The 96,128-nt window shown below is 68.6% G+C and carries 101 protein-coding genes and 17 pseudogenes; 49 read left to right on the top strand and 69 right to left on the bottom strand.

What is annotated here, in order from left to right; all coding sequences use genetic code 11:
- Window positions 1-268: 268 nt before the first annotated feature.
- A complete protein-coding gene (locus DY245_RS29715; protein ID WP_128510276.1) occupies window positions 269-502 on the bottom strand; it encodes a DUF6296 family protein in 234 nt (77 codons plus the stop codon).
- 26 nt (window positions 503-528) lie between these two features.
- Between DY245_RS29715 and DY245_RS44775 the strand changes: the two genes are divergently transcribed.
- The 3 genes from DY245_RS44775 (at window position 529) to DY245_RS29705 (ending at window position 2,794) form a co-directional block, all read left to right on the top strand.
- Window positions 529-681: a hypothetical protein gene (locus DY245_RS44775; RefSeq protein WP_181923932.1), complete on the top strand. Its 153-nt coding sequence runs from the start codon at window positions 529-531 to the stop codon at window positions 679-681.
- Window positions 682-812: 131 nt separating this feature from the next.
- The gene (locus tag DY245_RS29710; RefSeq protein WP_128510275.1) at window positions 813-2,123 is read left to right on the top strand and encodes a serine hydrolase domain-containing protein; all 1,311 of its coding nucleotides are present in this window, start codon (window positions 813-815) and stop codon (window positions 2,121-2,123) included.
- A 287-nt stretch (window positions 2,124-2,410) separates the two neighbouring features.
- Window positions 2,411-2,794, top strand: coding sequence for a VOC family protein (locus DY245_RS29705; RefSeq protein WP_181923931.1), 384 nt, complete (start codon window positions 2,411-2,413; stop codon window positions 2,792-2,794).
- A 582-nt stretch (window positions 2,795-3,376) separates the two neighbouring features.
- Here DY245_RS29705 and DY245_RS29700 read toward each other — a convergent pair.
- The 11 genes and pseudogenes from DY245_RS29700 to pqqA all read right to left on the bottom strand — a co-directional run.
- The gene (locus DY245_RS29700) at window positions 3,377-4,372 is read right to left on the bottom strand and encodes a chitinase (RefSeq protein WP_128510274.1); all 996 of its coding nucleotides are present in this window, start codon (window positions 4,370-4,372) and stop codon (window positions 3,377-3,379) included.
- 70 nt (window positions 4,373-4,442) lie between these two features.
- Window positions 4,443-6,005 (bottom strand): discoidin domain-containing protein, encoded by a 1,563-nt coding sequence (locus DY245_RS29695; protein WP_342354226.1) that lies wholly within the window; start codon window positions 6,003-6,005, stop codon window positions 4,443-4,445.
- Window positions 6,002-6,223 carry a hypothetical protein gene (locus tag DY245_RS47975; protein ID WP_342354225.1) on the bottom strand — a complete coding sequence of 74 codons (222 nt, stop codon included), beginning with the start codon at window positions 6,221-6,223 and terminating at the stop codon, window positions 6,002-6,004. The genes DY245_RS29695 and DY245_RS47975 overlap by 4 nt, the downstream gene beginning before the upstream one ends.
- Window positions 6,224-6,315: 92 nt before the next feature.
- On the bottom strand, window positions 6,316-6,675 hold the full coding sequence (locus DY245_RS46960; protein ID WP_244943350.1) for a hypothetical protein: 360 nt from the start codon (window positions 6,673-6,675) through the stop codon (window positions 6,316-6,318).
- A gap of 75 nt (window positions 6,676-6,750) precedes the next feature.
- Entirely contained in the window at window positions 6,751-7,830 is a 1,080-nt protein-coding gene (locus DY245_RS29690; RefSeq protein WP_244943349.1) for a glycoside hydrolase family 28 protein, read from the bottom strand.
- Window positions 7,831-7,925: 95 nt separating this feature from the next.
- Complete coding sequence (locus DY245_RS29685; RefSeq protein ID WP_244943348.1) at window positions 7,926-9,233, bottom strand: glycoside hydrolase family 88/105 protein; 1,308 nt, start codon at window positions 9,231-9,233, stop codon at window positions 7,926-7,928.
- Window positions 9,230-10,384 (bottom strand): pyrroloquinoline quinone biosynthesis protein PqqE, encoded by a 1,155-nt coding sequence (gene pqqE / locus DY245_RS29680; protein WP_128510291.1) that lies wholly within the window; start codon window positions 10,382-10,384, stop codon window positions 9,230-9,232. Before pqqE ends, DY245_RS29685 begins: the two co-directional genes overlap by 4 nt.
- A gap of 22 nt (window positions 10,385-10,406) precedes the next feature.
- On the bottom strand, window positions 10,407-10,664 hold the full coding sequence (pqqD, locus tag DY245_RS29675; RefSeq protein WP_244943346.1) for a pyrroloquinoline quinone biosynthesis peptide chaperone PqqD: 258 nt from the start codon (window positions 10,662-10,664) through the stop codon (window positions 10,407-10,409).
- Complete coding sequence (pqqC, locus tag DY245_RS29670) at window positions 10,661-11,338, bottom strand: pyrroloquinoline-quinone synthase PqqC (protein WP_128510272.1); 678 nt, start codon at window positions 11,336-11,338, stop codon at window positions 10,661-10,663. The genes pqqD and pqqC overlap by 4 nt, the downstream gene beginning before the upstream one ends.
- Window positions 11,335-12,360 carry an MBL fold metallo-hydrolase gene (locus tag DY245_RS46955; RefSeq protein WP_244943345.1) on the bottom strand — a complete coding sequence of 342 codons (1,026 nt, stop codon included), beginning with the start codon at window positions 12,358-12,360 and terminating at the stop codon, window positions 11,335-11,337. Before DY245_RS46955 ends, pqqC begins: the two co-directional genes overlap by 4 nt.
- 10 nt (window positions 12,361-12,370) lie before the next feature.
- Window positions 12,371-12,448: pseudogene (gene pqqA, locus DY245_RS44770) on the bottom strand (pyrroloquinoline quinone precursor peptide PqqA); the annotation flags it as partial.
- 837 nt (window positions 12,449-13,285) lie between these two features.
- On the opposite strand from pqqA, the gene DY245_RS29655 reads away from it, so the two are divergent.
- The 5 genes from DY245_RS29655 to DY245_RS29635 all read left to right on the top strand — a co-directional run bounded on the left by DY245_RS29655 (window position 13,286) and on the right by DY245_RS29635 (window position 16,876).
- Window positions 13,286-14,383 carry a PQQ-dependent sugar dehydrogenase gene (locus DY245_RS29655; protein ID WP_128510271.1) on the top strand — a complete coding sequence of 366 codons (1,098 nt, stop codon included), beginning with the start codon at window positions 13,286-13,288 and terminating at the stop codon, window positions 14,381-14,383.
- Between the two features lie 239 nt (window positions 14,384-14,622).
- Entirely contained in the window at window positions 14,623-15,162 is a 540-nt protein-coding gene (locus DY245_RS29650; protein ID WP_128510270.1) for a methylated-DNA--[protein]-cysteine S-methyltransferase, read from the top strand.
- Between the two features lie 51 nt (window positions 15,163-15,213).
- Window positions 15,214-15,783, top strand: coding sequence for a type 1 periplasmic-binding domain-containing protein (locus DY245_RS29645; RefSeq protein ID WP_244943344.1), 570 nt, complete (start codon window positions 15,214-15,216; stop codon window positions 15,781-15,783).
- 21 nt (window positions 15,784-15,804) lie between these two features.
- The gene (locus tag DY245_RS29640; protein WP_128510268.1) at window positions 15,805-16,560 is read left to right on the top strand and encodes an alpha-ketoglutarate-dependent dioxygenase AlkB family protein; all 756 of its coding nucleotides are present in this window, start codon (window positions 15,805-15,807) and stop codon (window positions 16,558-16,560) included.
- 31 nt (window positions 16,561-16,591) lie between these two features.
- Complete coding sequence (locus DY245_RS29635) at window positions 16,592-16,876, top strand: DUF2277 domain-containing protein (protein ID WP_128510267.1); 285 nt, start codon at window positions 16,592-16,594, stop codon at window positions 16,874-16,876.
- Here the strand turns inward: DY245_RS29635 and DY245_RS29630 are convergent.
- Together DY245_RS29630 and DY245_RS29625 are read right to left on the bottom strand one after the other, a co-directional pair.
- Entirely contained in the window at window positions 16,806-17,660 is an 855-nt protein-coding gene (locus tag DY245_RS29630; protein WP_181923930.1) for an endonuclease/exonuclease/phosphatase family protein, read from the bottom strand. The two genes, DY245_RS29635 and DY245_RS29630, sit on opposite strands and share 71 nt — an antisense overlap.
- A 396-nt stretch (window positions 17,661-18,056) precedes the next feature.
- A complete protein-coding gene (locus DY245_RS29625; RefSeq protein ID WP_128510288.1) occupies window positions 18,057-18,674 on the bottom strand; it encodes a flavin reductase family protein in 618 nt (205 codons plus the stop codon).
- A gap of 298 nt (window positions 18,675-18,972) precedes the next feature.
- Here DY245_RS29625 and DY245_RS48445 point away from each other — a divergent pair.
- Both DY245_RS48445 and DY245_RS48440 read left to right on the top strand, forming a co-directional pair.
- A pseudogene (locus DY245_RS48445) lies at window positions 18,973-19,323 on the top strand (recombinase family protein); the annotation flags it as partial.
- Window positions 19,221-19,931: pseudogene (locus DY245_RS48440) on the top strand (recombinase family protein); the annotation flags it as partial. The pseudogenes DY245_RS48445 and DY245_RS48440, both read left to right, overlap by 103 nt.
- On the opposite strand, the gene DY245_RS29610 reads toward DY245_RS48440, so the two are convergent.
- Window positions 19,925-20,977, bottom strand: coding sequence for a ferric reductase-like transmembrane domain-containing protein (locus DY245_RS29610; RefSeq protein WP_128510266.1), 1,053 nt, complete (start codon window positions 20,975-20,977; stop codon window positions 19,925-19,927). The pseudogene DY245_RS48440 and the gene DY245_RS29610 sit on opposite strands and share 7 nt — an antisense overlap.
- Window positions 20,978-21,420: 443 nt before the next feature.
- Here DY245_RS29610 and DY245_RS29605 point away from each other — a divergent pair, with 443 nt between their 5' ends.
- The 6 genes and pseudogenes from DY245_RS29605 (at window position 21,421) to DY245_RS29590 (ending at window position 26,040) form a co-directional block, all read left to right on the top strand.
- The gene (locus DY245_RS29605; protein ID WP_128510265.1) at window positions 21,421-22,662 is read left to right on the top strand and encodes a PP2C family protein-serine/threonine phosphatase; all 1,242 of its coding nucleotides are present in this window, start codon (window positions 21,421-21,423) and stop codon (window positions 22,660-22,662) included.
- Between the two features lie 160 nt (window positions 22,663-22,822).
- Window positions 22,823-23,203, top strand: a complete 381-nt coding sequence (locus tag DY245_RS46945) for an SPDY domain-containing protein (RefSeq protein WP_244943342.1) — start codon at window positions 22,823-22,825, stop codon at window positions 23,201-23,203.
- A gap of 25 nt (window positions 23,204-23,228) precedes the next feature.
- Window positions 23,229-23,279, top strand: a pseudogene (locus DY245_RS46940) (hypothetical protein); the annotation flags it as partial.
- Between the two features lie 9 nt (window positions 23,280-23,288).
- Window positions 23,289-23,555 (top strand): hypothetical protein, encoded by a 267-nt coding sequence (locus DY245_RS46935; RefSeq protein ID WP_244943355.1) that lies wholly within the window; start codon window positions 23,289-23,291, stop codon window positions 23,553-23,555.
- 593 nt (window positions 23,556-24,148) lie between these two features.
- A complete protein-coding gene (locus DY245_RS29595; protein ID WP_244943341.1) occupies window positions 24,149-25,159 on the top strand; it encodes a glycosyltransferase in 1,011 nt (336 codons plus the stop codon).
- A gap of 254 nt (window positions 25,160-25,413) precedes the next feature.
- A complete protein-coding gene (locus DY245_RS29590; protein ID WP_244943340.1) occupies window positions 25,414-26,040 on the top strand; it encodes a TetR/AcrR family transcriptional regulator in 627 nt (208 codons plus the stop codon).
- A gap of 453 nt (window positions 26,041-26,493) precedes the next feature.
- Here the strand turns inward: DY245_RS29590 and DY245_RS29580 are convergent, their stop codons facing one another.
- Window positions 26,494-27,363, bottom strand: coding sequence for an alpha/beta fold hydrolase (locus tag DY245_RS29580; protein WP_128510264.1), 870 nt, complete (start codon window positions 27,361-27,363; stop codon window positions 26,494-26,496).
- Between the two features lie 257 nt (window positions 27,364-27,620).
- Between DY245_RS29580 and DY245_RS29575 the strand changes: the two genes are divergently transcribed.
- The 3 genes from DY245_RS29575 (at window position 27,621) to DY245_RS29565 (ending at window position 31,605) form a co-directional block, all read left to right on the top strand.
- Window positions 27,621-28,694 carry an NAD(P)-dependent oxidoreductase gene (locus DY245_RS29575; RefSeq protein ID WP_280525010.1) on the top strand — a complete coding sequence of 358 codons (1,074 nt, stop codon included), beginning with the start codon at window positions 27,621-27,623 and terminating at the stop codon, window positions 28,692-28,694.
- A 297-nt stretch (window positions 28,695-28,991) separates the two neighbouring features.
- Complete coding sequence (locus DY245_RS29570; protein WP_244943339.1) at window positions 28,992-30,467, top strand: Dyp-type peroxidase; 1,476 nt, start codon at window positions 28,992-28,994, stop codon at window positions 30,465-30,467.
- A 64-nt stretch (window positions 30,468-30,531) separates the two neighbouring features.
- On the top strand, window positions 30,532-31,605 hold the full coding sequence (locus tag DY245_RS29565) for a YVTN family beta-propeller repeat protein (protein WP_128510262.1): 1,074 nt from the start codon (window positions 30,532-30,534) through the stop codon (window positions 31,603-31,605).
- Between the two features lie 1,162 nt (window positions 31,606-32,767).
- Here DY245_RS29565 and DY245_RS29550 read toward each other — a convergent pair.
- Complete coding sequence (locus tag DY245_RS29550) at window positions 32,768-33,970, bottom strand: PP2C family protein-serine/threonine phosphatase (RefSeq protein WP_128510261.1); 1,203 nt, start codon at window positions 33,968-33,970, stop codon at window positions 32,768-32,770.
- Between the two features lie 655 nt (window positions 33,971-34,625).
- On the opposite strand from DY245_RS29550, the gene DY245_RS29545 reads away from it, so the two are divergent.
- Window positions 34,626-35,510, top strand: a complete 885-nt coding sequence (locus DY245_RS29545) for a Rieske (2Fe-2S) protein (RefSeq protein WP_244943338.1) — start codon at window positions 34,626-34,628, stop codon at window positions 35,508-35,510.
- A gap of 16 nt (window positions 35,511-35,526) precedes the next feature.
- Here the strand turns inward: DY245_RS29545 and DY245_RS46925 are convergent.
- From DY245_RS46925 to DY245_RS45420, 7 genes and pseudogenes are all read right to left on the bottom strand, one after another.
- Window positions 35,527-35,803 (bottom strand): annotated as a pseudogene (locus DY245_RS46925) (plasmid stabilization protein); the annotation flags it as partial.
- A gap of 218 nt (window positions 35,804-36,021) precedes the next feature.
- Window positions 36,022-36,411 (bottom strand): glycosyltransferase family 2 protein, encoded by a 390-nt coding sequence (locus DY245_RS46920; RefSeq protein WP_244943337.1) that lies wholly within the window; start codon window positions 36,409-36,411, stop codon window positions 36,022-36,024.
- Window positions 36,393-36,656: a hypothetical protein gene (locus tag DY245_RS46915; RefSeq protein WP_244943336.1), complete on the bottom strand. Its 264-nt coding sequence runs from the start codon at window positions 36,654-36,656 to the stop codon at window positions 36,393-36,395. Before DY245_RS46915 ends, DY245_RS46920 begins: the two co-directional genes overlap by 19 nt.
- A gap of 160 nt (window positions 36,657-36,816) precedes the next feature.
- Window positions 36,817-37,433 (bottom strand): annotated as a pseudogene (locus tag DY245_RS29530) (SAM-dependent methyltransferase).
- A complete protein-coding gene (locus tag DY245_RS47970) occupies window positions 37,430-37,609 on the bottom strand; it encodes a hypothetical protein (RefSeq protein ID WP_342354224.1) in 180 nt (59 codons plus the stop codon). Before DY245_RS47970 ends, DY245_RS29530 begins: the two are co-directional and overlap by 4 nt.
- Window positions 37,610-37,746: 137 nt before the next feature.
- Window positions 37,747-38,133 (bottom strand): annotated as a pseudogene (locus DY245_RS47965) (PIG-L deacetylase family protein); the annotation flags it as partial.
- Window positions 38,134-38,274: 141 nt separating this feature from the next.
- Complete coding sequence (locus DY245_RS45420) at window positions 38,275-38,565, bottom strand: hypothetical protein (protein WP_220377963.1); 291 nt, start codon at window positions 38,563-38,565, stop codon at window positions 38,275-38,277.
- Window positions 38,566-38,723: 158 nt separating this feature from the next.
- Between DY245_RS45420 and DY245_RS45415 the strand changes: the two genes are divergently transcribed.
- The gene (locus DY245_RS45415; RefSeq protein WP_220377962.1) at window positions 38,724-39,029 is read left to right on the top strand and encodes a hypothetical protein; all 306 of its coding nucleotides are present in this window, start codon (window positions 38,724-38,726) and stop codon (window positions 39,027-39,029) included.
- 168 nt (window positions 39,030-39,197) lie between these two features.
- Here the strand turns inward: DY245_RS45415 and DY245_RS29515 are convergent, their stop codons facing one another.
- The 3 genes from DY245_RS29515 to DY245_RS48430 are packed head-to-tail and all read right to left on the bottom strand — an operon-like array spanning window position 39,198 to window position 39,579.
- On the bottom strand, window positions 39,198-39,371 hold the full coding sequence (locus DY245_RS29515) for a CsbD family protein (protein WP_128510260.1): 174 nt from the start codon (window positions 39,369-39,371) through the stop codon (window positions 39,198-39,200).
- A gap of 17 nt (window positions 39,372-39,388) precedes the next feature.
- Window positions 39,389-39,478: a hypothetical protein gene (locus DY245_RS48435; RefSeq protein ID WP_425329455.1), complete on the bottom strand. Its 90-nt coding sequence runs from the start codon at window positions 39,476-39,478 to the stop codon at window positions 39,389-39,391.
- A 20-nt stretch (window positions 39,479-39,498) separates the two neighbouring features.
- Window positions 39,499-39,579 carry a hypothetical protein gene (locus tag DY245_RS48430; protein WP_425329454.1) on the bottom strand — a complete coding sequence of 27 codons (81 nt, stop codon included), beginning with the start codon at window positions 39,577-39,579 and terminating at the stop codon, window positions 39,499-39,501.
- Between the two features lie 56 nt (window positions 39,580-39,635).
- Between DY245_RS48430 and DY245_RS46910 the strand changes: the two genes are divergently transcribed.
- Window positions 39,636-39,863 (top strand): hypothetical protein, encoded by a 228-nt coding sequence (locus tag DY245_RS46910; protein WP_244943354.1) that lies wholly within the window; start codon window positions 39,636-39,638, stop codon window positions 39,861-39,863.
- A 111-nt stretch (window positions 39,864-39,974) separates the two neighbouring features.
- Here DY245_RS46910 and DY245_RS46905 read toward each other — a convergent pair.
- From DY245_RS46905 to gvpO, 6 genes and pseudogenes are all read right to left on the bottom strand, one after another.
- Window positions 39,975-40,028: pseudogene (locus DY245_RS46905) on the bottom strand (hypothetical protein); the annotation flags it as partial.
- 134 nt (window positions 40,029-40,162) lie between these two features.
- Window positions 40,163-40,288 (bottom strand): hypothetical protein, encoded by a 126-nt coding sequence (locus DY245_RS47630; RefSeq protein WP_280525011.1) that lies wholly within the window; start codon window positions 40,286-40,288, stop codon window positions 40,163-40,165.
- 3 nt (window positions 40,289-40,291) lie between these two features.
- Window positions 40,292-40,683 (bottom strand): annotated as a pseudogene (locus DY245_RS45410) (gas vesicle protein); the annotation flags it as partial.
- Window positions 40,684-41,032: 349 nt separating this feature from the next.
- A complete protein-coding gene (locus tag DY245_RS29490; protein ID WP_128510258.1) occupies window positions 41,033-41,746 on the bottom strand; it encodes a GvpL/GvpF family gas vesicle protein in 714 nt (237 codons plus the stop codon).
- Between the two features lie 3 nt (window positions 41,747-41,749).
- Complete coding sequence (gvpJ, locus tag DY245_RS29485) at window positions 41,750-42,208, bottom strand: gas vesicle protein GvpJ (RefSeq protein WP_128510257.1); 459 nt, start codon at window positions 42,206-42,208, stop codon at window positions 41,750-41,752.
- Window positions 42,209-42,311: 103 nt separating this feature from the next.
- Window positions 42,312-42,455 (bottom strand): gas vesicle protein GvpO, encoded by a 144-nt coding sequence (gvpO, locus tag DY245_RS46895; RefSeq protein WP_244943352.1) that lies wholly within the window; start codon window positions 42,453-42,455, stop codon window positions 42,312-42,314.
- Between the two features lie 527 nt (window positions 42,456-42,982).
- Here gvpO and DY245_RS29475 point away from each other — a divergent pair.
- Window positions 42,983-43,606 (top strand): AI-2E family transporter, encoded by a 624-nt coding sequence (locus DY245_RS29475; RefSeq protein WP_128510256.1) that lies wholly within the window; start codon window positions 42,983-42,985, stop codon window positions 43,604-43,606.
- A gap of 346 nt (window positions 43,607-43,952) precedes the next feature.
- Here the strand turns inward: DY245_RS29475 and DY245_RS44005 are convergent, their stop codons facing one another.
- Window positions 43,953-44,108, bottom strand: a complete 156-nt coding sequence (locus DY245_RS44005) for a DUF6131 family protein (RefSeq protein ID WP_147318380.1) — start codon at window positions 44,106-44,108, stop codon at window positions 43,953-43,955.
- A gap of 481 nt (window positions 44,109-44,589) precedes the next feature.
- On the opposite strand from DY245_RS44005, the gene DY245_RS47625 reads away from it, so the two are divergent.
- Window positions 44,590-44,718, top strand: a complete 129-nt coding sequence (locus DY245_RS47625; protein WP_280525009.1) for an LPFR motif small protein — start codon at window positions 44,590-44,592, stop codon at window positions 44,716-44,718.
- Window positions 44,719-44,947: 229 nt separating this feature from the next.
- On the opposite strand, the gene DY245_RS29470 is transcribed toward DY245_RS47625, so the two are convergent.
- From DY245_RS29470 to DY245_RS29420, 10 genes and pseudogenes are all read right to left on the bottom strand, one after another.
- Window positions 44,948-45,427, bottom strand: coding sequence for a hypothetical protein (locus DY245_RS29470; protein ID WP_128510255.1), 480 nt, complete (start codon window positions 45,425-45,427; stop codon window positions 44,948-44,950).
- Window positions 45,428-45,745: 318 nt separating this feature from the next.
- Entirely contained in the window at window positions 45,746-46,633 is an 888-nt protein-coding gene (locus tag DY245_RS29465; protein ID WP_128510254.1) for an SDR family oxidoreductase, read from the bottom strand.
- A 319-nt stretch (window positions 46,634-46,952) separates the two neighbouring features.
- Window positions 46,953-48,137 (bottom strand): alcohol dehydrogenase catalytic domain-containing protein, encoded by a 1,185-nt coding sequence (locus DY245_RS29460; RefSeq protein WP_128510253.1) that lies wholly within the window; start codon window positions 48,135-48,137, stop codon window positions 46,953-46,955.
- Between the two features lie 509 nt (window positions 48,138-48,646).
- Window positions 48,647-49,102: an SRPBCC family protein gene (locus tag DY245_RS29455; RefSeq protein WP_128510252.1), complete on the bottom strand. Its 456-nt coding sequence runs from the start codon at window positions 49,100-49,102 to the stop codon at window positions 48,647-48,649.
- 413 nt (window positions 49,103-49,515) lie between these two features.
- Window positions 49,516-50,641, bottom strand: a pseudogene (locus DY245_RS48425) (IS701 family transposase).
- 59 nt (window positions 50,642-50,700) lie between these two features.
- Window positions 50,701-51,647, bottom strand: a pseudogene (locus DY245_RS29445) (IS481 family transposase).
- Between the two features lie 101 nt (window positions 51,648-51,748).
- The gene (amaP, locus tag DY245_RS29440) at window positions 51,749-52,345 is read right to left on the bottom strand and encodes an alkaline shock response membrane anchor protein AmaP (RefSeq protein WP_128510251.1); all 597 of its coding nucleotides are present in this window, start codon (window positions 52,343-52,345) and stop codon (window positions 51,749-51,751) included.
- Between the two features lie 9 nt (window positions 52,346-52,354).
- Window positions 52,355-53,053: a DUF6286 domain-containing protein gene (locus tag DY245_RS29435; protein WP_220377961.1), complete on the bottom strand. Its 699-nt coding sequence runs from the start codon at window positions 53,051-53,053 to the stop codon at window positions 52,355-52,357.
- 433 nt (window positions 53,054-53,486) lie between these two features.
- Window positions 53,487-53,714 carry a hypothetical protein gene (locus tag DY245_RS29425; RefSeq protein WP_128510249.1) on the bottom strand — a complete coding sequence of 76 codons (228 nt, stop codon included), beginning with the start codon at window positions 53,712-53,714 and terminating at the stop codon, window positions 53,487-53,489.
- Between the two features lie 36 nt (window positions 53,715-53,750).
- On the bottom strand, window positions 53,751-54,185 hold the full coding sequence (locus DY245_RS29420; RefSeq protein WP_128510248.1) for an Asp23/Gls24 family envelope stress response protein: 435 nt from the start codon (window positions 54,183-54,185) through the stop codon (window positions 53,751-53,753).
- Between the two features lie 191 nt (window positions 54,186-54,376).
- Here DY245_RS29420 and DY245_RS29415 point away from each other — a divergent pair, with 191 nt between their 5' ends.
- A complete protein-coding gene (locus DY245_RS29415; protein WP_128510247.1) occupies window positions 54,377-55,153 on the top strand; it encodes a hypothetical protein in 777 nt (258 codons plus the stop codon).
- Window positions 55,154-56,266: 1,113 nt separating this feature from the next.
- Here DY245_RS29415 and DY245_RS29405 read toward each other — a convergent pair.
- The 4 genes and pseudogenes from DY245_RS29405 to DY245_RS29390 all read right to left on the bottom strand — a co-directional run.
- Window positions 56,267-56,644 (bottom strand): hypothetical protein, encoded by a 378-nt coding sequence (locus DY245_RS29405; RefSeq protein WP_128510246.1) that lies wholly within the window; start codon window positions 56,642-56,644, stop codon window positions 56,267-56,269.
- Between the two features lie 210 nt (window positions 56,645-56,854).
- Window positions 56,855-57,817 carry an SRPBCC family protein gene (locus DY245_RS29400; RefSeq protein WP_128510245.1) on the bottom strand — a complete coding sequence of 321 codons (963 nt, stop codon included), beginning with the start codon at window positions 57,815-57,817 and terminating at the stop codon, window positions 56,855-56,857.
- A 3-nt stretch (window positions 57,818-57,820) separates the two neighbouring features.
- A complete protein-coding gene (locus DY245_RS44765; RefSeq protein ID WP_181923926.1) occupies window positions 57,821-58,498 on the bottom strand; it encodes a hypothetical protein in 678 nt (225 codons plus the stop codon).
- Window positions 58,499-59,546: 1,048 nt separating this feature from the next.
- Window positions 59,547-60,667: pseudogene (locus tag DY245_RS29390) on the bottom strand (PP2C family protein-serine/threonine phosphatase); the annotation flags it as partial.
- Between the two features lie 72 nt (window positions 60,668-60,739).
- Here DY245_RS29390 and DY245_RS29385 point away from each other — a divergent pair.
- Window positions 60,740-61,276, top strand: a pseudogene (locus DY245_RS29385) (alcohol dehydrogenase catalytic domain-containing protein); the annotation flags it as partial.
- Window positions 61,277-61,463: 187 nt separating this feature from the next.
- Here the strand turns inward: DY245_RS29385 and DY245_RS44760 are convergent.
- Genes DY245_RS44760 through DY245_RS29360 form a run of 5 tightly spaced genes read right to left on the bottom strand, consistent with a single transcriptional unit; the run spans window position 61,464 to window position 66,577 of the window.
- Window positions 61,464-61,709, bottom strand: a complete 246-nt coding sequence (locus DY245_RS44760) for a hypothetical protein (protein ID WP_181923925.1) — start codon at window positions 61,707-61,709, stop codon at window positions 61,464-61,466.
- A gap of 32 nt (window positions 61,710-61,741) precedes the next feature.
- On the bottom strand, window positions 61,742-62,758 hold the full coding sequence (locus tag DY245_RS29375) for a Rieske (2Fe-2S) protein (RefSeq protein WP_181923924.1): 1,017 nt from the start codon (window positions 62,756-62,758) through the stop codon (window positions 61,742-61,744).
- The gene (locus DY245_RS29370) at window positions 62,755-63,789 is read right to left on the bottom strand and encodes a phytoene/squalene synthase family protein (protein WP_128510244.1); all 1,035 of its coding nucleotides are present in this window, start codon (window positions 63,787-63,789) and stop codon (window positions 62,755-62,757) included. Before DY245_RS29370 ends, DY245_RS29375 begins: the two co-directional genes overlap by 4 nt.
- Window positions 63,786-65,333 carry a phytoene desaturase gene (locus DY245_RS29365; RefSeq protein WP_128510243.1) on the bottom strand — a complete coding sequence of 516 codons (1,548 nt, stop codon included), beginning with the start codon at window positions 65,331-65,333 and terminating at the stop codon, window positions 63,786-63,788. The genes DY245_RS29370 and DY245_RS29365 overlap by 4 nt, the downstream gene beginning before the upstream one ends.
- Window positions 65,330-66,577: a polyprenyl synthetase family protein gene (locus DY245_RS29360; RefSeq protein WP_244943335.1), complete on the bottom strand. Its 1,248-nt coding sequence runs from the start codon at window positions 66,575-66,577 to the stop codon at window positions 65,330-65,332. Before DY245_RS29360 ends, DY245_RS29365 begins: the two co-directional genes overlap by 4 nt.
- A gap of 369 nt (window positions 66,578-66,946) precedes the next feature.
- Between DY245_RS29360 and DY245_RS29355 the strand changes: the two are divergent.
- Window positions 66,947-67,430 (top strand): annotated as a pseudogene (locus DY245_RS29355) (cryptochrome/photolyase family protein); the annotation flags it as partial.
- 159 nt (window positions 67,431-67,589) lie between these two features.
- Here DY245_RS29355 and DY245_RS29350 read toward each other — a convergent pair.
- The gene (locus DY245_RS29350; protein ID WP_128510241.1) at window positions 67,590-67,850 is read right to left on the bottom strand and encodes a hypothetical protein; all 261 of its coding nucleotides are present in this window, start codon (window positions 67,848-67,850) and stop codon (window positions 67,590-67,592) included.
- 358 nt (window positions 67,851-68,208) lie between these two features.
- Here DY245_RS29350 and DY245_RS29345 point away from each other — a divergent pair, with 358 nt between their 5' ends.
- The 3 genes from DY245_RS29345 (at window position 68,209) to DY245_RS29335 (ending at window position 71,848) form a co-directional block, all read left to right on the top strand.
- A complete protein-coding gene (locus tag DY245_RS29345) occupies window positions 68,209-69,402 on the top strand; it encodes a lycopene cyclase family protein (RefSeq protein ID WP_128510240.1) in 1,194 nt (397 codons plus the stop codon).
- A gap of 62 nt (window positions 69,403-69,464) precedes the next feature.
- The gene (locus tag DY245_RS29340; protein ID WP_128510239.1) at window positions 69,465-70,256 is read left to right on the top strand and encodes a class I SAM-dependent methyltransferase; all 792 of its coding nucleotides are present in this window, start codon (window positions 69,465-69,467) and stop codon (window positions 70,254-70,256) included.
- A complete protein-coding gene (locus DY245_RS29335) occupies window positions 70,253-71,848 on the top strand; it encodes an FAD-dependent oxidoreductase (protein WP_181923923.1) in 1,596 nt (531 codons plus the stop codon). Before DY245_RS29340 ends, DY245_RS29335 begins: the two co-directional genes overlap by 4 nt.
- A gap of 284 nt (window positions 71,849-72,132) precedes the next feature.
- Here DY245_RS29335 and DY245_RS29325 read toward each other — a convergent pair whose 3' ends face one another.
- From DY245_RS29325 to DY245_RS29315, 3 genes are all read right to left on the bottom strand, one after another.
- On the bottom strand, window positions 72,133-72,888 hold the full coding sequence (locus DY245_RS29325; RefSeq protein ID WP_425329453.1) for a transposase family protein: 756 nt from the start codon (window positions 72,886-72,888) through the stop codon (window positions 72,133-72,135).
- 274 nt (window positions 72,889-73,162) lie between these two features.
- The gene (locus DY245_RS29320) at window positions 73,163-73,636 is read right to left on the bottom strand and encodes a hypothetical protein (RefSeq protein WP_128510238.1); all 474 of its coding nucleotides are present in this window, start codon (window positions 73,634-73,636) and stop codon (window positions 73,163-73,165) included.
- A gap of 38 nt (window positions 73,637-73,674) precedes the next feature.
- Window positions 73,675-74,235 carry a hypothetical protein gene (locus DY245_RS29315; protein ID WP_128510237.1) on the bottom strand — a complete coding sequence of 187 codons (561 nt, stop codon included), beginning with the start codon at window positions 74,233-74,235 and terminating at the stop codon, window positions 73,675-73,677.
- Window positions 74,236-74,593: 358 nt separating this feature from the next.
- On the opposite strand from DY245_RS29315, the gene DY245_RS29310 reads away from it, so the two are divergent.
- From DY245_RS29310 to DY245_RS29295, 4 genes are all read left to right on the top strand, one after another.
- A complete protein-coding gene (locus tag DY245_RS29310) occupies window positions 74,594-74,920 on the top strand; it encodes a plasmid stabilization protein (RefSeq protein WP_128510236.1) in 327 nt (108 codons plus the stop codon).
- Between the two features lie 232 nt (window positions 74,921-75,152).
- Window positions 75,153-76,268: a carboxylate-amine ligase gene (locus DY245_RS29305; RefSeq protein ID WP_128510235.1), complete on the top strand. Its 1,116-nt coding sequence runs from the start codon at window positions 75,153-75,155 to the stop codon at window positions 76,266-76,268.
- Between the two features lie 254 nt (window positions 76,269-76,522).
- A complete protein-coding gene (locus DY245_RS29300; protein WP_128510234.1) occupies window positions 76,523-77,200 on the top strand; it encodes a GAP family protein in 678 nt (225 codons plus the stop codon).
- A 243-nt stretch (window positions 77,201-77,443) separates the two neighbouring features.
- Entirely contained in the window at window positions 77,444-77,950 is a 507-nt protein-coding gene (locus tag DY245_RS29295; RefSeq protein WP_128510233.1) for a hypothetical protein, read from the top strand.
- On the opposite strand, the gene DY245_RS44755 is transcribed toward DY245_RS29295, so the two are convergent.
- Window positions 77,947-78,135, bottom strand: coding sequence for a hypothetical protein (locus tag DY245_RS44755; RefSeq protein ID WP_181923922.1), 189 nt, complete (start codon window positions 78,133-78,135; stop codon window positions 77,947-77,949). The two genes, DY245_RS29295 and DY245_RS44755, sit on opposite strands and share 4 nt — an antisense overlap.
- A gap of 388 nt (window positions 78,136-78,523) precedes the next feature.
- Here DY245_RS44755 and DY245_RS29285 point away from each other — a divergent pair, with 388 nt between their 5' ends.
- From DY245_RS29285 to DY245_RS29280, 3 genes and pseudogenes are all read left to right on the top strand, one after another.
- Entirely contained in the window at window positions 78,524-79,000 is a 477-nt protein-coding gene (locus tag DY245_RS29285; RefSeq protein WP_244943334.1) for a hypothetical protein, read from the top strand.
- Window positions 79,001-79,168: 168 nt separating this feature from the next.
- Window positions 79,169-79,435 (top strand): annotated as a pseudogene (locus DY245_RS47950) (helix-turn-helix domain-containing protein); the annotation flags it as partial.
- Between the two features lie 35 nt (window positions 79,436-79,470).
- The gene (locus DY245_RS29280) at window positions 79,471-80,130 is read left to right on the top strand and encodes a transposase (protein WP_244943333.1); all 660 of its coding nucleotides are present in this window, start codon (window positions 79,471-79,473) and stop codon (window positions 80,128-80,130) included.
- Here DY245_RS29280 and DY245_RS29275 read toward each other — a convergent pair.
- From DY245_RS29275 to rpmB, 3 genes are all read right to left on the bottom strand, one after another.
- Window positions 80,075-80,365 (bottom strand): hypothetical protein, encoded by a 291-nt coding sequence (locus DY245_RS29275; protein ID WP_128510232.1) that lies wholly within the window; start codon window positions 80,363-80,365, stop codon window positions 80,075-80,077. The genes DY245_RS29280 and DY245_RS29275 overlap by 56 nt on opposite strands.
- 93 nt (window positions 80,366-80,458) lie before the next feature.
- Window positions 80,459-80,764, bottom strand: coding sequence for a 30S ribosomal protein S14 (gene rpsN / locus DY245_RS29270; RefSeq protein ID WP_128510231.1), 306 nt, complete (start codon window positions 80,762-80,764; stop codon window positions 80,459-80,461).
- Window positions 80,764-81,000: a 50S ribosomal protein L28 gene (rpmB, locus tag DY245_RS29265; RefSeq protein ID WP_128510230.1), complete on the bottom strand. Its 237-nt coding sequence runs from the start codon at window positions 80,998-81,000 to the stop codon at window positions 80,764-80,766. The genes rpsN and rpmB overlap by 1 nt, the downstream gene beginning before the upstream one ends.
- 65 nt (window positions 81,001-81,065) lie before the next feature.
- Here rpmB and rpmG point away from each other — a divergent pair, with 65 nt between their 5' ends.
- The 4 genes from rpmG (at window position 81,066) to rpsR (ending at window position 83,068) form a co-directional block, all read left to right on the top strand.
- Window positions 81,066-81,269: a 50S ribosomal protein L33 gene (gene rpmG / locus DY245_RS29260; protein WP_128510229.1), complete on the top strand. Its 204-nt coding sequence runs from the start codon at window positions 81,066-81,068 to the stop codon at window positions 81,267-81,269.
- Between the two features lie 43 nt (window positions 81,270-81,312).
- Window positions 81,313-81,567 (top strand): type B 50S ribosomal protein L31, encoded by a 255-nt coding sequence (locus tag DY245_RS29255; protein WP_128510228.1) that lies wholly within the window; start codon window positions 81,313-81,315, stop codon window positions 81,565-81,567.
- Window positions 81,567-82,721: a CobW family GTP-binding protein gene (locus tag DY245_RS29250; protein WP_128510227.1), complete on the top strand. Its 1,155-nt coding sequence runs from the start codon at window positions 81,567-81,569 to the stop codon at window positions 82,719-82,721. Before DY245_RS29255 ends, DY245_RS29250 begins: the two co-directional genes overlap by 1 nt.
- 110 nt (window positions 82,722-82,831) lie before the next feature.
- Window positions 82,832-83,068, top strand: a complete 237-nt coding sequence (rpsR, locus tag DY245_RS29245; RefSeq protein ID WP_128510226.1) for a 30S ribosomal protein S18 — start codon at window positions 82,832-82,834, stop codon at window positions 83,066-83,068.
- Between the two features lie 344 nt (window positions 83,069-83,412).
- On the opposite strand, the gene DY245_RS29240 is transcribed toward rpsR, so the two are convergent.
- The 6 genes from DY245_RS29240 to DY245_RS29215 all read right to left on the bottom strand — a co-directional run bounded on the left by DY245_RS29240 (window position 83,413) and on the right by DY245_RS29215 (window position 88,248).
- A complete protein-coding gene (locus DY245_RS29240) occupies window positions 83,413-83,826 on the bottom strand; it encodes an acyl-CoA thioesterase (protein WP_128510225.1) in 414 nt (137 codons plus the stop codon).
- Between the two features lie 202 nt (window positions 83,827-84,028).
- On the bottom strand, window positions 84,029-84,496 hold the full coding sequence (locus tag DY245_RS29235) for a Fur family transcriptional regulator (RefSeq protein ID WP_128510224.1): 468 nt from the start codon (window positions 84,494-84,496) through the stop codon (window positions 84,029-84,031).
- Between the two features lie 15 nt (window positions 84,497-84,511).
- On the bottom strand, window positions 84,512-85,387 hold the full coding sequence (locus tag DY245_RS29230) for a metal ABC transporter permease (protein ID WP_128510223.1): 876 nt from the start codon (window positions 85,385-85,387) through the stop codon (window positions 84,512-84,514).
- On the bottom strand, window positions 85,384-86,331 hold the full coding sequence (locus DY245_RS29225; RefSeq protein WP_244943332.1) for a metal ABC transporter permease: 948 nt from the start codon (window positions 86,329-86,331) through the stop codon (window positions 85,384-85,386). Before DY245_RS29225 ends, DY245_RS29230 begins: the two co-directional genes overlap by 4 nt.
- On the bottom strand, window positions 86,288-87,247 hold the full coding sequence (locus DY245_RS29220; RefSeq protein ID WP_128510222.1) for a metal ABC transporter ATP-binding protein: 960 nt from the start codon (window positions 87,245-87,247) through the stop codon (window positions 86,288-86,290). Before DY245_RS29220 ends, DY245_RS29225 begins: the two co-directional genes overlap by 44 nt.
- 17 nt (window positions 87,248-87,264) lie before the next feature.
- Window positions 87,265-88,248, bottom strand: coding sequence for a metal ABC transporter solute-binding protein, Zn/Mn family (locus DY245_RS29215; protein WP_128510221.1), 984 nt, complete (start codon window positions 88,246-88,248; stop codon window positions 87,265-87,267).
- Between the two features lie 220 nt (window positions 88,249-88,468).
- Between DY245_RS29215 and DY245_RS46880 the strand changes: the two are divergent.
- The 7 genes and pseudogenes from DY245_RS46880 to DY245_RS29185 all read left to right on the top strand — a co-directional run.
- A pseudogene (locus DY245_RS46880) lies at window positions 88,469-88,730 on the top strand (hypothetical protein); the annotation flags it as partial.
- 1 nt (window position 88,731) lies between these two features.
- Window positions 88,732-88,965: pseudogene (locus DY245_RS46875) on the top strand (cation transporter); the annotation flags it as partial.
- 126 nt (window positions 88,966-89,091) lie between these two features.
- Window positions 89,092-90,021, top strand: coding sequence for a metal ABC transporter solute-binding protein, Zn/Mn family (locus DY245_RS29205; protein ID WP_181923921.1), 930 nt, complete (start codon window positions 89,092-89,094; stop codon window positions 90,019-90,021).
- Window positions 90,021-90,905, top strand: a complete 885-nt coding sequence (locus DY245_RS29200; protein WP_128510219.1) for a metal ABC transporter ATP-binding protein — start codon at window positions 90,021-90,023, stop codon at window positions 90,903-90,905. The genes DY245_RS29205 and DY245_RS29200 overlap by 1 nt, the downstream gene beginning before the upstream one ends.
- A gap of 23 nt (window positions 90,906-90,928) precedes the next feature.
- Window positions 90,929-91,840 (top strand): metal ABC transporter permease, encoded by a 912-nt coding sequence (locus DY245_RS29195; RefSeq protein WP_128510278.1) that lies wholly within the window; start codon window positions 90,929-90,931, stop codon window positions 91,838-91,840.
- A gap of 29 nt (window positions 91,841-91,869) precedes the next feature.
- Window positions 91,870-92,187 (top strand): DUF1490 family protein, encoded by a 318-nt coding sequence (locus DY245_RS29190; protein WP_128510218.1) that lies wholly within the window; start codon window positions 91,870-91,872, stop codon window positions 92,185-92,187.
- A gap of 2 nt (window positions 92,188-92,189) precedes the next feature.
- Entirely contained in the window at window positions 92,190-94,376 is a 2,187-nt protein-coding gene (locus DY245_RS29185) for a heavy metal translocating P-type ATPase (protein ID WP_128510217.1), read from the top strand.
- Window positions 94,377-94,408: 32 nt separating this feature from the next.
- Here DY245_RS29185 and DY245_RS29180 read toward each other — a convergent pair whose 3' ends face one another.
- Window positions 94,409-94,855 (bottom strand): (2Fe-2S) ferredoxin domain-containing protein, encoded by a 447-nt coding sequence (locus tag DY245_RS29180; protein WP_181923920.1) that lies wholly within the window; start codon window positions 94,853-94,855, stop codon window positions 94,409-94,411.
- Entirely contained in the window at window positions 94,852-95,523 is a 672-nt protein-coding gene (locus DY245_RS29175; RefSeq protein ID WP_244943331.1) for a WD40 repeat domain-containing protein, read from the bottom strand. The genes DY245_RS29180 and DY245_RS29175 overlap by 4 nt, the downstream gene beginning before the upstream one ends.
- Before the next feature lie 35 nt (window positions 95,524-95,558).
- Here DY245_RS29175 and DY245_RS29170 point away from each other — a divergent pair, with 35 nt between their 5' ends.
- Entirely contained in the window at window positions 95,559-95,882 is a 324-nt protein-coding gene (locus DY245_RS29170) for a hypothetical protein (RefSeq protein WP_244943353.1), read from the top strand.
- The last annotated feature ends 246 nt before the right edge of the window (window positions 95,883-96,128 follow it).

The raw sequence follows: 96,128 nt of genomic DNA, 5'->3' as shown, positions 1-96,128 counted from the left end.
GGGGCGGCGGGGCGGCGGGGCGGCGGGGCGGCGGCCGAGCGTGCACGGCGATTCATGCCGCCGCGGCAGTGGCACCCGGCGCCATGTGCACCGCGACGCACAGCACACAAAGGGTTACCGAGAGGCCCCCCGTTTCACCTTGGACAACCGCGATCCGCTCCTCCATTGACGGCCCGCCCGAGAGCACGGCGCAATCGGTAGACAACGCAACGTGATCGCGACAGTACGGCGGGCAGCGCACGGCGGAGCATGACGGGCAGGCTGTCACTCACGGAGTGAGCGGCCGGGCCAGCATCGGCGTCCGGAGCATCTGATGTCCCCCGCTGGCCAGCATGCGGACCTCACCCCGGTCACTGATCTCGGCGCGCACGATCCCCGACTCGTCCTCGTAGACCGGGTACCCGCCCGCGCCTGCCCGCTCGGTACGCCGGACGATCACCACGTCGTCCTCCACGGCGGGAGCTTGAAATACCAGCTCATAGCATTCCGGGTAATCCTCCATCGGGGCCTCCCGATACGGCTCGGCAGGTGCCGGACGCTCCCCCGCCGCTGCTGTACGCGCGCCCGCCGCACCTCGGCTCTTCCATCGTCGCCCACCCCCGGCCGCCTCGCCTCAGGAAGACTCGGGAACGGCTGCTCCCCGGCCAGTGGGACGCCTCCCTGGAGACCTGGCGCCCGTAAACCTGACATTTGTCATGCGGGCTTGGGATCAAGGTCGTTCCACGGGTTGATGGCTGGTCGCTGTTCCACCGCAAGAATCGCAACAGCGAAGATCGAACACCGGCCGCAGGCCATCAACTCACGGAGCAACCATGCCTGTTACCCCTGCGCGTCGCCGCCGAGTGCGGCTGGCCGGGACCGCCACAGCCGCCTTACTCGCGCTGACGGTCCCGACCGCCGCCTCTGCTGCTCCAGCGCCCGCCCCGCCTGCCGGGAATGCCACCGCGGTGTCCGCCGACCGGGCCGGGCTCGACCGGGCCGCGCTGGACAGCACGCTCAGGGCATTCCATGACGCGGGGATGTATGGCGCCTATTCGGCGGTGCGGGACGGCACCGAGCAGTGGCAGGGCGCCGCGGGGGTCGCCGACGTTGACACCGGACGCCCCACCACGCCACAGATGCGGCACCGAATAGGCAGCATCACCAAGACCTTCACGGCAGTAGCCGTCCTTCAAGAAGTCAGCAAGGGGCACATCGAGCTGGACGCTCCGATAGGCCGCTATCTACCCGATCTCGTCCCCGGGGAGCGTGGCCGCGCGATCACGGTCCGGATGCTGCTCAACCACACCAGCGGGATCGGTGACTACGCCGGGGTGATCTTTGCGACGCCCGAGAGCCTGGAGGGCAACCGCTTCCACCAGTTCGACCCCAGGGAGCTGGCCCGACTCGGCCTGAAGGCGAAGCCGTTGGGCAGTCCTGGCCAGGCTCACCACTATTCCAACACCAATTACGTGATCGCGGGGCTCCTGTTGCAGAGGATCACCGGCAAGTCCCCGGAGACCTACATCACCGAACACGTCATCCGGAAGGCAGGTCTGCAGCACACCTACTTCCCGCGATCGCCGTACATCACCGGGCCGCACGCCAAGATGTACGAGGCCGCCTACGGCGGATTCAACCCACCGCGCGATTTCAGCGTCTACAACCTGTCCTGGGCCGGGACGGCGGGTTCGCTCGTGTCGACGATGGCTGATCTCAATCGCTTCTACCGCGCACTGCTGGGTGGTCACCTCCTCGCGCCGGTCCAGCTGCGGCAGATGAAAACCACGGTGCCGGTCGACGGCAGTGCGGTCCGCTATGGCCTGGGCCTGTTCAGAATGCCCTCGCCGTGCGGGGAGTTCTGGGGGCACAACGGCCTTGTGCTCGGGGCGATGACGTGGTCACTGTCCACTGCGGACGGCCGACGTCAGATATCCCTCGGCTTCAATTTGACGCGCTATCAGAAGCTCGACGGGAGCAACCTTCCCGAGGCCGGTCCGATAGACGCCGCCATGGACACACACCTCGTGCAGGCACTGTGCGGTACGAGCGGCAGCCTGCGAGCGGGACATCCGGGCACGTCCGGCGCGCTCCCCCTCCACACCTCTCCGCAGGAGCCTTCGCTCGCTGTGCGCCACCGATGAACGTTGGGCGGATCGCCAGGTCGGGCCCAGGGATGGCCTAGGCCCGCTCCCCACCCGGCTTGTGCCCCGCTCCCGTGCGCTGTCACAGGAGCGGGGCGGGTCCGAGTAGCGCCAGCAGCTCGGATAGTTACAAGAACCACCGTACGGGTCACCACTGACAACGGAGGGGCCTGAGGGCACAGTGGTGCGCTCGGGGAGGGGCCTGGGGCCACTGGAATCGGTGGGGGCCAGGGACCGAAGACGTCACCCGATAGAGGTAGCGCCCTGGGGGTGCTGCGAAGGGAGCGATGGCAGTGGCCGGGAGACCTCGGTTCTCACTTGCGACGGTGGTCGTGGATTGTCCGGATGCTCAGGCGCTTGCGGAGTTCTACCGGCGGCTTCTGGGGTGGGAGGTGAAATTCAGCGAGCCCGACTGGGTGCTGCTCAGATGCCCGGACGGGGGTACGGGGCTCTCGTTCCAGTCGGAGCCGGAGTATCGGGCCCCGGTGTGGCCGGAACGGCCCGAGGAGCAGCAAAAGATGCTGCATCTCGATATCCGGGTCGATGACCTTGAAGAGGCCGAGGCGTATGCGGTCTCGGTGGGCGCGAGGCGAGCCGAATTCCAGCCGCAGGATGATGTTCGGGTGTTCTTTGATCCCGCAGGACATCCCTTCTGCCTGTTCCTCCATTGATGAGCGGAACCTGCCTACGGGTGATGCAGTCATCACATGGCCGGCGAGCGGGTGATCGCGGAGCGTGTGGGAATGGACACATGCAGACAGCGGGCGGAGAGCGAAAGGCCGATGGTCTTTGCTGGTCAGGGAGTTGAGGCGGGGTGGCGGGCCCTGGCAGTGACGGGGGCGGAGGGCTTGGGGCCGGCGCACGCGGGGCTCTGTTGTCAGTGGGTGCCCCTAGCATGGTGCATATGTCCCCAACTCCTTCTGCCCATACGAGTGCGCCCGTTCCTGCTTCCGAGGCGAACGAATCGATCCGGCGATTTGTGCGCGCCCGGCGCGACTTGGCGTGGACGCCCCAGGACATGGCGGAGTATGCAGTGCTGCTGGAGATCTGGACAATGGCGGTGCGCTCGGAGGTTACGGAGGTAGTTGAGGCGGCGTAGCCCCCGCACCCCGTCGGCAACACCTGATGAATAGCCCGCAATGAAGCCTGAGTTAACGGTGTTGTGTTAGTGGTGCGGCGCTAGTGATGTTGCGTTAGCGGTCGTGCCTCGCTGGTCGTACGTTGCGACGGCAGCGCCGTTCCTCATTGCCGTTTCAGCCCACGTACTTGGCGACAATCTTCGTGTACGCATAGGGATCCTGGGACACCCCGCTGCAACTGTCACCGTCACTGCCGGAGCCGCACCGGCGATCGCGGTTGACCGACCAGAACGCGAAACGAGCGATGTGGTGCTGCTGGGCGTAGCCAAGAATCGTACGAAAGTCAGTGAGGGTGACGGTCTCACCGGCGTCATCGGTCTTGCCGTTCATCGACGAGACGCCGATGTGGCGGTAGGCGTCCGCGTCACCGTAGCCGTAAGAGTTCTTGACCGCGGCCTTGAGGCCTTCCAGCGCGCTGACGGTGGCCTGGCCCATGGTGCCGGCGTGGCCGCCGAAGTCGAACGGCATCACGACCCAGCCGTCATTGTCCAGTCCGGCCGCCGCGCCCTTCTTGATGAGGTCCTTGCCGTTGCTGTCGGGGCCGTTGGGGGTGGTGCCCATGGTGACGTAGGTGATGATGCCGGGGTTCTTGGCCTTGACGATCTTCAGAGCGTCGATGACGCGCTTGCGGACCGTGGCATTGGTGAACTCGGTGTTCTCGATATCGACGTCGAGCGCCTTAAGGCGGTACGCGTCGATCACCTTCTGGTAGGCCCCAGCAAGCGCGGAGGCGCTGCCGCACTTCTCACCGAGCTTGGCACCGCTCCAGCCACCGACGGAGACGACCACGTCCCCGCCCTTGGCACGGATGGCTTTGATGGCCGACACATCGCTGCCGCCCGTCAGTGCCCGGCTGCCGTCCCACTTCGGATTACAGCCACCGTCGGAGAGGATGAAGGCCAGGGTGAATGTTTTGGTGCCGGTCGCTGCCATGACGTCGGTGGGAGTCTGGGGATTTCCCCAGCCCAGGTATTCGTAGGGCGCGGCGGCCATCGGGACGACCGCCCGGGGTGTGGCGGCGGCGCCGTCCGCCCCCATCGCCGCTGCGGCGCCGAGCAGCAAGAGGGAGAGCGCGATCGGCAGGGATCGCGAACGGTGAGGCTGGTTCATCGGGTCACCACTTTCCACGTGTCGTGTCGATACCGTCTCCGGCCACCGGTCTCCAGCCACCAGTCACTGCTCACCGGCCACCATCCGACACCGGCGCCGCGTACCGCGTCCCGACCCAGGTCTCGTCCAAACGGAGCCGCCGGTAGCGCGTCGTGTCGGAGGCGGCCGCGTACGTGCTGCGGACCTCCAGCCGTACGTAACGGGTGGTCGTGGTTGCGGGGAGGTCGATAAAGCTGACGGCGCGGTGGCTCGGAAGGGTGCCGGTCTTCACGGGGCTCCCCCAGTGGGTGCCGTCCTTGCTCGCATACATGCGGTAGTCCTTGATCCGGGCGGACTGTTCGGTGTCCGAGCGGGCGTAACTGACCGAGTCCTCACGCTGGTTGATGCCGAGGTAGCGCACGCTCCGGTTGGCGCCGAGATCGTACGTCAGGGAGACGGGGAGGGTGCGGTCGTTGTCCCAGTACGTGAGGTAGTCGCCGTCCGCGGCCGCCGAGGCGGGGTGCCCGCCGGCGGCGGCGCCGGCGCTCATCGTGTAGGAGGTGGCGGGGAGGATCCCTTGGCGTCCGGCCGTGGTGACCTTGAAGACGGTGTCGTACGGGTCCCAGTCACCCAGGCCCGAGAGCGTCAGGCTGCCGCCGGACTGGGTGACTGGGACCCGCGCGCCGGTGCGCAGGTTGGTCACCTCGGCCACTCGGTATCCGTTGTCGCGGAGGCGGAGGGTGGATGTCGAGGGTGGGGTGAGGACATGGACGTAGTGACGGTTGGGGTCGGTGGTGCTGAGGGTGGTGACACCGTGCGCACCGTCGTTCCAGAAGCCCGGCGCGAGGCCGCCATGGAGATAGCCGCCGCCTTCGGTTCCGTGCAGGGATTCCCAGATCCCGTCCAGATAGCCGTCGGCGAAATTGTTGAAGGCTTCCTGTTTCGCCGGGAAGCGGCCGTTGACCTGCGCAGTCTCGGCCATCAGAGCCTTGATGGAGGAGCCCGCGTTGGTGATCAGACGGCCGAGGGTGAGCTTGCGGTCGACGGCCGGGTCGGATCCGTCGTACCACCAGGCGCCGCTGGAGGGGAGTTTGAAGTCCGCCTCGGTCAGCCGGGGAGCTGCGGTGTAGGTCGCCTGGGGGTAGTCGTACGAGGGAGACATGCCGGTCTTCTGCTCATTGCTGATCATGTCCATGGCCGGCGTGTCTTCGTTGTTGTTGCTGAGGGTGTAGTGGGGGCGTAGCCGGTAGATCTGCTCGTAGAGGTGATGGTCGAGCCAGTAGTCGTTGTCGTTGTCGATCCAGAAGCCGCCCAGCTCGGGGTAGCGGTCCATGACCTCGAAGAAGTTGTCGTACGAGAATTCCCCGAAGCCTTCGCGGGTGGTCAGATCGACATTCCGGCCCTTGTAACGGGAGTAGCCGGCCGAGTCGAGCCACTCATGGCCGCCGTCGTTGTGCCACTGCGGATCGTCGGTCATATAGAGAATGACCTTCAGGCCTTTTGCCTTGGCCGCGGTGATCAGCTCGCCGAGGAAGTCGCGTTGGGTGTGGCAGCTGCCCGGTATTTTCGACGGCCATGGCCTGGCATAGCCGAGCCTGCTGTGGAAGGAAGCCAGTACGAGATACTGCGCATGCAGCTTTCCGGCCTCCTTCATCCAATAGTCGGGGCTCCAGCCACCCGCGGTGTTTCCCAGCCGCTGCAACTGGTGTGCTGGGGCGCGGTCCGCTCGCCCCAGTGCAAAAACAGTCCGGAGACCGAACCGCGCAGAAAGTTCTGCCGCGGGTGCTGCAGATCGGCATACGCGGTGCCGGGCAGCGCCAGCGCGCCCAGCAGCAGCGCCAGTACGGCCAGGACCACCGCGTAGGCCCGCATACGCCGCCCGGGCCTTGCACCTCGGCCGGCCATAGCGCACCGCCCGGTCATCGCGCACTCAGTCATCACACGTCTGGTCATCACGCGCCTGGTCATCGCGCACCTCCGGCTGCCCGCGCTCCGCAACCTTCGGAAGAGCCGTCGCTCTCACAGATACGCAGCGCGCCGCCCGAGGTATTGGTGCTGCCGGCGACGCAATACCCATCCACGCTCTGGAATCCGAGGTCGTACGGGCTCTTGCCGCCACGCTGGACGGTGAAGTGATCGAACGTCAGCCTGTGCGCGGCATGGGCAATGACGGCGGGCCGGCCGTCATCGGCGGCGAAGCGCACCGAACTGTCACGGAAGGTGATGCCATCGACATTGTGGAGGTACCAGCCGAAGGCCGGGCGGGTGCCGATGCCCTTGGGGTTGTAATCGTTGGCGTCGTTGTTCGGTACGCCGTCGGCCACGGGTTCGCTGCCACCAGGGACGGTGATATCGACATCGCGGAAGATGATGCCGTGGATCCGGTGTCCGGTCTCTCCCTAAAGGGTGGGGCTGAAGGAGAGGCTGGAGCCGGTGGCGGTGGCGGTGATGTGGTCGTAGGTGATGTTGCTGATCGAGCCGATGCCCGGATGGTTTCCGCAGCGTTTTCGGGTGCCGATCTTCTGCATGATGGGCGAGTGGACGTTCTTCATGGTGATGTCGCGGTAGTGGACGTCGGAGGTCTTCGCCCCGTCCATCGACACCATGCCGAGCCCGGACTTATCGGCGCCGTCGATGGCGATCCGGTCGAATCGACGGTCCATGACATCGCCACAGGTCTCCGAGCCGAACATCAGCGCATTGCAGCACTTCGCGGAGAGTCGTGAATCACGCACCGCCATATGCCCGTTGGGGAGCTTGGCGCCCAGCGCGTAGTCACTCTTGAAGACCAGCGCGTCGTCGTTGGCGGAAATATCCGCTTCGGCAATGGTGACATTCGTCGTGCTGATGATGTTCCAGCCGTCACGGTCACTCGCCGTATCGATGTGCAGGCCGTTGGACACGACGTTCTTGCCGCCGTTGATGAGGGCGGCGAAATGGCCGCCGCGGCGCAGTGTGATCCCGCTGAGGGTCAGCCCGTCGCAGCGGGTCAGCGAGATGATCTTGTCGGCCTGGCCCTGCTTCGAGTTGCCGGTGATGAGGTGGTCGGCGCCGTCGATCGTGCCGCTTCCGGTGAATCCGATGTCCCTGAGCCGGTCCCCCCAGATCATGGCGTTGTGGAAATGGCTGTGTCCGTAGTCCTGGTACTCGTCGTTGGCGTTCGGTTCGCGTACGTCGTACGTGTCCGCGCCGGATCCGGAGAGCGTGGCGCCGGCGTCGAGCTGCAGCGTCACATTGCTTTTCATATGGATCGAGTTCTTTGATTTGTACGTTCCGGAGGGGAAACGTACGGTGTCGCCGCCGGCCGCGTTCGCCGCGGTGATCGCCTTGTTCACCGCGCCGGATTCATTGGCCGAGCCATTTCCGGCCGCACCGTAGTCCTTGACGTTGAATTCCCGTAAGGCGGTGCGGCCGGCCTGCCGCTCCCACGCGGCGGAATCGTCGGCCTTCACGGTGCGTACGGCAGAACCCGTGGACACGGTCCTCGCCGCGGACGGCTGTGCGACTCCGAGGGCGACCGCGGCGGCCCGGGCGGCAATGACTGCCCATCTCTTCCCCATCCGCATCTTCCGTGTCACCTCGCCCGCAACTGTTCGAACATGATCAGGAAGGCCCCCAGGCCATGGAAGTCGTTGGTGGCCCGGGTGCGGTCGATGTAGTAGCCGTAGTCGCCGACATTGGTGCCAATGGTGATGTCGGAGAGATGGGTGCGCCCGTCGCTGCCGAGCGAGATCCGCTGCAGTACGCCGTCATACGCCCTTTTGGCGACCTTCGCGTAACGCCGGTCGAGATAGCCCCGCTGCACGCCGCGGGAGAGCGCAAAGGCGAACATGCTGGAGCAGGAGGTCTCGGTCCAGTTGTCGGGTCGTTCGCCCTTGTCCATGACCTGGAACCAGCGTCCGCTCGACGGATCCTGGGTCTTCTCCAGGCCGATGGCGAGCTTGCGCAGAATTCCGGTGAGCTGGGCACGGCGCGGGTGATCGGCGGGCAGCGCGTCCAGCACCGTGACATCGGCCATGGCGTACCAGCCGACCGCGCGGCACCAGTGTTCGGGCGCCTGTCCGGTTTTCTTGTCGGCCCAGTCGGCGGTCTTGGATTCGTCGTAGGCGTGCCTCAGCAATCCGTTCGTACGCTGCAAGTGTCCGCCGTATACCGCGAGTTGCCTGGCGGCCTCGTCTTCGGTGTACGCCGAGTCCCTGAATTCCTTGCCGTATTCGATGAGAAACGGCGTGACCATATACACCCCGTCGGCCCACAGCTGATGCGCGCGGCTGCTCGATGTGGCATGCCAGAAGCCGCCGTCCGCGGTGCGCGGATAGCTGTCGAGGCGCTTACGGATTTTCTGTGCGGCGATCTGGTAGCGGTGTGCGCCGGTCTCGTGGTGCAGGATGACCAGAAGCCGCCCTGCCTGCATGCTGTCGAGGCTGTTGAAGCTCTGGTCGATAGTGCCGTTGCTGTCGACGAACCGGTCGACGTACTGCTTGATGTAGTCGAGATAGCGCTGCTGGTGGGTGCGTTGGTAGACGAGGTACTGGCCGTAGAGGTAGAGGCCTACGGGGTAGGACCAGCCGCCGATCTTGTCCGGGGTGTAACGGGCGAGGGTGGAGTCGACCAGGGCTGTGGACCAGTCGGTGGCGGAGCGGTCGGGGCTCGGGCGGCCTAATGCGCTGGTACCGGCGTTTGTGTAACTGCGGGCGGCATGGGTGCGCGCGCCGGCGACGGTTGCGGCGTCACCTGCACCACCTGCACCGCCGATGGCCTCACCGCGCGCTGAACGTGCCGCAGACTCCATACCGTTGGGCACCGCAAGCGCCGTACAGACCAGCGCCGTAGACGACAGCAAGGCGGCCGCCATCACTCCACCACGGATTCTGACGGTCACCTTCCCGCCGCTCCTCTCGGGGTCACCGCGGCGCGTCGGGCAGGGCTGCGCGGCTTGCCGAGTCCGGCGGACGCCGGCGGCTCGGGCAAGGCGTCCACCAGGTCCCGTACGAGGGCATGGTCCGGCGACAGTCGACAGGCGGGATCGGTGGCCGCGGCATCACCGGTGAGCGCAAAGGCCTGGCAGCGGCAGCCGCCGAAATCCTTCTCGCGCAGCTCACAGCTACGGCAGGGATCGCGCATCCACTCCGTGCCCCGGTAGAGCGTGAAGGCCCGGGAATGGACCCAGATCCACTCCAGGCGGTGGTCACGGACGTTGGGGGCATCGAGACCAGGGATCGAGGCGGCCGCCGGGCAGGGCAGGGTCGTGCCGTCGGGGGCGATGGTGAGCGAGATCGCGCCCCAACCGCCCATACAGGGCTTGGCATTGCCGTCGAAGTAGTCGGGGACGACCCAGACCAGTTCGACCGTGCCGGCCAGCTCGTCACGTCGGCGTCGTACGGTCTGCTGCGCGCGGGTGAGCTGCTCACGGGACGGCAGCAGCTCGGCGCGGTTGCGCAATGCCCAGCCGTAGAACTGGGTGTTGGCGAGTTCTATACGGTCCGCGCCCCAGGCCGGCGCGAGATCGATCAGCTCGTCCAGCGCATCGAGGTTGTGCCGGTGCAGCACGACATTGAGGCCGAGCGGCAGTCCGGAGTCCCGGACCAGCGCGGCGGCCCGTTCCTTGTCGACGAACGAACGGCGTCCGGCGATCAGATCGGAGGCGCTCGGATCGGCGTGCTGGACGGAGAGCTGCACGCTGCGCAGTCCGGCGTCGACGAGCCGACCGAGTCGCGCCCGGCTGAGGCCGACGCCGCTGGTGATGAGCTGGGTATGGATCCCGGCACCGTCGGCGGCCGCGACGATCGCCTCCAGGTCGGAGCGCAGCAGCGGCTCACCACCCGAGAGATGCGCGCTGACGACACCGAGATCGGCGGCCTGGCGCAAGGCCTCCCGCCACTCGTCCGTCGTCAACTCCGCCGATCTACGGGTGAGTTCCAGCGGATTGGAGCAGTACGGGCAGTGCAGCGGACAGCCGTGGGTGAGCTCGGCCAGTAGGGCCCAGGGGCGGGGACGGGCCCGGTCTCCGGACGGGGAGGACGTTCCGGTCATCGCAGCCATGAACATATTCCGGTCATCGCAGCCATCCTTCTTCTCGTATCCGCCCGAGGAATTCCGGTACGTCCTCCGCCACCGGAGCGCCCGGGTAGAGATGGGCCAACTCCGCCACGATGTCGGGCACTTCGCGCTGCCCGTCACACAGCCGCAGTACCGCGCCGGCATTCCCTTCCAGCACCACCACGCGTTCGGGCAGGAGCAGAAGGTCGGTGTCGCGCACCCGGTCGTGACGCAGATGGACGGCAGCGGCGAGCACCGGGCGCCAGCCCGTCATGGCCGCTCCCCGCGCTCGACCGCGTCCAGCAGTGCCCACAGCACCTGGCATTTGAACGTCAGCGCGGCGACCGCCTGATCCTGCTCGGCCTCCGTACGCGCCCAGTCCAGGACCAGCGCCAGGGCTTCCTTGCTGTCCCGACGGCCCTGGCTCTGCCGGCCGCGGAAGTAGCTGAGCCCTTCGGCTTCGATCCAGCCGTAGTGCGTCTCGAAGGCGTCGATCCGGGTGCGCATGATGTCCGGGGCCGACAGTTCGGTGAGCGAGGCGGCGACCGCCTCCAGCGGTGAGCGCAACCGGCAGAAGTTGACATAGCCGTCCACCGCGAGCCGGACGCCCGGCAGCACGCCGGTCTCGTCCATCAGCAGCGACCGGTCCAGCCCGGCCGCCTCGCCGAGCCGCAGCCAGCGTTCGATACCGCCCTCACCGTCCTGCTGCCCGTCATGGTCCTGGATCCGGCGCAGCCACATCCGGCGCAGTTCCGGGGTACGCAGCTTCGCCACGATCAAGGCGTCCTTGACGGGGATATGGCGCTGGTAGTGGAACCGGTTACGGATCCAGCGACGCAGCTCCTCCTGCGTCAACGTCCCTTCATGCATACGGATGTTGAACGGGTGACGGTCGTGGTAGCTGTCGCGCGCCACGGCCCGCAGCCGCTCTTCGAACGGCATGCTCATAGGGCGATCTCCATCCCTTCCGCGGCCACCGAGAGCCCCAGGTCCGCCAACTGCTTGTGCTGAGGCGCGGCGGGGTCGACGAGCGGGTTGGTGTTGTTGAGGTGGGTGTAAAGGCAGCGGGCGGCGAGCGGCGCCAGCCGGCCGGCGGTGCCGTCCGGTCCGTCGATGGGCAGATGGCCCATCTCGGTCGCGGTGCGGGCGGAGAATCCGCTGCGGCGCGGCTCGTCGTCGTCCCAGAAGGTGCCGTCGAGCAGCACGCAGTCGGCGTCGGCCAGCGCCTCCTGGAACGCGTCGGGCCAGGAGGCGAGGGCGGGGGCGTAGAGCACGGTGCCGCCGGTACGACGGTCGTGCAGCCGGAGGGCGACGACCCAGGGCTCGACTCCGATGGGCTTCTCCGCTTGCCCGCCGTGATCCGCTTGCCTGCTGTGAGCTGCTTCCCTGCCGTGGTCCGCCCCCCTGCCAAAGTCCCTTCTCTCGCCGCAATCCGCTCCCTCGCCGGAATCCGAGGTTCGACTCGCGCGTGGAGCCGCGTACCGGGGCCGCTTGGCGGAGACCGGGATGACGCTGATCTCGATATCGGACCCGTGGCTCAGCGATATGGGCGCGGAACCCAACTCCCGCCATTCCAGGGTGGCGTAGGGCGTGAGGATGTCGTCGAGGTGCGCACGGTCGCGTAGCGCCGCACGGACCGGTCCGGTGGCGAGCACCTCGATCCGGTCGGTCTCGCGGAGCCGTGCGATGCCGAGGGTGTGGTCGAGTTCGGCGTCGGTGAGCACCAGTCCCGCCACGGGGGTACGGCGTGCCGCGGGGCCCGGGTGCAGGGCGGGGGTGCTCTCTATCTGGTCGGCGATGTCGGGGGTGGCGTTGATCAGATACCAGTGGTCGTCGTCGGCTCGTACGGCGAGCGAGGCATGGCGGCGGCGCCGGTCGGGATGGGTGCGTGCCCCGGAACACCCGGGGCACGCACAGTTCCACTGGGGCACTCCGCCACCCGCCGCGGTGCCGAGCACCTGCAGCAGCATGGCGGGGCGGTCAGCGGGCGTTGAGCGAGTAGGCGGTGACTTCGAGCGCGGTCTCGATCACCGTGTACCCCGGCGTCTGCCAGGCGGACGGCTCACGGTGCGAGGCCGCGGGCCGGGCGGTGGACGCGTTCTGCGGCGTCCCGGAAGCCTCCGAGCTCTCTCGCGGAGCGCCATTCGCACGCGACGTCACACGGGAGGCCATGCCGGAATTCATGGGCGGAGTCATGGGGCGATTCATGGGGAGATTCATGCGGGATCCAGCCTTTCGTATGGGGGTGAAGGGCGAGAAGGTGTGGAGATGTGAGGCCTGCGCTCCGGACGTGAGGCCATTGTCAGCCGACAGCTTGAGGGCATGGCGGACCGACGTATGACCTCGCCAAGGGCACGACTGTCACTACTCGCACGGAGAGGGGAGGCGCGCAAGAGCGCCGGTCCGGCCACCAACGGCCCCAGGGCGCCGGACGTTGGCGGATCGTCGACCACGTTGGACGTGTATTCATCGTGTTGCTTAGCGTGACGTTACGTTACTTCGCGTTGGGACGTGTTGCGCCGCGCCAGGTTGCTGCTTTGCCAGGTTGCTGCCTTGCAGAATCCCCAGCCACAGGGTCGCGGTCAATGGGCGGGACGAAAAATGGTCCGACCTATGGGGCGGTCGCGCAGCCATCCAGGCGCCCCAACATCCGTAATCCTCCTGCTCAATAGGGGTGACCGCAGAATGCATACACCACCTAAAGATCTTTTGGCACCAACTCCCCCTACAGGGACGGGAGATACCTCCTACCTTCCCGCCACTTGACCCCCATCCTGAGGCGCAGTAGTTTTCCGGCCCGAACCAACAGGAAACTTTCCTATCAGCCCGGCGCCGCTGATGGTTGCTCACCCCGAGGGAACGCCCCGTCGCATCTTCCTGACCGGAGGACCCCCCATGCGCATTCGCACCCGATCCGCGCGCCACACCACACTGACCGTGGTCGCCGCCTCCGCCCTGACCGCCGGACTTCTTCTCTCGGCCGCCGGTACGGGCGGCGCCGCCGGCACCACCGCCCTCGCCTCCGAGCCCGGCTCCCCCAAGACCGTCTCGTCGGGCTGGTCCATCCCCTGGGGCCTGAGCTGGCTGCCGGACGGCTCCGCCCTGATCACCGAGCGGGACTCGTTCAAGGTCTACACGCTCACCCAGGACGGCACGAAGAAGGAGATCGGCACGGTCCCCGACGTCGTCACCACGGGCGGCGAGGGCGGACTGCTCAGCATCGCCGTTTCGCCGTCGTGGAAGACCGACCACCACGTGTACGTGATGCACACCGCCTCCGAAGGCAACCGCATCGCGCGCATGACCTTCGACGGCAGCACGCTCGGCGACTACAAGGTGCTGGTCAACGGCATCAAGAAGAACAAGTACCACAATGGCGGGCGCATCAAATTCGGCCCCGACGGCTACCTCTACGCCACCACGGGCGAGGCCCAGACCCCTGATCTGGCCCAGGACAAGAAGTCCCTCAACGGCAAGATCCTCCGCATGACCCCCGACGGCAAGCCTGCCCCCGGCAACCCCTTCAACTCGCTGGTCTACTCCTACGGGCACCGCAACCCGCAAGGCATCACCTGGGACGACCAAGGCCGCCTGTGGGAAGGCGAGTTCGGCGACAGCAAGTTCGACGAGCTGAATCTCATTCAGCCGGGCAAGAACTACGGCTGGCCCAAGTGCGAGGGCAAGTGCTCCACCTCGGGAATGACCAACCCCAAGCGCCAGTGGCGGGTCGAGGCTGCCTCACCCAGCGCGGTCGCCTACGCCGACGGGGCGATCTACATGGCAGCGCTGCGCGGCGAACGCCTGTGGCGCATTCCCGTCAACGGCACCAGCACGGGCACCCCCAAGGCCTACTACACCCACGACTACGGGCGGCTGCGTACGGTCGAATCCGTACCCGGCAAGAAGTCCCTGTGGCTGACCACCACCAACGCCGACAACAACGGCGATGGCGGACCCGGCTCGGACAAGGTGTTCCAGATCGACCTCAACTAGCTCCTGGAGCGAGACCGGCACGCCGAACCGTCGCCCACCTACTGGGCGACGGTTCGGCGCGGCGGTGGCCGAATGCCGACGGGCGCCAGCCGGCAGGCAACCGCGACGTCCGATTTCCGCCAGCCCGAGCGTCCCCGAACCCGCAGACTCGAAGAACAGAAGCGCAAAGCGCCAACAAGCACTGCGAACGACAGGTACGAACGCGGACTGCGAACGAGAAGCACGAACGAGGACGCACCATGAGCCACCCCACGACAACCACCCCGACCACCAGCTACACCACCCTCGACAGCCCTCTGGGCGAGTTGCTGCTCGTAGGCGAGGAATCGCCCACCGCCCCCGGCGGCACCGCCCTGACCTCCCTCTCCATGCCGCACCAGCGGGGCGCGGCCACCGTCCAGCCGCACTGGCGGCGCGATCCCCGCCCCTTCACCGAAGCCGTCCGGCAGCTCCACGCCTACTTCGCCGGCGAGCTCACCCGCTTCGACCTCGCGTACCGCACCTCGGGTACGGAGTTCCAGGAGCGCGTCTGGCAGGCCCTGGAGGCCGTCCCGTACGGCACCACGACCACCTACGGCCGGCTCGCCGAGGCCCTCGGCGTCCGACGGGCCGAGGTACGGGCGCTGGGAGCCGCGATCGGCGCGAATCCCCTGCTGATCCTGCGCCCCTGCCACCGTGTGATCGGCGCGGACGGCACGATGCGCGGCTACGCGGCAGGCGTCGAGCGCAAGACCGCGCTGCTGACGCACGAGGGCGCCCTCCAGCCCACACTCGTCTGAGCCCGGCCCATGCCCGTCATGTCTCTCCCCTCTCTCCACGCCACTCTCCCTGTGGCCTCTCCCCTCATTCCCCATGGGGAGGCAGCCGCGTACGGCGACCTCCCCTCCCCCGATCCACACACCGATGCCGAACTCGCCGCGCTTCTAAGCCTGTTGACTGCGCCGCCCTATGCCCGTATCGCCTCGGTGGCCGTCGGACACAGCCGGGACGCGGCGTCGTGTTCCGCCGCGGCCGCGTTCGTCGAGGCATGGCGTGCCACGGGCCGGGAGGTCCTCGCCGTGATCGACTGGCCGGAGGTCGCCGCCTCCTGGCTACGGGCGGCCAACCGGTTCACCGCCGAGGAACCGGACGCCTGGGTGGTGGCCGCCGCGCCACTCGGCTGGGCCCAGATGAGCCGCCGATTGCGCCACAGCACCGACTGGGACCCGGCTCGCACCTACGGCTTCGCTTCTCTCGGCGACTCCCGTCTCCCCGCCCTGGCAGGCCCGGCAACGCTGCAGGGCATGCGGGGCACCACAGCGGACGGCGGCAGCATCTGGACGATCGACCGCGGCTGGGTCACCCAGCAGGCACCGGTCCCGCCGACCAGCAGCTCACCGCGCGTGGCACGCTGTAAATAGGTACCGATGGGGCAGGAGCAGATGAGCACGCCACTTCCCGGCTTCGACGACCTCGGGCAGCCTGCGGGTGCCGGAGAATCCAACGGCGCCGGCGGAGGCGTCCGCACCACATCGGTCGACCGGACCGGTCCCCGCCCGGGCCGCCGAGAACTCGCCCCCGGCGCCGTCCACGTCCCCGGCTGGCTGACCCTGGCACAACAGCGCGAGCTCGTCACCGCCTGCCGTGACTGGGCACGCGGCCCGGCCCCGATCCGGCACACCAAGCTCCCACGCGGTGGCGTGATGTCCGTCCAGACGGTGTGCATCGGCTGGCACTGGCAGCCGTACGCATACACCCGTACCGCCGACGACGTGAACGGCGCACGAGTCGCCGAATTCCCCGACTGGATGGTCGAGTTGGGCCGCCGGGCCCTGGTCGCCGCGTACCAGGACTCATCCGCGGGCGACGACTACACACCGGACACCGCACTGATCAACTTCTACGACGGCCAGGCGAAGCTCGGCATGCACCAGGACAAGGAAGAGCGCTCCAGCGCACCGGTCGTCTCCCTCAGCATCGGCGACACCTGCACCTTCCGCTTCGGCAACGCAGAGACTCGCACCAAGCCGTACACCGATATCGAGCTGGCGTCCGGCGATCTCTTCGTCTTCGGCGGGCCGTCCCGCTTCGCGTACCACGGGGTGCCCAAGGTCCGCCCCGGCACCGGCGACCCGGCAACCGGCCTGACCAGCGGCCGCCTCAACATCACGATGCGGGTGACCGGACTCGACGGATAGCTCCGCCACGCGAGAGAGGCAGACTGGACTCATGTGCCGCAGCATCAAGACGCTCCGTCCGCCCACCACCCCCGAGGTCACCGACGAGGAGATCCGGGCCGCCGCCTTGCAGTACGTCCGCAAGGTCTCCGGATTCCGCGCCCCGGCCGCGCACAACCGCGAGGTGTTCGATCACGCAGTGGACGCCGTGGCGGCCGCGACCCAGGAACTCCTCGCCGGCCTCCAGATCCGCGGCTCGGCTCCCCTCACCATTCGACCAGCGCCTGAACCGGTAGGTGATCGCTCGGAAACTGACCGTGCGCGGAGTACGTATTGATCGTGGCGCGCCGCGTACGCACCCCCGGTGAGGTGAGGATCCAGTCGATCCGGTCCCCGTCCGGCACCAGCGGCCGGTATCCGTGAAAGGTGGCGTACTGCGCGCTGCGCTCGTCGGCCGTGTCCCAGCTGTCGACGAGCGATCCGCCGTCGAGCATCGCCTCGTACACGGGATTCTTGTGCGCCGCGACATTGAAGTCACCTGTGACGATCCGGGGCAGTGCGGGATCCAGGCCGCGCAGCCGTTCGGTGATCAGGGCGGCGGACCGCTCACGCGAATACTGATTCGCATGATCGAGATGAGTATTGAGCGCATAGAACTCGCCCCCCGTACGCACATCCCGGAATCGCACCCAGGTCACCATCCTGATGACGGTGTTTCCCCAGGTCGCCGACCCGATCAGATACGGCGTATCGGACAGCCAGAAATGGTCGTACTCGACCGGCGCGAGTCGCCGCACATCGTAGAAAACCGTCGCGAACTCATCCTTGCTCCCGCCGCCCCGCCCCGTCCCCACCCAGTCGTAATGCGACCCGAGATCCTCCGCGATGTCCCGCACCTGCCCGTAAAGCCCCTCCTGGGTCCCGAGCAGCTGCGGCGCCTCCCGACGCAGCAATGCCCGCATCCCGGGCCGCCGCTCGGCCCAGGAATTCGGCCTGGTGTCCGAGGCGTACCGCAGGTTGAAGGTCATCACCCGCAGCCCCCGCCCGCCGTCGGCGGCGTACGCGGTCCCGGACCCGTACGCCGCAGCCACCGCCGGCCCGGCGATCGCGGCAGCAGCCACCGCCCGCAAGCCGAACCGCCGACTGAACGGCGCCCTCACCTCCCGGCCCTCTCGGGAACCGGAATCCAAGAAGCCCCCCAAAGAACCGTCCGAGGAACCAACCAAGGCACCATCCGAGGAACTGGACGATCCATTCGACACGGAACCGAGAGCACTCACCACAACTCCAGTCAGTCGGTCAGTCGGTCAGCCAGTCGGTCTGTCAGTCGACCCGTCACTCATCACGAACAACCACCGGCACCACTGCACCACCGCAGCACCACCGCAGCACCAAGAACCATCAAGACAGAGTCTCGAACATCTCAAACACCGCGGTAAGCCGGAAGTAGCCCACAAACAAACCGACTTGAAACCTTCCCCCGGACCGGAAGAAGCGCTCTCCGCCCGCTCGTCCCCTTACCGATCGCCCGCCGGCCCCCGCCAGTCCGCATGCCGGATACGGGAGATCTCCCGTACGTCACCGACCGTGCCCCACTCGTCCTTGCCCAACCGCGACAACGGCTTGAGCTTGGAGATCTCGGGGTGCCCGTCAACCAGCACATCCTGCGACACAACCGCATGCACCACGCGCCCGAACACGATGGTGGAATCCCCGATCCCGATCGTGGTGTGCACCTCGCACTCCAACGCCACGGGCGAGGCCGCCACCCGCAGCGGCTTGACCCGCAAACTCGGCTCGGATTCGATCCCGGCAGCCTCGAACTCACTCACCCCGTGCGGGAAGTCCGTACCCGTGTCATTGATCTGCTCGAACTGCTCCTCCGACGCGAAGTTCACCACGAACTGTCCGGTCGCCTCGATATTGCGCAAAGTGTCCTTGCGCCCGACGGAGCTGAACTGCACAACGGGCGGCGCGACGCTGGCGATGGTGAAGAACGAATGCGGTGCAAGGTTGTGCGTCCCGTCCGCCGAGGTGGTGGACACCCAGGCGATGGGCCGCGGCACCACGGTGGCGGTCAGCAGCCGGTAGAAGTCATTGCGGGACATGACAGCGGGATCAAAGTCAGTGCGCATGGTGATCAGTATCCAGGGTGGCGGCCGCGGAACGTACAGCGGATCCACGACACCACCCAGCCCCTGAGTTCGCCGGAAAGTGCCCGGTATCGGAGCCGACGAGCACCAGGAGCCGACACCGTGACGACAGCCGTGACCGTCTGGGAGGACTTCGACGTCCCCGCGCACGCCCGTGGGGGCCAGGTCACCCTCAACCTCTACGACCACCTAGCGGCCTACTCCCCCCAAGCGCCCCGACGCCTACCTCCGCACCTCCTCCAACCGCTTCGGCCTCGAAACCTGCCTCGACCGCCAACTCGAAGACGCCCGCGCCTGCCTGCGCTGGGGCCCCTTCGCCAAGATCTACCGGGAAAACGACACCTCCGCCTTCAAGAAGCGCAAGGTCATCAGGCCCGACGGCTCCATCGACTGGATCGTCCCGCGCCCCGAATTCCGCCAGCTCCTCGCCGACCTCGCCAACGGCGTCATCGACGGCGTGATCTTCTACGACCTCGACCGGCTCGCCCGCCAACCCCGAAATCTCGAAGACCTCATCGACATCGTCAAATACGTCGAGCGCCCCGTCACCGGAGGCACCGGCGGCCGCATGAACCTCATCAACGACAGCGACCGCCACAAGGCCCGCATGATGTACGTGATGGCGCTCAAGCCCTCCAAGGACACCGCCCACCGCGTCGCCCGCCAACACCTCACCGCCGCACAGAACGGACTCGCCCAAGGCCGCATCGCGTACGGCTGGATCCGCAAGGGCGAGCACAAAGGCAGCTCGTCCCGGACGAGGCCGACGTCGTCGTCCGAATCTTCCAGGACTTCACGTCGGGGGAATCGGCCTACAGCATCGCCAGGACCTTCAACGCCGAAGGGATCAAGCCTCCTGCCGCCCGCACATGTTCATCCACGATGGTCGCCAAGATGCTCCGCAATCCGCGCTACGCGGGCATGGTCTCCTACGCGGGGAAACATCGGGTCCAAGCCGCTACCGGCGGGGACGGCTGGTCACTGGCCCTCTTCGATGACGAGGGACGCCCCTTGCTCGGGTCGTGGGACCCCATCGTCACCCCCAAGCACTGGCCCCAGGTCCAGTTCGAGTGGCAACGCCGCCGCCAGAAGGCCGGAATCAAGCCCGGCGAGGCCGGCACCGCACCGGTCAACAAGTACTTTCTCTCCGGAATCCTGCGGTGCAGCAAATGCCATCGAGGTCTGGTGGGACACCGCTACCGGCGTAAGTCAGGAAAGGTAGTCGTCCACAACTACGTCTGTCCGTCGTCCGAGCGAGGTGGCTGTGGGGGAATCGCTATCTCAGCGCCCGCCGCTGACACGGCTGGCCCTTCGGCCAGCACCGGGGTGCCGGGCTTCAGGTGGGCAAGTGCCGCGCTGTGGGAGCCTGCTGCCTTCACCGTGATGCGCGGATATTCCGGGTGCGGTGCGGCCGAGAAGGAGTACAGGTTGGCGGCCCACCACATGCCGCTGCTCAGAAACCGCCAGCGGAAGAACTGGCCGGCCTCCGCGCGCAGCTCGTCCAACCGGTGTCCGGTCACATACACCGAGACGACGCCGGGAGCCTCGGGTCGCACTTCGGCGACCCTGAGCCGGTGGCACAGGGCGCGGCGCAAGGGGAGGGCGAACCGGGACCAGACCAGCAGGACCGTCACCGTGATGTACATGGCGTACCAGGCGAGGTTGGCCGCGCGGTTCCCCACGAGGTCTTCGCCCATCGCCACCTGGTGCCAGAAGGCGAAGAAGACCGCCAGATAGGTCGCGAAGTGCAGGAAGTGCCAGGTCTCGTACGAGACACGGCGGCGCACCGCGCGCGCGGAGACGACCGCGGTGATCAGCAGCAACACACCGCCGATGATGGCTTCGACAAGGAGGTACAGAGAGGGGGCCCCGCTTCCGGCCCCCGGGGTTTCCACGCCCTCGGGGTGCCCGCCGCCCAGCGTGCTTCCCGCCAGAAGCAGCAAGACGTGGGCGAGCACCAGTGAGACGGTGCATCGGCCGCCCCATGCGTGCCAGCGGGCCAGGCGGTCGCTGCCGACGCTACGGTCCAGCAGCGGCACGCGCGCCATCAGCAGCAGGAGGACAGCGCAGGCGTAGCCGGCCAGCGGCCCGGCGACGCGCACGCCGGCGGGCAGCCAGTCCGAGGCCGTGGCCGGTGCGGCGGTGTTGCTCCACCACAGCCACACGGCAGCGGCGGCACCGCCCCAGATCATCAGTTGCGCCAGGACCGGGACGAGACTCGGTGGACGCGGGGCTGACCGTGCGGCGCGGGTCGCTGTCGAGCCAGGCGTGATGGTGCTGGTCATGTGAGCCCTTTCGCCGAAGGGCTCGATCACCCTGGCCCAGCAACATGTGCAGGCACTGTGAGTGGGATATGGAGTTCCCTATTCCGCCGAAACCCACTCGTTCGTGCGAGCCGCCGCGGGCCGCGGGGTCAGATCGGCAGCCGCACCCCGATGGTCTTCGTGGGCACAGACTCGGCCACCGCGTACGGCGCCATGTCGATCTCGTCGTCCCGTCAGTCCCGGCCAGCAACCTATCCGCGTACCGGCAGGGAAGGCTCGCGCGGCAGGCCAGTCAGGGCGGAACCGCGTTTGCAAGATCCATCCCAACAGGAATGTCGTGGGGTGTGAGCTGGTGCGATGCTGGAGGGGACGCCGGTGCGGTGCTCGCGGTCTGCGTGGCAGCAAAGCAGGGGAGCCGGCAGAAGAGGAAAGCTGTCTGTCTGCGGGCAAAAATTGAGGTGCCCATGACGGAATTTGTGCAGGAGAACCGCAGGGTTCCGGTGGACCGGTCGGAAGGATTCGGCGAGCGGCTGCTGGGGCAGCTGCTGGACCGGGCTCACGAGATGCCGCCCCAGCTCATCGCGCCGCTGGTGGCGGAAGAGGTGCGCATCATCGGTGGCCGGAATGTTTCGATCTTCCTGCAGGACTATGCCCAGCTCATGCTGGTGCCGCTGCCGGGCAGGGGGCTCAGAGTCGGCGATCCACTGCCTTTCGAATCCCGGGCCGGCGAGGCTTTCCTCCACGCGACCGCAGTCGAGCACCCGCAGGCCGACGGCATACGGATGTTCCTGCCGCTACTGGACGGCAGCGACGAGGTCGGGGTGATGGCCCTCACCCTCGACAGCGTCGACGACGATGACCGCCGGTTGCTTCGACGACTCGCCGGCCTGGTCGCCGACATGTTGGTCACCAAAGGCGGTTACACGGACCAGTTCTTCCAGGCCCGGCGTCGCGAACCGATGAGCGTGGCTGCGGAGATCCAGTGGTCATTGCTGCCTCCGCTGTCGATGAAGACCCCGCAGGTCGCAGTCGCTGGAATCATGGAGCCCGCCTACGACGTCGCCGGCGACAGCTTGGACTACGCCCTCAATGACGACATCTTGCATCTGGCCGTCATCGACGCGATGGGCCACGGCTTGAACGCTGCAGTACTGGCGACCGTCGCCGTGGGTGCCTACCGGCACGCCAGACGCGCCGATGTCGGGCTCGCCGAACTGTATGAGTTCATGGATGCCGCTATCGATGAGCAGTTCGGCCCCGACCACTTCGTCACGGCGCAGATGATGCGCATGGACATCGGAACGGGCCACTTGCAATGGGTCAACGCCGGCCACCCGGCACCGCTGCTGATCCGCGGCCACCGGGTCATCCAGCCATTGGATAGCCCGGGAACCCTGCCGGTCGGCTTCGGCGGTGACACACCGCAGGTCAGCACGCGGAAGCTCCGGCGCGGCGACCGGGTGCTGTTCTACACCGACGGCGTCGTCGAGGAACATAAAACCGGCGGGGAGCAGTTCGGCGAGGAACGCTTGATCGACACCATCGAGCGCGTCGGGCCCACCAGTGGAAACGTGCAGGAGATGGTGCGGAGCCTCTCCCACACACTGATGCGAGAGAGGGGCGGGACCACAACCGATGACGCGAGCCTCTTCCTGGTCGAGTGGCGCGGTGGCACCGCCGATCACCTCGCCAAGCCAGAAATTTAACGAACCACCCAGATGTCCGGAACGATCTCCAGGTGGTCACCGATCGGCCATTTGTCCTGCAACATCATTGAGATGTCCAACGGGCCTCCTCGGCCGCGGTGACGCCCCTGCCGCTGACGGCAGTCTCAGGGGGTGATTCCACGTAACTTCTCATGCCTTCGTGACCGCTCCCGATCGTCGCCTCCGCCTCGACCACCTGCCCGAGGGCGAGGACGACGGACTGTGGCGCATCACCGCCTACACCGACCCGTTCGCCCAGCCCCAGTGGGGCGTTTGCTTCAACGACATGACCCCGACCGAGTTCGTCACCCCCTTCACCCAGGCCCTGTCGACGGCGTACACCGACGGACCGGACGCCTATCTGGCTGCCCCGGATACGAAAGCGGATGCCCAGCTGTCCGCGTTCAGCGCAGTGACACGGCTGATCAACCGCGGCTGGAGACTCCAGCACCCCCGCTGGGGAGTCATGGAACTCCAGACCCCGACACGATGGCCGGCCTGGAATACACCACCGGCCGCCTGGCCCCGGAACGAGAGCTGACCCCGCTGGAGGCCCGCTGGTTCCTGTGGGGCGGACCGCCGCAGAGCGGCCGTACTGGTACGCCACGGCCTCCTCGAACACTCCGGTGCCTCTGGTCAAGGCGGTCACCACGTGCGTCTCTCCCACGCCGCTGCCCCGGTGGCGGGACACGATGCTCTCCACCCTGCGCGGCAAGGCCCAGCTCACCCCGATCACGCCACCGCCGCCCCCGGTCCCGACACCGCTCGACGTGCAGCGCAGCGCCGCGTCGCGCCGCCCGCCGTCCCTCGGCACCCGCAGCGTGCCGCGCTGGAGCACCACCACCGCAACTGTGCCCGCCGCTCCCGTCGGACGACCCGGTCCGCGCCGCTGACACACTGCCCCGACCTTCGAGAAGGCCCCTTGCCCTTGTACACACGGCAATTCTTCGCCGACGTCCTCCAACTGCCCTTCGATGACGGCGCCGTCGTCGGCTCCGACACCAGTCCCCATCGGACCGGGTGCCGGGTCCTTTGCGCTACCCACGGAAGGCCGCCGCCCCGCCGCACGGATAGGCGGCGGGGCAGACGACACAAGCGGGAAGGCTTAGCGGACAGCCTGCTTGCGGAGAGCCTTGGCTATGTGTGTCGACCAGTGCCGGTGCCCCCGAGACCACGACGAGGCCCTGAAGGGGGTGCGAAAGGCGAGTGATAGATTCTCAACAAGCGTTTATTTCTGAGAAGTCGGCCGTGAAACCCGGGGCGAGGCCCACACCGTGGCGCCTGCACCGCATCGTGGAGAGCGAGCACCATGCGCATACTCATCACCGCCCAGGCAATCTATTCGCACCTCGCCCCCCTGGTGCTGCCAGTGGCAGAGAGAGCCCAAGAGGCGGGTCATAAGGTGGCCGTCGCCACGGGAGCCAGCGTTGTCCCGCACATCGAGGAGCGCGGACTTACCGCGTTAACGTTGCCCAACGTCCAGTCGATGGGGGAAGCACTCCAGGGCGGTAGGCTCCGGCCCCCGCCGGGCATGGAGAAGGCCGGTTCCGTGACCGTCGAGATGGCGCCAGAATTCTTCGCTGCGGCCTTCGTCGGGCACCTTGCCGAGGCCGGCACCCGCGACCTCCTCGAAGTGGCGAAGAGCTGGCAACCGGACCTGATCCTCCACGAGTCGACCGAGTACGGCGGCTATCTGGCGGCGGAAAGCCTCGGCATCCCACACGGCGCTTTGGACATCGCACCGATGGCGCCCTATGCCCATCCCGTCGTGACGAAGGAGCTCAACCGGCAGCGGGGGAAGCTCGGCCTCGCGCCGGTCAGCGACGCCTGGCACACGTTCCGCGCCTTCCGTGCCGGAGTCGTTCCGGAGGACTTCTACCCCACGGACAGCCGACTGCCCAGCGCCCGCTACTACCAGGTTCCCGCGCAGACGGCACAGGGTGCCCTCGACCCGGATATCGCCCAACTCTCCACGGACCGGCCGCTCGTCCTCGCCACCCTCGGCTCGAACGCCACCCGGCTTCCCGGCGGCGCCCACGCTCTGCTGAAGACCATCATCGAGACACTCGGAGAGCTGCCCGTCACCGGTGTCGTGGCCCTGGGGGCGGACCGCGACCCGCGGCAGTGGGACGGACCACGCCCCGGCAACGTCCATCTGACGTCGTTCGTCCAGCAGGAACTGCTGCTCCGGTCCAGCGATTTGTTCATTACGCATGCTGGATTCAACGGGACCCGGGAGGCGCTGGCAGCCGGAGTCCCCATGGTGGCTGTGCCGTTGTTCGCCGAGCAGTCCCACAACGCCGGCCGGCTCCAGCAGTTGGGCGTCGGGACCCGGATAGACGTCCAGGACGTCACCCGCGATTCGCTGGCCGCGGCGGTGCGCAACGTACTGGAGGACCGCTCCTACCGGTCCCGCGCCCAAGGACTCCAGCGCCGGGCCCACGCTCTGCCGGACCTCGACCGGCTGGTGGAGGACGCAGCAGCGCTGGCCGCCTGAGCCGGACGGCTCTCGTCCGCACACCACCACTGTGACGGTTTCGCCGAACCGTTGCGTCTCACTCCGGCCGTTGGCACTCCACCGGCCGGAGTGCAGTAGTGGTGAGGGCCGGCCCTCCCCGTGCAACAGCATCAGCTCCTCCCCCTGCGGAGCCTTCCGATCTGCCGTCACCAAGGCCCCGGCGCCGCGCGGAGGTGCTTGTAGCATCAGGACCGGCACCGGAAAGGGGACCGACTTTGACCTGCGCCGATGCAGTGACGAATGCGCCCGGACAGGCCGCGCGGCGGAATTCCGGTTCAGGGGGCCCGGACGAGGAAGCAGCCCTTCCGGAGCGCAAAGGCGAGCGCACACGTCGGCGCATCCTGACGGCCGCACGGCGGAAGTTCGCGGAAGTCGGCTACGAGCGCGCCACCATCCGCGCCATTGCGACCGAAGCTGACGTGGACAAGTCCTCGGTGATCCAGTATTTCGGCAGCAAGCAGGACCTGTTCCGCGAGGCCGTCCACTGGCAGATCCCCCACGACGAACTCACCACCAGCGACCCCGGCCACACGGTGGAGAACCGCCTGCGCGGCATGCTGGACACCTGGGCGGCAGATCCGGACAGCCCCATGGCAGTGCTCCTGCGGACCAGCATGACGAGCGACGAAGCGGCAGAGCTGCTGCGCCGGCATGTCACCGCGGAGGTCACCGACCACATCGCTGCCACCATCGATGCCCCCGACGCGCGACTGCGTGCCGCATTGTTCAGCGCGATCATGATGGGTGTCGCGGCCCAGCGCTTTCTGCTGCACATGCCCGACCTGGCCGAGGCAGACGTGGAGGACATCGTGCGGATCGCCACTCCCCTGCTTCGTAGCCTCGTCGCTCCGGACGCGTGAGCCACCTCCACCGCCGAACCCACCGGCCGGCCTGCGATGAGGCCCTCGACTCCGCATGTGGCCCCAGGCCGGTGGTGAAGCTACCGTTCCGGTCTTGAAGGGCGTGGGGGGCGCCAGGAAGTCGTAGGCGTCGTGCACGTCGCGCAGGAGGCGTGCCGCTCGGTGGTGCACAGCGTTTGGGGGTTGTTGACGGTCAGGGCGTGCAGGAGCCGCGGGAGGTGGGGGCCTCGGGCCGGCGGAAGCAGCTCCAGACGGCCTTGCCGTCGCCGGTGAGGGCCCTGCCCCCAGTCGTCGCAGAGCTCCTGGACGATGCGCATGCCGCGCCCGGCTTCTCCGCTCAGTGCGGCGGGCGGGGTACGGACGCGGGAGTGGCGCTCGCTGTCGTGGACTTCGAGGTGGAGGCAGTGGGGGTGGTGGCCCGCGGCCGCGGCAGTCGCCCCGACCCTCTGAGCGTCAGGCGAGGACGCGGGCGAGGAAGTCGCGGATGTGCTCGGTGATGGTCTCGAGGTGGCTCTCCAGGGCGAAGTGCCCGGACTCGAGGAGGTGGATCTCGGCGTGGGGCAGGTCCTGGGTGAATGCCTTGGCGCCGTCGGGGCCGAAGATCTCGTCGTTGGCGCCCCAGACCGCCAGTAGCGGGACCTGGGAGTCGCGGAAGTACTGGTGGACCTGCGGGTAGAGGTCCACGTTGGTCGGGTAGTCGCGGAAGAGCTTGAGCTGGATCTCGTCATTGCCGGGGCGGTCCAACAGCGCCTGGTCGTGGACCCAGTTGTCGGGGCTGACCAGGCTCGGGTCAGCGACTCCGTTCACGTACTGCCAGCGGGTGATCTCGGGGGTCAGGGCCCCCCGCATGGGCGCTTCGGTGTCCGGTCCCGGGGCCTTGGCGTAGGCGAAGACGCCGTCCCAGAAGGGCTTGACGAAGCCCTCTTCGTAGGCGTTGCCGTTCTGGGTGATGATCGCGGTGGTGCGGTCGGGGGCTTGGAGGGCGAGCCGCCAGCCAATGGGAGCGCCGTAGTCCTGTACGTACATCGCGAACCGGTCGATGCCCAGGTGCTGGAGCAGTCCGGAGGTGACGTCGGTGAGGGCCTCGAAGGTGTACGGGAAGTCCTGCAGGGCCGGCATCGCGGACTTGCCGAACCCGATGTGATCGGGTGCGATGACGTGGTAGCGGTCGGTGAGCGCCGGGATCAGGTGGCGGAACATGTGCGAGCTGGTCGGAAAGCCGTGCAGGAGGAGCACGGCGGGGGCTTTCGGGTCGCCGGCCTCCCGGTAGAAGACCTCGAGACCGTTGATGGTGGCGGTGCGGTGGTGAACTGCGGGGACCATATCCCTAACCTCTCTATCGATATTTAGTGGTTACACATCGTCCAGTCGAGCACGTTCTAATTTGCAGGTCTCGTCAAGGCTCTTAGGTCAGGTTGTGGTCGGGGGCGCCGGGACGACGGGGCGTCGGCCTGCCTCAAGCCTCCGCCCGTGAACGGTCGCCAGCCAGCGCAGTCACCCACCCAGAGCCCGCTCAGGCAGTCGATGCCCACCTGCCCGGAGAACTGCTCCTTGAGCACCGGGAGCCCAGCGCGGCCGATGTGAGTGCGCTCGGTGAGCGGTTGCGGCAATGCGCAGGATGGAGGAACGCGAGCGGGTTGCCGGACCAGGCCAGCGGGACGCCACCGTCCTGCCCGACTCGCCGATGTTCGGCTTACTGCTCGTGTAGGGCGCTGCGTTTCCTTGCCAGGGAACACCCGGGTGCCAGCGGAAGATGGATAAGGGGAAACGGAAAGGGATCTTCCATGTCTCACGCTTCCACCGTCGCTGTTCTCGGAGCAGGCGCACTCGGCTCCGCGATGGCGATGCGGCTCGGAGAGAGTGGCCACGAGGTTCGGCTGTGGAACCGTACGGAGGAGAGGGCCCGTGCGGTGGCGGAGCACGCTGCCGGGGTCACGGCAGTGAGCGCGGTGGGCGATGCGGTCTCCGGCGCGTCCGTCGTCCTCACGGTGCTCCGTGACGGCGATGCGGTCGCGGAGGTCATGTCAGATGCCATCGGTCGGCTCGACAACGACGCCGTCTGGGTACAGGCGAGCACGGTAGGGCCACGGAACGCCGACGCGCTGGCCGGTCTGGCTCGTGATCACGGTGTTGCGTACCTCGACGCACCGGTCTCGGGAAGCACTGCTCCCGCACGGCAGGGCAAGCTTGTCTGGCTGGTTGCCGGTCCCGAGGACGTCCTTGGACGGGCACGTCCGCTGCTCGACGATCTCGGTTCGTCCGTGCTCCACGTCGGGACGGGGGTCGAGGGAAACGCCGTCAAGCTTGCGGTCAACGCCTGGATGGCTGCCTCGACGGTCGCCATGAGCGATGTCCTCGCGCTGTGCGACGATCTCGGCGTCGACCACGCGACGTTCGTCCGGGTGCTTGAGGCGGGCCCGCTCGCCATGCCGTACGAGCTGCAGAAAGTACGCGTCATGGACGACGCCTCATACGCGCCCGGATTCGCGGTGCAACTCGCCCTGAAGGACATCGAACTGGCCGCGGCAGCAGCCACCCCCAGCCCTCTGCTCCAGGCCGTCCGAGACCGCCTGGAAGCAACCGTCGCAGCCGGCCACGACAACGACGACCTCGCCGCCGTCGACTACTTGAGGAAACCGCCGTCGACTGCCTGACAACGGAACATCGCGCTCCGGCCTGGCCGCCCAGGCGAGCGTCTTGTGCCGGGCAATCTCGTGGCAGTCCTCCCGGATGGGCCGGGTCGCATCGTCAGCACGCGGCGACTCCTGGCAGACCCCGTCCTGCGGTGATGGGGCCCAGTACCCGCGCGTGGCAGCCACGGCAGACCTCTGGCCTTTGCAGCAGGCGACCAGGCTCTTCTCGCCGCTGCGCGCTCCACAGGCCGCGAGCCGACGCACGACGTAGACAGTGAGGGCTTCGCCAACTGGCGGCACTGCGAGTGGCATCAGCGCGTGTGTCCGATATATTCCATTTTACGGACAGTCATGCAACTGGCGGCGATCCAGGCGCTGGTGGGGCTGCCGTATGCAGTCGTGCACCTTTTCGACTTTCGGCGCCGGGCCGGCTCATGGAAACCGCTCACGCCAGTGCCGTACTGCTGCGACCTGGCTCACCGCCTTAGGGGAACCATGACCAAGGAAGAATTTCCGAGCGCGGATGACGGGTGGAGCGGCGGAGGGTGCCCGGCGAGCGCCTTTGCTCGGCGGTCGTTTCTTCAGGGCGCCACCGCGGGTCTGGCCGGAGCGGCGGGCGGGATCGCCGTGGGCGGGGGCACGACCCTCGCTGCCCCGGTGGCCGAGGCCAAGCGCACACAATCCCGCGTGATTCCCTTCCACGGCGTTCACCAGGCCGGCATCCTCACCCCGCCCCAACAGGACGGAATTTTCCTCTCGTGCGACGTGACCGCCGCCGACCGCGCGGAACTCACCGAGCTGTTCCGCACACTTACTGCGCGGGCCCGCTTCCTGACGGCGGGCGGCAGGCCCCCGAAGGTCCCCCCGACATCGACGCCATCGGACAACGGCATCCTGGGACCCGCGGTCGTACCGGACGGTCTCACCCTGACCGTCGGAGTGGGTGCCTCCCTGTTCGACGACCGCTACGGACTGAGCGCGCGCAAGCCGGTCCAGCTCGTCACCATGACACCCTTCCGCCACGACGACCTCGATCCTGCCCTGAGCCAGGGAGACCTGCTGATCCAGATCTGCGCCGACCACCGGGACACGACGGTGCACGCACTGATCGACATCCTGACCCACACCGCATCCGCGATGAAGCTGCGCTGGCGCATCGACGGGCAACGCAATCCGGAACGCCCCGTCGGTGTCCGGCGCGACTGGTTCGGTTTCAAGGACGGCATCTCCAATCCGGACACCACCGATCCCGCCCAGATGGACCAGTGGGTCTGGGCCCAGCCGAAGTCCGGGGAACCCGCCTGGGCCACGCGCGGCACCTACCACGTGGTGCGTATCGTGCACTTCCACATCGAGGCGTGGCAGAAGGTGCCCGTCGCCCAGCAAGAGCGGATCTTCGGCCGCCGCAAGGCGAGCGGCGCACCCATGTATGCCGTGGGCGAGAACGCCACGGACCTCCTCGACCCCATCTACACCAACGACCCGCAGGGCCTGATCACCCCGCTGAACTCGCACATCCGCCTTGCCAATCCCCAGACCCCGCAGACCGCGCCGACCAGCACCATCCTGCGTCGCAGTTACGACTACGACCGCAGCCCCAATCCGCCGGAACTGGACATGGGGCACGCCTTCGTCTGCTACCAGAAGGAACTCAACACGTACATCGCCATGCAGACCCGGCTGGAAGACGAGGCACTGGTGCCCTTCATCACGCCGAAGGGCGGGGGCTACTTCTTCGCACTTCCGGGAGTCCGGGACGAGAAGGACTACTACGCCCGCGGACTCGTGACCTGATCCCGACCCCTGCCGCCGGGCGGCCGTCGACCATCTGACGCCTGGTTTCGGACCGAACCTTGCGATGCACACAGGAGGCGAGATGTTCTCTGCCCTGCGGTCCCGGGCCAGCAATGGCTGCCGACGACCCCCCAGGACGCTCCGGCCCGCCCTCGCGGCGGCCATTGGGATCCTGCTGACCTCATGTACGACCGCCGGGTCGGCCGACACGCATGCCGCCGCTACGACGCCCGTGCCCGTCGGACCCGGCTCCGGATCCGGCGGCCGTGTGTATGTCACAAACCAGCAGGACAACACCCTCTCGGTGATCGACGCCCGCACCTACAAGGTCGTCGCAACCGTGAAGGCCGGCAAGGCACCCGAAGGTGTCGCGGTTACCCCGGACGGCAGGCACGTATACATCGCCAACAACGGTTCGGCCCAGGTGTCGGTGCTCGACACCCGCACCAACAAGATCACCACGACCGTGCCGGTGGAGAAGAGCCCCACGGGTGTCGGCCTCAGCCCCGATGGCAGATCCCTCTATGTCGCCAACGGGGGCTCGAACACCGTGTCGGTGATCGACACCGGAACCAACCGGGTGGCCGCACGCATCCCGGTCGGCAAGTCCCCGGTGAGCGTGACCTTCAGTCGTGACGGCAGTACGGCCTACGTGGCCAATTCCGGGTCGGGCAGCCTGTCGGTCATCAACACCCGTACACGCCAGGTCACCGGGAACCTCGCCGCGGGGCACTCCCCTGTGGGCGTCGCCATCACCCCCGACGGCAAGTCGGCCTACGTCGCCGACGAGGTCGCAGCACGTGTCCTGGCCGTCGGAACCCGCACCCGTAAGGCGACTGCCGTGCCGGTCGGCGAAGGGCCCTTCGACGTGGCGATCGGACCAGACGGCAAGTCGGTCTACGCCGCCGTTCTCGGCCCGGGCCAGGTATCCGTGATCGATACCGGCAACAACCGGGTCTCGTCGACCATTTCCGTGGGCCCTACCGGCACCGACCCGTTCAACATCGAGGTCACACGCCAGGCGGTTTACGTCACGGAACAGGCCGCGGGCACCCTCACGGTGATCGACCCCAAATCCAACAAGGTTGTCGCCACGGTCACCGTCGGCGCCAGCCCCTACGGCGTGGCAGTGGGCTGAGCTTGTCACTCTCCTGCCCCACCCAAGACCCCACCAAGACAGATGATGTCACGCACTGAACTGTGCCCTACGGCCCATTGAGCTCGGAACCGGCTTCGCTCTGGCTCTGGCTAAGCAGGTCTTGAGCCGACGCTGTCCGCAGCTCGTCTCGATCGTCCCGGCGGACACCACCCTCCGGGCGGGCTGGGCGCTGACCAGCAGGGAGAAAGGGCCTCGATCGGGCTATCTGTACCGTCCGCGGTTCTTCGCCGAGGTCTGGAGGCCCGGAGAACCGTCACGGGTCTTCCCGATCGAGAGCAAGGGCAATCACAGCAATGCCGCCGCTACCTCGCACGACCAGCTCGCTTCCGCCTCAGCCCACGTGGAGGCAGTGCACATCGGCCCCTGGGACCAAACGCCGAGCCTGGTGTTCAGCACGGAACCGCGTATTCCGGCGTCGCGAAGGGCCCCTCCACCACCTCACAGAGGGCCGGTGGAGCAGTACCGCGCAGAGGTCTACTCCCGGCGGGCTACCTGGGCCCTCGACACCTGGGATCCCGACTGAGGTGGCCCCGTCTCGGACACCCGGATGGATCCGTGATGGCCATGCGCAAGCTGCCCACCTGAGACCCTTCAAAGACGACCGCCCATCGGTCGCAGACGCCGAAGCGCGCTACGCCCGGCGGTATAAGCAGCCACGGCCCAACCCTGAACGGGTAGTCATCGAGATCACGGTCACCAAGGCCATGGGCACGGCGAGACCACCAGGCTGGTGATCGCCACAACCACCGCGTCTTGGTAAGCCACAGCAGACGACGGCAATTCCTGGTGTCCCACCCGCTCCCGTATCGACCGGCCGTGCGCCCGTCGATAGCACCGCTGAGCTGAAGGTTGCGGTGACAGCCCAGCGGGTACGGCACTGTACGCCGGGAGCTCGCCGACGGCCTGTGGCTCACCCTGCCCGCCGAGCGGGCCGCGGACATCGCAACGCTGGCCGCATCCGAACAGCAGCGCTGCCCGGTCTTCGACTTCCGCCTCCACCTCGACACCCCAGTCCTGCACTTGGAAGTCCGCGCTCCCACCGACGGGACCGGCCCCCTCATCGAGCTCTTCGGCCCGGCCCCCTGACACCGGGCCGCACGCCCTCTCCTTCGGCGGCAGGGACCGGGCCTGTTGCAGCTGATCAGCGCGATGGCGGTTCGGTCTGAGAGCGGTGCCGGAACCCGTCGGCGTGGAAGGTTCTCCTGTGGCGGCGGCCCGGGTGCGCGGGCAGCGTGCGGCGGATCGCGATCAGGGCGGCGTCGTCGGCGAGACGTCCGCCGACGTGGGCGAGGAGGTCGCGCCGAAGGTGGTGCAGGAGACTCTCAGGGCTGTGGTCGGTCCACTGAGCGGCCCGTTGGGTGAACGGATAGAAGGCACCGTGGGGGTCGCGGGCTTCGATGACGCCGTCGGTGTAGAGCAGGAGGGTGTCGCCGGGCTCGAAGGAGAACACGTCCAGCGTGTAGTCCTCCGGCCCGGTGGGGCCGACCCCCAGTGGGGGCGCGGGGTGGACGGGAACGGCGACGGCTTCGCCGGGGTGCAGCAGGAGTGGCGGAGGGTGGCCGCAGCTGGTCATTCGCGTGAGGGGATCGGCGTCGGGGATCTCCAGCAGCAAGGTGGTCACGAAGCGTTCTCCGGCCTCCTCCTCCGGCTCGAACTCGGGCAGGTAGTGGGTCACGCTCTGCTCCAGGCCGGCGGCCAGTTCGGGAAGGGTGGTGTGCTTGTGGGCGGCCTCGCGGAAGGCCCCGAGCAGGAGAGCGGCCTCCCCAATGGCGGCCAGGCCCTTGCCCCGCACATCACCGATCATCACGCGGGCCCCGCCGTCGATGCGGGTGGCCGCATACAGGTCCCCGCCGATCTGCGCCTCATCTTCCGCCGCCAAATACAGGCAGGCGACCTGCAGCGGGCCGAGCTGTTCGGGCAGTGGCCACAGCAGGACATGCTGGGCGGCCTCGGCGACCGTCCGCACCTGGTCCAGCTCCTTACGGCGGCGTTCGCGCACCACGCAGAAGCACACGATCAGACAGGACAGCACAGTCAGGGCGAGGATCTGCACCATCACGTTCCGGGAGAACAACACGCCGAAGTGCCACCCGATGAACGCCTGGGCCGCCACCGTCAGGCCCCCGATCACCCCGGTCAAGCGGGGACCGGCGAACGAGGCGGTGATCGCGGGCGCGATGACCAGCAGCGGACCGAGGTGGACATCGGCCGGAACCAGCAGGTCAACGACCGTGATCACCACGATGAGCACGAGCGGGACCGCCAGCAGCGCGTGGCTCGACTGCCATGGCTGCCGCAGGCCGGCAAAACGCTGCCGGGCGGCCACCCCTCCACCGTGCACCATTCGGGCGCGACTGACGACCGTGGTTTCAAGACCACCGACCGAGCCTCTGCTCGAGAAGAGCGTCCGCCTTGAGCACGAGCGCACGAACACGGCGTGCCCGTCCGCGTCCGTGCAGGCTGAGTCCCTCCCATGGCCTTCGGGGCCCGGCTGAGGGAAATCGCACCCTTGCGTGCCGCTTAGACCGCAGCCGCTGGCACCGCTGGCGCCACGAGCGGACCGGCGAGGTACGACGCGAGCTGTGCAGGAGGCGCCTCGCGTCTCTCGCAGCAGCCAGGTGGCGGGCGAGTGCCAGGAGGCTTTCACCAGGGCTCCGCGCGGCAACGCGGAAGGGCCTCGGCACAGACGGCCCGTGCTGGCCGCTGCTCCGCAGCGGCTCCACGGGCACCGGGGTTTGCTGGCTGCGCCCGCGCACTCGTCGTGGGCCGCCTTGTCTCAGTTCCGCCCGCGTGGGTGTTTCACGCGGACGCCGATCGGCGACATGCCCACGAAACCGGCATTTTCCAAAGGCATGACGAGAGCCTGCCCTCGGTCCCTCAGCCACCGGAGTGGAACGGAACCGGTAGCCGTTTGCGGGCTGGCCGCACATGGCAAATCGCACGTCGTGCGTCTTTCAGCGAGGTATACGAATTCCGCGGTCCGTGCTTCGAGAAGCACGGTGAAAGAAACCGCCGCCCGCGCCGAGGCCTCCTTCCTGACGTCCCTCGACGCGCTGAGCCGCCTGGAGAAGCTTGATGCGGTGATCAATCCGGCCCAGCGGGCGGTGCGCGGGCTACCCCTGGGGCGCTTGCGCGATGTGCTGCACGGCCTGCCGATCGGCCATCCGTTGCATCCCGTGCTGGTGCAGATTCCGATGGGCGCATGGCTGTCCGCCGCCGTGCTGGACGTCGTGCCCGGCGCAGGGCGCAATGCCCGCCTCCTGGTGGGTCTGGGCGTCCTTTCGGCCGCGCCGGCCGCGTTGGCCGGGTGGGTGGACTGGGCCGAGCAGCACGAGGATCAGATGCGTACCGGCCTGGTGCACGCGGCGTCGGTCGCAGCGGCTATCGGGCTGTATGCGGGATCCTGGGTACATCGCGGCCGCGGCCGTACGGCACTGGGCAAGGCGCTCGGGTTTGCGGGGCTGTGTGCGGCCGGCACCGGCGGGATGCTCGGCGGGCACCTCGCTTTCCGCCAGGCCGCAGGCGCCAACAAGGCCGAGCCCGTACCGCATCTGCTGGAAGAGGGCTGGCACCCGGTGGGCAGAGTCGAGGACTTCCCGGTCGGCGAGGCCGTGCGGCGAGAACTGGGCGAGGTGCCCCTGCTGGTGATCCGTGAGCCGGGCGGCCGCATTCATGTCCTCGCCGAGCGGTGCAGCCACCTGTCGGGGCCGTTGTCGGACGGCAAGATCGCCGACGGCTGTGTGGAGTGCCCCTGGCACGGCAGCATCTTCCGGCTGTCGGACGGCGCGAACATCCGTGGCCCGGCCACCGCCCCGCAGCCGTCCTTCCAGGTGAGGCTGGACGATGACGGCACCGTCCACGTACGGCTGCCCAGCGCCGGCTGAACTGCGCAACGACGTATCAGCGGCCAAGCGCGTGGCGAAGCTGCTGCTTGTGCATCGAGGAGCGTCCGTCGCTATTGCGCTTCTTCGCCTCCTCGTACAGCTGATCCTTCGTCGGCCCTTGGGCTCCGCTGTGTGCGCGTACGCCGCCGCGTTGCGAGACGGATTTCCTGTCGTGGGTGGAGACCTTGCTGGAGGTCTTCGACTCGCCGGAGCGCGCCCGCTCCCTGTTCAACGGTGCGCGAGGCAATCTCCTTCGCACGCTGTGTGGACTCGCCCCTTGCCTCGACGCTCTCCTCGACCTACAGCGCCCTCTCAGCCCTCGCACGCGCCCCTTCCCGGCCACGCCACCAGTACTTTCTGGGACTATCGGACCCCCTGATGGTGACGCACGTGGTGACCCAACTAAGGGCTCAGCCACATCGATCCGATCCTTCACATGATCTGCCGGACTGTACCCAGGCGTCGGGCGGCGCGACCAACGATTGCAGGGCGCGCCCCGCCGCAGAGTCGCTCAGGAGCTGATGTCTCTCTTCCGGCGCCTGGAGGCGTCGGTGGGCGGGGCGATCTCGATGGACAGTTGCCGGAGGAAGGTGCCGAACCCTTGCGGGGCCCGTGGGTCAAGGCGGCCTGAGGTGCGCACCGGGCACTCGTCGGTGCGCAGGATCCGGCAGGAGAGGCGTTCGAGGGCGGCGACCAGGGCGCGGTCCTCGCCGTGCGCCAGCGCCGGGAATCCGCCTGCCGCGAGGTAGGGGGCGGCAGCGACGCCCAGATTGGCACCGTGAATATGCGGATGACGCCAAAGGCGTGGCCCATACGGACGGCCTGCGAAGTAGCGGGCGTTGTGGCGGGCCACCGTGGCCACGAGGAGCACCGGGTGGTGCATCAGACGGACGGTGCCCACGATGCAGTCCCAGCCCTGACGGGCGTGGTGCAGGTGGTGCGCCAGCCAGTGGGCGGGACGAGTGAGTCGGCGTCGGTGGTCACGATCCAGATCCAGGCGCCGTGCGGGCCGAGCAGGTGCAGCGCGTGGGCGACGCCGGCGGCGCGGGCTGCTCCCACGTTGCGGCCGGGCAGTTCGATGACGGCCGCGCCCAGGTGTACGGCGATGTCGGGTGTGTCGTCCGTGCAGGCGTCGGCGGCGACCACCGTGACACCGGCACGTCTGCCAGGGCCGGGAGCCGGGCGGCCGTCTGCACGGCCTTGAGGGCGGCCGGCAGATCCCGTGCCTCGTTGTGGGCGGGGACGACGACCGCGAGGGCAGTGGGGGCAGCGGCGTGGGACGGGGCAGAGACGTGGGCGACGGCGTTCACACCAGCCCTTGTTGTGCTGCGAGAGTGGGCGCGGTGATGCCGTCGGGGTACCGCCGCCAAAGGTCTGCAGGGTGAAGTCGGGGTCCTGCACGTCGGTCAGCAGCCGTAGGCCGGGGAGGCCGACGAGCACGGGGGCGAGCTCGGAGCCGGTGCGGCGGTGTTCGGGGACGGGGTGGTTCCAGTGCACGGTGACGAGGGTGCCGCCCGGTTCGAGGCTATCGAGGGTACGGCCGAGGAGGTCGTGCAGGGCGGCATCGTCGAAGTAGTAGAGGAGTTCGGAGAGCACGATCAGGTCGAAGGCGCCGTCCGGCCACTCATCGGGGACGGTAAGCCTGCGTACCTCGACATGCGGCAGATCGCGGGTGCGCGCGGAGGTGGTGGCGACGGCCGAGGGGACGCGGTCGGCGGCGAGCAGCTGGTCGCAGCGGTCGGCGAGCAGGGCGGTGAGCACGCCGACGGAGCAGCCCGGTTCGAAGGCGGCGCGGTACCGCGGCCGGGGCAGTGCGGCGACGGTGAGCGCGTATTTGCACTGCTCGTACCAGCGGCCGGCGAGGTCCCAGGGGTCGGGCGCAGCGGCGTACAGGGCCTCGAAGTAGCCGGGCGGCGTGCTCATCGGAAGACCACCTCGAACGCCCGGGTGTGGTGGGCGAGTTCCTCCGGTGGCAGGATCGCGGCGTTCTCATCGCCGTCGCAGAGGGGCCGGGTCTGGCTGACGAACCGGTCGACGGCCGCGGCCTTGCGTGCCGCCGCGCCGGGGGGGGCAGTGCGAGACGTGCGGCGCGATGCCATGGGACGCGCGGGTCAGCGGGGCGCGCCCAGTGCCACATCCAGACGGGGTACATCCACAGCGGGACGCCCGAGGTGCGGCACGCGGCAGCAGCCGCACGGCCGGCGGCCTCGTGATCGCTGTGCAGATCCCCGGTCCAGGGTGCGACGCAGAGGGCCGCGTGCAGCGCATACAGCCGGGCGGCGATCTGGTTGCGCACCGCGTTCTCGTGCCCGTCCACCTGGGTGTCGGGGATCCGCAGGCGCTGCGGGCGTACGGCGGACAGCCCGAGTTCGCCCAGTGTGTCGCTGAGTTCGGCAACGCGGACCGCGGCGAGCCGGGCGGCGGTGGGGTGCGTACTGTGCGGGTGGGACCCCTCGCCGTCGGTGACCGACACGACGTGTACGTCGGTGCCGTTCGCGGCCAACGCGGCCAACGTGCCGCCGAAGCCCGGTACCTCGTCGTCGGGGCGGGCCGCGACGGCCACGACGGGTCCGCTGCGCGGGGTGGCCAGGGGCAGACGGTCGAGGGCGGGCCAGGACGCCATTCCGCTTCGGGGGTGCCGGGGGCGTCGATGGCGTCGGCGGCGGCCTGCCGGGCGCGGTTCACGGCTGTTCTCCGCGACCGGTGAGCAGATGTCCGAGTTCGGCGTGGTTGCGCTCGGTGTGGTGCTGGCGGACGTAGACGGTCAGATCTGCCACCGCCCTGGCATGTCCACCTCGCCCAGGTGCGCGGCGGCACGCGCGTCCAGCGGCCGTCGCCCGGCCCCGGCCACCAGGGCGCCGGCCACCGCCCGCGCCCCGCCCAGCCAACATGCCGCGACCCCGATGCCGCCGTGCTGAAAGCCGGGCCGCCGCACATAGCTCTCGATGTCGCCGACGGGGAGGGCGGGCACGTCGGCGAAGGTGACATCGGGGATGGCCCGGTCGTCCACGCGCGCGGCGAACAGGCGCCGCCCCTGGTCGCTGTCCGCCGTCACCAGCGCGTGGGTGCAGCTGTGCGCTCCGGAGCAGAACGGCTTGACGCCGCTGAGTCGCCAGGTGCGGCCGTCGCCGGTCGCGGTCAGTCCGGGGCCCGCGGGCTGGGCGGCTCAGACGCCCCACCGTTCGCCCGGTTTCGGCGGCGGTGGGCCAGTTCGTGGAGGATGGCGAGCGCATCGACGTGCCCTTCGGCCAGACGGGCCAGACAGAGGTCCTCACGACCGAGGTCGGCAAGGGCACGGAAGCGCTCACGGGTACGCCCCGCGCCCGGGAGCGGGAGGCGCAGGGCTCCGCTGTCGACCAGCGCGGTGAACCGCTGGGCGACCGTACGGCACAGTTCAGCGGGGCTCGGCGGGCCAGCCGTCCCACCGGGAAGGGCGCCCGCGCCTGCGGAGAATGTCGCATCAGCAATCACGTCAGCTCCTCACCGCACTGGTCCCGTCACATCAGCAGTCTGCTGTGACCCGCATACACCTCGCACTTCAGAGGAAGTCAGCCCGTGGCGGCGGAGAGTCGGCAGCGCGGCCGTGCCTGCTCCCGAGCGCAGGCGAATGAGCGCCCGGGTGCACGGCCGGTCGCTGCACGGAGCGCGGCGACCGGCCGGCGACTGTCAGTCGTTGAGCGTAGCCTTTCAGTGCCTGAACGTGTCCTTGCCCTTCTCCACGACCTGCTTCACTTTGCCCTTTGCCTTTTCGGCCTTACCTTTTCCCTCCAAGGTTTCGTTGCCCACAGCCTTCCCGGTCGTTTCCTTGGTCTTTCCCTCGGCTATTTCGCCGAGGTTCCTGGCCTTCTTTCCGATACCCATGTCGTGCCCCTTCAGGGTCATTCGGGTAGTGGCAGCAGAGTTCCGAGAGGACCGAGATCCACATTGAGATCTTGCATGGAAAGGTAATACCGAACGCAGAGTTCCATCATACGGCCGTGGAGACTTATCAGCGTTTTGCTCCGAGATGCTTCTCCTGTTCGTCTGTGAGATCTCCCGCGTCCACCCGCTGCCGTGCCTGGCGTTCCATGAGCCGTCGCAGCAGCGCGATCAGCCGTTCCGGCAGCGGCACTTCCGCCTCGGCCGGTGGTCCGCGGCGCGTTCGCCCTGCTGCGGCCGGTGCTGGACCCGGTCGACCGCTTGGACGCGGGCGGCGGCCTCAACGCGCCGGGCCGCTACCTCGGCGTCACGGTAGGCGCCCTCGCGGGCGTGGCGTTGCGCTCCGCGGTGGCTGAGGTAGGCCCGCCCGGGGCTCAGGCCCGGATCGGCGGACGGCTCCCCGGAGTTTTCATTCGCGCCGGGGCCTCGACGTAGATCTTGACGCCCCACTCCCCGTGAGCAGCCAGCGCGGCCCGCCGGTCGGCCGGCGAACGCCTCCCGGCGGGTATCGAGCATCCACCGCACCCGTTCGTCGTCGAGGTAGACCGTGGCCAAACGGAGCGGCAGGACGGTGGTACGGGCGGCCAGCGCCTCGGTCACCCTGTGATGGGCGCAGGCGACCGACTCCAGCTAAGGGCTGTCCCGTAATCCAGGTCCTCCAGATAGGCACGGAGCGCGTCCTCCTGGAAGTCCTGCTTGGGTGACGGGCTCACGGCGAGCACCCCATCGGCGTCCTACCCCGCACGCACCGGACGGACGGGCGCATCCGCCACCCCGGGCAGTACGGACACGGCGTCCACGAGGAGCGATCCATCGGCGTCCCACCCCACGACATAGGCACAGGTGATGACCTCGGTCATAACTCGTCCCGCTTTTCGCTGCGGGGGCTCGGCCCGCTTGGCGCGTGGGATGCGCCGGGTGGCGGCCGGGCGGCTCTCCTCCTCGACCTGGGGCAGCTCACCGCCCTCGCGCAGGGCCTCGATCTCGGCGCGCTGTTGTTCTCCTCGGCGAGTGAGCTATAACCGTCGAAGGCGCGGGACGACAGTGCGGGGTCGTGCTCCCACCAGTCGATGTCCATTTCCTCGGCCTTGTCCACCGACGCATTCAGCAGGCGCAGCTTGATGGTGAGCAGTTCGATGTCCAGAAGGTTGATCTGGATGTCGCCGGCGATGACGATGCCTTTGTCCAGGACCCGCTCCAAGGTGTCGGCGAGATTGGCCCATGAGCCCTGGCCTGACGAGGCAGCCCTGGACGGTCACGGCTGCTGCACTTCGATTCCCTGGTGACCCGGCGTCGGGGTGGGCGCGCGAGGCAGCACCCCTCTCGGTGTCCACCGTCGCAGTCAGGCGTCGATGCCCTGGCGATGGGCCCTGATTCTCGTCCAGCCGATCCAGCAGCTCGCCCTCACGCCGGTCGAAGGCTTCCGCATCGATCTCCCCCGCCGGGAGTTCGCTCCAGCTAGGCGAGTTCCCGATCGACGGGTCCGGTGTCGTAGTCCTCACCCTCCACGACATCGACCATGCGTTCGATCACCCACAGGCCACGCCACGCACCGACGCCAGCGGAAAGGTGGCCAGCTGAGGCAAGAGGCCCGTGACCTCTCCCTAGACGAAACTGTAGGCGGGCAGCGGGCCGCGCAGCCGCAGGTCGAAGTCGCTGCCCAGTTCGTCGGCGAGCTCCTTCTCCGCGGTGCGGAAGCCGTCTTCGTGGTCCCGGTCCACCAGGAAGGACACGCTCACGAAGTCATTGCCGGTCGGCCGCGAAGACACTTCCTCGCGGGCGAATCCGCGCAGCGCCTCGACGGCCGCGGCGGCGAGCCGGTCCTGGCGTGCCTGCACTTCCTGGGCGACCAATTCACCGAGGGCGAGCGGCAGTTCCGGGTTGGTTGAGCCGCTTCTGATCTGCTCGTTTAGCCCACGCGCCTCATCGGACTCCCGGAGGATCTGGCGCAGCATCGCGTCCTCGTCCTGTCCGGCCTTGAGGTGGTATTCGGCGCAGCCCTCCAGCGCCTGCAACCGTTCGGTGAATTCGTCCGCGCGCTCCTCCAGTACCGTGCGTACGGCGGCGTCGTCCGTGGCGGTGAAACCGAATTGCAGCGGCAGGATCGTGCCGTCGGCCATCAGCCGCTCCTGGACGGCCTGGTGTGCGGCGAGGTCCCGACGTTTGGGCCGTAGCTCCTCGGGGGCGTCGCTGACGACTGCGGACAGCTTGTCGGCGTACACCGCACGCAAGGTGGCTGGTGGATCCCCCACCCCGTCGAGGCCCGCCAGGCGCTGCGGATGGGCGGTCGCGACAATGGAGTAGACGTACACAGCCATGGCTCATTCCTTCCGCCGCCGGGCCGGGCGACGAGCCGGCCGCTCCCGCTTCTCCACGGGCTCCTTGCGCCGCTCCGCGGGTTCTTCGTCTTCCTCTTCGTCCTCGCCGCCGCCCTTGAGGGCGTCGGTCACCGCCTCCGCAGCTCCGCTCAGGGCTCCCTTGGTCTTGCCGTGCGAGCCGCCCTCGGTGACTTCGCCGACGAGGTCGGTGAGCTGGGAGGGCGCCTTGCGCCCCTCTTCCAGGTCGAGGCGGTTACACGCCTCGGCGAAGCGCAGGTACGTGTCGACGCTGGCCACGACGATACGGGCGTCGATCTTGAGGACTTCGATGCCGACCAAAGACACCCGTACGAAGATGTCGATAACCAGTCCGCGGTCCAGGATCAGATCGAGGATGTCGTAGAGGCTGCCTCCTCCGCCGCCACTGGCGACGGCTCCTCCGCCTTGCGGCACCACGGTCATGGTGCCTCCCTTCGTCGGCTCGCCCCTGCCTGTGCGGAGTGGCCGGGTCGCTTCACCGGGTCGCTTCACCTGGCGAACGGTGGTCTTAGGCATCGAGGGGCCCTCAGGCAGGCCGGTCGATCTGCCCTCGGGTGTAGCGACGGATTCGCTCGTAAGCCACCGCTCCGCCCTCCTTGTCCGGGGCCACGCGATAGGTCGCCATCACGCTGGTCGTCGACGGGACACGTTCCAGCTCCACAACTTCCACATCCGCCTGCCAGCCGCCCTCTATGGGCCTCACCACAGAGACGACTCGGGTACTCACCCCAGCAGGGCCTGGAGCTGCTCGGCCGCGTACCGCATGGCCCGCGGCGCCGAACGCGACGGGCGACGCGATTCGCCTCGATGCTCTTCTGGTCGCCGGTCCGAGCACTGCTGGCTGTCCTGGCGGTCCTTTTGGCGACCTTCTTGCCGGACGGACGCCGTATTCGCTCTGTCTCGTCCTCTTCACCTGCGGCCATGCTTTCTCTCCGTAATCGGAGACGACACACTGACCGCGTAACTCACACCATGCGCTCCTACATGATAAACGCCCCGAGCTTCGGGCCCCAGGCCGTTGGTATCGGCGGCTATAGGTGCGTTTCCCTGTCGCGTCGGTCAACGCGTGGACAGCGGCCGTAGTTGTCCAATGGTCGAATCAGCCTGGGCATGCTCGCCCGGAAGCAACGCTCCCGATGGCCAGGACGGCGAAATGACATCCGAGAGTTCTCAGGGTGGGCAGCCCTCCGATAGGAAATGGAGACGCGCAGGGCGACGCCGCGGCGGCCGCGGTCCTGGTTCGCCGCAGGCTTCAGCGCCACCCTCGGCGGTGCGCTCGCCTATTGGCTGGCACACGAGGCCCTGCGACTCAGCGAACTGATGGTCCTTCTACTCCTCTCCTTCTTCGTGGCCGTCTGCCTGGACCCGGTCGTGCGGTGGCTGGTACGCCACAGGCTGCCCCGCGGATGGGCGGTCACCGTGGTGCTGCTGGCGTTCATCGTCCTGCTGGCGGGATTCCTGGCACTGGTGATCCCACCGGTCACCGAAGAGGTCTCCGCATTCGCCCATGCCATGACCCGCTGGCTTCGGCAGCTCCACGACAACCACACCGCTCTGGGGAGGTTCGAAGCCCGATTCCACCTGGTCAGCAAGCTGCGTGAGCAGTTCACTTCCAGTTCCTCCTCGCGCGTGGTCGGAGGACTTCCAGGGGTGGGACAACTGCTGGTCAGCACCGTTACCGCGGGCCTGGTGGTTATGGTGGCAGGGCTGTACTGCCTGGCCGGCTGCCGCAGATCAAGAGATTCTGTCAACGAATCGTTCCTGTACCCGTGTTCCAGTCCCGCGCGTAGCGGTTCCGGGCAGCCGCCGGAAGTGGTCTGATATCCAGCGCGTCGTGGCGCTCCTCGCGCTCCCGCAGCTCACGCTCGGCCGCCAGACGGCCGTCTTTGGCCTCTACGATCCGCTCATACTCCGGTCCGACCCGGTCTTGCAGCCGGCGGCGGCGCGGCATCATCCACGCCACCACCGCGCACGCGATCAATACGACCACGACGGGCACGATGACTGCGATGAGGGTCCCAGTCGACATCGAGCCCTCCGCTCGCAGTTACTGGGCAACCTGGGCCGGCCTGAGGCCGGTTCCCAATGAGGTTGCTCCTTCTGCGGCCGTCGCATGGCACCTCGCTCCGCGTCGGCGGGACGGTCACCACCGAGCAGGCACGTGCTTCTACCAGTAGTGCCTTCGCCCGAAGACCGCGTGGCCCATCATGCCGAGAATCCAGAAGATCAGTCCGAGTACGACGAGGACCGCTCCGATGGTCCACAAAATGGCGATGCCGGCCACGAAACCTACAACGAGGAGAATGATCCCGAGAATGATCACAACCCCGCTCCCTTCTCGCACGAACGTTCCCTTCCACTGTGATCCCCTCCCATGGGAACGGCAAGCGTCGCAAGCCTCTGGCACCCTCGGGCGTGGCTGTGCGCTCATATCCGGCTGCGCAACTTTTTCACCGGCCGCCTTCTCTGGATCGCGGGATGGCTCGACTCGACGGCTTTGAGACCTGATCTGTGCAATCCACCTCGTCGGCCAAATCTGTGACTGTCCACCAGATTTGGCGACAACGCCATCGCTGCAGCTCAGCCGTCACTCTCTGAAAATTTCATATCCGCGTCCTTACCTTGTAGCGCTGTGGTTTCTCTTCCCGTCGGGCGTGCTGAACGGTGGCAGCTTTGCTGTGCGAGCCTCAGAATGAATTGAGGGAAGCATCCTTTTCGTTTGTGCAGCGTGCCGATGGGCGGCGTCACAGCCGCCGCACGGCGGCACCTCGCCCGACAGTCGGGCAAACCTTCGGAGGATCGCCATGCTCACGGCCATCGCAGACGTATTGAGGTCTATCGGCGGCGCCATCGCCACCGTCGTCACCCTCCCCTTCCGCGCCGTCGCCCGGCTTTTCGGCGGAGCCTCCGACAGCGCCCACGGCCGTCACTGACACCGACCGGCCCCGGCACGCCCTCAGACCTCGGGCGCGTGCCTCCCGGGGCGCTTCGCTGACATGTCAGATGACGCAAACGGATTTGGATGTGCCGCTCCCGGACAGTCACATGCAGTGCCGGTGCGGGCTGCCACGGCTCTCTCTGTGACATGACCAAAACAAGGCTCTGGCGGTGTTACGGCGCACGACGGCCTTCCGCCTACTCGTCACTTGACCGGTTTATGGGCTACCGGTGGGCGGGTCGGTGTCCGAACAGGTGTCGCTTATGGCGGCGTCCGTCGCCGTTGGAGCGATCACGTCGAGGGGAGGCGTTCTCCTGCTGTTCCGCTGTCCCCAGGTCGCTCTGGTCACGGTAGTCGATGCGGTCGCCTTGCTCTGTCCGTGGAGCAGCCGCGTCCCGTCGCGACTCCTTGTGGCGCACGGCGTGCTTCCTGCGAGACGTTCGGCGGACGCCGCCAAGGAGCAGGCTCAGCCCGAGCACTGCCACCGCACCGACGATGGCGCCGAAGAGGAACAGCATTCCGGTGGATCCGGTCATCTCGTAACCGAAAACCTTGAACGCTGCGGTCAACTCGTGCGCACTACCCATGTTGGTGACAACCGCGGCGACACCGATGACCACCGCAGCGATCAAAAGGACGAGTCCAAGAATCACGATCATGGCATACTCCTGAAATTGCCCGAGCGTGGTCTTCTCAGGCTGCACCCATCTCCTTGCAGAGACCACCGGGCGCGGACCTCTTCGGTGCATTCATCGCAAGGTGAGCGCCCGCACGCCGCCGCCCCTCCGCCCGGCCACGCACCCCGGCATCCAAGATTGCCATTCGACGACTCGGTTTGTATTGCGCGCCGGACAGCGCCGGGCCACGCCGATCCCTTGCTGACCTCGGGCTTCACCGAGCAGGCCGTCCGGAAGGTGATCGAGAAAGCAGAAAATACCCCTGAGCTGCAACAATTCGAGTGGCAGGCAGGTGGCGAGGGTGCCCCTCCTCGGACATTCGGCGCCGCTTACCGGTGCGACTGGCTACCGTCGGCGTGCTTCGTCGTCAGCCCGCCCACCGGCTCCCAGGAGTCCGGTTGCTTCGAAGGGCGTGCGGGCAGCCAGCCGAGGGAGTTCTCTCCGTGAGAGCTGGGTGACGACGGCCGGCAGAGCGGCACGTACCAGCTGGGCGGCACGGAGCCAGGCGGGGACATATACGGCAGTCGAGCGGCGTTCCACGGCCGTGGCCAATCGGACGGCGACCCAGCCAACGGGGTAGATCTTCCTCGCAGGCAGGGGCAGGTGGGCACGGAGCTCGCGCAGCACAGGGTGCCGGTCGGCGTCCCGGATCATGTCGGTATCGATCCAGTTGAGATAGGCGATTCCGACGCCTACATGGTGAGGGGCGAGTTCGGCGCGCAGCGAATGCGTGAAAGATTCCACGCCGGCCTTTGAGGCGCAGTAGGAGCTCATCATGGGAGCGGCTCCGATGGAGGCCAGCGAGGCGATCTGCAGGAAGTATCCGCGCCTGGCCAGCAGGTCCGGCAAAAAGGAGCGGGCGGTGATGGAGCTTCCGATCAGGTTGACCTCGATCACCCGGCGCCACGTCGCCGGGTCGGACCCGGCGAATGGCCCGCCTTCGGCGATCCCCGCGTTCGCCACAACGATGGACGCCTCCCCAAGGTGGTCGCGTACCTCTTCGGCCACCCGGGCCATGGCGCCGTCGTCGGTGACATCGACACTCCAACAGAGCGCTGCCGCCGGAAGGGATGACGCCACTCGGCGGAGTGCTTCTTCTTCCTGCCCGAGCAAGGCCACCCGGGCCCCTCGTTGAGCCAGCTCCCGGGCGATCGCTTCCCCCAGACCGCGCGCTGCCCCGGTCACCACTGCGGTGCGGCCTCGCAAAAGAAGCGGACGCTGTGAGTGAGTCATCGTTACTCCTGACGACAAGCAGATCGCTGGGGCGGCGGCGCCGGCTGCTCTCCACGCACAATCGACAGCCCTCTCACTGTAGGCACGACGAGGCACGGCCGCGCGCTGGTACGGAACAGCCCAGCTCGCGAAGTACGAGTTGAAGTGGCGGTCCCCGCCCGCCCCCGTGCCGGCGCTGCGCTGCCGGAACGGGAAACCCCTCCTGGCATGCGGCCGATGCTCTCCGGCGCGGCAGGGCGGGTGTACCGTGCGTGCGTTCTCGACCGCTCCTTCACCCGTGCCACCCGGCGTCGGCCTCCGGCCCGGCCAAGTGCGAACCTCACAGGGTCAGAATGGTTTTGATCATGCCGTCCCTCTTTGCCTGAAACATCTGATACGCCTGGGGTCCCTGCTCGAGAGGCAGAGTGTGGGTCGCGAAGTCGTCGACGCCCAGCACGTCCTCGTCGTTCAGGAGGGGAAGGATGTCGTCGACCCAGTGTTTGACGTTGGCCTGGCCCATGCGCAACTGAATCTGCTTGTCGAACAAGGTGCGCATCGGTACCGGATCGACGACCCCGCCGTAGACGCCGATGAGGGAGATCGTGCCGCCGCGGCGGACGGCGTCAACAGCCGTGTTGAAGGCCGCCATACTGTCTACGCCGGCCCGGCCCATCACCTTCTCACTCAGCGCATCCGGCAGCAGTCCGGCGAGATTCTGGGCGGCTCTGGTCAGAGGAGCCCCATGCGCCTCCATGCCAACGGCCTCGATGACCGCATCGGTGCCGCGTCCCTTGGTGAGGCGGCGGACTTCGTCACCCACTCCCTTGCCGTACTCATTCAGGTCCAGGGTGTGTACCCCGCGAGCACGGGCCCTAGCGAGACGCTCCGGGACGAGGTCGACACCGAACACCTGCCCTGCACCCTGATGCAGCGCGATGCGGGCAGCCATATCACCGATGGGACCGAGCCCCAGCACGGTGACGTTGCCGCCCTGCGGGATGCCCGCGTAGGCAACGGACTGCCAGGCAGTGGGCAGCACATCGGACAGATAGACGAACCGCTGGTCCGGTGGGCCGTGCGGCACCTTGACGGGCAGCGTGTTGCCGAACGGCACACGTAGCAACTCGGCTTGTCCACCCGGAACTTGGCCGTATAGCTTGGAGAAGCCGAAGAGCGACGCTCCCATCCCACGATCCGTGACCTGGGTGGTTTCACACTGCGACTGCAGGCCCTGACTGCACATCCAACAGGTGCCGCACGAGATGTTGAACGGGACAACGACTCTGTCCCCGACCGCTACCTCCGTGACCTCCGTACCGGTCGCCTCGACGATGCCCATGGGTTCGTGGCCGAGGATGTCCCCGGGGTCGAGAAAGGGACCAAGGACCTCGTACAGGTGCAGGTCCGATCCGCAGATTCCGGTGGAGGTGATGCGCACGATGATGTCGGTCGCATCGACGATCTCAGGGTCGGGCACCGTCTCCACCCGCACATCACGCTTGCCTTGCCAGGTCAAGGCCCTCATCTTGGCTCCTTGGACGCACGTTCTCCTCCGGGGCCGCGCGCGGGACGCATTCGACGGTCCACTTCCACCATGCGGCAGTTGCCTCGCATGCGCAGGACGGGCACGAATACAGCAGGTGAAGGGCCTGGACATCGGACACCGCCCAGGGGATTCCCGCGCCAGGGGTGTGAGCTCGCAGGCAGCGCGTGCCCGAGTTCCTCACCAGGCCAGTCCTCTTGTCGATGCGAAGGACTGGTGGGCCAGACCACCGGAGCCCAGTCTTCGCCATACGGCAGCACCGGGAATCCCTCTGCTGTCCAGTAGGCCCAGCGGCGACCGCACGTGGTCACGCGCTGAGGCGAGGACGGTGTGGTCTGAGCCGATGTCTGGGACGATGACGAGTTCGAGCTGTGGGGCGTTCCCGCATTTCTCTGCCTGGGCCGAGACGGGAACCACGAAGGGTGGCGATCAACAACACGATGTCGTGGAGGTCCCGGGTCCAATCAGTCACCGGCGGGGAACTCGTGTGGTCAGGAAGCCACGGATGCCGATCCCGAACGCTCTTCGACGGCTTGCGCAAGCCGGGCGAGCATAGTGCGGTGTCGGACCTGAATCAGAACGTCCAGCACGACGTTGTGCAACGCCCCGCCAAGCCCCCGGAGTGGGTGCTCATCGAGAATGACCAAGGTGTCGTCGCCCCAGGGCCGGAGCTCAAGTGAGATCCTGACTGTGCCCAGAACTCCGCTGTCCACCTCCATCTCCAGATGCTTCGGCGGCTCGTGGCGGCGCACCGTCGTCTGGTTCTTCAGCGTCCAGGGACCGACACGCACTGTGTACTCGATCGCGGAGCCAACCTGCGGCCAATTGCCTTCCTGCTCATGAGACTCCGACGTACCTACCACCCAGGCGCCGTACCGCTCGCCGTCACACAGAAAGCTCCATACCGCTTCCGGCGCGCTCCGGATCAACCGATGCCGTACAGCCATACCGGCCTCCTTCTCCAGTGACACATGGGCCGGCAGCACCCTGATACCAGCCTAGGTCGGTCCCCCGCGACCGACCTTTCGGTCCTCGGCGGCGCGCAATGCCCTCGCGTGCGGGACTCGCCGGAACGAGGCGACGTCAGGGCAAGGCGGCGGCCCGGCGCGACAGCGCTGTCGCCACGACGGATCCCACACAGACATCCGCCTCGTAGCTCGGCCCGGCCGGCGGCGCAGCACACCCGGCCCCACCATCCACCAGCCGCGCGACAACGATACGGTCATGACAACTAGTAGGGCTTTGTTAGGTGGTGTCGTAGGGCTGCCATGGGGTGGGTTGGTGGCAGGTGGGGCAGGTGCCCCTTCAGGTGGCCAGGTGGCCAGGAGGTGTTGGAGGAAGTTCAGGGCCTGGTAGAGGGTCAGGCCCTGGCAGGAGCTTTTGGGCAGGTCCGCTGTTCGGTCAGGAACAGGTGGGCGGCTGTGACGAGGGTGACGTGCCGGTGCCAGCCGTTGAACGAGCGGCCCTCGAAGTGGTCCAGGCCCAGGGCTGTCTTCAGCTCGCGGTAGTCGTGCTCGATCCGCCAGCGGGCTTTGGCCAGGCGGACCAGGTCCTTCGCCGGGAGGTCGGCGGGCAGGTTCGAGATCCAGTACTTGACTGGCTCGTCGTGCCCGTCGGGCCATTGAGCGATCAGCCGTCTCAGTGGGATCGTGCCGTCTGCGGCGGGCTTGGGCCGCCGCCCGGCCAGCCGAACACGAAGCAGGACAAAGCCCGAGCTCATCGCGGCTTTGGGCGGGTGCGGTAGCGCGGCAGCGGGCGGGGTCCGAGCCCTCCACAGGCAGGCTGACGGGGTTCGGCGTTCTTGGGGTAGGCGGTCATCTCAGCCTTGGCCTGGAGCACGTAGGCAAGTCCTCGGTCTTCCAGACCGTGCCGGAAGTCGGCGTTGGCGCCGTATCCGGTGTCCGCCACCAGGGCGGCAGGCCGCAGTCCGATACCGGCGAGTTCGTCAAGCATCTCCAGCGCCAGCTGCCACTTGGGACGGTGGTGTTCGTCTTCGGGGATGCGGCAGCGTTCCCGCTGAACGGCGGCATCCGGCCTGTCCCAACCGGCGGGCAGAAACAGGCGCCAGGACAGCGGACACGAGGCGGCATCGGAGACGGCGTGGACGCTGACCCCGATCTGGCAGTTGCCGACCTTGCCCGTGCCCGAGTACTGGCAGGCCACCCCGGGAGAGGCCGTGCCGTCCTTGGGGAAGCCGGTGTCATCCACCACCCACATCTGCGGACGCACCACCCCGACGGCCCGCCACGCCAGGCGGGCCCGCACCTGATCGACAGACCAGGTCGACGAGGTCATGAACTGCTGCAGCTGCTGATGGTCGATCCCGAGTCGCTCGGCCATCGGCTGCATCGACTTCCGCCGGCCGTCCAGCAGCAGTCCCCGCAGATACAACTGACCCTTCGCCCGCTGATCCCGCCGCACCAGCGGCGCCCCCCCCCAAACTCCTCCAACCGACCCCGACACTCAGCAAGCTCACCCACCCTCATACACACAGCGAACTACCGAACACCAACCGCGACAAGACCAGCTAACAAAGCACTACTAGCTAGGTGTATTGACCTGGAGCGTTGCTTGCGCGGCTGACGGGTGGCCGGCCGCCCAGTGCGGTGTGGCAGCGGTGGTGGTTGTAGGTGTGGAGGAAGTCTGCCAGGGCTTGGTTTCGCTGTTCGTTGCTGGTGTAGGCCCTGATGTAGGCCCATTCGTCGAGCAGGGTGCGGTGGAAGCGTTCGGCCTTGCCGTTGGTCTGCGGTCGGTAGGGGCGGGTGAGTTTGCCGGTTGCGCCGAGGTCGGCCAGGGCTTGCTTCCAGGCCAGGCCTTTGCGGTAGGACCACGCGTTGTCGGTCAGAACGCGTTCGATGCGGGTGATGCCGTGGTCGTGAAAGAAGGTGGAGGCGCGGGTGAGGAAGTCCGCGCAGGTGGCGACCTTTTCATCCGGGTGGATCTCGGTGTAGGCCAGGCGGTCGTCGACGGCGGAGTGCAGGTAGTCGAAGCCCATGCCGCGGATGGGCCGGCCGGCGTCACGGCCGAGGGCTTTGTGGCCGCCGCTGTCGGGGATCCGGCCCAGTTTCTTCACGTCGACGTGGACCAGTTCACCTGGGCGTTGGCGTTCGTAGCGGCGGATGATCTGTCCGGTGGGCCGATCGATGAAGGCCAGGCGGTTCAGGCCGTGGCGGGTCAGGATGCGGTGGACGGTTGAGAAGGGCAGGCCCAGGATCAGGCCGATGCGGGCCGGGCCGGGCTTGCGGTCCTGCCGCAGCCGGCACACCTGTGACTCGGTTCGGGCCGGAGTGCGGTGGGGTGTTGTCCTCGGCCGGCTGGAGCGGTCGTGCAGGCCCGCCTCGCCTTCAGTCCGCCAGCGACGGACCCCTTTGTGGGCGTGATGCGGGAGACGCCCATCTCGGCTGCGACATGGGCGACGGGACGGCCGGAGAGGACACGGTCAACCAGCAGCCGCCTCCCGAAGACGGTCAGCCGAGCATTACGGTGGGACACGAAGACCTCCGAGCGGTGAAGCGTAGACACCTCCACCACACCGAAGGTCTTCGCCATTCATCAAGACCCGCCAGCGTTAACAACGCTCGTGATCAATACAGCTAGGAGACGCGATGGGCGTGGTGGCGCACTTCTCGTAGTCGGACCGTAGTCGGGAGGCGGTTCAGGCGTGCCGAGTTCCGTGCGTGCGCGAGCGTTTCCCCGCTCAGTTGCCTGAGCGCCTCAGCTGGATCCGCGTGGGCTTCCAACCGTAGCCGCACTCGTGTGGCTGGAGCGGTGCGCCGCCCCGTCAGCCGGACATGAGCCCGTGACACGCCGTCCAGGGCTTGCGACTCTGCCGCGATCGCATTCTCCAGCGCACGGCCGTTCAGCCGGGCTCCCGCGCCGTCATCGGTGTCCACGAGAACCTCTCCCAACCGGTGTCTGCGGAACTGCGCAAGCAACCACCACAGCAGGAGAGCGAACACCACGGCGAGGACTGCGATGACGCTCGGCCACCACCAGCCCCATTCCTGCCACCGGGTGCGTCCCTCGGCTCCCAGCACCACGTCGTTCGGCCCACGGAAGGGCCACCAGCCCGGCATGCGGAAGCCCCAGCGGCGCTGCATGTCCAGCCCGCCCAGCAGGACGCCGCCACCCAGAGCGAACAGTCCAAGGCCCACCAGGCCGAGCAGCACCCGGTTCACTCTCGTCAGCATCGGGATGCCTCAGCCTTTCTTCGGGCGCTGGACACGCACGGCCAGCCTGGGTTGCCGGGCGAGGCCCAACGTCCTCACCGTCTCGTTCAGGGCCGCGTCCAGGTCTGCGCTGACGTCGTCGAGATCGCGGAAATGTGCCTGGGCCCGAGTTTTGATCTTCCGCCGGCCGACATCGACCCGTGTCGACTGGACACCGGGCACCTGCATGGCCCGGTCACGCAGTACGAGAGCGGCTGCACGGCTGTCGAGCCCGGCGTGGACCTCTTCTGCCCCTGGGACTCCGGCGGGCTGCCGCATCGGTAGCAGCCTGCGTAGTCCTGGCGTCACTGCCAGCACGAAGAGCCACAGGCCCAGGATCATGGCGACTGCGGCCCCGACGGTGAGCCACGTGTCATCCAGCGGCCGTGTGGCCAGCTCGGCGGCGAGCTGCCGTCGCCAGCCCATGGCGGGCCGGTGAGCCCGCACCGAGACCACGTCGTACAGGAGCAGTCCGATGCCGGCTCCGCACAAGAGGGCAATGACAGTCGCGGGGATCCGCCGGGCGGACCAGAAGCGGTGTGCCGACCAGCCAGAGTCGTTGTCCGCTCCCGTCGCGCCCCTATCCGGGGGGTTGCCTGCGGCCGATGCGGCTTGACCGGGATCGGAGGGGGCACGCTCGTTGCCGGCCGACAGCCGCCTGGTGTTCGAGCGTGGCTCGCCGGCGCTCATCTCACCCTCCTCTGATTTGTGCGCTGCGAGTGCACCGAGTGGAGCCTCGCAACCGACACCGCCAGGTCGGGCACGTCCATGCCGGCCCATGCCCTGAGCCGTCGGGTCACCTCTCGGCGAACCGCGGCGCACTGTGCCCCGATGTCGGACGGATAGCCCAGTTCCACGGCGATGTGCAACCGTGCTTCGCCGAGCACGGTTGGCCGTCTGACGGCAGCCTGGCGTTGTGTGGCTTTGCGCTCGGGTGTCCGCTGTACGGACACCGTCACATGCGGTACCGGACGGTTGGCCGCTAGATATCCGGCTGCCTCTCCGAACCTGTTCAGCGCCTCACGGGCGACCTGGGAAGCGATCTTCGCAACGACCCGGTCGGCGATAGTGATCGCACCGCGCTCCCCGCTGGGACCGCCCGAGGGCCGATCGGTCTCGGTTGTCACCGCCGCCAGTCCCCCGGCACCCGTCGCTGTTCAAAGCCGGCCCGCTGCTCATCATCACGGTGCCGGAAGAAGTAGCCCGGTTCCAGATCACCTTCCATCAAACGTCCGGCCACAAGCCCGACGACGCCCAGCCCCAACACCGTCAGGAAGGCCCCGAAGCCGCCGAAGTATCCGGCGAAGCCCAGCGCCATCCCGGCGAACAAGCCGATCACAGCCTTACTCATTGTGCGCTCCTTCGCTCAAGCGACCCGCTGGCTCGGCTAATGGACCCTCTGTTGCTCTTCCTCTTCGTCCTCCTCGTCGGGAAGCTTCACATCGCTGACCGCGATGTTGACTTCCACGACTTCCAGGCCCGTCATGCGCTCCACAGCGGAGATCACGCTCACCCGCACGGCACCGGCCACGTCCATGATCGAGACGCCGTAGTCGACGACGATCTCCAGGTCAATGGCCGCCTGCACATCTCCGACCTCGACGCGTACCCCACGCGTGACGGATTTGCCGCTGCCGGCTCCGGGCACGCGCCCCCGCACAGCCCCCATGGAGCGCGCGAAGCCGCTGCCCAGGGCATGGACGCCGATCACGTCCCGGGCCGCTATTCCGGCGATCTTCTCCACCACCACATCGGCGATGGTCGTGCGGCCACGAGACCTCGGATCGCCACCGCGCGCTCTCTCAGGGGTGTTCTCGGTCATCGCGTCATCCCTTCGTGCAGAGCCCACACACAACACTCATTAAGCACATTAGATAACATTTACGGCATTTCGCTTGGTGGTGCGGCACGATGAGAGCGGTAGCTGGCCAGATGAGGAAACTCCCCGCGACCTGCGCAGCAGCCTGGGCAACGCGACAGCCGATCCGCGGCGAAGAATGAGGTGAGCGGCTGGTGACAGTCGAGGCGTGGACGCAGGCCGTAAGACTGCAGCTCGAGCTGGGCCGACTGCTTCCTCTCGGAGAGCCCGACGACGGGGCTTGGATCACCGAGCAGGCGGCCGTCCGGGTGCTCGGGCGCGCGGCCGCGGAGGTTCCCGGTGTGGGGCTGGAAACCCTGCGCGTTGGCGCGATACCGCTTGCGTCTTCGTCCGAGCCTGCTGTCCCCCCGCCGGTCAGTGCCCTACCGCCCGGACCGCTCAGGATCGAGGCCACCCTCTCTGCGGCCATGCAGCAGTCGCTTTCCCACACAGCTGAGCAGCTGAGGAGCGCACTGCTCAGCGCGGCCGTTGAACGGCTCGGCCTGGCCGCCGTGGCAGCCGATCTGCACATCACGGATCTCCTGCAGAGCCCGGAAGCGGCAGCCCGGTCGCAGACCCCGGAGATGGCTCTCAGGCTCACACGGGAAGCTGCCGCCGCACGAAGCCCACACCCAGCCCCCGGACCGGTACCAGCGCGGGAACCCTCTGGCGAGCTGGCTGACGTCATCATGGCCGTGCCCGGCGTTGCCCGGCTCACACCGGTGCTGGGAACCCGTCCCGTCAAAATGCAGCGACATGACGATCCACCTGGCCGGCACATCGAGGTCCAGCTCGCGGTCGCCCCCGGGCACCATCCTTTGAAAGTCGCCCGCGCGGTCCGAGCAGCAGTCGCCGGCGCAGCCGCCGACGACGCCCCGGGCCCGGTCACCGCGGCCGTCCTCATCACGGAAGTCGAGGATGACGACAGCTGACTCCATGAGCCGGGTCATTCGTGGATGATCAGGAGGCGAGCCCGAAGGCCGCAGCATCCACGATGTGGGTCTCGCGGCGTGGTTCGGCGGCACGCTTATGGGTGCAATCGGGGTCAACGGCGCCGCAGAGGAAGCCGGCGGCAACCAGACACCGCACGGATCGCAAGCGCCGGTCGGTCTAAGTGGACACCTGTCAACACTGCCGCCATCACCGCCCATCTGATCGGAGCGACCGGACTTCTCACTGCCAACAAGGCCCGTCTTCCCTACCAGCGGGGTCTGATGGCCTCTACCGCGGCCAAGACGGCGCTGACCGGCCTCGCCTTGGCCGCCACCGCCTATAGCCGCATGCTCGGGAAGTAGGTGGAACTCTCCTCCTCCCCCGACCCTGACCAGGCCGACATGTCCACCAGCCGTCCCATCCCGCTGGTGCAAGCCCAGCGGCAGCTGCACCTGGCCTAGTGGGCCGTCCCCGCCTCCACCGCCGGCTTGCTGGTCCCTCAACACCCTCCATGGCGAACAACAGCGCCCGGCCGAACAGGTACGCGGCATGGTTAACAAAGCCGTCTCACCCCTCAACATCCACCACTGACCCACACGTTCTTCCGTCTGGGGATGCCGTTCCGGACAGCCGACTGCGCAACAAGGCATGGCCATGACTCAGCACCGAGCCCCTACGCAGAGACGTCTCCGCCGAGGTGAAGGTGAGGCCTACGTGACGGACGTGCCGCCGCAGGACCGTATCGACCAGGTGCCAGCCAAGGTCGCTGGTGCCGTCCTCGGTGTCGGGAACGCGGCCGTGCGGGAGAGCGGGTGGCCGGGTCGCTGACATAGGCATCAAGGCCGTCGGCGCACATGAGGCTTTCCGGCCGCACGGTCTGGGGCGCCTACCAGGAAAGCCGGGCGGCGCCATTGCCGACGCCTTCAGGGCACAGCCCGCTCCTGGACAACTGCAGTCAACGGGGCGGTAGCGCTCGGCAACCCGCGCGAGGCGCGGGGGAGCCGACCAAGCCCCTCTCAAGTGACATCACTGTCACTCCGAGTGACTGTTGAGCCACATGCGTCTTCTGTGGCCGGCATAAAGGCGTTCTGCGTCGGCCGGGATTCTCAGTCCTACTCGGAGCGCGGTTCCTGCGGGTCGACTCCTGTGGAAGCTTTGGCGTCCCTACTGCCGCTCGGGCGTTGCGAAGCGCCGCGACGGCCTTCGTCGTGCATGCCCTTTTCCTTGGACCTGCCACCCTGCTTCTCTCCCCGTCGGGAGGAACTCTTGACGGTGTCGCCCGTGACACCTTCCACCTCTTCTTTCGAAGTGGTCTTTTCAGGCCCGGGCTCGGGCGCGTACTTGTCAGGGTGGAACGAGCGGTGCGCGCTCGGATTATCCTGTTGCCGAGTCTCATCGACATCCGGAGACCAGCCGTGCTGTTTGGTTCCCTTGTGGCGACTCGGCCCTTCGCCATGCGAGGGCCGGGATGATTTTTCGTGCTTGGTCATGTGCAGACCCGCCTCTCATATCCGCCACACTGCGGCGACTGAGTGTGGCGCCACCACCAGGATACTTGGCGCCCCTGGATAACGAAATCCGCCAGAACTTCAGGCGAATTCTCGTTGTCCAGAGCCTTGCGCTGCCCGAAATCTTGCCTGACATGAATTTGCGACGACGGCGGGAGAAACGTCAACCCACCCCTGCTCGCGCAACGCCCCCTACTTTTCGTCTTCTTCGTCTTCGTACTCTCCCTCCTCTTCGTCGTACTCCGTGTCTTCGTCTTCATCCTCTTCGGGCTCGTCCTCGAACCCTTCGGCGTCTTCCTCGTCTTCGACGTCCTCGTCTTCGACGTCCTGGTCCTCGTCGTCCTCAAGTCCCTCCTCGTGGGTTCGGACGACTTCCCCGTCGCGGATCTCGCCGCGCCAGCCTTCGACATCTTCGTTGTCGGTGAGCGTGACATACCGCTGGAAGTGTTTGAGGTCCAGGCGCAGGCGGCGCCCTTGAGCACGCCAGATGTTGCCGGTCTTCTCAAAGAATCCGGAAGGGTAGTATTCGACGACGGCTACGATGCGCGTGAGGTCCGGGGTCAGTTCGTGGAAGCTGATGGCACCGCGTGTGGTGCCTTTGCCTCCTTCGGAGTTCCACACGATCCGCTCATCGGGGACCTGCTCCTGGACGGTTGCCTTCCAACTGCGGCTGGAGAGGGCGACTTTGAGCTTCCAGTCACTCTCGATCTCGTCCGACTGCGAGACGCTCTTGACGCCCTTGGTGAAGCTGCTGAACTCCTCAAGTTGAGTCCAACGGTCATAGACCGTGCGCAGGGGAAAACCGACGTCGATGACCTCGACTATATTGGTGACCTTCTTGTCCCCGGATTTACCGCCCCCACCGAAGAACCCCTTGACGGTGTCTACCGCCTTGTCCTTGAGCTCTCCGGCTTTCTCGCTGAGAAAGGCCTTGATGGGCGACTCTCCTCCGCCGAGAACGCGCTTCCCTACGTTGAGCAAGGTGCTGTTTCCGTCTCCCACGTCGGCCAGGCCCTGCGCGAGGTCGGTGATTTTGTCACCGGCTTTGTCTGCCAACCGCTGGCCCTGTGCCTGGGCGAATCCGGCCAGCTGCTCTTTGAGCATGTCGAGGCCGGACGGACTGTCTGGAGCGGCGTTGTCCTCCTTCTTGGCCATGGTCTACCTCCTTCGGCTCGTCCGGCGGGATGTCTTCTTGGCAGCGGACTTCTTTGCCGTTGACTTGCCGGCTGTTGCCTTCTTCGCCGGGGCATTCCTGTCCGCAGCCCTCTTCGCCGGGGTTCTCTTCGCCGGGGCCTTCTTCGTCGAAGCCTTCCTGGCTACCGTCTTCTTCGCCGGTGCCCTGCGGGCCCGCTTCGCGGCCGCCTTCTTCCTCGGTCGCCGGTGGGAGGACTTCTCCCCTTCTCCCTCGGCCTCTACGTCCTCGTCGGCCTCTTCCTCGTCGGCCTCTTCCTCCTCGGCCTCTTCGCCCGCATCCTGCTGTTCGGCTTCTTCGTCCTCTTCCTCCTCGGCCTCTTCGTCTTCCGGTGGTTCCTGTAGAGCGCTCGTGCGCTTCTGCAAGACCTCGGCGAGGGACTCGAAACCGCGGTTGGCCGTCGCGGACAGTGCTGCACGACCAGCCTCGAGAACCTCACCGCGAATCTGGTCAATGAGCTGTGCGGCCTGGGGAGTCTCAGCCAGCTTGCTTACCCCTTGGCCGATCAGCGCTTTCGGGCTGAGCATCCCCTTGCCGGCGAGCATCGAGGCGACTCCGATGGCGAGCTTGCCTTTCTTGGTTCGGCCCAGCGCGTATCCGGCCGCGAGCGCAGCGGCCAGAGTGACTTTCGTTTCGGTATCCATGAATGGCCTCGTGTAACTCGTGGGATCAGGCTAGTCAGAGGGCACGCAGCCCATTCCCTTGCCGCCGATCCTCGGGACCGACTCCCCCAGATGCCCATCGAGGTGGTCGTGCCTCCCGCTTTTCCAGCTTCCCCCCGGATCCACGGGATCGCATCTTCCCCGGCGGTTCCTCGTGAAGATCACGGTCTGTCCAGCGATAGAACGAAGCATGAACGCTGCAATGGGGAAACCGAAGCGGACAGCCGAGCATTGCCCAAGCTGTCCGGTCTACAGCTGCGGCCACCGGATCGTTGTACGAGCCCCCTGCGGCACAGCGATGCGCACACCGTGCCCCTGTCCGGCATGCTCTTCGGATGCGAGGGTCCGCAACAGTGTCGGCCCACTCCAGCGGATGCAGCTCAGGGGCGTCTGCGGGTGCTCTCCGCCCGGATTCTTGAAGGCGGCGAGCGCTTCGATGGGCGCGGATCGCTGCCCAGAGGGTGATGCATTCGACGACGGCCGTGATTCCCGCGGGGTGTCGGGGGGACATCCCCTCACCGGTGAGCTGGAGCAGAGTGTCGCGCCGTTGTCGGGGGTGACCAGGCGGTCCGCCATGCCCCCCGTGATCGGCCGGTCCACCTCGCGCATCGCCAACGAGAGATCGACCGGGAGCAGTTCGCAAGCATGACCAGCTTGATGGCTCCTGGCGCCGACAGCCCGCGTACCCGCCCAGCAGCACCACATGTAGAAGGTTGTCGTTGGTGAGAATGAGGCGCACTGCGCCGGTACGAGCAGAAGTCCCGACGGGCCTGGACATCGACCACATGATGCCGCTCACCGATGCTTGGAACTCCGGAGCCTCCCGGTAGTTGGCATCGCGACCGTGCTGTCCGGGCGCCGCACCTGGCAGGCCGCTCCCGCGCAAGATGGCGGGGCCCGGCCATCAGCCGAACCTCCTGAAGTCCCGTCAGTGGGCGAAGGGCACCCCTCTGACGATGCCAAGGCCTAACGTAGTGCGGGGTTTCTTGCGCCCCTGTGCCCTTGGGATTTCCGAGGCGTGCTCTACAGATCAGCCGCTGAAGTCGGGCTTGGCGAGATGGCCGGCACTGCCGCCGTTCCACTCCACCAGGAAGAGCGTCGCGTCATCGCTCGTGGTTCCCTTCTCCTGCATCAGGGCGTGGGAGAGGGCTCGCACCATGTGCTGCACGCTGCGGCTGGCCGGTCCGATGCGCTCAACAGTTTCGGCCAGGCGCCCTCTCCGAAGAGCTCTCCTCTGTCTACGTGTTCCTCGACGAGACCGTCCGTGTAGAACAACAACCGGTCGCCCTGCTGAAGCTGCCGGGTGCTGTTCTGTGGTGTGTCTCCACCCAACCCCACCGGCAGTGTTTCCGGGCCTTCCAGCGCCGTGATGACACGGTGGTCGCGGATGAGCAGTGGGGCCGGATGGCCGGCGTTGACCCACTCCAGGTGGCCAGTACTTACATCAAGGCGCATCAATTGCGCGGTGACGCAGTTGTCCGGGCCGAATTGTTCGTCGATGACACTGTCCATAAAGGCGTAAAGACCGGCGAGTCCGACGTCGGCACGTCTGGCGTGGCGATAGGCCCCGACGGCAGCGGTCGCGAGCATGGGAGCGTTCAAGCCATGTCCCATGGCATCGATGATGGCCAAATGCAAGAGGTCGTCGTTGAGGGCGTAATCCAAACTGTCGCCGGCCACGTCGTATGCGGGCTCCATGATTCCGGCGATGGACACCTGTGGTGTGCCCATCGTCAGTGGAGGCAGGAGTGACCACTGGATCTCGGCGGCCACACTCATCGATTGACGCCGCCACGCCAAGAAGAACTGGTCCGTATAGCCATTTTTGGTGACGATCATGTCAGCGACCAGGTCGGCGAGACGACGCAGCAAACGGCGATCATCGTCATCGACGCTGTCGATGGTGAGAGCCATCACCCCGACCTCGTCACTGCCGTCGAGCAGCGGCAGATACATCCTCACACCGTCGTCCTGTGGGTGTTCAACCGCGGTGACATGAAGAAATGCCTCACCGGCGGGAGAGTTGTCGATAGGAAACGGATCACCGGTCATCAGTCCCTGGCCCGGCAGCGGAAGCATCTGACCGTAATCTTGCAGAAGGATCATGACATCGCGGCCCCCGAGCATGCCGAGATCGCCGCCGGCCAGCGGAACACCTATTCACAGGGAGTGATGATGACGGCCCTGACCTGACACGGGAAGCGCGACGTACGAGTCGACACCATTCCTGACCCGAAAATCAAGGACCCCACGGACGTCATTGTGCGGATCACCTCGACAGGTATCTGCGGATCCGACCTGCACTTGTACGAAGTGCTCGGGCCGTTCCTGGATGCCGGTGACATCTCGGTCACGAGCCGATGGGAATCGTCGAGGAGCTCGGCCCCGAGGTAACAGCCCTTTCGGTCGGTGACCGTGTCATTGTCTCGTTCAACGTCTCTTGCGGCACCTGCTGGACGTGCAGCCAAGGGCTCCATTCGCAGTGTGAAACCAGGCAGGTCAAGGACCGGGGCATGGGCGCCGCGCTCGTCGGCTTTTCCAAGCTCTACGGACAAGGCCGGGAGGACAGGCCGAGTTGCTGCGCGTGCCTGCGGCAACACACTGCCCGTCAAGGTGCCGCACGGCCCGCCGGACCAGCGGTTCGTCTACCTCTCCGATGTCCTGCCCACCGCCTTGCAGTCCGTCGCCTACGCCGACATCCCGGAGGGCGGCACGGTCACCGTCTTCGGCCTCGGCCCCGTCGGCGACATGGCCCGGCGGTGTCGTTGACCCCGTACCCATGCTCACCTTGTTCGACAAGCAGGGCGGTCTGGTGGCGGGCACGGCCGTGCGCTGCCGTCACCCAGACCGCTGCCTGCTGCCCAAACGCTGGTCAAACGCTGCTCGAGCCGAAGCTCGGCACGGCATACCTCGGCGACTTCCGTTATGTCTCCAACTCCCTCTACAACTACAGCACTTCAGATGCCACACAGTCGATCGGCTGGGCGGACACGGTGGGTTCCACGGACTCCGCGGGCGTCTCTGTCACCGCCGACGGAAAGATCGCCGGCCTCATCGACCTGAGCGTCACCGCGACGTACAGCCACACCTGATCGAGCTCACACACCGAGAACAGCTCCATGAACATGACGGTGAAGCCCGGCGAGGTGGACTGGATCTCCCGTGCACAGGTGATGCAGACCGTCTCGGGCACCTGGCAGACCCACTACGACAACCCCGCGGCGCTCAGTACGGCGAGCGGCCGGTGGTACGCAGCTGCCAGTGGCGTTCGGCGTATGCCAGGTCGTCGCGCCACAGACGACCGGCCGTGGCCCTGACGAGAGGGCGCAGGGCGGGTGCCACGCGGCGGAGGGAGGCGAAACCGGGGCGGTCGGAGGTGGCCACGATCGCTTCGGTCACCGCGGTGCGGGGCCGGCCCAGTGCGTCGGGGCCGAGCGGGGTGGCGTGGGTCTCGACGGCGGAACCCCGTCCCTCTCCGTCGGTGATGTGCATGACCACCGTGCGCGGCTCGGGTGCCGTGAACACCGCGCGCACCGGTACGACCAGGCGCCTGGTGAGCTTGAAGGTGACGTCCACGGTGAACCCCTCGTCGTCCGCAGGCCGTTCCGGATCCGGGGCGGAGACGACGGTCAGGTCCACGAAGGAATACGGATGGAGCCAGGCCCCGTGCCAGGGATCGAGACGGTTGGCCACCACGTCCTCGGGTTCGCACACGCCGACACTGGTGAACACGGTGTCCATCGCCGAGGCCGGACGGGGGCGGGCAGGGAGCACCGGCGCGGCCGTCGGCGGCTCTCCGCCGACGGCATCCAGGCGCACCCAGACCAGCACCCCGTCGTCGTGGACCGGAAGCGGTTCCCAGCCGGCGAACGCGGAGCCGTCGAGGGCGAGTCCGTGCCAGTGACAGACCAGTTTGCCGCAGTGCACCGGGCTGTCCGCCAGCGGTGCCCCGAGATGCGGGCAGGCGCCCGGTCCGGCCACCGGACGCCCGGCCGCATCACGCCACACCACCACCTCGTGCCCCGCGATGCTGCCCGCCAGGGGCCGGGTAGGGCGCAGATGCCTGCTCGCGCCCACCACGAACCAGTTGCCCGAGGGGCGCGCCTGGGCGCGCTTCAGGACGCTGGCGATCAGCGCCGGGCGGGCGTCGCGCCAGGTGGGACGCTGGCGCTCCCACGGGACGGGCTGGCGGCGCAGCCGCAGCGGGTAACGCCCTCGCCGGATGGGGCCGTTGGACGTCATCCGATCTCCTGCCGTACCCGTCGGCCGCCGCCGGGACCGTCCGCGGGAGCCGATGGCCGTGGCTGCGGGCCGGGGGACGCGGTGAACCGGTTTCCGCGTGCCCCTACCCGGGCCGCGGCCACCCGCGCGAAACCGTCCAGCGCCACGGCGGCCCGTCGGCGCCGGGGCACCACGGCGCGGCGGTGGAGAGCGGCGTATCCACCGTCGGCGACGGCGTCGAGGATGGCGCCGTAGAGCACGAACGCGGTACGGATACACGGCCGCGACACCGGGGCCAGCATGGGCAGTCCGGGCGCCGCGGCGCGGTACACGCCGCGCGTGAGGTCCTCGGTGGCCCGCAGCGCGGCGGTGATGCGCCGGTCGCGACGGCCAGTGTCCCGGCTCCACCGCAGCAGCGCCCGGTCCACATCGTGGGCCCGCAACAGGTCCATCGGCAGGTAGACGCGGCCACGGTCGAGGTCTTCGCCCACGTCCCGCAGGAAGTTGGTGAGCTGGAAGGCCACGCCGAGGGCGGCGGCGTGCGGTGCGGCCTCCTCGCGCGGCACCACCGTGCCGAGCACCGGCAGCATCTGGAGTCCGATCACGGCGGCCGAGCCGTGCATGTAGCCGCACAGTTCGTCGTAGGTGGCGTACTCCGTGACCTCCAGGTCGCTGCGCATGGCCGCCATGAAGTCGAAGAAGTGCCGATGATCGATCCCGTACCGTGCGGCAGCGTCGGCCAGCGCCCTGACCACCGGCTCGGCGCTTCGCCCGCCGGGCCGTAGTCCGCTCTCCAGGCTCTGTCCGAGCCGGGCGAGCGCCTCACCGCGCTCCTGGCGAGTGGTGCGGCGCCTGAGGTCGTCCACGATGTCGTCGGCCCAGCGAGCGAAGCCGTACAGTGCGTGGACCGCGGGCCGGCGGTCGGCCGGCAGCAGACGGGTGGCAAGGAAGTACGTCCTGCCGTGGCGGGCGGCGAGCCGGTGGCAGCAGGCGTAGGCGTCCCGCAGCGTCGGATCGGTGATGCCTGCGGCGTCGAGGGCACGGTCGGTCATGGGCGGGCGCCTTTCGCGGCCGGTTCCGGCGCCCGGGTGCGGGCGTACCGACGGGTGCGGGCGGGCGTGCCGGTGATCCGGGCCGCCGCCAGCTTTCCGGAGAGCAGCACGGTGGGTACGCCGACGCCCGGCGTCGTGCCACACCCCGCGAGAACGGCGTTCTCCGTACCGGCGACCAGATTGCGCGGGCGGAACGGGCCGGTCTGGGCGAGGGTGTGGGCGAGGGAGAGCGGCGTTCCGGCGGCGTGTCCCTGGCCGTGCCAGTCGAGCGGGGTCACCAGGCACTGTTCCTCGATGGCCGCGCCGAGACCGGTCAGTCCACGCCGTTCCAGCTCCGCCAGGAGGGCGTCGCGGTAGCGCGGGCCGAGGTCGGCCCATGCGGCAGCGTCGGGCCCGACGACGGTGTTGGGGCAGGGGGCCAGGATGTAGTGCAGATGGCGTCCCGGAGGCGCCAGCGAGGGATCGGTGGTCGTCGGCCGGGTGATCAGCAGCGACGGATCGCTCATCAGCCGGCCGGTACGGGTCAGTTCGTCGAAGGTCCGCCGCCAGGCACCGCCGAAGGTGAGCGTGTGGTGGGCGAGGATCGGCCAGGTACGGTCCGTGCCCGCGTGCAGCACGACGACGGAGGGAGAGTGGCGCAGCCGCACGGGACGGGACGGGCGGCGGCCGAGCAGCCGGTAGGTGACCGGCAGGTCGGGGGTGAGGACCACCGCGTCGCAGGGGATGCGGTCCTGTGGGGTGATCACCGCGGTGATCCGGCCGCCCGCGCGTTCGAGCCGGGTGACGGGGTGTCCGTAGCGCAGGTCGGCGCCCGCGTCGGCGGCGGCGTCGGCCATGGCGCGCGGCAGAGCGTGCATCCCGCCGCGGGGGAAGAAGACGCCCGCCACGGTGTCCATGTAGGCGATGACGGCGTAGGCGGCGAGGGCGCGGGCCGGGGGCACGCCCGCGTACAGGGCCTGAAAGCAGAAGATGCGGCGCAGTCGCTCGTCGTGCAGATAGCGGCCGATGCGGGCGTCGAGCCGGCCGAAGCCGCCGAGCGCGGCGAGCCGGGCCAGGTCGGGGGTCAGCAGCTGGAGCGGAGAGTCGAAGTTGGCGTCGATGAACCGGCCCATCTGCCGCGCGTGGAGACGCTGGAGCCAGTCGCGCAGCCGCCGGTACCCCGCCGCCTCACGGGGGCCGGCGAAGCGTGCGATCTCGGCCTCCATCGCCTCGGCCCTGGTGTGCACATCGAGGTGGCTGCCGTCGGCGAAGCGTGCCCGGTAGGCGGGGTGCAGCGGGACCAGGTCGATGCGTTTGTAGAGGCTGTCGCCGACCGCCGCGAAGGCGTCGTCGGCGAGGTCCGGCATGGTCAGTACGGTGGGGCCGGTGTCCATGCGATAGCCGCCGCGTTCGAGCAACCCGGCCCGTCCGCCTGGCAGCGCGCCGGATTCGACGACGGTGACCTGGCGCCCGGCTCCGAGCAGGTAGAGGGCCGCGGACAGCCCCGACAGCCCGGCGCCCACCACCACGACATGGTCCGTGCGGCCGCACACTGTCCGGGTCACCGGGGGCCTCCGTACGACCGGACGCCTGCCAGCAGGGACGCCGACTCATCCTCCGGAGCCGGGGCGCCCCCGGCCGCCGCGGACATCAGCTCCTGGAGACGTTGTCGGCCCGGGGGACGCAGGGCGACGGCGGCCAGATGGCCGCCGCTGCGCGCGATCAGCCGGTCGATCTTCGCCTCCACCATGGCGCGGGCACCGGTTGCCTCCAGTACGCGCCGCACCTCGGCGAGGTCGGAGTCCGGCAGGTCGCCGACGCCGAGGCAGCGGTCGAGCACGGCCAGGGCGGCGCGGTCCTTGGCCTCGGTGGCTCGCCGTTGTGCCACGGCCACGAGATAGGTGGGTTTGCCTTCCCGCAGGTCGTCACCCGAGGGCTTACCGGTCCGCCGCGGATCGCCGAAGGCGCCCAGGAGGTCGTCATGGAGCTGGAAGGCGGTGCCCGCGCACCGCCCGGCCGAGCCCAGGGCCCGGACGGTTGCGGTGTCCGCCCCCGCCAGCGCGGCCCCCAGGAGCACCGGTCGTTCCACCGAGTACAGCGCGCTCTTGAGGCAGGCGGTGCGCAGCGCCTGCGCCGGGGAACGCGAGGCGGTCGCCTGTCCGCGCAGGTCCAGGTACTGTCCTGCGACCATCTCGGTGCGCAGCGCACGCCAGATCGCCCTCACCCGAGCGGCGGTCTCCCGGCCGAGGCCGACCTCGGCGACGATGTCGTCCGCCCAGGCCAGGGCCAGGTCCCCGGCGAGGATGGCCGCTGCCCGGCCGAACGGCTCGCCGCCGCGCGGGAAGCGGGACGCAGGGTGAAGGGCGGCGAACTCGCCGTGCAGGGCCAGTCGGCCGCGGCGCAGCGGGGAGCCGTCCATCACGTCGTCGTGGGCCAGGGCACAGGTCTGTAGGAGCTCCAGCCCGCCCGCCAGGCGCAGCGCCGCGTCGGTCTGTGCTGGGTCCGCGCCGCCGCAGGCGCGCAGCGCCCACCACAGGAACCGCGCCCGCATCCGCTTGCCGCCGTGCAGGGTGAAGCGGGCGACCCGCTCGGCGACCTCCCGCGCGAAGCCGGCGTCCAGCTCCGCCGCCTGCTCGACGCGGTGGTGCAGGACGGCGTCGAGCGTGCGGCGCACCGCGCCCGGGACATCGGCGTCGACCGTCGCAGAATCCGGGTGCAGCGGGAGTGGGGTGCCGGCGCCCGGGCCCGGTGGGCGGGGATCGGACGGCCGCCCGCACCAGGTGTGCCGTGGCGCCATGGTGCGAGGCATCCCGGTTCCTTTCGTCATGGCCTGCCCGGGGAGCACGGAGGCCGTGCCGGGGCCCGTGTCTGCGGGGCGGGCCGTTGCCCGTGGGCGTCGTGCGCGGAAGGGAACGACATAACTGACAGAATGTCAGAATAGCCATTAAAAGCCGCTCACCTTTGCGTTCCGTGCCCGGTGCCGGGCGCGTGTCCGCATCCTCGGCGTGGTCGATGCGGTGGTGATCTGACCGGAACCGGTCCGGCGGCCAGGCAGGAGCGGATGGCAGGACGATCCACGGACGACCCAACCGGACGACGTGGAACGGTGACTGCGCCCTCCGCATCAACGCGACACCGCACCGCACCGCCGACGTCCGCGGTCCCGGTCTGCGGCGGCATGAGCACGGCGCACTGGCTCTTCGGCGACCAACTGGGACCGTACTTCACCGCTCCCGGGGAGGACGGACCCGTGACGCGACGCCCCCTCGTCATGACCGAGGCCCGGCCGGTCTTCCGCCGCCGATTCCACCGCGCGAAGGCGCATCTGGTGCTTTCCGCCATGCGCCACCGAGCTGGACGAGCGAGTGCACTACGTCCAGGCCGACACCTACCGCGAAGGAGTGCACCAGGCCCTCGGCGGACGGCTGGTGACGGTCCACCACCCCACCTCCCGCGCCGCGCTCGCCCTGATCTCGTCGCTGGACCGGGTAAAGGTCCTGCCCGCCCGTGGCTTCCTGCTGCCTCACGAGGGCTTCCGGGCGTGGGCGGACGGCCACGGCGTCGAGCGGCTGCGCCAGGAGTCCCCCTACCGCTGGGTGCGACGTGGACACGGCTTCCTCCTGGGGGGCGCCGACCCGGCCGGCGGACGCTGGAATCTCGACCAGCGGCGCGGGCCGACATGCGTGTGAGTACGTCGAGACCACGCGGTAGGGCGGCATCTCCAGGGCGGGCAGCAGAGTAGTGGCGGGGCCCGGACCGGTCGCCACCACCACGGCGCGCGCCGAGTTCCCGCCCGGAGGCGAGCAGTACGCCCTCGTCGGTCACGGGCCGACCGCGCTCCCAGCGCCGGCATCACACGGGCCCGCCAGGAGTCCGAGCCGCCGTGGAGCGCGGGTGGGGTCGCCCAGGCGGAGCCGCCCACGGTCGGCGTGGACCAGTACGTCCGGGGTGAACGGCCGCAGGCGCAGATCACGCAGCGACAGGCGCCGCCGGACCTGGGGATGGGACGTGTTGAAAACCTGGAAGCCGCGGTCGATCACGAACGTGTCCCCGTCACCGCTCCAGAGACGGTCGGAGCGCACCGGCCTCCGGGCCCGTCCGACGCCTCCACGATCCGCACGTCCAGACCCGAGCCGAGCGGGTCGCGGGCGCCGCGCCCTGCGATCCCGGCTCCGATCACCAGGACGTCAGGTGTCGTACGACGAACCGTCATGGCCTTTCCCCTCCTTCCCGGCAACGGACGAGAGCCTCGCGACCCGTGGTGTCCCATCCATTCCCTTCTCTCCGCAGAATACGATGCAAAAAGTGTGAGTTACGCATATGGCGCAGGTGTGCGAGGTGCGCGCCCCCGCCCGCGGCCGGGCGCCTCCCGGCACCCCGTGCAGGCGCCGCCGACGCGGACGGCGTGCCCGCGCGGGCTCCTGGCGGAGGAGGAACCGGGTGTTCGACACGGACGTCGCGATCATCGGCGCGGGCGCCGCCGGACTCTCGCTGGCCCACCGGCTCACCGATCCGGCGGCCCCCGGCCCCCGGCCGTCGGTGGTGCTCCTGGACGCCCCGCCGGGACCGCTCCGCCCGCCCCAGCGGACCTGGTGCTTCTGGGAAGCCGGCCACGGCCCGTACGAATCCGTGGTGACCGCCTCCTGGGAACGGCTGCGGGTCCACGGCCGGCGCGGCGCTCCGATCGTGGGCGGCACCGGGCGGCTGCGCTACAAGATGATCCGCTCCGACGACTTCGAGGCACTCGTACGCGACGACCTCACGGCCCGGCCCGCCGTCAGGTGCGTCGAGGCCGCTGTGGACATGGTCCGCGACTTGTCTGCAGGCGCCGAGGTGCAGGCGCCCGCGGCCGACGGAAGACCGGTGCGGGTGCGTGCCCGCTGGGTGTTCGACTCCCGCCCGCCGAGCCGCCTGCCCCCCGCCCGCAGCACCCTCCTCCAGCACTTCCACGGCTGGTTCGTGCGTACCGAACGACCGGTGTTCACCCCGCAGACCGTGGACCTGATGGACTTCCGCACCCCGCAGCCGCCGCACGGCCTCTCCTTCGGCTATGTGCTGCCCATGGGGCCACGCACGGCCCTGGTGGAGTACACGGAGTTCTCGTCGGCGGTGCTGCCCCCGCATGCGTACGACGCGGCCCTGCGCCATTACACGCGCGCCGTCCTCGGCCTCGGCGAACTGGAGGTCACCGCGACGGAGACCGGCGTGATCCCGATGACCGACGCCCGATTCGCCCGCCGAACCGGCCCCTCGGTCTTCCGGATCGGCGTCGCCGGCGGGGCGACCCGACCCGCCACCGGCTACACCTTCGCGACCGTCCAGCGCCAGACGCGGGCCATCGCCGCCGCGTACCGGGCAGGCCGCCCGCCGGTTCCCCCGCCGCCGCACCCGGCACGCTTCCGGCTGATGGACGCCGTGTTGCTTCGCGCCCTGGACACCGGCCGCGTGGCGGGCGCGGACTTCTTCCCACGGCTCTTCCGGCGCGTTCCGACGGAGCGGCTGCTGCGCTTTCTGGACGGGCGTACGCGGCTGTACGAAGACCTCACCATCGGCATACACACGCCGGTGCTGCCGATGCTGCGCACCGTGGCCGAATTGCCGCGGCTGCCCCGCCGCCCCTTTCCTCAGCCATGACACCGACCATGACGGCGGCCGTACCGAAGACCACTACCCCGCCAGTTGAGGAGACGACCCGCATGACGCAGTCCAACGAGTCATCCGGCCAGGAGCGCGAGGGCAGCCGGCCGACGCCGGGTGACCCCCTGCTGCGCGGCGCCGACCTGGCCGACGCCTTCGACGGCGCCGCCCGCTCCTACGACCGGCTGACGGCCCTGAACCCCGGCTACCACGCCCATCTGCGGCGCTCGGCACGCCGCCTCGGCATCCCGGCCGACGGGGCCGGGCGGCGCATCCTCGACCTCGGCTGTGGCACCGGCGCCTCGACCGCCGCGCTCGCCGCGACGCTGCCCGCCGCCGAGATCACCGGGGTGGACATGTCGGCCGGCATGCTGCGACGGGCGCGGGCCGCCCACCGGTCCCCGCGGTTGACGTTCGTGCACGCCCCGGTCGAGCGGCTGGCGGAGGCCGGCGTGCGTGGCCCCTTCGACGCCGTCCTCGCTGCGTACCTCCTGCGCAACGTCACCGATCCGGACGCGGTGCTCGCCACCGTGCGCGCCCTGCTGGCACCCGGCGGCAGACTCGCCGTCCACGAGTACACGCTCAGCGGCCGCGCCGCCCACCGCGCGGTGTGGACGGCCGTGTGCAAGGCCATCGTGCTGCCGGCCGGCACGGTTGCCGGCGACGGCCGACTCTACCGCCATCTGCGGCGCAGCGTAACGGAGTTCGACACGGCGCCGGACCTGCGGGACCGTCTCCGGCGGGCCGGATTCGTCCACGTCCGGGTGCTGCCCATGCCCGGCTGGCAGACCGGGATCGTGCACACCGTCGTCGGCTCACGGCCCGTTGCCGACGCGGGAGGTGCGCGATGAGCCGGACGCCGTCCACCCCGGGGCCGCCGGGCGGCCGGGACCGGTACGCACGTACGCTGACGCCGCGCCCGGGGGCAGCGCGCGTCCCAGGAGATCCGCCGGCCGTCGCCGTGGCAGGCGGCGGCATCGCGGGGCTGGCCGCGGCCACCGGTCTGGCCGAGCGCGGGGTCGCGGTCACCCTCTACGAACGCGAGACCGTCCTCGGTGGACGTCTCGCCGGCTGGCCCGTCACCCTGGCCGACGGCACCCACGCCACGATGAGCCGTGGCTTCCACGCGTTCTTCCGGCAGTACTACAACCTGCGGGAACTGCTGCGCCGGGCGGACCCCGCCCTGGAGATGCTCACCGGGCTGCCCGACTACCCGCTACGGCACCGCAGCGGACTGCACGACGGCTTCCGCCGGGTGCCGCGTACACCACCCTGGAGCGCCCTGGGTTTCGCCGTGCTCAGCCCCACGTTCGGCGCCCGCGAACTGCTGCGGATGAGCCCGGCCGCAGCGCTGCCGCTGTTCGACGTGCGGGTGCCCGGTGTCTATCAGCGGCTCGACGACGTCAGCGCGCACGACTTCCTCGCCTCCGTACGCTTCCCGCAGGCCGCCTCGCACCTGGCGTTCGAGGTGTTCTCCCGCAGCTTCTTCGCCGCCCCGCACACCCTCTCGGCGGCGGAGATGGCCCTGATGTTCCACATCTACTTCCTCGGCTCCAGCGAGGGGCTCCTCTTCGACGTCCCCAACGAACCCTTCCCCATGGCGCTGTGGGATCCCCTGGCGCACCGGCTCGCCGCGTCCGGCGTCCGGCTGCGCACCGCCACGCCCGTGGAACGGGTGGACCCACTACCGGACGGCGGATTCGCCGTCGCGGACGGGTCGGGAACGCGCCGCTTCGACGCCGTGGTCCTCGCGCTGGACACCTCCGGGCTGCGGACCCTGGTCGCTCGTTCCCCACATCTGGCCGACGCGTCCTGGCGGGCTGGAATTGCCCGACTGCGCACCGCGCCGGCCTTCCTGGTCTCCCGGCTGTGGCTGGACCGACCGATGGCTCCCGGCCGCCCCGGCTTCCTGGGCACGAGCGGGTACGGCACCCTGGACAACGTCAGCGTGCTCAACCACTGGGAGGGCGAGGCGTCCCGCTGGGCCGCGCGCACCGGCGGCTCAGTGGTCGAACTCCACGCCTACGCACGGCCCGAGGACGCCCTCCGCGAGGTGGAGCAGAAACGCCTGCTGGACCAGCTGCACCAGGTCTATCCGGAGACCCGGCACGCGGCCGTCGTTGATGCCCGCCACGCCTGGCATGCGGACTGCCCGCTGTTCGCCGTGGGGGGCTACGCCGACCGCCCGACGGTACGGACCCCTCACCCCGGCCTCGTGGTGGCCGGCGACCTCGTCCGTACAGAGCTGCCCGTGGCCCTCATGGAACGGGCGGCGACCTCCGGCTTCCTCGCCTCGAACGCCCTGCTGGAACGCTGGGGCCTCCAAGGCCAGACGCTGTGGACCGTGCCCGACCGTGGCCGCTCGGCCGCATTGCGGGCGGTCGCCCGCTGGGCCGGTGGACGCGGCCGCTCGGCGAGTGCGGCGGACTCCCAGGGTTATTGATGGCGCGTTCCACGGTGTTGCGCTTCTTGTACCGCTCGCGGTCAAAGCCCGGCGGCTGCCGCCGCGTGACCCCCTGCGCAGGCGGGCGTTCTTGTGGCCCTTCTTCTCCGGGGTCACATGTCGGACGCCGCGACGGCGCAGGTAGGCGCAGATACGCCCCGGCCAAGGCGCGGGGACAGTGATCGGACGCGGCCCTACCGCCAGGAGGCGGCGGACTGGCCGCCCGCCCCTCAGGCAGCGTCCCGCAGATCCTCGGTTGTCAACAACGACAACAGACGGATGTCCTAGGCCGCGAGAGCATCGGCACCGCCTTGCTCGCGATCAATCACACACAGTGCCTCGTCCACCTGAGCACCCGAACCGCGCAAGTCCGCGGTCGACAGCACGACCTGTCCGCCACTGGTGACCACGTCCTCCACAACCAGCACCCGCCGGCCCGCGACCTCGGCACCCTCGGCAAGACGGCAGGTGCCATACTGCGGGATCAGTGCGCCGGTGCCCTGGTAGCCGCCGTCGGCGATGACCGGGGCACCGTGACACGCTCGGTCGACACCGGACTCGGCAAACGCCCGGCAGTCGTTGCGGGTGCCGGGCAGCGGGATACCGATGGCCACCACCAGGCAGCTGTTGGCCTCGATCACGACCTGCAGGTTGGTCGAGTAGCGGTAGTTCTTGCTCGCGGCGGAGATCCTGCGATCCCTCGTGGGCACCAGGGTGCCGTCCACGATGTACACGGTGTCCTTGCGCGGCCGTCGGGCCGGCGAGATCGCCAGCAGAGGCGCCAGATGGTCCAGAATCCGGTCGGCCGCGGACTTCGAGCCCCCGAACAACGGCGCTACCTGCCGCAGCGTGAGGTTCGTGCGCCAGTACGTGGCCACGAGCAACACCCGGTCGGCCAACGGCAATCGCCAAGGGCGGCCACGCTGGACATCGCCTCCGCGACGGCGCACGAGCGCCACCAGCTGATCGAACTTCGACTGGCCCAACCCGGAGTACAGCTCGATCCACTTCGGATCATCCGCTGAGATCACCCCACCCATGCCCAGACAACACCCCAGCAGCCACACCAGTTACGGAACAACCTTTAGGGGCGCATCGGCCTGCTGCCCCACTCGCCACCCTTCCAGTGACACCGGTACGTGGCGTTGCACGGGGTCGCTGCCGCGGAGCATGAGTGCTACGCCCCTGAGCCCGGCGAGCGGGAACTCGGAGGGCTGGAGCGGAAGTTCCTGGTTGGAGGGGACGTTCGACCGGCGCAAGGGTGAGTCGCTGGAGCTGGCTTGCGGCGCCGCCGCGCTGCCGTAGAGACCGCTCTTACTCGGCGAGCAGGCGGTTGAAGAAGGACCGGTAATGGCGCAGTGCCATGCGAAGGCCCTCGGTGTCCACTTGATCGCCGCGATTCCACTGTTCTTCCAGTGCCTGCTTGTGGTCGGCGAATGTCCTGGCAAGGCTCTGCATCACCTCTGCGACCAGCGCGTCGGCACCCTGCACGGCGTCGCGCGGGTCATCCACGAACCTGCTTTGGATCTCCTGCCAGCGGCTGCGGAACCCGTCGGCGTCTTCTGAGGAAAGGAGCTGCGGAGACTCTTCCTCGACAGCGCCTGCAGCCTCGGGACCAGGCGTTGAGGCTTCCGTTTGTACGGGGGTGGACTCGCCGGGGAAAGTGGGCGCTTCGGCGGATGATTGCGGTTCCTCGTCCGGAGGGGGCTCAGGCTCGGGGGGCTGGGCCAGATCTTCGGTGGACAGGACCCGCTCGTGGCCGGGGTTAGGTGCTCCGTCGCGTTGCATTTCCCCATCCTTTGGATGCTGTGGCTGGCGGTGTGCGTTCAGGCGGGGGCGTGTCGAGCCTGGCCGCCGTCGGAGAGCAGTTCGTCGAACAGGGCGCGGTAGTGCACCATGGCGCCCCGCAGCTGCTCGGTGGTGGCCTTGTGCTGGGTACCGAGAGCATCGACCTCGTGGGCGGCGCGATAGTGCTCCAGCGTGCGGCCGTGCTCGACGGAGAGATCCTTGAGCTGCTGCTCAAAGCCTTCGGTCGGATAGCCACGCTCGTGCATCAGCGTCGTCACCAGACGGTCCGCATCATGCACAGCTGTTTCCGGGCGGTCGACGAACTCCTCTTGCACTCCGACCCAGTCGCGGCTGTAGCGCTCACGGCTGCTGCTGGGCAGGGGCCTGATGTCCAGAGAATCATGGCGCTTTTCGCGTGATCTCAGCTCTCGCTCGCCGGCCAGCTGGCTGTCGGCGTCCTCAACGGTGCGTTCGTACTCCGGCCCGAAGCGTTCACGCAGACGGCGACGTCGTCCAACGAAAAGCGTGATCGCGACGGTGAGCAGAGCAAGTACCACCACGATGGGAATGATGATCGCCAGAAGGGTGCCTGTTGACATCGGGCAAACCTCCTAAAAAGGTCCCCTCCAAGCTTAGAACCCCGATAGGTGGTTGACCGGGCAACTGAGCTGCTCGGGAGGACAGGCTGCCGCGCTTCTCGCCCGGGAGAAGGCCGACGACGACTCCGGGCCAGGCTGCGTCCGCCTCGCGAGCAGCGGATTCCTTATGGGGCGACCTACCAGCTGGAGGCGGGGACGGAATGCTCCGCCACGCTCTACCGATCGCTTCCGACGGCCGGCCCGCCTCCCGCTCCGCTGTTCGCCTGGCATCCAGTGCGCTTCTGGCGTGGACTGGTACTGAAGCCGACAGCAACGGCGCGCGGAGCAGTGACCCCGTACGAGTACGAAGAAGGACGTCATGCCTGCAGGAGCCAGTAACAAGCGTGAGCGGCAGTACGAGCACATCAAGGAGAACGCACTGGAGCACGGCGTCTCCGAGAGCCGTGCCAAGGAGATCGCTGCGAGGACGGTCAACAAGGAACGCGCCCGTGCCGGCGAGTCCAAGACCGCCAGCAAGACCTCCACAAAGGACCCGAAGTCCGCACCCCAGCGGGGCGGCGAACGCTCCCATCACGGCCCGCAGGGACCGACCAAGGACCAGCTCTACGAAGAGGCCAAGAAGAAGCACATCGAAGGCCGCTCAACCATGAACAAGGACGAGCTGCGCAAGGCCGTCGGCCGCTGACGACGGGAAGCCCTGCGGTGATCACAAAGCTCAGCTTGTCGGCCGTGGCTGGCCACAGAGGCGAGCGTCTGCCCTGCGGTCCGCCCCTCTCACCCAGGAGTCTGACCGGATTCGGGACCGCAGCGGGCGAGAGCTGGAGCCGGCGGGCCCGCTTGACGTGTACCTATCCCCTTCCTCCCGACGGCCGCTGGCCGGGGACGGTTGGCGAGAGCCAACGGGCTCCGGAGGGACGATGACCAGCGGGCCATGGCCCGGCCCGGGGCCCGCGGGGCACCCGGCGGCCCCGTCGCTGGGTGTGGAGGAGGAGTTCTTTCTCGTTGATCCGGGTAGCCGGGCGGTGGCATCGCTGGGCAGCCAGGTGGTGGCGCGTGCCCGAGCGGCCGTGGGTGACCTCGTCTCCGGTGAATTCGATGAATGTCAGGTCGAGGTGAAAACGCCGCCCTGCCGGGATGGCGCCGAACTGTACGACCAACTGATCGCCGTCCGTGGAGCCGCCGTAGCGGCCGCGCGGGCCGAAGGGCTCGGGATCTGTGCTTCCGGTACACCGGTCATCCTTGGCGAGGGCCCGGCCGTCGTGGGGGACCATCCGCGCTACCGGGCCGGCCTGGACCAGTTCGGGGCGCTGCTCGACGGATTCGCCATCTGCGCCGCCCACGTTCATGTGCACGTACCTGACCGTGAGCTGGCGGTGCTGGTCGGCAACCACCTGCGGCCCTGGCTGCCGCTGCTCGTGGCGATGAGCGCCAACTCGCCTTTCCTCGATGGACGTGACATGGGGTATGCGAGCTGGCGCACCGTCATCAGGGCCCGGTTTCCGGCCCTGGGCGCGCCGCCGTACGTCGAATCCCTGGATCACTACGAGCGGCTGACCGCCGCCCTGGAAGAGACCGAGGCAATGCTGGATGCCCGCATCCCCTTCTGGGACGTTCGGCCCAACCCCCGGCTACCCACCCTGGAAATCCGGGTCATGGATGTATCGGTGGACGTGGCGGACACCGTCGCCCTGGCGGTGCTGATCCGGGCGCTCGTGGTGACGGCCGGTGCGCTGGTACACCGCGGCTGTCCCGGCCCCCAGACCTGCGGCGAGCTGGTGCACGCCGCCTATTGGCGGGCCGCGCGCGATGGATGGCCCGGCAAGGGGGTCGACGCGTTGACGGGCCGGATCCTGCCCTGCTCCGTGCAGGCCGCCCGGCTCGTCGAGCATGTCCGCCCCGCTTTGGAGGAGTACGGGGACCTCGACCTGGCCGTGGGGTTCCTGCGCCGGCTCGCCGAGCGGGGCAGCGGCGCCCAGCGTCAGCGCTCATGGAGCCGACCACGTACCCCCGGCGCCGCTCCGTCTGCCCCGTGAGCCGGATGGGGCGACGAGACGCTCAGCAGTCCGGAACACCCGACCGAGCTGCGGGACGGTGCCGACCGCTGAGGATCGCCGTCCAGATGGACTGCTTCCGGAGAGGCTGCGGACCCGGTTCCGGGGCCCTTTCTCACACGTCCCGGAAGCGTCCACTACAGTCCCACGGCTCCGCGTTCAGGCGGTCGGGTCACCCGCTCCCGTAAAGCGTCGCTCAACTCCAAGGCCGCTACGACCCCCACCTGGAGGCAATCATGGGCAGAGTTCTCGGTGACGTACTGGGTCTTGCCGCCGGCGTCGCGATCAGCCCGCTCCCGATCATCGCCATCATCCTCATACTCGCCACGCCTCGGGGACGCCTCAACGGAGTCCTCTTCACCGTCGGCTGGATCCTGGGACTCGCGGCACTGGGCGCGGTGATGCTGGCGATCGCTTCCCCCGCAGGTGCCTCCGCCCACAACCACCCGGCCACCTGGGTGGGAGTACTCAAGCTCGCTCTGGGCGTGTTCCTCGTCCTCTTCGGCGCCCGGCTGTGGCACCGGCGCCCGAAGGATCCCTCGCAGGCCCAGCTGCCGAAGTGGATGGGCGCGATCGACCGCCTCACGCCGGTCAAGGTCTTCGCACTCGGACTGGCCCTGGCCGCGCTCAACGCCAAGAACGCCCCGCTGACCATCGCCGCGGGCGCCGCGATCGGCTCAGCCGGACTGCCGGTCGGGCAGCAGATCGCATCACTGGCAATCTTCGTCCTGATCGCCACCCTCGGCCTGCTGGCCCCACTGGGAGTCTTCCTGCTCGGAGGAGAGCGAGCCAAGACCACGCTCGGCAACTGGAAAGACTGGGCAGCCCAGCACAACGTCGCCGTGATGGCGGCCCTGTTCTTCGTCCTCGGGCTGAAACTGCTCGGAGAGGGCATCTCCCTCCTCACCTCCTGACAGGCTCACTAACGCGTGCCGGTGTGGTCCGCGCCCTCAGCCGAGCCCCGGCGCCGGCGATAGCCGCCAGCGGGCCGGGCGTCGCACTGCCGACACATGCCTCCCGCCGCCGATGACCTCCGTCGCCGCCCGGCTACGCCAACCGCAGCTTCCCCGCGCGCCTCCACACCCCGTCCGGGCGAGGACAGCCACCGTCGATCTCGCTGATCAGCCATCCGTCACCACAGAATTCGGGAGCCATCCGTGCCTGACACATCCGACCTCACCGCCGCTGATGCCATGATCAGGGCCGCCTGGGGACACCCCGTGGACGAGCTGTACGACTACCTGCGCGAGGGCAGCGCCCACGACCCGGCACTGGTAGCAGTGCTACGGATCCGCACGGCGCTCGTCATCGACGACAGCGACGTCGCCGTGCGTCGGGAACGGATACACAGCCTCACCCGCAAGGGCCACGTCCCGCTCCACCACGATCTCCAGCAGCTCGGCTCCTCATCGGCCGAGCTGCGGCAAGCCCACGCTGCGAACCACGCCCGCCTTCACGCCATCCGCTCCGTCATCGACGCCTCTCCCGAAGGGCCCCTTGCCCAAGGACTCACACGGTCCCTGGACCGCTCTGCGGCCGTGCGCGCCAAGCCAACACGCGCACGTTCGTCCACGCCGGCGCCAGTGCCGCCCACCGATTCTCAGAACGCCGGCCACACCGCGAGTGCCGGAACATGCAACGAGGTGCGCCCGCCTCGTCGTTAGACGGCATCGGCTTCACCATGCCGGCCCGTGCCACGCTCGCCCGTGGCTTCGGCGCCCACCAGCCGCGCCAGCCCCTCCACGCTCAGCTCGATGCGTCTGCCGTCGGCCATGCGGGCCCGGCCCAGGGACGCGGCCTCCGCATCGTCGACCGCCTCGTTGTACGTACGGACCTCTTCGCTCGCCACCCAACCTCCCACAGCGATCGGTCGTCCCCAGAACCTGAGTGGTCCGCTCCGTAAATCCTCCGGGGGTTGACTGTGGAGTCGGCCATGTGTGTTAGCCGCAGATGCCGGGGCGGCGAGGTAGCGACCGCAGGCGCAGTCCAAGGCGTCTTCGGGGGTGCCGACGGAGCTGCCGGTGGGCAGGACGGTGACCTCGTAATGCTTGCTGCCGGCCAAGTAGAGCGCGAAGCCCCACCGGGCAGTTCGCCGTCGACGTAGGCGAAGGCGCCACGGTGACCCACGTGCATGGCGGCCAACTGAGGCCAGGGGCCCCTGTAATGGCTCCGTGGACACCCTCGCACAATAGGGCGGTACTGCGCCGCCCGAGCGCAGAGTCACAGGGGGAGCTGAGGTGCACAAGGTGAATGGCGAGGCCGCCTTCGTCGTACTCGTGGTGGTGGTCGGCTTGGTGATACGTCAGCAACTGCGCACCCGTCCGGTGCGGCGCATCGGTTCGCTGATCGTCCCGGGGGTCCTGGGTGTCGCGGGGATCGCCTTAGGCGTCTTGTCGGTCGTCAAGGATCACTCGCTGACCGCACTGCCCGTCATCCTCCTGGTGGTGAGCCTGGCCGTCGCGGCGGGCTTCGGCGCTGTCAGAGCGCGGACTGTGCGGGTCTGGCGTGACCCTCAGGGCGTAGTGCTGCGCAAGGGGACAGCGGCCACTACGGGACTGTGGCTGGCCTCGGTGGGCGTGCACCTCGGGCTAGGCCTGTGGATTGACCATGTGGCCGGGGCCGGCGTGCTGGGGACCGTGTCTCTCTACGCATATCTGGCGATCGGCCTGGGGACGCAAAACCTCCTGGTACGTAGCCGGGCCGCCGCGCTGTGAACCGGGCCTGACGCGGCCAGCCGGCTCAACCCCGGCTCGCAAGCGGTGTGGACATGTGCTGCCTCCTGCCCGATCCGCGCCCGCCGCGACGTGTGGGCCCCGCCTCTGCGGCGGGCGGGCAGGCTGCGGCTTGCCAGTGATCCACTTCGGCCGATCGGTTCGCCCGTCATGCCCGTCCGCACTGCCTGTCCGACAGCCCTGAGTGCCGCCGAATGCGTGCGGTTGAAGAAGATGGCCTACGGCCACACGACCGAGCACCGGCTGCGGGTGCGTGCGCAGGTGGTGCTGCACGCCGCGCGCGGACGCTCCAACGCGCGCATCGCCCGGGATACGGGGCTGCACCTGGACACCGTGCGCCGCTGGGGTGGCCGCTTCGCCCAGGCGGGCCTGCCCGGGCTCAAAGACCGTCAACGCTGCGGCCGCCCCGCCTCGTTCACGCCGCTGCAGGCCGCCGAGGTCAAGGCGCTGGCTTGCCGGCTGCCCGCCGAAAGTGGAGTACCGCTCTCACGCTCGTTCAGGCCCGGTGCCGCTGCCACCCCGCCCTCGCCCCCGGACAGGCCAGGGCGACGCGCGTCGACCACACCTACGGACGCGGAGGCGCCCTTGCCAACCTCGCCGCCTACGACGTCCACCACGACCGCCTGTTCGGCCGCTCCGAGCCCAAGACCGGCATCACTCCGTTCATCAACCTGGTCACCCAGGTCATGAGCCAGGAGCCCTACGCCAGCGCGAAACGCGTGTTCTGGATCGTCGACAACGGTTCCTCCCACCGCGGGCAGAAGGCCTCCGACCGGCTGGCCGCAGCGTTCCCGAACGCCGCGATGGTCCCTACTCCCGTGCACGCCTCCTGGCTGAACCAGGTGGAAACCTACTTCTCCGTCGTCCAGCGCAAGGTGGTCTCGCCCAACGACTTCACCAACCTCACCGAGGTCAGGGACCGGCTCCGAACCTTCGAAGACCGCTACAACGCCACGGCACAGCCGTTCCACTGGAAGTTCACCACCTCCGACCTGGACGATCTGCTGGTCAGACTCGACCGGCACGCCACCAGGTTTTACGGAGCCGGCCACTTAGTCATGCGCCGACGAGCTCCGCGTCAGCCTCGGTTGCGATGGGGCCCAGGCGGATGACGGGGCCGCTGGGCGTACGGTCCTTCGCGCACGGCTGCACCGCGGCGCGCAGTCCGCCGCCGCGGGTGCAGCGCAGCAGACCGCCCAGGCACCCAGTGGAGATCATGATTCCGTACGGGCAGGTACGGACGGCCGCACGCAGTTGGTCCATGACCGGTTCACCGGCGATGTTTGGGCAGTTGGTGCGGGCGATAAGCGTGAACGGGCGACTCGGGTCGCCCGATGTTGCGCGCATCGGTGCGCCGTCCAGGGGATATGGCCGGGATGGCGCCGCGGGCTGGGCAATGCCCCAGGGCCGCGGCGCCGTCCGCCGGGCGGTCGCCGGACATCACCAGGACGACTTGGTGACCCCGGGGAGGAATCCGGCGTGCGCCTGCTCCCGCACGCGCACGCGGGACATGCCGAACTTCCGCAGATGCCCGCGGGGCCGGCCGTCCACACTGTCCCGGTTCCGCACCCGGGTCGCACTGGCGTCGCGCGGCTGCCGCCGCAACTCGGCCTGGGCGGCGGCCCGTTCGTCCTCGGTCGACGAAGGCCGTCGGATGATCTCCTTCAGCTCGGCACGCCGGGCCGCGTACCGCTCGACGATCACCTTGCGCTGCTCATTCTTCGCGATCTTGCTCTGCTTCGCCATCAGACCTTCACCCCTCGTGCGCGGATACGTGCCACCGCGGCCTCGATGCCGATGGCGTCGATCGTCTTGATCGCCTTGGTGCTGAGCGTGAGCCGGACGTGACGCCCCTCGCTCTCCAGCCAGTAGCGCTTGCGCTGGATGTTCGGGTCGAACCGGCGGGAGGTGCGCCGGTGCGAGTGGGAGATGGTCTTACCGAAGCCCGGCTTGGCGCCGGTCAGTTGGCAGTGGGCGGACATGGTGTTGGCTACCTCTCGTCGCGGACGTTATCGGCAATGGAAACCATTCCCATATAGTAGCGCCCGTGGCACGCAACGAACTACGCCCGATCATCAAGCTCCGCTCCACGGCGGGGACCGTTCCCCAAGCTCTCAACTCCGTTCGAGCAGGGGAGGCCGCAACCACCTACGTCACCCGCAAGAACCGCCGGAACGATCCCGACCGCATGGTCCTGCGCACGTACGACCCGGTCGTCGGCCGGCACGTCGACTTCCGAGAAGAACGCTGACGCACAACCCGAACTCCCCCATCCCACAGACAGGAACACCGCCATGAAGCCCGGGATCCACCCCGCCTACCAGCCGGTCGTCTTCCGCGACAAGGCAGCCGACTTCGCCTTCCTCACCCGGTCCACCGCGACGAGCGACAAGACGATCGAGTGGGAGGACGGCAAGACCTACCCCGTCATCGACGTGGAGATCTCGTCGCAGAGCCACCCCTTCTACACGGGTACGGCGCGTGTCCTCGACACCGCCGGCCGGGTCGAGCGCTTCGAGCGGCGATACGCCCGTCGCGGGGCACAGTGATGGAGGAGAACGGCAGGCTCTCCGTCGTCATCGTCGGCGGGCTGCACTCCGATGCCCGTGAGGAGGTCGTACGGCGGTTGCTGCACACCGTGCGCGGCAGTGTCGCGCTGCACCACGACCTGTCCACCGCGGCGGAAGGAACCGTTCGTCGCACGGTGCGGGACGCCTCGGGCGAGCTGTCCTCCGGTGAGGCACCGCTCGTCAACGACTGCGCGTGCTGCGCGCTGCGCGAAGGCCTGGTGCCCGAACTTCAGCGACTGGCCGACAGCGGTCTGCACCGGCTGGCAGTGGTCGAACTCTGGGACTCCGTCGAACCCAAGGCGATGGCCGAGGTCATTGTGGCGCACGGGGGCGAGACGCTGACTCTCTCGAACGTGGTAACCGCGATCGACCCCGCGCTGGTGCTGCCGTATCTCTCCAATGGAGACGACCTGGCGGAGGCGGGCCTCGCGGCGGCCGCAACCGATCAGCGGACCATCGGGGACACCTGGGCGCGCCAGCTGGAGTACGCACCCGTGCTCGTGCTCGTCGAGGGAGAAGAGGCGGACGACCAGGACCGTGCACTCCTCGCCCAGCTGCATCCGACCGCACGCCGCGTGCCCGCGGATTCCCGACAGCTCCCCGAGGTCGCGTTCGCCGGATTCGACATCGAGGCGGCTGCCGCCGCCCAGCACCCGGCCTGCGCACTGCTGCCGCAGGAAGCGGAAGAGTCAGGAGTCGCCACCCTCGTGTGGCACCGCCTGCGCCCCTTTCATCCGGAACGGCTCTACCAGGCGCTCGAAGACCTGGCATGTGCGGCGGCCCGCAGCCGGGGCCGCTTCTGGCTCGCCGACCGTCCTGACACCCTGCTGTCCTGGGATGCCGCGGGCGGTGCCCTGTGCGTGGAGAACGCCGGACCGTGGCTCGCTTCGCTGCCGGACGCTGCCTGGGACATGGTCCCCGCGATGCGCCGAGCGGCCGCCGCCCTCGACTGGCACCCCGAACACGGCGATTGCTGCCAGCACCTGGTCTTCACCGCACCCGGCCTCGACCGCGAAGGCCTGGAGCGGCTGCTCGACTCCTGCCTGCTGACCGAGGCCGAGTTCGCCGGCGGACGCGAGGCCTGGAAGCACCTTCCGGCCTCCTTCGACGCACTCCTCGACCCCGTCTCCTGAACCCCGACCGAGCACAGCTCCTCACCCGCCCGACCGACCGAACCACCGAACCACCGAACCACCGAACCACCGAACCACCGAACCACCGAACCACCGAGACAAGGATTCCCATGGCGCGCCGCCCCGATCCCCGCAAGCCCGTCAAGCCCCGCCCCAACCCGCTGGACGCGGCGGGCATCACCTACATCGACTACAAGGACACCAATCTGCTGCGGAAGTTCATCTCCGACCGCGGCAAGATCCGCAGCCGCCGGGTCACCCGGGTCACCGCCCAGCAGCAGCGCCAGCTGGCCCGCGCGATCAAGAACGCCCGGGAGATGGCGCTCCTTCCGTACGCCTCCAAGTAGTTCAGAAGCTGCGTCACAACCTCTTTCCCAGGTCACGGTGTTATGGAGTGTGGCACTCACTCCGCTTACGTTCGGTTCGGCGTCGATGGACGGGGAACCGAACGGCTGCTGCGGACCCTGGACCTTCAGGCGGCAGCTGTGAGTTGGGTGAGAGGCCGGAGTGTCCGCGTCGGTAGCGGTGCAGGGTGCCGATGGCTTGATGGTCCCGGGCCCTCTTAGCCTGTGTCCCTGACAGACGCGGTTCGTGAGGGCCCGGCTCCGTGACGGACGGTGCACTGTGCGCGGTGGGAGAACCCACCGGTGATCCATTGGGCTGTGAAGCGCGTGCCGCTGTGCTGGTCCTCTTACCCTGCTGAGGTGTAGGGCCGGAGGGCGGCACGGACCGGGGTGGGCATCTCCTTCTTGCTGTGCGTCGCGGGATCGACGAACACGTGTCGTACTTCACCTTCTGCGATGAGCCGTTCACCGACCTTGAACACCGGGCGCACGATCATGCTCGTTGTCCCGAGATGGGTGATGGGCATCTCAATGTCGAGCAGCTCATCGAAGCGTGCCCCCAGACGGTAGAGAATCCGCGCTTCTGCCACTACCAGGTCGGCTCCGCCCTCGACCGTGGACGCGTAGGCTTCGATGACTTCTCGCCACAGCTCGGTCAGGGCGACGTCGTAGTAGAAGAGGTAGTGACCGTTGAACACCACGCCTTGCTGGTCACACTCGCTGTAGCGCACTCGCAGTCGGTGCGTGAATAACTTGGCCATGGCGAGATCGTAGTTGCCTCCCGCACATGACCGAGGCGAAGCTGTGTCACAGCCCCCTTCGGCTGGTCACCACGCCATGAAGTGGGACTGCGATAGTGCTTGCCGTTCGGCTGGGCGTCATGGGACGGGCCACTCAGAGGCCGGCCCGGATGCCCGAGCAGGGCCGGCCGGGTTCCGCCCCTGTAGTGCTCCGGGAGGCGCGTCAGCCTTGAGGAGAACCGCCCGCCGAGGGACCGCAATCGGGGCAGATGCCGGTGAGTTCCACGGTGTGCCGGACGGCGGTGAATCCGCTTGTCCGGGCTATACCGGCAGCCCATTTCTCCACCGCCACGGCGTCGAGCGGCAGGCTGACGCCGCATTCGGTGCAGATCAGATAGTGGCGGTGATCGGAACCGGGACGGTAGCGGAAGAGCCGCTCCCCGTGCATGTCCCGTACGACGTCGGCGCGTCCTGCTTCGGCGAGGGCGCTGAGCGTGCGGTAGACCGTGGACAGGCCGACCGGTAAGTCGGCGGACAGCAGTCGGGCGTGCAGGGACTGTGCGCTGACGAACCCGTCCTCCTCTTCTGCCTCGATCAAGGCTTCCAGCACAATCGCGCGTTGCGGGGTGAAGCGTCCCAGGAGGTGAACCTCCTGCGTCGCCGTGGTCTGGAGGCGGGTGCTTGCCGTCATCTGCCCGTAAGCACCTCATGTCCCGGTGGCAGCGGTACGCAAACGAAGACGCCCACGGCCCGCGGGGCGCCGGACGAGGAAGGTCGCTGCATAGACCGCAGTGGCGGCAGCCATGATGGCGAAGCCGGGTGGCATCGTCGGTACCGCGTAGGAGGCGGCGAGGCCGGCCCACATCTCCAGGACCGCCAGAAGCGCGGAGAGCGCAAGTGCCCGGTACGGACGGTCGGTCAGCCGGGCGGCGGCTCCGGCGGGTGCCGCCAGCAGGCCGAGCAGCAGCAGTGAGCCGACCGCTTGGGTTGCCTCGGCGGCGCAGACCCCGGTCACCGCCAGAAAGCCGAAGCCCAGCGTCCGGACGGGCACCCCCCGGGCCGCTGCCACGGCCTCGTCCAGCGTCGCGAACAGCAGCGGGCGAGCGATGAGCAGCATCAGTAGGCAGATGGCGGTGGCGACCAGGGCCGCGGCGGACGCTCTCCCTGCCGAGAGGCCGAAGATCGATCCGAAGAGGACGCTGATGCCGGCGTGGCCGTTGGTCGTGCTCCGGGACGTGGTGTAGAGGGTGATGAAGAAGGCGCCCAGGCCGAGGATCCAGGAGAAGACGCTCCCGATGACGACGTCGTCGGGGCGCGCCTTGCGCCCCAGTGCACCGAAGAGCAGCGCGATGCCGACAGTGCACCCGAACAGGCCCATGTGCAGGTCGTAGCCCAAGGCGAGGGCTCCCATCGCTCCGGTGAAGGCGACGTGGCTGAGGGCGTCAGCGGTGAAGATCTGGGCCCGCAGGACCAGGAAATGGCCAACGAGGCCGGAGGCCGCCGCGATGGCGGTGCCGGCGAGCAGGGCGTGTTGGAGGAACGGCTGATCCAGCGGTGCCAGCGCGGACAGTAGTCCCGTCATGCCGTGGCCTCCTTGTACAGGAGGGGCGCGCGGGTCCGGCTGAGCCAGGTGTGCAGCGTGCGGCCGGACCGGACCAGCAGATAGCCGGCGAAGGCGTACGAGGTCACGAAGAAGCCCAAGGGGTAAGGCCAGTAGTAGGCGGTGGTCAGCCCGAGCCAGGTCGCCGCGAGAGCCAGGAATACGGCGAGGGCGAGGCCTGTGCCGGGGCGGCCGGTCGTGGTCTGGGCGGTCGCGGCGGGAATGACCATCAGGGCAAACACCAGCAGGGTTCCGGTGATCTGGCTGGCCTCCGCCGTCGCCGCGCCGAGCAGGACGAGGAAGGTGACGGACAGCGCGCGAACCGGCACCCCGCGCCCGGCGGCGACCTGTGGGTCGACGGAGGCGAACAGCAGCGGCCGCCCGATCAGCGCCAGGGCCGCCAGCACCGCTGCTCCCACGCCGAGCAACACGGTCACCTGGGAGGTGGTGATGCCCAGGAAGGTGCCGAACAGAAGGGACTGCGGACCTCCCAACAACCCTTTGTACAGCGCGATGAAGAGAAATCCGCAGGCCGGCAGGAACGCCTGGACCGTCCCGGTGAGCGCGGCCTCATCCGCTCCCCCTCCCCCGCCACGCCATCCGACGGCCGCGATGACCACGGCGGCGGCCACGCAGACGGTGAAGTACCCGTAAACCGCACTGATTCCGAGCAGGACGGCGCCGGCCGCGCCGGGGAAGGCGACAGTGGAGAGGGTGTGGGCTGCAAAGGTCTGGCGCCGCAGCACCACGAAGTAGCCCATGGCCGCGGAGACGACGGCGACGATCGTGCCGGCGCGGAAGGCGTTGACCATGAAGGGGAACGACCACATCTCCTGGACGTCCGTGATCAGGTTCCACGACCAGGCCGGTCCTGCGGCTGTCTCAGCCAGCAGCATGGTCACCTCCAGCAGCTGGCCCGACGGCATGCCTGTCGGCGTGCCGGTCGGTGTGCAGCGCGGGCGCTTCCGGCTGGCCGATGACGGCGAGCCGCCCGGCGGACGTACGCAGCACCTCGACCGGCGTCCCGTACAGCCTGGTCAGTGTCGGTGAGGTGATGACCTCTTCCGGCGTGCCACTCGCCGCTCCGCCTTCGGCGAGGTACAACACCCGGTCGAGGTGGTGCAGGATCGGGTTGACGTCGTGCGCGACCATGACGACCGCTACGTTCTCCTGGTGGCAGATCCGGCTGATCAGTGCCGTGACCGCACTCTGGTTGGGCAGATCGAGACTGTCCAACGGCTCGTCAAGCAGCAGCAGTTCGGGCCGGCGGACCAGAGCCTGGGCGATCAGCAGCCGCTGCTGTTCGCCCCCGGAACAGGTGCCGATGGGCCGGTACGCGTACGTCGACGCCCCGACCAGTTCGATGACTTCTTCGATGCGTCGGCGGGCCGCCCTCCGCCGGGCACCGAACGGCCACAGGGGTATGCCCCAGCGGTCGCCGTCCAGCCCCAGCCGTACGACGTCGACACCGCGGATCCGCATCGAGGGATCGAAGCTGCGGCGTTGCGGCAGGTAGCCGATGCGGTGGTTGGCCTGTCCGGGCCGGGCACCGAGGACGCGGACCTCGCCGTCGGCCGCGGGCAGCATGCCGAGCAGCACCTTGATCATGGTGGACTTGCCGACCCCGTTGGGCCCGAGGACCGCGACGAACTCCCCCGCTCCGATGCAAAGGTCTACGCCGGACCACAGGGCGCGGCCGGCCACGCGCACGGCCGCGCCGCGCAGTGCGATCACCGGGTCGTCCGCGACCGTGAGGGCTGCGGGCGGCTCGGAAGCGGGCGCCCGGGGCGGCGGCACGGTGCCTTCCGCCGCTGTGCGGGCCTTCGCCATCGGATGCAGCATGGTCGCTCGCTCCCCGCTTACTTACCGGTCGCCTTGGCCAAGCCCCGCTCGATCCCCCGGAGTTGGGCGGTCTGCCACTGCTGGAAGGAGGCGCCCGCGGGGGTGAGGGTCTCGGTGACGGTGGCCACCGGGATGCCCTGCGCCCTGGCCTCCTTGACCTGTGCCTGCACGTCCGGGGTGGAGTTCTGGGTGTTGTAGACGTAGACGTTGATCTGCTTGTTCTTGATCTGCCGGTCGATGGTGGTCTTGTCCTTCGCCGTGGGGTCGGAGCCCTCGTTCATCGCGTTCAGGAATGTCTCGGGGGTGCGCATCTTCAGGCCCAGACCCTCGGCGAGCGGGGTGACGATGGACTCCGACGCACCGATCGGCGTGCCCGCGTACTTCGACTTGATGCCGGACAGCAGCCGGTTGTACGGCGCGAGCGTCTCGGTCTCGAACGCCTTCTTGCGCTGGTCGAAGTACGCGGCGCCGGCCGGATCGATCTTCTTGTAGTCCGCGGTGATCCTCTCGATCACCTGATGGACGTCCTGCGGCGAGTACCAGCGGTGCGGGTTGCCGCCCGGCTTGACGCCGACCAGGTCCCCGACCTTCAGCTCGGTTCGGTCGCTTCCGGGATTGGTGGCGAGCAGCTTGTCGGCCCAGGCGTCGTAGCCGATGCCGTTGACGATCACATAGCGCGCACCGGACACGGTCCGGGCGTTGCCGGCGGTCGGCTCGTAGTCGTGCGGGTCGGTGTCCGGGCTGGTGATGATGCTGGTCACCTCGGTGCGGCTGCCGCCGAGTTGGGAGGCGATGCTGCCCCAGAAGTTCTCCGCGGCCACCACCTGGATCTTCTTGCCGGAGCCGGATGCGCCACCGGATACGTCGGTGTGACCAGTCCTGGCGGCCGAGGTCGAACACGCTGCGGCGGTGGCGGCGGTCACCGTGACCGCGGCGGTTACGAGGGCAATCCGCGCGAGCCGCTGTCGTCGGGCGGTACGGGGAACGGGGGCGGCGGACATGCAGAGGGCTCCTTCGGATGGGCCCGGACGCGTAGCGGTCGCGGCCGGGCAGACGGGCGCACCCCAACCTAGATGGAAATGATTTTCACTCCAATAGATTATGACAATCATTACCAACTCTTGATCTGGCACGGTTCGGCCGCGCCCTGGCCGACCCCGCGGTGGTCGCCGTCAAGGCGGACCGCACCTGCGCCGACGCCGCCGAGAACAGCTGCTGCTGATGGCGCCCACACCGCAGAGGCCGGCTCCGGCCCGCCATGACGCGCTCGCGCGGCGCATACGCCTGCTGGTCACGGCAACCATCATCTGCAACGTCATCGAGGCCGCCGTTGCCCTCACGGCCGGCACGTTCGCCGCCACCTCGCTGGTCGTGATGCCGTTCCTTTCCTCCGCCCAGCGGAGAGCCGGACGGGAACTGGGTTCGGCATCGGCCGTCGCGGACTCGCAACAGACGCTGCTCTGCACCTACCTGTCCGCGGTCCNGTCGCGGACTCGCAACAGACGCTGCTCTGCACCTACCTGTCCGCGGTCCTGCTCGTGGGGCTGCTGGCCAACAGCCTGCTCGGCTGGAGCTGGGCCGACCCGATCGCCGCGCTGATCATCGCCGCGGTGGCCGTCAAGGAAGGACGCGACGCATGGCGTGGCGGCACATGCTGCCCTGTTCCCGTCGCCGCGGCGCCGGCCGCCACCGCAGAAGCCCGCGGCTGCTGCCCCTGACCAGGCCGGTCGGCCTGCCACCGGCTCGGATGGACGACAGGACTCGGGTGGATGACAGGAGAGGACCGGCCGATAATGAATCGATAACCGTTTCGGTTCTCCGCTGCCTGGAAGGCCGCGATCCTTATGCCCTCGATGCGTGGCCCGGTTCTGCTCACAGGTGTGGCGCTGGCCCTGACCTGCGGCTGCACCGGCTCCACGGGTACCGATTCCCGTGACAACTCCCGGGCCGGTGCGTCCTCTCCGGTCATTCCCGTGGTCGCCTCCACGAATGTGTACGGGAACATCGTTCAGCAGGTTGGGGGCGGCAAGGTCACGGTCGTCTCGATCATCAGCGACCCGGCGCAGGATCCCCACTCGTACGAGGCCAGTACGCAGAACCGGCTGGAGCTCTCCAAGGCGAAGGTCGTGGTCGAGAACGGCGGCGGTTATGACGACTTCGTCGGCAGGATGCTGCACAGTGCCAAGAACTCGTCACCTGCAGTCATCGATGCCGTGAAGGTGTCAGGGAAGGCACCGAAGGCGGGCAGGGAGCTCAACGAGCACGTCTGGTACGACCTCCCCGCGATGGGAAAGCTGACCGACCGGGTCGCGGATGCTCTGGCCAAGGCCTCCCCCGCCGACGCCGACGTCTTCCGGCGCAACGCCAAGGCGTTCAAAGACAGGTTGACGGCGCTGGAACGTAAGGAACGGCAGGTCAAGGCGGAGCACGCGGGAGCTGCCGTGGCGGTCACCGAGCCCGTACCGCTGTACATGACCGAGGCGATGGGGCTGCGGAACAAGACGCCCGCGGACTTCGGTCAGGCCGTCGAGGAGGGCGACGACGTCTCCGCGCAGAGCCTGCAACGGACGCTCTCGCTGTTCGCCCACAAGCAGGTCAAGGCGCTGATCTACAACAAGCAGACGTCCGGGCCCCCGACGGAGAAGGTCAAGGCAGCGGCCGAGGACAGCGGGATCCCGGTGGTTCCGGTGACCGAGACCCTTCCACAAGGCGAGGACTACCTCAGCTGGATGACCGCCAACATCGGTGCGATCAAGAGCGCATTGGAGAGGTGATGGGACGCGCGGAGGTCGTCTTCCCGCTCTCCCCGGCGGACCGAGGAGCCAGCCGGAGCGCCGACCCCGGCGCGCCGGTGATCAGTCTGCGGGACGGGGTTCTGGCGTACGGCGACCGCGTGCTGTGGCGCGACCTGCGACTGGATGTCCGGCCCGGGGAATTCCTCGCCGTGCTGGGCCCGAACGGCTCGGGCAAGACGAGTCTGCTGCGCGTACTCCTGGGGCGGCAGCAGCTCACCGGAGGGTCGCTGGCGGTCCTTGGCCGTCCTCCCGGAAGCGGCAGCCGGCACATCGGCTACATCCCCCAGCAGGCGTTCCAGCCCACGCATACCCTGCTGCGCGCCCGTGACCTGGTACGCCTCGGTCTGGACGGACACTGCTGGGGCCTGCCGCTCGCGCGCCGGACGATCCGCCACCGGGTGGATGACCTCCTGGACGCGGTCGGTGCGGCGGCGTACGCGGACACCCCGATCGGACGGCTCTCCGGCGGTGAGCAGCAGCGCGTCCGTATCGCGCAGGCGCTCGCCACCGACCCGCGGATCCTGCTCTGCGATGAGCCTTTGCTCTCCCTCGACCTGCAGCACCAGCGCACCATCACCGAGCTGGTGGCGGAGCGGCGGCGCTCCGCCGGTACCGCCGTGGTCTTTGTGACGCATGAGATCAATCCCGTTCTGGGCCTGGTGGACCGCGTCCTGTACCTCGCCCAGGGCGGACACCGCATGGGGTCCCCTGACGAGGTGATGACCTCCTCGACCCTGTCGGAGCTGTACGGCACCCAGGTCGATGTCGTCCGGGTCGGGGGCCGGATCGTGGTGGTCGGGGAACCCAATGCCGGCACCGGTCACCCCCACGACGACGGGGCGGAGGGGGGAGAAAGCCAGTGATCGGTCCCGGGTACGGATTCGCGCTGTTCGCCGACGGTGGGGAAGACACCGGCATCTGGCATCAGATCTTCAACTTCGACAACTACGGGGAGCTGCTCGGACTGGTTCAGAATTCGCTGCTCGCCGGGGTGCTGCTCGGCCTGGTCGGCGGGCTGGTGGGGGTGTTCGTGATCACGCGGGATCTGCCGTTCGCGGTGCACGGCATCAGTGAACTTTCGTTCGCCGGGGCCTCGGCGGCGCTGCTGCTCGGAGTGAACATCGTCGCCGGGTCCATCGCCGGTTCCTTGATCGCGGCCGGAGCGATCGGTGTTCTGGGCGTCCGCGCCCGCGACCGTAATTCGGTGATCGGCATCATCATGCCGTTCGGACTCGGCCTCGGCGTGCTCTTCCTCTCCCTTTACAAGGGCCGGGCGGCCAACAAGTTCGGCATCCTGACCGGCCAGATCATCGCCGTCAGTACTCCGCAGACGGCCTGGCTTCTCGGTACGTCGGTGGTGGTGCTCATCGCTCTCGCCCTCGTCTGGAGGCCGCTGACGTTCGCCAGCGTCGATCCGGAGGTGGCCGAGGCACGCGGCGTCCCGGTACGCGCGCTGTCCCTGGCGTTCATGCTGGTCCTCGGCCTCGCGGTCGCCCTGTGCGTACAGATCGTCGGGGCGTTGCTGGTGCTCGCGCTCCTGGTCACCCCGGCGGCCGCCGCCGCGCGGGTCACCGCGTCTCCGCTGCTGCTGCCGGTACTGAGCGTCGTGTTCGCCCTGTGCGCGATGGAGGGCGGCATTCTGCTCGCGCTCGGCAGCACCATCCCCATCAGCCCGTACGTCACCACCCTCGCGTTCCTCATCTATCTCGGGTGCCGGCTGGCGACGGCTCGGCGGGCCACCCGTGCGCCGGGGCCCGCACTCGGCTCGCCCCGGGGCACCGTCCGGACGCACACTTGAAGGAGCCGGTACGGACGGAAGGAGTCCTTATGCACCCCGTCGCGCTCGCCGGCGCCGCAGCCGGACGGCTCGCTCACTATGCGGTCTCCGGAGTGGTGGGTGCCCTGATCGTCAAAGGCGCCGCCAAGCGTCTGCCCGAAGCAAAGCCCGCTGCCCGCAAGGCAGTTGTCGGAGGTCTGGCCGGCGGGATCGTGGCCGGCCGGTGGCTGGCGTCGGCCGCCGAGGAAGCCCGGCTCAAGGCCGGTGATGTCCTCGCCGAGGCCCGTACGTCACTGGGCGAAGAGGTCCCGCCACCCTCCGCGGTGGCCACCGAGGGCCAAGAACACGACCACGGGCATGAGCACTGACCATGTCCGGTGTCGTCGTCCGCTCCGTGGCCTCGGGCCGGGCCCGGTTCACCGTCCCGTGGGTGCGGGCGCGCCCCGGCAGCGCCGGGCTGGTCGATGAGCGGCTGACCGGCATCAGAGGCTTCCGGGCGCTGCGGATCTTTCCGCGCACCGGCAGCGTGGTGATCTGGATGGCTCCGGATCTCCTGGACGTCGACAGTCTGGTGTCCGCGCTCGAAGAGGCCCCGCCCGCGTCCGCGCCCGCCAAACCGACCCGCTCCATACCCGACTCCTCCACGGGGGAACTGGCCCGGCTGGTCGTGGGCGGTGCGGTGCTCGCCGTCGTGGCGCTGCGCCGTCTGCTGCGCCGCCCCCGGATCACCGCCGGCTCCTCCGGCCTCCTGGGCGCGATCACCCTCTTCACCGGCCTGCCTTTCTTCCGTGGCGCGCTGCGGTCGTTGCGCGGCCGCAGCCACCCCGGGACCGACACCCTCGTCACGGCGGCCACCGTCATCTCGCTCGTCCTGCGCGAGAACGTCGTCGCCCTCACCGTCCTCTGGCTCCTCAACATCGGTGAGTTCCTGCAGACCCTGACGCTCCGTCGGACCAGGCGCGCCATCGAGGAGCTGCTGACCATCGGTGAGGAGCAGGTCTGGCTCGTACGGGAGGAAGGCGTTGAGGTCGAAGTGGCGCTCGAAGAGGTCGTGCCCGGCGATGTCGTGGCCGTCTACGAGCACCACCGGATCCCGGTCGACGGGGAGGTCGTCGGCGGTGAAGCCCTCGTCGACCAGGCGGCGATCACCGGTGAGGCACTGCCCGTCTACGCGCGCGCCGGCGCCGAGGTCTACGCCGGGACCATCGTCACCTCCGGCTCGCTGACCGTCCGTGCCACCTCCGTCGGACGGGATACCACCGTCGGACGGATCATCAGCCGGGTCGAAGAGGCACAGTCCGACCGGGCACCGATCCAAACGGTCGCCACCCGCTTCACCCGGCGCTTCGTCCCGGTGTCGTTCGCGCTGGCCGGGCTGACCTACGTCGTCACCCGCGATGCCCGGCGCGCCATGACGATGCTGCTGATCGCCTGCCCCTGCGCGGCCGGCCTCGCCACGCCCACCGCCATCAGCGCCGCCATCGGGAACGGTGCCCGCCGCGGCACCCTCATCAAGGGCGGTACCCACCTGGAGGGCATCGGCCGGGTCACCGCCGTCGTCTTCGACAAGACCGGCACCCTGACCTTCGGCCGGCCCCTGGTCACCAGCGTGGTCACCCTCAGCGACCGCTACACCGCCAACGAAGTCCTCAGCCTGGCCGCCTCCGGCGAGCTGCACGCCCGCCACCCCCTCGCCCAGGCCATCGTCGCCCGCACCGAGGAACAGCATCTGCATGCGCCCATCCACCAAGCCTGCGAGGTCGTCCTCGGCATGGGCATGCGCGCCGAACTCGACGGCACCCGGCTGCTGGTGGGCAGCCCCGCTCTGCTGCGCCGGCACGGCGTCGAGCTGACCGACGAAGCCCAAGGCTGGACCGAACAGTTGCGGGGCGGTGGCGAGACCGTCATCTGCATCGCCCACGACGACGACCTGATCGGCCTGCTCGGCGTCTCCGACGCCGTGCGCTCGGGCGCCGGCGCCGTCATCCAACAGCTGATCGAGCTGGGGGCCTCCCGCGTGGTGCTGCTCACCGGCGACGCGCCCGAGACCGCACAGGCCGTCGCCGACACCCTCGGCATCACCGAGGTACACGCCCACGCCCTCCCCGAAGGAAAACTGCAGCTGATCCGCGACCTCCAGGCCGAGGGCCACACCGTCGCGATGGTCGGCGACGGCACCAACGACGCCCCCGCCCTGGCCCTCGCCGACGTCGGCATCTCCATGGGCGCACACTCCTCCCACGTGGCCCTGGAAACCGCCGACATCGCCCTGCCCGGCGACGACCTGCGACAGGTCCCCGCAGTCGTCGAGCTCAGCCGCCACACCCTGCGCGTGGTCCGCCAGAACTACGGCCTCGCCATCGGCGTCAACCTCCTCGGCCTGATCGCCGGCGCGGGCGGCTCCATCAACCCGGTCCTCGCCGCCCTGCTGCACAACACCAGCAGCATCGCCGTCGTCGGCAACTCGGCCCGCCTGGTCAACCACACCCCGCATCTGCCCCAGACCGCTGAGGACGTGCTGATGGCAGCCCCGCTGGAGGACCGCCGGGTGCGCTGACATCAGCAGCGGGCCCTCGTCCAGGGGTCACGTCACCGGCGTGCCCGGCGTCCGCGAGCGCGGGCTCGGGTACGCGCCTGTGCCTCACCGGGGGACGGAACGAATTGCAGCACCAGGGCGGACGACGGATCGGCCACGCCGGGCCCGCCGGCCGACGCCCAGGCGAGGATGTCATCGGTGCTGTCGTCGCCCAGCGCCCAGCCGATCCAGGTCGCCCGGCCGCCGCGGCGGCGGCCCTCCCCGGACGGCTGGACGACGACGATGTTGGCACGAGCGCATGGGCCGAGGCACTCACTCGTACGGACTGCGAGCCGCCCACCCGACTCCGCGGCGGCGGTGCGGAGTCGGGCGAGCTGCGACTCGTGGTCGGTGCCGGGGTGCTTGCGCGGGTTGCCGCAGCAGCAGCCGCGGCATACCACCAGTGTGCAGGGGCGGTCCCGGACCGCGCCGATCCGCGTACGGCTCTCCGGCCCGGTCACAGGGCGTTCCGCGAGGGCAGCCGGTGCGCGCGTACGCGGCCGTCGCGGTGGGCGGCGAGCAGCAGATCAGGGCCGGACCAGGTGAGGGCGGCCACCGCGGACGCATGGCCGAGCGTACGGGCGGGGCTCAGCCGGGCCTGGGGGCGGCCGGCGGTGGCCTGCCAGAGTGCGACGGTGCCGTCGTGGCCTCCGGTCGCCAGGTGGCCGGCGCCGCCGGGCCGCCAGGCGAGGGCGGTGACCGTCTCATGGCAGCGCAGTGAGCGTGGCGCGGTGCCGGCCGGGCCCTTGCCGGAGAAGTCCCACACCGTCACATCCGAGGCGCCGTCCGCGGCGAGCCAGTAGCCGGTGTCGTCGAAGGCGAGGCGGGAGACCTTCTCCCGGTAGCCGGACATGGTGAGCTCGCTGCCGTCCCGCGTACGCGAGATGTGGATGGAGGCGTCCTGGTTGCCGCTGCAGATCCAGCGGCCGGTCGGCGCGACCGCGAGCGCGAGGTGCGAGCCGACGTACGGGTAGGTGACGACGGGCTTCTCGGTGTGCCGCTCATGGGCGCGCACGGCTCCGTACGCGGCGACCGCGAGCCTGCGGCCGTTGCGCATCCAGGCGACGTCGGTGACGGTGGACGCGGCGGCCTCGGTGGCCCAGAGCCTTTCGCCTGCCGGGTCGAGCACGAGGGCGCGGCGCGGAGAACGCGGAGGGCATCAAGGTGGTCCGCCGGCTCCACCGGGCGGGCGGCACCGTCCGGGCGATCTACCTCAACGACGCCCTGGACAACCCCGGCACAGTGGAGCATGTACGGCGCTTCGCCGCCGCGGGAGAGGAAGCCCGCTTCGCACCCGAACTACCGCTGAAACTCGTGATCGCCGACGCCTCCCTCGTCCTGTGCGACATGCCCGACCCGGTAGCCGGAGCAGGCTCCACCACCACGCTCTTCATCGAACACCCGGCGCTCGCAGGCTGCCTACGGCTGGCCTTTCAGACCGTCTGGGAGGGCGCGGCACCCGTGACGGAGTCCAGCCTGGCGCCGTAAGAGCCCTGTCGTGCGAAGCCGATTTCCCGCTTCGCCTCGTGATGGACGAGCGGGCCATACCTCGGAGTTCCCCATCGCCAAGGCGTTCAAGCGGGGAGTACGGGATGCCACCCGGGCAGTACCGTAAGTGGAAGCTGGTACCGCAGTCCTTGGGGGCCAGGGTGTAGAAGTACGGGACGGTCGCGTAGCGGCAAAGGGCCCGGGAATCGGTGCTGAGGACGTGCTCGCACTCGCCGGCCGTCGCCG

Source organism: Streptomyces inhibens, from assembly GCF_003389455.1.
GTDB classification, from domain to species: domain Bacteria; phylum Actinomycetota; class Actinomycetes; order Streptomycetales; family Streptomycetaceae; genus Streptomyces; species Streptomyces inhibens.
The sequence above is the reverse complement of the archived record's forward strand: the minus strand, read 5'-3'. Positions and strand labels throughout refer to the sequence as shown.

What these genes read in the sequence shown, in the direction of transcription:
- DY245_RS29550 (WP_128510261.1), bottom strand. Translation starts at nt 33,970, where the DNA reads ATGGTGCACGGTGGAGGGGTGGCCGCCCGGCAGCGTTTTGCCGGCCTG.
- DY245_RS29515 (WP_128510260.1), bottom strand. Translation starts at nt 39,371, where the DNA reads ATGGGTATCGGAAAGAAGGCCAGGAACCTCGGCGAAATAGCCGAGGGA.
- DY245_RS29375 (WP_181923924.1), bottom strand. Translation starts at nt 62,758, where the DNA reads ATGACGTCCAACGGCCCCATCCGGCGAGGGCGTTACCCGCTGCGGCTG.
- rpsR (WP_128510226.1), top strand. Translation starts at nt 82,832, where the DNA reads ATGGCGCGCCGCCCCGATCCCCGCAAGCCCGTCAAGCCCCGCCCCAAC.
- amaP (WP_128510251.1), bottom strand. Translation starts at nt 52,345, where the DNA reads ATGCTGACGAGAGTGAACCGGGTGCTGCTCGGCCTGGTGGGCCTTGGA.
- DY245_RS29240 (WP_128510225.1), bottom strand. Translation starts at nt 83,826, where the DNA reads ATGGCCAAGTTATTCACGCACCGACTGCGAGTGCGCTACAGCGAGTGT.
- DY245_RS29635 (WP_128510267.1), top strand. Translation starts at nt 16,592, where the DNA reads ATGTGCCGCAGCATCAAGACGCTCCGTCCGCCCACCACCCCCGAGGTC.
- DY245_RS29420 (WP_128510248.1), bottom strand. Translation starts at nt 54,185, where the DNA reads ATGACCGAGAACACCCCTGAGAGAGCGCGCGGTGGCGATCCGAGGTCT.
- DY245_RS29610 (WP_128510266.1), bottom strand. Translation starts at nt 20,977, where the DNA reads ATGACCAGCACCATCACGCCTGGCTCGACAGCGACCCGCGCCGCACGG.
- DY245_RS29455 (WP_128510252.1), bottom strand. Translation starts at nt 49,102, where the DNA reads ATGGCTGTACGGCATCGGTTGATCCGGAGCGCGCCGGAAGCGGTATGG.
- pqqD (WP_244943346.1), bottom strand. Translation starts at nt 10,664, where the DNA reads ATGACGGGCTGGCGCCCGGTGCTCGCCGCTGCCGTCCATCTGCGTCAC.
- DY245_RS29460 (WP_128510253.1), bottom strand. Translation starts at nt 48,137, where the DNA reads ATGAGGGCCTTGACCTGGCAAGGCAAGCGTGATGTGCGGGTGGAGACG.
- DY245_RS29335 (WP_181923923.1), top strand. Translation starts at nt 70,253, where the DNA reads ATGAGCCGGACGCCGTCCACCCCGGGGCCGCCGGGCGGCCGGGACCGG.
- DY245_RS48430 (WP_425329454.1), bottom strand. Translation starts at nt 39,579, where the DNA reads ATGGAACGCCAGGCACGGCAGCGGGTGGACGCGGGAGATCTCACAGAC.
- DY245_RS47975 (WP_342354225.1), bottom strand. Translation starts at nt 6,223, where the DNA reads ATGCGGGCCTACGCGGTGGTCCTGGCCGTACTGGCGCTGCTGCTGGGC.
- DY245_RS29405 (WP_128510246.1), bottom strand. Translation starts at nt 56,644, where the DNA reads ATGACCAAGCACGAAAAATCATCCCGGCCCTCGCATGGCGAAGGGCCG.
- DY245_RS29705 (WP_181923931.1), top strand. Translation starts at nt 2,411, where the DNA reads ATGGCAGTGGCCGGGAGACCTCGGTTCTCACTTGCGACGGTGGTCGTG.
- DY245_RS29640 (WP_128510268.1), top strand. Translation starts at nt 15,805, where the DNA reads ATGAGCACGCCACTTCCCGGCTTCGACGACCTCGGGCAGCCTGCGGGT.
- DY245_RS48435 (WP_425329455.1), bottom strand. Translation starts at nt 39,478, where the DNA reads ATGGAACTCTGCGTTCGGTATTACCTTTCCATGCAAGATCTCAATGTG.
- DY245_RS47625 (WP_280525009.1), top strand. Translation starts at nt 44,590, where the DNA reads ATGCTCACGGCCATCGCAGACGTATTGAGGTCTATCGGCGGCGCCATC.
- DY245_RS29300 (WP_128510234.1), top strand. Translation starts at nt 76,523, where the DNA reads ATGGGCAGAGTTCTCGGTGACGTACTGGGTCTTGCCGCCGGCGTCGCG.
- DY245_RS29715 (WP_128510276.1), bottom strand. Translation starts at nt 502, where the DNA reads ATGGAGGATTACCCGGAATGCTATGAGCTGGTATTTCAAGCTCCCGCC.
- gvpJ (WP_128510257.1), bottom strand. Translation starts at nt 42,208, where the DNA reads ATGACCGTGGTGCCGCAAGGCGGAGGAGCCGTCGCCAGTGGCGGCGGA.
- DY245_RS29235 (WP_128510224.1), bottom strand. Translation starts at nt 84,496, where the DNA reads ATGACGGCAAGCACCCGCCTCCAGACCACGGCGACGCAGGAGGTTCAC.
- DY245_RS29370 (WP_128510244.1), bottom strand. Translation starts at nt 63,789, where the DNA reads ATGACCGACCGTGCCCTCGACGCCGCAGGCATCACCGATCCGACGCTG.
- pqqE (WP_128510291.1), bottom strand. Translation starts at nt 10,384, where the DNA reads ATGACCGGAACGTCCTCCCCGTCCGGAGACCGGGCCCGTCCCCGCCCC.
- DY245_RS29465 (WP_128510254.1), bottom strand. Translation starts at nt 46,633, where the DNA reads ATGACTCACTCACAGCGTCCGCTTCTTTTGCGAGGCCGCACCGCAGTG.
- DY245_RS29205 (WP_181923921.1), top strand. Translation starts at nt 89,092, where the DNA reads ATGCCCTCGATGCGTGGCCCGGTTCTGCTCACAGGTGTGGCGCTGGCC.
- rpmB (WP_128510230.1), bottom strand. Translation starts at nt 81,000, where the DNA reads ATGTCCGCCCACTGCCAACTGACCGGCGCCAAGCCGGGCTTCGGTAAG.
- pqqC (WP_128510272.1), bottom strand. Translation starts at nt 11,338, where the DNA reads ATGAGCATGCCGTTCGAAGAGCGGCTGCGGGCCGTGGCGCGCGACAGC.
- DY245_RS29360 (WP_244943335.1), bottom strand. Translation starts at nt 66,577, where the DNA reads ATGCCTCGCACCATGGCGCCACGGCACACCTGGTGCGGGCGGCCGTCC.
- DY245_RS29250 (WP_128510227.1), top strand. Translation starts at nt 81,567, where the DNA reads ATGGAGGAGAACGGCAGGCTCTCCGTCGTCATCGTCGGCGGGCTGCAC.
- DY245_RS29475 (WP_128510256.1), top strand. Translation starts at nt 42,983, where the DNA reads ATGGAGACGCGCAGGGCGACGCCGCGGCGGCCGCGGTCCTGGTTCGCC.
- DY245_RS29695 (WP_342354226.1), bottom strand. Translation starts at nt 6,005, where the DNA reads ATGAAGGAGGCCGGAAAGCTGCATGCGCAGTATCTCGTACTGGCTTCC.
- DY245_RS29320 (WP_128510238.1), bottom strand. Translation starts at nt 73,636, where the DNA reads ATGCAACGCGACGGAGCACCTAACCCCGGCCACGAGCGGGTCCTGTCC.
- DY245_RS29190 (WP_128510218.1), top strand. Translation starts at nt 91,870, where the DNA reads ATGCACCCCGTCGCGCTCGCCGGCGCCGCAGCCGGACGGCTCGCTCAC.
- DY245_RS44765 (WP_181923926.1), bottom strand. Translation starts at nt 58,498, where the DNA reads ATGGATACCGAAACGAAAGTCACTCTGGCCGCTGCGCTCGCGGCCGGA.
- DY245_RS29710 (WP_128510275.1), top strand. Translation starts at nt 813, where the DNA reads ATGCCTGTTACCCCTGCGCGTCGCCGCCGAGTGCGGCTGGCCGGGACC.
- DY245_RS29275 (WP_128510232.1), bottom strand. Translation starts at nt 80,365, where the DNA reads ATGCGCGCAACATCGGGCGACCCGAGTCGCCCGTTCACGCTTATCGCC.
- DY245_RS29230 (WP_128510223.1), bottom strand. Translation starts at nt 85,387, where the DNA reads ATGACGGGACTACTGTCCGCGCTGGCACCGCTGGATCAGCCGTTCCTC.
- DY245_RS29185 (WP_128510217.1), top strand. Translation starts at nt 92,190, where the DNA reads ATGTCCGGTGTCGTCGTCCGCTCCGTGGCCTCGGGCCGGGCCCGGTTC.
- DY245_RS29200 (WP_128510219.1), top strand. Translation starts at nt 90,021, where the DNA reads ATGGGACGCGCGGAGGTCGTCTTCCCGCTCTCCCCGGCGGACCGAGGA.
- DY245_RS29650 (WP_128510270.1), top strand. Translation starts at nt 14,623, where the DNA reads ATGAGCCACCCCACGACAACCACCCCGACCACCAGCTACACCACCCTC.
- DY245_RS29435 (WP_220377961.1), bottom strand. Translation starts at nt 53,053, where the DNA reads ATGAGCGCCGGCGAGCCACGCTCGAACACCAGGCGGCTGTCGGCCGGC.
- DY245_RS29700 (WP_128510274.1), bottom strand. Translation starts at nt 4,372, where the DNA reads ATGAACCAGCCTCACCGTTCGCGATCCCTGCCGATCGCGCTCTCCCTC.
- DY245_RS29255 (WP_128510228.1), top strand. Translation starts at nt 81,313, where the DNA reads ATGAAGCCCGGGATCCACCCCGCCTACCAGCCGGTCGTCTTCCGCGAC.
- DY245_RS47630 (WP_280525011.1), bottom strand. Translation starts at nt 40,288, where the DNA reads ATGACCGAGGTCATCACCTGTGCCTATGTCGTGGGGTGGGACGCCGAT.
- DY245_RS29490 (WP_128510258.1), bottom strand. Translation starts at nt 41,746, where the DNA reads ATGGCTGTGTACGTCTACTCCATTGTCGCGACCGCCCATCCGCAGCGC.
- DY245_RS29605 (WP_128510265.1), top strand. Translation starts at nt 21,421, where the DNA reads ATGACGGAATTTGTGCAGGAGAACCGCAGGGTTCCGGTGGACCGGTCG.
- DY245_RS29580 (WP_128510264.1), bottom strand. Translation starts at nt 27,363, where the DNA reads ATGGTCCCCGCAGTTCACCACCGCACCGCCACCATCAACGGTCTCGAG.
- DY245_RS29325 (WP_425329453.1), bottom strand. Translation starts at nt 72,888, where the DNA reads ATGGGTGGGGTGATCTCAGCGGATGATCCGAAGTGGATCGAGCTGTAC.
- DY245_RS29400 (WP_128510245.1), bottom strand. Translation starts at nt 57,817, where the DNA reads ATGGCCAAGAAGGAGGACAACGCCGCTCCAGACAGTCCGTCCGGCCTC.
- DY245_RS29315 (WP_128510237.1), bottom strand. Translation starts at nt 74,235, where the DNA reads ATGTCAACAGGCACCCTTCTGGCGATCATCATTCCCATCGTGGTGGTA.
- DY245_RS29625 (WP_128510288.1), bottom strand. Translation starts at nt 18,674, where the DNA reads ATGCGCACTGACTTTGATCCCGCTGTCATGTCCCGCAATGACTTCTAC.
- DY245_RS29215 (WP_128510221.1), bottom strand. Translation starts at nt 88,248, where the DNA reads ATGTCCGCCGCCCCCGTTCCCCGTACCGCCCGACGACAGCGGCTCGCG.
- DY245_RS47970 (WP_342354224.1), bottom strand. Translation starts at nt 37,609, where the DNA reads ATGGCATCGCGCCGCACGTCTCGCACTGCCCCCCCCGGCGCGGCGGCA.
- rpsN (WP_128510231.1), bottom strand. Translation starts at nt 80,764, where the DNA reads ATGGCGAAGCAGAGCAAGATCGCGAAGAATGAGCAGCGCAAGGTGATC.
- DY245_RS29425 (WP_128510249.1), bottom strand. Translation starts at nt 53,714, where the DNA reads ATGAGTAAGGCTGTGATCGGCTTGTTCGCCGGGATGGCGCTGGGCTTC.
- DY245_RS29310 (WP_128510236.1), top strand. Translation starts at nt 74,594, where the DNA reads ATGCCTGCAGGAGCCAGTAACAAGCGTGAGCGGCAGTACGAGCACATC.
- DY245_RS29565 (WP_128510262.1), top strand. Translation starts at nt 30,532, where the DNA reads ATGCACACAGGAGGCGAGATGTTCTCTGCCCTGCGGTCCCGGGCCAGC.
- DY245_RS46955 (WP_244943345.1), bottom strand. Translation starts at nt 12,360, where the DNA reads ATGCTGCTGCAGGTGCTCGGCACCGCGGCGGGTGGCGGAGTGCCCCAG.
- DY245_RS29220 (WP_128510222.1), bottom strand. Translation starts at nt 87,247, where the DNA reads ATGCTGCATCCGATGGCGAAGGCCCGCACAGCGGCGGAAGGCACCGTG.
- DY245_RS29305 (WP_128510235.1), top strand. Translation starts at nt 75,153, where the DNA reads ATGACCAGCGGGCCATGGCCCGGCCCGGGGCCCGCGGGGCACCCGGCG.
- DY245_RS29225 (WP_244943332.1), bottom strand. Translation starts at nt 86,331, where the DNA reads ATGCCGTCGGGCCAGCTGCTGGAGGTGACCATGCTGCTGGCTGAGACA.
- DY245_RS29340 (WP_128510239.1), top strand. Translation starts at nt 69,465, where the DNA reads ATGACGCAGTCCAACGAGTCATCCGGCCAGGAGCGCGAGGGCAGCCGG.
- DY245_RS29595 (WP_244943341.1), top strand. Translation starts at nt 24,149, where the DNA reads ATGGGGGAAGCACTCCAGGGCGGTAGGCTCCGGCCCCCGCCGGGCATG.
- DY245_RS29655 (WP_128510271.1), top strand. Translation starts at nt 13,286, where the DNA reads ATGCGCATTCGCACCCGATCCGCGCGCCACACCACACTGACCGTGGTC.